The sequence below is a fragment of the Erythrobacter ani genome (assembly GCF_019204025.1).
In the GTDB taxonomy this organism is placed as follows: Bacteria; Pseudomonadota; Alphaproteobacteria; order Sphingomonadales; family Sphingomonadaceae; genus Erythrobacter; species Erythrobacter ani.
This window is the reverse complement of sequence record NZ_JAGSPB010000001.1, coordinates 1130873-1242446: the sequence shown is the minus strand read 5'-3', so window position 1 is coordinate 1242446 and position 111574 is coordinate 1130873. Positions and strand designations below refer to the sequence as shown.

At 61.1% G+C, this 111574-nt stretch carries 115 protein-coding genes and 1 tRNA gene (2 of these 116 cut by a window edge); 59 read left to right on the top strand and 57 right to left on the bottom strand.

Annotated features, from left to right (window positions below; all coding sequences use genetic code 11):
- Positions 1 to 822 carry the 5' portion of an acyl-CoA dehydrogenase family protein gene (locus tag KCG45_RS06010; protein ID WP_218316151.1) on the bottom strand. 348 nt of this gene lie to the left of the window's left edge, so the window shows 822 of its 1170 coding nt (coding positions 1-822); its start codon is at positions 820 to 822; its stop codon lies beyond the left edge, outside the window.
- A gap of 109 nt (positions 823 to 931) precedes the next feature.
- Here KCG45_RS06010 and KCG45_RS06005 point away from each other — a divergent pair, with 109 nt between their 5' ends.
- Entirely contained in the window at positions 932 to 1579 is a 648-nt protein-coding gene (locus KCG45_RS06005) for a glutathione S-transferase family protein (RefSeq protein ID WP_218316150.1), read from the top strand.
- Entirely contained in the window at positions 1579 to 2346 is a 768-nt protein-coding gene (locus tag KCG45_RS06000) for an SDR family NAD(P)-dependent oxidoreductase (RefSeq protein WP_218316149.1), read from the top strand. The genes KCG45_RS06005 and KCG45_RS06000 overlap by 1 nt, the downstream gene beginning before the upstream one ends.
- On the opposite strand, the gene KCG45_RS05995 is transcribed toward KCG45_RS06000, so the two are convergent.
- Both KCG45_RS05995 and KCG45_RS05990 read right to left on the bottom strand, forming a co-directional pair.
- Positions 2343 to 3659, bottom strand: a complete 1317-nt coding sequence (locus KCG45_RS05995) for a spinster family MFS transporter (protein WP_218316148.1) — start codon at positions 3657 to 3659, stop codon at positions 2343 to 2345. The genes KCG45_RS06000 and KCG45_RS05995 overlap by 4 nt on opposite strands.
- On the bottom strand, positions 3631 to 4422 hold the full coding sequence (locus KCG45_RS05990; RefSeq protein ID WP_218316147.1) for an SDR family oxidoreductase: 792 nt from the start codon (positions 4420 to 4422) through the stop codon (positions 3631 to 3633). The genes KCG45_RS05995 and KCG45_RS05990 overlap by 29 nt, the downstream gene beginning before the upstream one ends.
- Before the next feature lie 142 nt (positions 4423 to 4564).
- Between KCG45_RS05990 and KCG45_RS05985 the strand changes: the two genes are divergently transcribed.
- From KCG45_RS05985 to KCG45_RS05975, 3 genes are all read left to right on the top strand, one after another.
- Positions 4565 to 5890: an aromatic ring-hydroxylating oxygenase subunit alpha gene (locus KCG45_RS05985; protein ID WP_255547971.1), complete on the top strand. Its 1326-nt coding sequence runs from the start codon at positions 4565 to 4567 to the stop codon at positions 5888 to 5890.
- Between the two features lie 222 nt (positions 5891 to 6112).
- Positions 6113 to 8734 (top strand): TonB-dependent receptor, encoded by a 2622-nt coding sequence (locus KCG45_RS05980; RefSeq protein WP_218316146.1) that lies wholly within the window; start codon positions 6113 to 6115, stop codon positions 8732 to 8734.
- Between the two features lie 153 nt (positions 8735 to 8887).
- Positions 8888 to 10111, top strand: coding sequence for an aromatic ring-hydroxylating oxygenase subunit alpha (locus KCG45_RS05975; protein WP_218316145.1), 1224 nt, complete (start codon positions 8888 to 8890; stop codon positions 10109 to 10111).
- 105 nt (positions 10112 to 10216) lie between these two features.
- On the opposite strand, the gene KCG45_RS05970 is transcribed toward KCG45_RS05975, so the two are convergent.
- Complete coding sequence (locus tag KCG45_RS05970) at positions 10217 to 11044, bottom strand: class I SAM-dependent methyltransferase (protein ID WP_218316144.1); 828 nt, start codon at positions 11042 to 11044, stop codon at positions 10217 to 10219.
- 155 nt (positions 11045 to 11199) lie between these two features.
- Positions 11200 to 12147: an SDR family oxidoreductase gene (locus tag KCG45_RS05965; protein WP_218316143.1), complete on the bottom strand. Its 948-nt coding sequence runs from the start codon at positions 12145 to 12147 to the stop codon at positions 11200 to 11202.
- Positions 12148 to 12274: 127 nt separating this feature from the next.
- Here KCG45_RS05965 and KCG45_RS05960 point away from each other — a divergent pair, with 127 nt between their 5' ends.
- On the top strand, positions 12275 to 13276 hold the full coding sequence (locus KCG45_RS05960; protein ID WP_218316142.1) for an NADP-dependent oxidoreductase: 1002 nt from the start codon (positions 12275 to 12277) through the stop codon (positions 13274 to 13276).
- Entirely contained in the window at positions 13273 to 13824 is a 552-nt protein-coding gene (locus tag KCG45_RS05955; RefSeq protein ID WP_218316141.1) for a nuclear transport factor 2 family protein, read from the top strand. The genes KCG45_RS05960 and KCG45_RS05955 overlap by 4 nt, the downstream gene beginning before the upstream one ends.
- Here the strand turns inward: KCG45_RS05955 and KCG45_RS05950 are convergent.
- Positions 13821 to 14234 carry a PaaI family thioesterase gene (locus tag KCG45_RS05950; protein ID WP_218316140.1) on the bottom strand — a complete coding sequence of 138 codons (414 nt, stop codon included), beginning with the start codon at positions 14232 to 14234 and terminating at the stop codon, positions 13821 to 13823. The two genes, KCG45_RS05955 and KCG45_RS05950, sit on opposite strands and share 4 nt — an antisense overlap.
- Positions 14235 to 14338: 104 nt before the next feature.
- Here KCG45_RS05950 and KCG45_RS05945 point away from each other — a divergent pair, with 104 nt between their 5' ends.
- The gene (locus KCG45_RS05945) at positions 14339 to 15922 is read left to right on the top strand and encodes a fatty acid--CoA ligase (protein ID WP_255547970.1); all 1584 of its coding nucleotides are present in this window, start codon (positions 14339 to 14341) and stop codon (positions 15920 to 15922) included.
- Between the two features lie 3 nt (positions 15923 to 15925).
- On the opposite strand, the gene KCG45_RS05940 is transcribed toward KCG45_RS05945, so the two are convergent.
- Together KCG45_RS05940 and KCG45_RS05935 are read right to left on the bottom strand one after the other, a co-directional pair.
- The gene (locus KCG45_RS05940; RefSeq protein ID WP_218316138.1) at positions 15926 to 16432 is read right to left on the bottom strand and encodes a carboxymuconolactone decarboxylase family protein; all 507 of its coding nucleotides are present in this window, start codon (positions 16430 to 16432) and stop codon (positions 15926 to 15928) included.
- Positions 16429 to 16962: a carboxymuconolactone decarboxylase family protein gene (locus KCG45_RS05935; RefSeq protein ID WP_218316137.1), complete on the bottom strand. Its 534-nt coding sequence runs from the start codon at positions 16960 to 16962 to the stop codon at positions 16429 to 16431. Before KCG45_RS05935 ends, KCG45_RS05940 begins: the two co-directional genes overlap by 4 nt.
- 122 nt (positions 16963 to 17084) lie before the next feature.
- On the opposite strand from KCG45_RS05935, the gene KCG45_RS05930 reads away from it, so the two are divergent.
- Positions 17085 to 17438 carry a nuclear transport factor 2 family protein gene (locus KCG45_RS05930; protein WP_218316136.1) on the top strand — a complete coding sequence of 118 codons (354 nt, stop codon included), beginning with the start codon at positions 17085 to 17087 and terminating at the stop codon, positions 17436 to 17438.
- Between the two features lie 5 nt (positions 17439 to 17443).
- On the opposite strand, the gene KCG45_RS05925 is transcribed toward KCG45_RS05930, so the two are convergent.
- Positions 17444 to 17968: a nuclear transport factor 2 family protein gene (locus KCG45_RS05925; protein ID WP_218316135.1), complete on the bottom strand. Its 525-nt coding sequence runs from the start codon at positions 17966 to 17968 to the stop codon at positions 17444 to 17446.
- Between the two features lie 88 nt (positions 17969 to 18056).
- Here KCG45_RS05925 and KCG45_RS05920 point away from each other — a divergent pair, with 88 nt between their 5' ends.
- Positions 18057 to 19334: a cytochrome P450 gene (locus tag KCG45_RS05920; RefSeq protein ID WP_218316134.1), complete on the top strand. Its 1278-nt coding sequence runs from the start codon at positions 18057 to 18059 to the stop codon at positions 19332 to 19334.
- Position 19335: 1 nt separating this feature from the next.
- Here the strand turns inward: KCG45_RS05920 and KCG45_RS05915 are convergent, their stop codons facing one another.
- Positions 19336 to 20955, bottom strand: a complete 1620-nt coding sequence (locus tag KCG45_RS05915) for an FAD-dependent oxidoreductase (RefSeq protein ID WP_218316133.1) — start codon at positions 20953 to 20955, stop codon at positions 19336 to 19338.
- Between the two features lie 103 nt (positions 20956 to 21058).
- Between KCG45_RS05915 and KCG45_RS05910 the strand changes: the two genes are divergently transcribed.
- Positions 21059 to 21835: an SDR family NAD(P)-dependent oxidoreductase gene (locus tag KCG45_RS05910; RefSeq protein ID WP_218316132.1), complete on the top strand. Its 777-nt coding sequence runs from the start codon at positions 21059 to 21061 to the stop codon at positions 21833 to 21835.
- 6 nt (positions 21836 to 21841) lie between these two features.
- Here KCG45_RS05910 and KCG45_RS05905 read toward each other — a convergent pair whose 3' ends face one another.
- Positions 21842 to 22654 (bottom strand): SDR family NAD(P)-dependent oxidoreductase, encoded by an 813-nt coding sequence (locus KCG45_RS05905; RefSeq protein WP_218316131.1) that lies wholly within the window; start codon positions 22652 to 22654, stop codon positions 21842 to 21844.
- Between the two features lie 133 nt (positions 22655 to 22787).
- On the opposite strand from KCG45_RS05905, the gene KCG45_RS05900 reads away from it, so the two are divergent.
- The 3 genes from KCG45_RS05900 to mobA are packed head-to-tail and all read left to right on the top strand — an operon-like array spanning position 22788 to position 24069.
- Complete coding sequence (locus KCG45_RS05900; protein ID WP_218316130.1) at positions 22788 to 23207, top strand: nuclear transport factor 2 family protein; 420 nt, start codon at positions 22788 to 22790, stop codon at positions 23205 to 23207.
- The gene (locus KCG45_RS05895; RefSeq protein WP_218316129.1) at positions 23207 to 23548 is read left to right on the top strand and encodes a putative quinol monooxygenase; all 342 of its coding nucleotides are present in this window, start codon (positions 23207 to 23209) and stop codon (positions 23546 to 23548) included. Before KCG45_RS05900 ends, KCG45_RS05895 begins: the two co-directional genes overlap by 1 nt.
- A gap of 8 nt (positions 23549 to 23556) precedes the next feature.
- Positions 23557 to 24069, top strand: a complete 513-nt coding sequence (gene mobA / locus KCG45_RS05890; protein ID WP_218316128.1) for a molybdenum cofactor guanylyltransferase — start codon at positions 23557 to 23559, stop codon at positions 24067 to 24069.
- On the opposite strand, the gene KCG45_RS05885 is transcribed toward mobA, so the two are convergent.
- Positions 24066 to 25067 (bottom strand): NADP-dependent oxidoreductase, encoded by a 1002-nt coding sequence (locus KCG45_RS05885; RefSeq protein WP_218316127.1) that lies wholly within the window; start codon positions 25065 to 25067, stop codon positions 24066 to 24068. The genes mobA and KCG45_RS05885 overlap by 4 nt on opposite strands.
- A 119-nt stretch (positions 25068 to 25186) precedes the next feature.
- On the opposite strand from KCG45_RS05885, the gene KCG45_RS05880 reads away from it, so the two are divergent.
- From KCG45_RS05880 to KCG45_RS05825, 12 genes are all read left to right on the top strand, one after another.
- On the top strand, positions 25187 to 27325 hold the full coding sequence (locus KCG45_RS05880; protein WP_218316126.1) for a molybdopterin-containing oxidoreductase family protein: 2139 nt from the start codon (positions 25187 to 25189) through the stop codon (positions 27323 to 27325).
- A 30-nt stretch (positions 27326 to 27355) separates the two neighbouring features.
- Complete coding sequence (locus tag KCG45_RS05875) at positions 27356 to 28366, top strand: NADP-dependent oxidoreductase (protein WP_218316125.1); 1011 nt, start codon at positions 27356 to 27358, stop codon at positions 28364 to 28366.
- 4 nt (positions 28367 to 28370) lie between these two features.
- A complete protein-coding gene (locus KCG45_RS05870) occupies positions 28371 to 29144 on the top strand; it encodes a ThuA domain-containing protein (protein ID WP_218316124.1) in 774 nt (257 codons plus the stop codon).
- On the top strand, positions 29141 to 29518 hold the full coding sequence (locus KCG45_RS05865) for a nuclear transport factor 2 family protein (RefSeq protein WP_218316123.1): 378 nt from the start codon (positions 29141 to 29143) through the stop codon (positions 29516 to 29518). The genes KCG45_RS05870 and KCG45_RS05865 overlap by 4 nt, the downstream gene beginning before the upstream one ends.
- A 90-nt stretch (positions 29519 to 29608) precedes the next feature.
- Positions 29609 to 30850: a cytochrome P450 gene (locus KCG45_RS05860; protein ID WP_218316122.1), complete on the top strand. Its 1242-nt coding sequence runs from the start codon at positions 29609 to 29611 to the stop codon at positions 30848 to 30850.
- The gene (locus KCG45_RS05855; RefSeq protein ID WP_218316121.1) at positions 30847 to 31929 is read left to right on the top strand and encodes an acyl-CoA dehydrogenase family protein; all 1083 of its coding nucleotides are present in this window, start codon (positions 30847 to 30849) and stop codon (positions 31927 to 31929) included. The genes KCG45_RS05860 and KCG45_RS05855 overlap by 4 nt, the downstream gene beginning before the upstream one ends.
- An 11-nt stretch (positions 31930 to 31940) precedes the next feature.
- Complete coding sequence (locus tag KCG45_RS05850; protein ID WP_218316120.1) at positions 31941 to 32366, top strand: Zn-ribbon domain-containing OB-fold protein; 426 nt, start codon at positions 31941 to 31943, stop codon at positions 32364 to 32366.
- Complete coding sequence (locus KCG45_RS05845; RefSeq protein WP_218316119.1) at positions 32363 to 33535, top strand: thiolase family protein; 1173 nt, start codon at positions 32363 to 32365, stop codon at positions 33533 to 33535. The genes KCG45_RS05850 and KCG45_RS05845 overlap by 4 nt, the downstream gene beginning before the upstream one ends.
- Positions 33536 to 34309, top strand: coding sequence for an SDR family NAD(P)-dependent oxidoreductase (locus tag KCG45_RS05840; RefSeq protein WP_255547969.1), 774 nt, complete (start codon positions 33536 to 33538; stop codon positions 34307 to 34309).
- Positions 34310 to 34313: 4 nt separating this feature from the next.
- Positions 34314 to 35069 carry a ThuA domain-containing protein gene (locus tag KCG45_RS05835; protein ID WP_218316118.1) on the top strand — a complete coding sequence of 252 codons (756 nt, stop codon included), beginning with the start codon at positions 34314 to 34316 and terminating at the stop codon, positions 35067 to 35069.
- 13 nt (positions 35070 to 35082) lie between these two features.
- Positions 35083 to 36291, top strand: a complete 1209-nt coding sequence (locus KCG45_RS05830) for an acyl-CoA dehydrogenase family protein (protein WP_218316117.1) — start codon at positions 35083 to 35085, stop codon at positions 36289 to 36291.
- A gap of 24 nt (positions 36292 to 36315) precedes the next feature.
- Positions 36316 to 37218, top strand: a complete 903-nt coding sequence (locus KCG45_RS05825; RefSeq protein ID WP_218316116.1) for an SDR family oxidoreductase — start codon at positions 36316 to 36318, stop codon at positions 37216 to 37218.
- Between the two features lie 4 nt (positions 37219 to 37222).
- Here the strand turns inward: KCG45_RS05825 and KCG45_RS05820 are convergent, their stop codons facing one another.
- Positions 37223 to 38842, bottom strand: coding sequence for an AMP-binding protein (locus KCG45_RS05820; protein ID WP_218316115.1), 1620 nt, complete (start codon positions 38840 to 38842; stop codon positions 37223 to 37225).
- Positions 38843 to 38974: 132 nt separating this feature from the next.
- On the opposite strand from KCG45_RS05820, the gene KCG45_RS05815 reads away from it, so the two are divergent.
- On the top strand, positions 38975 to 39784 hold the full coding sequence (locus KCG45_RS05815; protein WP_218316114.1) for a helix-turn-helix transcriptional regulator: 810 nt from the start codon (positions 38975 to 38977) through the stop codon (positions 39782 to 39784).
- 40 nt (positions 39785 to 39824) lie between these two features.
- On the opposite strand, the gene KCG45_RS05810 is transcribed toward KCG45_RS05815, so the two are convergent.
- Entirely contained in the window at positions 39825 to 40361 is a 537-nt protein-coding gene (locus KCG45_RS05810) for a VOC family protein (RefSeq protein ID WP_218316113.1), read from the bottom strand.
- A gap of 105 nt (positions 40362 to 40466) precedes the next feature.
- On the opposite strand from KCG45_RS05810, the gene KCG45_RS05805 reads away from it, so the two are divergent.
- Positions 40467 to 41894, top strand: coding sequence for an aromatic ring-hydroxylating oxygenase subunit alpha (locus tag KCG45_RS05805; protein WP_218316112.1), 1428 nt, complete (start codon positions 40467 to 40469; stop codon positions 41892 to 41894).
- 9 nt (positions 41895 to 41903) lie between these two features.
- Positions 41904 to 42656 (top strand): SDR family NAD(P)-dependent oxidoreductase, encoded by a 753-nt coding sequence (locus tag KCG45_RS05800; protein ID WP_218316111.1) that lies wholly within the window; start codon positions 41904 to 41906, stop codon positions 42654 to 42656.
- Between the two features lie 182 nt (positions 42657 to 42838).
- Here the strand turns inward: KCG45_RS05800 and KCG45_RS05795 are convergent, their stop codons facing one another.
- From KCG45_RS05795 to KCG45_RS05770, 6 genes are read right to left on the bottom strand one after another with little or no spacing between them, the layout of a single operon-like run.
- Positions 42839 to 43768, bottom strand: coding sequence for an SDR family oxidoreductase (locus tag KCG45_RS05795; protein WP_218316110.1), 930 nt, complete (start codon positions 43766 to 43768; stop codon positions 42839 to 42841).
- Complete coding sequence (locus KCG45_RS05790) at positions 43768 to 44277, bottom strand: nuclear transport factor 2 family protein (protein ID WP_255547968.1); 510 nt, start codon at positions 44275 to 44277, stop codon at positions 43768 to 43770. The genes KCG45_RS05795 and KCG45_RS05790 overlap by 1 nt, the downstream gene beginning before the upstream one ends.
- Positions 44278 to 44281: 4 nt before the next feature.
- Complete coding sequence (locus KCG45_RS05785; protein ID WP_218316108.1) at positions 44282 to 44512, bottom strand: biotin/lipoyl-containing protein; 231 nt, start codon at positions 44510 to 44512, stop codon at positions 44282 to 44284.
- A gap of 18 nt (positions 44513 to 44530) precedes the next feature.
- Positions 44531 to 45517 carry an alpha-ketoacid dehydrogenase subunit beta gene (locus tag KCG45_RS05780; protein ID WP_218316107.1) on the bottom strand — a complete coding sequence of 329 codons (987 nt, stop codon included), beginning with the start codon at positions 45515 to 45517 and terminating at the stop codon, positions 44531 to 44533.
- A complete protein-coding gene (locus KCG45_RS05775) occupies positions 45517 to 46485 on the bottom strand; it encodes a thiamine pyrophosphate-dependent dehydrogenase E1 component subunit alpha (RefSeq protein ID WP_218316106.1) in 969 nt (322 codons plus the stop codon). Before KCG45_RS05775 ends, KCG45_RS05780 begins: the two co-directional genes overlap by 1 nt.
- A 47-nt stretch (positions 46486 to 46532) precedes the next feature.
- Entirely contained in the window at positions 46533 to 47297 is a 765-nt protein-coding gene (locus tag KCG45_RS05770) for an SDR family NAD(P)-dependent oxidoreductase (RefSeq protein WP_218316105.1), read from the bottom strand.
- Positions 47298 to 47478: 181 nt separating this feature from the next.
- Between KCG45_RS05770 and KCG45_RS05765 the strand changes: the two genes are divergently transcribed.
- Positions 47479 to 47904 carry an AtaL-like protein gene (locus KCG45_RS05765; protein ID WP_218316104.1) on the top strand — a complete coding sequence of 142 codons (426 nt, stop codon included), beginning with the start codon at positions 47479 to 47481 and terminating at the stop codon, positions 47902 to 47904.
- Positions 47905 to 47944: 40 nt separating this feature from the next.
- Here the strand turns inward: KCG45_RS05765 and KCG45_RS05760 are convergent.
- Positions 47945 to 48019: transfer RNA gene (locus tag KCG45_RS05760), tRNA-Thr, on the bottom strand.
- A 90-nt stretch (positions 48020 to 48109) separates the two neighbouring features.
- Here KCG45_RS05760 and KCG45_RS05755 point away from each other — a divergent pair.
- From KCG45_RS05755 to KCG45_RS05710, 10 genes are read left to right on the top strand one after another with little or no spacing between them, the layout of a single operon-like run.
- The gene (locus KCG45_RS05755) at positions 48110 to 48253 is read left to right on the top strand and encodes a hypothetical protein (protein ID WP_218316103.1); all 144 of its coding nucleotides are present in this window, start codon (positions 48110 to 48112) and stop codon (positions 48251 to 48253) included.
- Between the two features lie 59 nt (positions 48254 to 48312).
- Complete coding sequence (gene gpmA / locus KCG45_RS05750) at positions 48313 to 48999, top strand: 2,3-diphosphoglycerate-dependent phosphoglycerate mutase (RefSeq protein WP_218316102.1); 687 nt, start codon at positions 48313 to 48315, stop codon at positions 48997 to 48999.
- Positions 49000 to 49012: 13 nt separating this feature from the next.
- Entirely contained in the window at positions 49013 to 49507 is a 495-nt protein-coding gene (gene purE / locus KCG45_RS05745) for a 5-(carboxyamino)imidazole ribonucleotide mutase (RefSeq protein ID WP_255547967.1), read from the top strand.
- Positions 49507 to 50586, top strand: coding sequence for a 5-(carboxyamino)imidazole ribonucleotide synthase (locus KCG45_RS05740; RefSeq protein WP_218316101.1), 1080 nt, complete (start codon positions 49507 to 49509; stop codon positions 50584 to 50586). Before purE ends, KCG45_RS05740 begins: the two co-directional genes overlap by 1 nt.
- Positions 50583 to 51131 carry a dihydrofolate reductase gene (locus KCG45_RS05735; protein ID WP_218316100.1) on the top strand — a complete coding sequence of 183 codons (549 nt, stop codon included), beginning with the start codon at positions 50583 to 50585 and terminating at the stop codon, positions 51129 to 51131. Before KCG45_RS05740 ends, KCG45_RS05735 begins: the two co-directional genes overlap by 4 nt.
- A complete protein-coding gene (locus KCG45_RS05730; RefSeq protein WP_218316099.1) occupies positions 51131 to 52057 on the top strand; it encodes a bifunctional riboflavin kinase/FAD synthetase in 927 nt (308 codons plus the stop codon). Before KCG45_RS05735 ends, KCG45_RS05730 begins: the two co-directional genes overlap by 1 nt.
- Positions 52054 to 53133 carry a glycerophosphodiester phosphodiesterase family protein gene (locus KCG45_RS05725; protein ID WP_218316098.1) on the top strand — a complete coding sequence of 360 codons (1080 nt, stop codon included), beginning with the start codon at positions 52054 to 52056 and terminating at the stop codon, positions 53131 to 53133. Before KCG45_RS05730 ends, KCG45_RS05725 begins: the two co-directional genes overlap by 4 nt.
- A gap of 41 nt (positions 53134 to 53174) precedes the next feature.
- Positions 53175 to 56069, top strand: coding sequence for an isoleucine--tRNA ligase (ileS, locus tag KCG45_RS05720; RefSeq protein ID WP_218316097.1), 2895 nt, complete (start codon positions 53175 to 53177; stop codon positions 56067 to 56069).
- A complete protein-coding gene (gene lspA / locus KCG45_RS05715; protein WP_218316096.1) occupies positions 56062 to 56592 on the top strand; it encodes a signal peptidase II in 531 nt (176 codons plus the stop codon). The genes ileS and lspA overlap by 8 nt, the downstream gene beginning before the upstream one ends.
- A 2-nt stretch (positions 56593 to 56594) precedes the next feature.
- A complete protein-coding gene (locus KCG45_RS05710; RefSeq protein WP_218316095.1) occupies positions 56595 to 57020 on the top strand; it encodes a DUF3035 domain-containing protein in 426 nt (141 codons plus the stop codon).
- A gap of 67 nt (positions 57021 to 57087) precedes the next feature.
- On the opposite strand, the gene KCG45_RS05705 is transcribed toward KCG45_RS05710, so the two are convergent.
- The gene (locus tag KCG45_RS05705; RefSeq protein WP_218316094.1) at positions 57088 to 58389 is read right to left on the bottom strand and encodes a hemolysin family protein; all 1302 of its coding nucleotides are present in this window, start codon (positions 58387 to 58389) and stop codon (positions 57088 to 57090) included.
- Between the two features lie 171 nt (positions 58390 to 58560).
- Between KCG45_RS05705 and KCG45_RS05700 the strand changes: the two genes are divergently transcribed.
- Positions 58561 to 59259, top strand: coding sequence for a YiaD family glycine zipper/OmpA-like lipoprotein (locus KCG45_RS05700; protein WP_218316093.1), 699 nt, complete (start codon positions 58561 to 58563; stop codon positions 59257 to 59259).
- Between the two features lie 63 nt (positions 59260 to 59322).
- On the opposite strand, the gene KCG45_RS05695 is transcribed toward KCG45_RS05700, so the two are convergent.
- A complete protein-coding gene (locus KCG45_RS05695; protein ID WP_218316092.1) occupies positions 59323 to 60099 on the bottom strand; it encodes a 3'(2'),5'-bisphosphate nucleotidase CysQ in 777 nt (258 codons plus the stop codon).
- A 116-nt stretch (positions 60100 to 60215) separates the two neighbouring features.
- Between KCG45_RS05695 and sucC the strand changes: the two genes are divergently transcribed.
- Both sucC and KCG45_RS05685 read left to right on the top strand, forming a co-directional pair.
- A complete protein-coding gene (gene sucC / locus KCG45_RS05690; RefSeq protein ID WP_218316091.1) occupies positions 60216 to 61415 on the top strand; it encodes an ADP-forming succinate--CoA ligase subunit beta in 1200 nt (399 codons plus the stop codon).
- Between the two features lies 1 nt (position 61416).
- Positions 61417 to 61869 carry a GFA family protein gene (locus tag KCG45_RS05685; RefSeq protein WP_255547966.1) on the top strand — a complete coding sequence of 151 codons (453 nt, stop codon included), beginning with the start codon at positions 61417 to 61419 and terminating at the stop codon, positions 61867 to 61869.
- Here the strand turns inward: KCG45_RS05685 and KCG45_RS05680 are convergent, their stop codons facing one another.
- Complete coding sequence (locus tag KCG45_RS05680; RefSeq protein ID WP_218316089.1) at positions 61870 to 62415, bottom strand: DUF6265 family protein; 546 nt, start codon at positions 62413 to 62415, stop codon at positions 61870 to 61872.
- A 244-nt stretch (positions 62416 to 62659) separates the two neighbouring features.
- Here KCG45_RS05680 and KCG45_RS05675 point away from each other — a divergent pair, with 244 nt between their 5' ends.
- Both KCG45_RS05675 and KCG45_RS05670 read left to right on the top strand, forming a co-directional pair.
- Positions 62660 to 63406 carry an electron transfer flavoprotein subunit beta/FixA family protein gene (locus KCG45_RS05675; protein WP_218316088.1) on the top strand — a complete coding sequence of 249 codons (747 nt, stop codon included), beginning with the start codon at positions 62660 to 62662 and terminating at the stop codon, positions 63404 to 63406.
- A 34-nt stretch (positions 63407 to 63440) separates the two neighbouring features.
- Entirely contained in the window at positions 63441 to 64373 is a 933-nt protein-coding gene (locus KCG45_RS05670) for an electron transfer flavoprotein subunit alpha/FixB family protein (RefSeq protein ID WP_218316087.1), read from the top strand.
- 86 nt (positions 64374 to 64459) lie between these two features.
- Here KCG45_RS05670 and KCG45_RS05665 read toward each other — a convergent pair whose 3' ends face one another.
- From KCG45_RS05665 to KCG45_RS05630, 8 genes are all read right to left on the bottom strand, one after another.
- The gene (locus KCG45_RS05665) at positions 64460 to 65125 is read right to left on the bottom strand and encodes a sigma factor (RefSeq protein ID WP_218316086.1); all 666 of its coding nucleotides are present in this window, start codon (positions 65123 to 65125) and stop codon (positions 64460 to 64462) included.
- Between the two features lie 61 nt (positions 65126 to 65186).
- Positions 65187 to 65669 (bottom strand): flagellar biosynthesis repressor FlbT, encoded by a 483-nt coding sequence (locus KCG45_RS05660; protein ID WP_218316085.1) that lies wholly within the window; start codon positions 65667 to 65669, stop codon positions 65187 to 65189.
- A 46-nt stretch (positions 65670 to 65715) separates the two neighbouring features.
- A complete protein-coding gene (locus tag KCG45_RS05655; RefSeq protein ID WP_218316476.1) occupies positions 65716 to 66936 on the bottom strand; it encodes a DUF445 domain-containing protein in 1221 nt (406 codons plus the stop codon).
- Positions 66937 to 67065: 129 nt separating this feature from the next.
- Positions 67066 to 70584 (bottom strand): efflux RND transporter permease subunit, encoded by a 3519-nt coding sequence (locus KCG45_RS05650; protein WP_218316084.1) that lies wholly within the window; start codon positions 70582 to 70584, stop codon positions 67066 to 67068.
- A gap of 87 nt (positions 70585 to 70671) precedes the next feature.
- A complete protein-coding gene (locus tag KCG45_RS05645) occupies positions 70672 to 71862 on the bottom strand; it encodes an efflux RND transporter periplasmic adaptor subunit (RefSeq protein ID WP_218316083.1) in 1191 nt (396 codons plus the stop codon).
- 258 nt (positions 71863 to 72120) lie between these two features.
- Positions 72121 to 72387 carry a GlsB/YeaQ/YmgE family stress response membrane protein gene (locus KCG45_RS05640; protein ID WP_218316082.1) on the bottom strand — a complete coding sequence of 89 codons (267 nt, stop codon included), beginning with the start codon at positions 72385 to 72387 and terminating at the stop codon, positions 72121 to 72123.
- A 134-nt stretch (positions 72388 to 72521) separates the two neighbouring features.
- On the bottom strand, positions 72522 to 72821 hold the full coding sequence (sciP, locus tag KCG45_RS05635) for a CtrA inhibitor SciP (RefSeq protein WP_218316081.1): 300 nt from the start codon (positions 72819 to 72821) through the stop codon (positions 72522 to 72524).
- Positions 72818 to 73189 (bottom strand): hypothetical protein, encoded by a 372-nt coding sequence (locus tag KCG45_RS05630; RefSeq protein ID WP_218316080.1) that lies wholly within the window; start codon positions 73187 to 73189, stop codon positions 72818 to 72820. The genes sciP and KCG45_RS05630 overlap by 4 nt, the downstream gene beginning before the upstream one ends.
- Before the next feature lie 177 nt (positions 73190 to 73366).
- Here KCG45_RS05630 and mnmA point away from each other — a divergent pair, with 177 nt between their 5' ends.
- Entirely contained in the window at positions 73367 to 74551 is a 1185-nt protein-coding gene (mnmA, locus tag KCG45_RS05625) for a tRNA 2-thiouridine(34) synthase MnmA (RefSeq protein WP_218316079.1), read from the top strand.
- Between the two features lie 28 nt (positions 74552 to 74579).
- Here mnmA and KCG45_RS05620 read toward each other — a convergent pair whose 3' ends face one another.
- On the bottom strand, positions 74580 to 74921 hold the full coding sequence (locus tag KCG45_RS05620; protein ID WP_218316078.1) for a hypothetical protein: 342 nt from the start codon (positions 74919 to 74921) through the stop codon (positions 74580 to 74582).
- A 35-nt stretch (positions 74922 to 74956) separates the two neighbouring features.
- Here KCG45_RS05620 and KCG45_RS05615 point away from each other — a divergent pair, with 35 nt between their 5' ends.
- On the top strand, positions 74957 to 76093 hold the full coding sequence (locus KCG45_RS05615) for a serine hydrolase domain-containing protein (RefSeq protein ID WP_218316077.1): 1137 nt from the start codon (positions 74957 to 74959) through the stop codon (positions 76091 to 76093).
- A gap of 18 nt (positions 76094 to 76111) precedes the next feature.
- On the opposite strand, the gene KCG45_RS05610 is transcribed toward KCG45_RS05615, so the two are convergent.
- Both KCG45_RS05610 and pdxH read right to left on the bottom strand, forming a co-directional pair.
- A complete protein-coding gene (locus KCG45_RS05610; RefSeq protein WP_218316076.1) occupies positions 76112 to 76936 on the bottom strand; it encodes a PhzF family phenazine biosynthesis protein in 825 nt (274 codons plus the stop codon).
- 11 nt (positions 76937 to 76947) lie between these two features.
- Positions 76948 to 77601: a pyridoxamine 5'-phosphate oxidase gene (gene pdxH, locus KCG45_RS05605; RefSeq protein WP_218316075.1), complete on the bottom strand. Its 654-nt coding sequence runs from the start codon at positions 77599 to 77601 to the stop codon at positions 76948 to 76950.
- Positions 77602 to 77835: 234 nt separating this feature from the next.
- Between pdxH and KCG45_RS05600 the strand changes: the two genes are divergently transcribed.
- Genes KCG45_RS05600 through fabI form a run of 3 tightly spaced genes read left to right on the top strand, consistent with a single transcriptional unit; the run spans position 77836 to position 80722 of the window.
- Complete coding sequence (locus KCG45_RS05600; RefSeq protein WP_218316074.1) at positions 77836 to 78834, top strand: DnaJ C-terminal domain-containing protein; 999 nt, start codon at positions 77836 to 77838, stop codon at positions 78832 to 78834.
- An 8-nt stretch (positions 78835 to 78842) separates the two neighbouring features.
- The gene (locus KCG45_RS05595; protein ID WP_218316073.1) at positions 78843 to 79901 is read left to right on the top strand and encodes a YihY/virulence factor BrkB family protein; all 1059 of its coding nucleotides are present in this window, start codon (positions 78843 to 78845) and stop codon (positions 79899 to 79901) included.
- Entirely contained in the window at positions 79898 to 80722 is an 825-nt protein-coding gene (gene fabI / locus KCG45_RS05590) for an enoyl-ACP reductase FabI (RefSeq protein ID WP_218316072.1), read from the top strand. The genes KCG45_RS05595 and fabI overlap by 4 nt, the downstream gene beginning before the upstream one ends.
- A gap of 21 nt (positions 80723 to 80743) precedes the next feature.
- Here fabI and KCG45_RS05585 read toward each other — a convergent pair whose 3' ends face one another.
- A complete protein-coding gene (locus KCG45_RS05585; protein WP_218316071.1) occupies positions 80744 to 82054 on the bottom strand; it encodes a UDP-glucose dehydrogenase family protein in 1311 nt (436 codons plus the stop codon).
- Positions 82055 to 82258: 204 nt separating this feature from the next.
- Between KCG45_RS05585 and KCG45_RS05580 the strand changes: the two genes are divergently transcribed.
- Positions 82259 to 83272 (top strand): GDP-mannose 4,6-dehydratase, encoded by a 1014-nt coding sequence (locus KCG45_RS05580; protein WP_218316070.1) that lies wholly within the window; start codon positions 82259 to 82261, stop codon positions 83270 to 83272.
- 27 nt (positions 83273 to 83299) lie between these two features.
- Here KCG45_RS05580 and KCG45_RS05575 read toward each other — a convergent pair whose 3' ends face one another.
- The 9 genes from KCG45_RS05575 to KCG45_RS05535 all read right to left on the bottom strand — a co-directional run bounded on the left by KCG45_RS05575 (position 83300) and on the right by KCG45_RS05535 (position 90986).
- Positions 83300 to 83986: a hypothetical protein gene (locus KCG45_RS05575; protein WP_255547965.1), complete on the bottom strand. Its 687-nt coding sequence runs from the start codon at positions 83984 to 83986 to the stop codon at positions 83300 to 83302.
- A gap of 126 nt (positions 83987 to 84112) precedes the next feature.
- Positions 84113 to 84634, bottom strand: a complete 522-nt coding sequence (locus tag KCG45_RS05570; protein WP_218316069.1) for a demethoxyubiquinone hydroxylase family protein — start codon at positions 84632 to 84634, stop codon at positions 84113 to 84115.
- Complete coding sequence (locus KCG45_RS05565; RefSeq protein WP_218316068.1) at positions 84631 to 85101, bottom strand: disulfide bond formation protein B; 471 nt, start codon at positions 85099 to 85101, stop codon at positions 84631 to 84633. Before KCG45_RS05565 ends, KCG45_RS05570 begins: the two co-directional genes overlap by 4 nt.
- Before the next feature lie 19 nt (positions 85102 to 85120).
- Entirely contained in the window at positions 85121 to 86458 is a 1338-nt protein-coding gene (locus tag KCG45_RS05560) for a S41 family peptidase (RefSeq protein WP_218316067.1), read from the bottom strand.
- 160 nt (positions 86459 to 86618) lie between these two features.
- Positions 86619 to 87860: a murein hydrolase activator EnvC family protein gene (locus KCG45_RS05555; protein ID WP_369410738.1), complete on the bottom strand. Its 1242-nt coding sequence runs from the start codon at positions 87858 to 87860 to the stop codon at positions 86619 to 86621.
- A 4-nt stretch (positions 87861 to 87864) separates the two neighbouring features.
- Positions 87865 to 88287 (bottom strand): 23S rRNA (pseudouridine(1915)-N(3))-methyltransferase RlmH, encoded by a 423-nt coding sequence (locus KCG45_RS05550; protein ID WP_218316473.1) that lies wholly within the window; start codon positions 88285 to 88287, stop codon positions 87865 to 87867.
- A 232-nt stretch (positions 88288 to 88519) separates the two neighbouring features.
- Complete coding sequence (rsfS, locus tag KCG45_RS05545; RefSeq protein ID WP_255547964.1) at positions 88520 to 88882, bottom strand: ribosome silencing factor; 363 nt, start codon at positions 88880 to 88882, stop codon at positions 88520 to 88522.
- A 156-nt stretch (positions 88883 to 89038) separates the two neighbouring features.
- Positions 89039 to 89734, bottom strand: coding sequence for a nicotinate-nucleotide adenylyltransferase (locus KCG45_RS05540; protein ID WP_218316065.1), 696 nt, complete (start codon positions 89732 to 89734; stop codon positions 89039 to 89041).
- Positions 89709 to 90986 (bottom strand): glutamate-5-semialdehyde dehydrogenase, encoded by a 1278-nt coding sequence (locus KCG45_RS05535; protein ID WP_218316064.1) that lies wholly within the window; start codon positions 90984 to 90986, stop codon positions 89709 to 89711. The genes KCG45_RS05540 and KCG45_RS05535 overlap by 26 nt, the downstream gene beginning before the upstream one ends.
- A 373-nt stretch (positions 90987 to 91359) precedes the next feature.
- Between KCG45_RS05535 and KCG45_RS05530 the strand changes: the two genes are divergently transcribed.
- On the top strand, positions 91360 to 92469 hold the full coding sequence (locus KCG45_RS05530; protein WP_218316063.1) for a M23 family metallopeptidase: 1110 nt from the start codon (positions 91360 to 91362) through the stop codon (positions 92467 to 92469).
- A gap of 4 nt (positions 92470 to 92473) precedes the next feature.
- Positions 92474 to 92905: a bactofilin family protein gene (locus tag KCG45_RS05525; RefSeq protein WP_218316062.1), complete on the top strand. Its 432-nt coding sequence runs from the start codon at positions 92474 to 92476 to the stop codon at positions 92903 to 92905.
- Between the two features lie 84 nt (positions 92906 to 92989).
- Here KCG45_RS05525 and KCG45_RS05520 read toward each other — a convergent pair whose 3' ends face one another.
- From KCG45_RS05520 to KCG45_RS05495, 6 genes are all read right to left on the bottom strand, one after another.
- Complete coding sequence (locus KCG45_RS05520) at positions 92990 to 94666, bottom strand: long-chain-fatty-acid--CoA ligase (protein WP_439648907.1); 1677 nt, start codon at positions 94664 to 94666, stop codon at positions 92990 to 92992.
- Between the two features lie 119 nt (positions 94667 to 94785).
- The gene (locus KCG45_RS05515) at positions 94786 to 95631 is read right to left on the bottom strand and encodes a DUF1013 domain-containing protein (RefSeq protein ID WP_218316061.1); all 846 of its coding nucleotides are present in this window, start codon (positions 95629 to 95631) and stop codon (positions 94786 to 94788) included.
- 142 nt (positions 95632 to 95773) lie between these two features.
- The gene (locus tag KCG45_RS05510; protein WP_218316060.1) at positions 95774 to 96841 is read right to left on the bottom strand and encodes a glycosyltransferase family 4 protein; all 1068 of its coding nucleotides are present in this window, start codon (positions 96839 to 96841) and stop codon (positions 95774 to 95776) included.
- Positions 96841 to 97713, bottom strand: coding sequence for a UDP-2,3-diacylglucosamine diphosphatase (locus KCG45_RS05505; RefSeq protein WP_218316470.1), 873 nt, complete (start codon positions 97711 to 97713; stop codon positions 96841 to 96843). The genes KCG45_RS05510 and KCG45_RS05505 overlap by 1 nt, the downstream gene beginning before the upstream one ends.
- A 133-nt stretch (positions 97714 to 97846) precedes the next feature.
- Positions 97847 to 98464 (bottom strand): glutathione S-transferase family protein, encoded by a 618-nt coding sequence (locus KCG45_RS05500; RefSeq protein ID WP_218316059.1) that lies wholly within the window; start codon positions 98462 to 98464, stop codon positions 97847 to 97849.
- Positions 98457 to 99479 (bottom strand): NAD(P)H-quinone oxidoreductase, encoded by a 1023-nt coding sequence (locus KCG45_RS05495; protein WP_255547963.1) that lies wholly within the window; start codon positions 99477 to 99479, stop codon positions 98457 to 98459. Before KCG45_RS05495 ends, KCG45_RS05500 begins: the two co-directional genes overlap by 8 nt.
- Before the next feature lie 98 nt (positions 99480 to 99577).
- Here KCG45_RS05495 and KCG45_RS05490 point away from each other — a divergent pair, with 98 nt between their 5' ends.
- From KCG45_RS05490 to KCG45_RS05465, 6 genes are all read left to right on the top strand, one after another.
- Entirely contained in the window at positions 99578 to 99781 is a 204-nt protein-coding gene (locus KCG45_RS05490; RefSeq protein WP_218316468.1) for a DUF1192 domain-containing protein, read from the top strand.
- Between the two features lie 123 nt (positions 99782 to 99904).
- Entirely contained in the window at positions 99905 to 102313 is a 2409-nt protein-coding gene (clpA, locus tag KCG45_RS05485; RefSeq protein WP_218316058.1) for an ATP-dependent Clp protease ATP-binding subunit ClpA, read from the top strand.
- A gap of 71 nt (positions 102314 to 102384) precedes the next feature.
- Positions 102385 to 104487, top strand: a complete 2103-nt coding sequence (locus KCG45_RS05480; RefSeq protein WP_218316057.1) for an alpha/beta hydrolase family protein — start codon at positions 102385 to 102387, stop codon at positions 104485 to 104487.
- A 34-nt stretch (positions 104488 to 104521) separates the two neighbouring features.
- Positions 104522 to 105553 (top strand): ligase-associated DNA damage response exonuclease, encoded by a 1032-nt coding sequence (locus tag KCG45_RS05475; protein WP_218316056.1) that lies wholly within the window; start codon positions 104522 to 104524, stop codon positions 105551 to 105553.
- Entirely contained in the window at positions 105553 to 107163 is a 1611-nt protein-coding gene (locus KCG45_RS05470) for a cisplatin damage response ATP-dependent DNA ligase (RefSeq protein ID WP_218316055.1), read from the top strand. The genes KCG45_RS05475 and KCG45_RS05470 overlap by 1 nt, the downstream gene beginning before the upstream one ends.
- 90 nt (positions 107164 to 107253) lie before the next feature.
- Positions 107254 to 107766 carry a DUF1993 family protein gene (locus tag KCG45_RS05465; RefSeq protein ID WP_218316054.1) on the top strand — a complete coding sequence of 171 codons (513 nt, stop codon included), beginning with the start codon at positions 107254 to 107256 and terminating at the stop codon, positions 107764 to 107766.
- 33 nt (positions 107767 to 107799) lie between these two features.
- Here KCG45_RS05465 and KCG45_RS05460 read toward each other — a convergent pair whose 3' ends face one another.
- The 6 genes from KCG45_RS05460 to KCG45_RS05435 all read right to left on the bottom strand — a co-directional run.
- The gene (locus KCG45_RS05460) at positions 107800 to 108366 is read right to left on the bottom strand and encodes a gamma carbonic anhydrase family protein (protein WP_218316053.1); all 567 of its coding nucleotides are present in this window, start codon (positions 108364 to 108366) and stop codon (positions 107800 to 107802) included.
- Positions 108366 to 108920 (bottom strand): GNAT family N-acetyltransferase, encoded by a 555-nt coding sequence (locus KCG45_RS05455; RefSeq protein ID WP_218316052.1) that lies wholly within the window; start codon positions 108918 to 108920, stop codon positions 108366 to 108368. The genes KCG45_RS05460 and KCG45_RS05455 overlap by 1 nt, the downstream gene beginning before the upstream one ends.
- Positions 108913 to 109482: a GNAT family N-acetyltransferase gene (locus KCG45_RS05450; RefSeq protein WP_218316051.1), complete on the bottom strand. Its 570-nt coding sequence runs from the start codon at positions 109480 to 109482 to the stop codon at positions 108913 to 108915. Before KCG45_RS05450 ends, KCG45_RS05455 begins: the two co-directional genes overlap by 8 nt.
- A complete protein-coding gene (locus tag KCG45_RS05445) occupies positions 109475 to 110032 on the bottom strand; it encodes a GNAT family N-acetyltransferase (protein WP_218316050.1) in 558 nt (185 codons plus the stop codon). The genes KCG45_RS05450 and KCG45_RS05445 overlap by 8 nt, the downstream gene beginning before the upstream one ends.
- Positions 110025 to 111020: a porphobilinogen synthase gene (hemB, locus tag KCG45_RS05440; RefSeq protein ID WP_218316049.1), complete on the bottom strand. Its 996-nt coding sequence runs from the start codon at positions 111018 to 111020 to the stop codon at positions 110025 to 110027. The genes KCG45_RS05445 and hemB overlap by 8 nt, the downstream gene beginning before the upstream one ends.
- Positions 111021 to 111081: 61 nt before the next feature.
- Positions 111082 to 111574 carry the end of a M23 family metallopeptidase gene (locus KCG45_RS05435; RefSeq protein ID WP_255547962.1) on the bottom strand. The gene runs 1250 nt beyond the window's last position, so the window shows 493 of its 1743 coding nt (coding positions 1251-1743); the start codon falls outside the window, past its right edge; its stop codon occupies positions 111082 to 111084.

The following is a 111574-nucleotide window of genomic DNA, read 5'->3' as shown; positions in this document are numbered from 1 at the left end:
CGGCTTGCCGAACGCCTCACGCTCCTGAGTGTAGGCCAGCGCCTGTTCGAGCGCGGCAGCCGCCACGCCCAGGCTTTGCGTTGCATTGCCGCAGCGTTCGAGGCCGAAGGCGCTCATCAGCTTACCGAACCCGCCTGCGCCGATGATGACGTTCTCGCCCGGCACCTTCACATCCTCGATCGCAAAATCGGCCGTAGGGATGCCGCGAAAGCCCATCAGCTCTTCGCGTTTGCCGAATTGCATCCCGTCCATGTCCTTTTCCAACAGGATGGCGCCAATGCCTTTCGCGCTCGGTTCATCGCTGAATCGGCAATAGGTAACGTAATAATCGGAATGTCCGCCGCCGCTGGTCCAGCGTTTGTACCCGTTCACGACATATCCGTTTCCATTGGCCACGGCCTTGGTCTTCAGGTCGGTGAGAGCAGTTCCCGCATCGGGTTCGGACATCGAGACGGCGACGATTTTTTCGCCCCTGATCACTTCGGGAAGGATCTTCGCCTTCATCTCATCAGATCCGAAGCGCTCGATCGTGCGCACTGGTCCGGTCAGCGCCTCAAACACAGGGAATGCAACGGCATTAGAGACTTGCGCAAACTCTTCGAGCACCAAAAGAGCCTCGATATGGCCTAGACCAAGCCCGCCATATTCTTCGGGCAGATTGACGCCGAGAAACCCCATCTCGCCATAGGTGCGCAGCATGTCATGGGGGACGGCATAATCCAGTTCTTCCATATCGCGTGCCAGCGCTGGCAATTCGGTGCGCGCAAACTTGCGCGCTGTCTCGCGCAGCTCGCGCTGCTCATCGGTCAGGTTGAAATCCATGGCCCTGCTTAAGTCCTCTTCGATCGTCCGTGTCCCCTAGCGCATTTGTGAGGGCGACGCGCAAGCCCGCGCAGCTTAGGGTCGCGGGAAATTGATCAGGAGAGATACGATGACCAAGCTCCATTCCAGCCTCGGCCCCAACCCCCGGCTCGTCCGCATGTTCATGATCGAGAAGGGCTTGGAGGAAGGGAAGGATTTCGAACGGGTGCATTACGACATCATCACCGGGGAAAACCGCCAGGATGCCGATTACATGGCCAAGAACCCTCTCGGAACGATCCCGACGCTGGAGCTGGATGATGGAACGTGCCTCACCGAAAGCTGGCCGATCTGTGAATTCATCGAGGAACAGCATCCCTCGCCCAACCTGTTCGGGGAAACTCCGCGTGAGCGCGCCGAGGTCCGCAAATGGGCAAGGCTGTTCGATCAGGAGGTGGTCGTACCGATGACGATGGGTTTCCGAGCAACCGGCGGGAGGCCGATGTTCGAGCCCCGCATGTCGGTGGTGAGCCAGGAAGCCGGCGGTGAACTTTCCGCTATGTCGGATGAGAAATGGCGCTGGTTCGACACCGCGCTGGGCGATAGCAATCACTTCGCGCTTGGCCGGTTCACTTTCGCGGATCTGCTCGTATTCGCCTTTGCCAATTTCGGCTTCACGGTCGGCTGGAAACTGCCCGACGGCACGGATAATCTCGCCCGGTTCGTCGAAACGCACAATCAGCGCGACTGCGCAGGGGTGTGGAAGCAGGCTGAATAATGCCCGACCTGTCAAGCAAGACCGCGATCGTCACCGGCTGCGCAAGCGGCATCGGCGCGGCAACGCTGCGACGTTTGAAAGCGGACGGCGCAAAGATTCTAGGCACCGACATAAACGCGATCGAGGGTGCCAGACTTTGCGAAGAGGTGGGCGCTGAATTCGCCGAACAGGATGTCGCGGATACCGGCCTTTGGCCACAAATCACGGCGCTCGCCGTCGACAAATTCGGACGCCTCGATATCCTGGTGAACAATGCTGGCGCCGTGTCGCAGCATTCCATCGAGGATGTCACGGACGATGTATGGGCGCGCACATACGCGATCAATATCACCGGTACGATGGCGGGATGCCGCGCCGCTATCGCTGCGATGAAAGCCAATCCCGGCGGACCTGCAGGCGCGATCATCAATATTGCATCGACCTCGGCAATGGCCGCCTTGCCGAGCGATGTCGCCTATTGTTCGAGCAAGGGCGCGGTCCGGGTGTTGAGCAAGTCGGTGGCGATCCACTGCGCCAAGCAGGGCTATAACATTCGTTGCAACACCGTCATTCCCGGCGCGACCGAGACAGGCATACTCAATACTGCCGAACAGCACATGCCGGGTCTGAAAGCCGCGGTCGCGGCGACATCACCCCTCAACCGGCTCGGCGATCCAGCCGAAACTGCCGCGGCGATCGCGTTTCTGGCGAGTGACGAGTGCCCCTTCATGACCGGCGCGGAAATGTTGGTGGATGGCGGCGCGCTGTCGATCCATCCCGGATTCTAATCGGCTGCCATTCGCGCCAGATAGCCGCTCGATTTCATCTGGCCTGCCGTCCACGCGAACACGGCCATCGCCAGCAGACCCGATACGAGGCACACAGCGAACACCGCGATGGTAAGCGAGAACGATCCTTGCGTCGGGGCGAGCCAGTCGCTCACCCAACCGATCACCGCCAGTCCCAGTGCCTGCCCGACGAGATTGTTGAAGAACAGCGCGATGGCGACGGCAAATCCTCGCTGGCTCGGCTCGACTGCAGCCTGAATTCCGGACAGGATCGGCGCCTGGCTCGCCACATAGACGGCGTAGGCGAAGGAGAAATAGATCAGGAATGGCCAGAAACTGTCCGACGACAGGCTCAAGGCCAAAGGCAGTACGCAGCCGAGACTTACGATCCCCGGCAGCCAGGCGCGCCAGCGCTCGTCGCGGCGCGTAAGCCGGCCTGCGATGATGCCGCCGAGAATTGGTCCGGGGATACCACCGATCAGAAAGGCAAGACCGAGATAGATGCCGACATCGCCGCTCGAAATGTTGAAATTGCGCATCATCACGGCCGCCATCCAGAAGGCGAGCGCATATCCGATCATGATCTGAACGGCCCACCCCGCGGCAAGACCCATGAAGACACGGTTGCCCGTCAGCTCGCGCGCCGTTTCGATCAGCGGCTGCTGCTCCATACGCGCATTCTTCGGCGCGTATTGCCCGCGGCGCGGCTCGCGCATGGTGAAATAGACCACCGCCCCGATCGCGATGCCCGGCAGGCCCATCAGGATGAACGCCCAGCGCCAGCCGAACAACTCGTTGAGCTGACCGCCCACCAGCAGGCCACCAGCAGTGCCCATGGTCGCGCCCAGCGTCAGGATGCCCATCGCTTTCGCCAGTTCGTCGCGTCGAAAATAGTCCGCGACAAGGCTTTGCGACGCGGGGCCGGAACACCCTTCACCCACACCGACCCCGGTCCGCGCAAGGAACAGCGTCCAGAAGCCGGTCGCTAGACCGCAAAGGGCTGTCATACCGCTCCAGAAGGTGATCGCAGCGGACACGATGTTCTTTCGCACCGACCGGTCCGCCAGACGCGCTGCGGGAAAGCCTACGATCACGTATGTCGCGGCAAAAGCCAGCCCGCCCAGCAGCCCGATCTGGCCATCCGAAAATGAAAACTCCGCTTTGATGTCTTCGAGCAGGATCGAAAACACCAACCGATCGGCAATCGAAAACATGCTGACCAGCGTAAGCATCCCCAGCACGTACCAGCGGTAGGCGCCGTCACCCTTTGCTTTGGCGGGAGGATTAGTGGTGAGGTCGGGCGTCGAGGCCATTATCCACCGGCAAGGTCACCCCATTGATGAAGCGGGCCTCATCCGAAGCAAGGAACAGCACGCAATGGGCGATATCGCGCGGCGCACCAAGCGCGTCAGCTGCCAGCGGGCCGTCGGGAATGTCCATGAGCTCCTCGCCCCCGCGCCCCGAAATGTCGCGCACCATCGGCGTCTCGATGCCTCCGGGCGCAAGCGCGTTGCACCGGATCCCGTATCCCTCGTCCTGACAATGCATGGCGATGGAGCGAGTCATGGCACTGATCCCGCCTTTCGCGGCGGTGTATGCGGGGATCATCGGATATCCCATGAGCGCGGCGGTCGAGGCCATGTTGATGATAGAAGACCCATTGCCGCCGACCTTTTCGTGGCGGTTCTTCATCAGCGGCAAGGCATATTTGCAGCCAAGGAACGTCCCGACCACATGGATGTCGAGATGCAGCTTGAAGTGATCCAGCGGGCAGTCCTCGATATTCTCGAAGATCACGTTGCCCGCATTGTTGACGAGGATGTCGAGACCGCCATGGCGCTCCTCGACGGCGCGCATCACGTCCTTCCATTGCTGTTCGTTGGTCACGTCGAGCGCCATGGCATCGCCCCCGATGGTGTCAGCGACCTTGTGCGCCTGCTCGACCTCGCGATCGGTCACGATGACCTTCGCGCCTTCGCGCGCCAAGGTTTCGCAATCAGCTTTCCCCAAGCCCATAGCGCCGCCAGTCACCAGCGCGACCCGGCCTTTCACGCGCCCACTTTCTTGGCCGACCATTCCACTCTCCCCAGCAGCTTTTATGCCGATGAACGTATCCGCAGCGCTGGCGCGCACCACTGGCTAAACAAATGGGTTTTGCATCAAAGTGGGAGGTGCGCCGGTGGCTGCAGGGCGGCAACCTGCCCTACCGGAGAATGCCATGATGACCGAAGATGAGATTGATCGGCTTCGCGCGCTGATGGAATGGGAAGGCGAGCGCACGGCGCCGCCCGATGGCTTTCCCGAGCTACCGGACATGCCTGCGGCGCGGTATACCTCAGCAGAGTATTACGAGCTCGAGCAAAAACACATCTTTCGCAAGAGCTGGCTGTTTGCAGGGCACCTCGACGAGATCCCTGAGCGCGGCTGTTATATGCGCTGGAACAATGCGGGCGATCCGATTGTCATCGTGCACGGAATGGATGGAGAGGTTCGCGCGTTTTACAACACCTGTCGCCACAGGGGCGCGCCCGTGGTGACGGAGGATCGCGGCAAGGCGCCGCGCCTGATGTGCGGCTATCACAACTGGACCTATAAAACCGACGGCACGCTCGTCGGGGTTCCCGAACGGCAGGATTTCCCGCCCGATTTCGATATGTCATGCAGAAGCCTGATCCCCGTGCGCTGTGAGATGCTGGGCAATGTCATCTTCGTGAATTTCGATGATGGTGCGATGCCATTGACGCAATGGCTCGGCCCGCTGGTCGATGAATGGGAGGAATTCGCGTTCGATAAAGTGCGCCTCGCCGCGCGGTATTCCTTCGATCTCAATTGCAACTGGAAGGTCGCGATGGAGGCCAACATGGAAGTTTATCATGTTCCCTTTATCCATCCTGATACGGTCGCGCCGCTGGTCGATCCGAAGCGCAACCTCAACACCATGTATCCCAATGGCCACGCGCGAATGGTGGCTCCGCCGCCGCGCACGACCGACCGTGAGCATGTCCGCGCCGTCGACAGCCCGCCCGAATGGAAGCAGATAGAAACCGTCGGTGAGATCGGGCGGACCTGCACCCAGAGCTACACCCTGTTCCCCAACTGGGTTTCGCCGCTTTCGAACTATTTCGTGCCGCCGATCGTTTTCTGGCCCACCTCGCTCACCACGACCCGGATCGAATTGGTGACGATGGCGCTCGATTGGGGAAAGGAAAATTCCGGGACCCCCGCCCCCGATCTCTGGACTGTGCCGGATGAAAGCAGCTCTAATGGGCGGCAGATGAGCCCGATCATCCTAGAGGATACGCAGTTCGGCGAGGCCATTCAGCAATCAATGCAGAGCGACGCCTTTCGAAGTGTGCCGTTATCTTATCAGGAGGCGCGGATTTATTCCTTCCACCAGTCATGCGACCGGATGATCGGCATCGAAAACGTTCCGGAAGAATTGCGCGTGGCGCAAGTGATCGACGACTCCTGGATCTGGCCCAACGATCCGCGCGTCGAGCAGATGGAAACCGTCCGCAAAGTCACCCGCCAGGCGGCCGAATAAAGCTTTCCGCTGACGTAAACTGACGTTACGGCATCCTTATATTGTGTAGCATTGTTGCCAAATTAACGCACTTTGCGACACTTCCTAGCGCTTTTGCTAGATGAGCGCGGAAACCCTCCTCCATACAGTCACATGAATATCGGAAGGTGCGAAAAACGCATCTCTGAGTTGGGGATTTGAGAACGGGACCTGACCCGTGGCTCGAAAAAGGGAGAGAGCAACATGACCAGACTTCACACCCGCATTGCCTCCGGCAATGGCGCAACCGCACTTCGCCGCACATTGCTCGGCGGTGCAGCGATCGCGGCTTTCGCGGCGATGCCGCAGGCAGCATTTGCGCAGAGCGAAGAGGTCATCGAAGAAGAGCAGAATGACGGCGGGTTGACCGACACCAACAACGACACGGTCATCCTCGTTCAGGCGCGGCGACAGACAGAGACGCTGCAAGAGGTTCCTGTCACGGTTACCGTGATCGGCGGCGAAACATTGCAGAAATTCAACGTCGACAACATCGCCGACGTGACGAGCCGCGTTCCGACGCTGAACGTGCAGGTCGGCGGCTCGGGTTCGGGCGGTCAGTTGAGCTTGCGCGGGGTCGGGTCCTCAAACATCTCCTCCGCTTTCGATTCCGCAGTGGCGTTCGATTTTGATGGGGTTGTCGTCTCCAGTTCGCGCCTCGTGCAGGCAGGCTTCTTCGACACGGCGCAGATCGACGTTCTCAAGGGCCCGCAATCGCTGTTCTTCGGTAAATCCGCATCCGCAGGCGTGCTCTCGATCCGGTCGGCGAACCCGACGTCAACTTGGGAAGTCGGGGCGACGGCGAACTACGAGTTCGAAGAGGAAGGCTATCTCGTCAATGGCTACATCTCTGGCCCGATCACCGATACGCTGGGTATTCGCCTTGCCGCGCAATACAACGATGTCGACGAGTTCACCGTGCAGGCACCGGGCACGCCGGCAGCCAATCAGGAGCGTGGGCTGACCGATTTCATCGGGCGCGTCACACTCGACTGGCAGCCTCTCGACCGGTTCAGCGCCAATCTCAAACTGCAATATGTCCGCAATGAGAACGATGGCGCCCTCGGCACCGCACAGATCGGCTGCGGAGCGAATGGCCGTGCCGACGAGATTACAGTGCTGGGCGTGATCGCAATCCCTGCGGGGTATGATTGCAACAGCTTCGATGACCAGTTCTTTCAACCCGACGTAGCCCCGCCGCTCGCCCAGTCGGTTCCGGGGCCATCGGAAGCGGTCGGATTTGGCGGTGTGCCGTTCGGCCAGACCGATCTCTTCTTCGGGCGCCTGCGGTTCGACCTCGACCTGTCGGACACTCTGACGCTGACCAGCGTGTCCGGTTATGTCGATCTCGATGCGACGGACGTCGACAGCTATTCCTACGGCGGCATTGGCCCGGCCTTCACTTTCGGCATTCCGATCGACGCCGACAATCCAGGACTCGGTTTCCTTCCGCCCGGCGCCGTGCCGGTAGGCGCCATCGCACCGGCCCTAGGCGCGGTAAACGCAGCCGGAATCCCGCTAGGCGTTGGCTCAAGCGATCCGAACAACACGCTCGAACAATTCAGCCAGGAACTGCGTCTGGCAAGCGACTATGATGGGCCGTTCAACTTCATGATCGGTGCCTTCTACGAAAGCCGCGAATTCGGGTTCGACACGGCGGAGCAAGCGGTCAACATTTCGCTGATCGCACCTGATCCCGTGACCGGTTTCACTTTCGATTACGATCGCCAGCTTGAAACCAAGACCGAAGCGGCGTCCGTGTTCGGAAGCGTCAGTTTCGATCTGACCGATCAACTGCAATTGTCAGGCGGTCTGCGTTACACAGATGAAAGCAAGACGCAGACGATCTCGATCCCATACGTCCATTCGTTTCTGTCGGCAGGCGGCGCGTTCGTCGCTTCCGGTTTCTTCTCCGGTCCTATCGATTTCGACGACGACAATTTCTCGCCGGAAGTGACACTGCGGTATAAGGCGACCGAAGACATCAACCTGTTCGCGGCTTACAAAACCGGCTTCAAATCGGGCGGCATCGACAACTCGGCCCTGCCAAGTTTCGGCCTGCTCGGTTTTGCAAGCGACGATCCGGCAGTGCAGCAGGCAACGGCCGACTCGCTGATTTTCGAATCCGAAACGACCGAAGGCGGTGAAATCGGCGCGAAGATGCAGTTCGCAGATCGCACCATCACACTGAACACGACTGCGTATTACTATGTGTTCGACGACCTCCAGGTGCAGAATTTCAACGCTACGACCATCCAGTTTGTGACCAGCAATGCCGGTGAAGTGACCACGCAGGGTATCGATGTGGAATTCGGTTGGCGAACACCGATTGAAGGGCTCAACATCTCCGGTTCGCTGGCATGGCTCGATGCGGAATATACCGGCTCGTTCGTCCAGCCTGGTGCAGATGGAGTTGACGGGACTCCGGACGACATCGATTTGGAAGGACGCGCCGCAAGTCAGGCCCCGGATTTTGCGGGCAACGTCGCTTTCGACTGGTCCATCCCGGTCGGCAATACGTTCGAACTCAATCTCGCCGGTAACGCCGCGTATAACGATGGCTATTTCACCGATGAGCTGACGTTCGACGATTTCTTCCAGGACAGCTTCTGGACGCTGGATGCGAATATCGGCTTCGGCGATGCGGACGGCAAATGGCGACTCTCCCTGATCGGGGTCAACCTGACCGACGAGATCTTCGCGATCACAACCGGCGGACGACCGTTCCTGGCGCCTGCCGGGGTGAACATCCCGCAGGGCGATGATATCGTCATCACCCAGAACCGCGGCCGCCAAGTGTTTGTTCAGGCGCAGGTTCGCTTCTAGACCAACTGCCTGTTCGTCACGAAAGGCGGGCCACGGGCAACCGGGCCCGCCTTTTTCTTTCGCGTGCCGAAGCTCCCCACAAAAACGCGCATTGCATGTCGGTCCGGCCGCCGCGCATCATGCCATTCCATCAAGAGCCAAAGGAACCACCCCATGTCGCGCGAAGAATTGATCGCCATGACCCGCAGCCTGGTCGAACATGGCGCCGCCGATACGATGGAATACGCCGACGAGATCGTGCGCGTCCCTGCGGCATCATACACCGATCCTGATCTTTACGAGCGCGAGAAAAACCGCATCTTCCGCCGCCTTCCGCTGATGGTCGCCCCGTCATGCGAGCTGCCGGAACCGGGCGATTACAAGGCGATGGATATCTGCGGCGTGCCGCTGTTATTGACCCGCCAACGCGATGGAAGCGTCGGGGCTTTCCTCAACATGTGCACGCACCGAGGCAATCCGGTCGTCTCGGGCACCGGCAATGCCACCCGGTTCATGTGCGGCTATCACGGCTGGACCTTCAAGAATGACGGCGATCTTGTCGGCGTGGCCAGCCCGAAGGATTTCGGCGCGGTAGACAAGGCCGCCCTTTGCCTCAAACGGTTTCCATCGTTTGAAAGCGCGGGGCTGATCTGGGCGACGCTGGACCTCGAATCGAAGCTCCCCATCGCTGATTACCTGAGCGGCTACGATGCGCTGCTTGATGCTTTCGGGTTCAAAGACTGGACTTTGTTCAGCCAGCGCACGCTCGACGGGCCGAACTGGAAAACGGCCTATGATGGCTATCTCGATTTTTACCACTTGCCGGTGCTGCACAAGGACACGTTCGGCGCTGACTTTTTCAATCGCGCGAACTACTTCTTCTGGGGCCCGCACCAGCGGCTCTCCAGCCCCTCGAAATTCGTGCAGAAGACGGGCAGCGATGAGCAGCTCGATCTGACCGTGATGAGCGATGATGACCTGCCGCCCGATGCCTTGACCCAAGGGGTATGGACTATCTTCCCGCATATTTCGATCGCGAGCTTCTACGGCGGCGGACAGCGCGGCGCGATGATCAGCCAGCTGTTTCCAGGCGATAGCGTGGGCACCAGCACCACCACCCAGTATTACGTTATGGAAAACCAACCGGAGACCGAAGAGCAGGTCAAATCGGCGCATGAGCAGTTCGATTTCTTGGAAGTCGTGGTTCGCGATGAGGATTATGCGACCGGCAAGCGCCAGCACGAGGCGCTCCAATCGGTCATGATGAAAGAGGTTCTGTTCGGGAAGAACGAACGCGGGGGCCAGGTCTTTCACCAATGGGTCGACAAGCTCACCAATGCGAGCGACGAGGAGTTGCTCGAGATTTTTGTGGCGGAGCAGCGAGAGGCGGCGGAGTGACTAATATCTCAGTGGCCCGGACGACTTTTTCGGGTCGTGAGGGATAACGGCTAGCGGCGGCTATTGGGTGGGAAGAGGACCATCGAGCACTATCGCAAAAGGCTACTATCCCAGTCGGAGAATGAGTTCGGTGGGTGCAATCCGGCCAGTCGAAATATTGCTCACCATATTAGCGAACTTCGTTGTAAAATCTGACCCCATGAGGATGTGCAAACCGACTGCCGGTAAGCCATCGGTCCCACGGCGTCGCTTCTGCTCGGCAAAAAATTCGAGCGCTGCCGCCGTCTTATTGCGACTTGAAACTTCCACAAATCCCGCCTCATTTGCCGCCTCTCGATATGTCTGGAGGTCCGCGAGAAAGGAATTATTTGCGCTGCTTGCCCAGGGAACAGGAAACGAGATCGTCTCGGTCCCAACCTTCATGATGTCGTAAATTGCGAATAATCCATTAGGGCGCAGCACGCGCGCAGCCTCACCCAGAAGCGCGGACTTGTCGGGAATGTTCATGCCAACATGCAGCAACAAGGCAGCATCGAAACTGTCGTCCTCGAATGGGAGGTCGAGCGCGCTGGCAGTTCGAAAATCGGTCGCATCATTTAGGCCGACCAACTTGCTCAGAGCTATCGCCGTGGAGGTGTATTCTCGTGTCAGGTCCACGCCTGTGACGTGTGCTCCCGTTTCTGCCGCAATGAAACGAGCAGTACCACCAATGCCGGAACCAATATCAAGGACCTTCATCTCCGGCTTAAAATCAAGTTGATCAATCAATGCAGTCGTCGCCGAAATTCCACCCACGTGAAATTCGTCAACTGATTTCAAATCCCCCGGTGTCGCAGAAGCGGACGAAATCCCAACTGCAGTGAGCGCGTCAAGGATCTGCTTGAGCAACCCGCCGTTGGCATAATGTGCAGATACTTCAGCTTCGAGTGCCAATTGAATTACTCCAGGATCCGCACTTTGGTAACATACCCTTGGTAACGATCGGAAGGCCTCGTTCGTCGGACTTGTAGCAATGGCCGGATTTAAGGTCGCAAGCAGTCAGTCCGCTATAAGCGTCAATCTCGGACCGAGCGCCTACCTAACCACCCTCACCCAAACGCAGGCCGGAAGTTGCTCTCACCCCAATCTTGCCGCTTGGTCCATTCGCCGAGCGTTTCCAGATCGCCTTCGAGCTCGGGAAAGCGTTCGTAGACGTGGTCCATGTCGACTTCGAAGGGGCGTGTGGGCGCTTCGTTGTTGTACTCGTAAAACGCCTGAATGCCCTTGGCGAAATCCTCGCGCATCTCCGCGGGCATGGAATCGCCAGCCGCCTCGACGAGATAGCGCCCAAACTCTTCCGGCGTGCACGGATCGTAGGTGATATCTTTGTCGAGCGCTTGGGAGAGGTATTTCGTCACCTGCTTGCCCACAAGCCGCTCTGGGCCACCGATATTGAGCCATGCGCCTTCCATGTCGGGGCGATTGAGGCTGGCGAGCATGAACTTTGCAACATCGTCCAGGCTGATCCAGTTTGCCTCCAGCTGCGGGTTGTGCGGATACACGTACCGGCCTTCGTTGATGATGAAAGGCCGCGCCCAATTAGTCAGCAGATTGTCCATAAACAACACGCTGCCGAAGACCGTGCCGGGCGCACCGGACCGCCACAGCGCGTTGATGCCTTTCGTATTCTCGCCATAGGTGAACGGATCGCCGGGGCGATCGGGAATCCAGCTCGAAGTGTTCCACACGACGCGCTTCACATCGAGCTCCGCAGCAACCTTGCCCAGATCGCCGATAAGGACGGCTCTGTCAGCGCGCGCCTGAAGGGGGTGCGTGTAGAAGATGTAGTCCGACCCTTCGAGCGCGGATTTGAACGTCGCAGTGTCGTAAAGGTCCATTGGTCGCACTTCGACGCGCTCCACACCCTCGATTTTCGCCCCGCCGAACGGGTCTTCCTGACGCGAAATGGCGCGCACGTCGTACCCTGCCTTCAGTGCCTGCCTGACTTGGGCCATCCCCTGCCTGCCCGAGGCGCCGATCACCGTGATGAGTGCCATTGTCTCTCTCCTGATTGGTTGCCGGGATGCTATGTTCACGCGCGCGCTTTCGCACCGCGCCAAAGTGATAGCAGCCTAACAAAAGCGCAGCTTGCCGAGCAGCGAGTGGGTGCGGACAAGAGCCATCATGGAAAACCTGTTCTGGCGTATCGAGCGCCGCCCCGAAGGCACCGATTTCGCAAGCGCGCTGGCACTGGTGGATGCGCCGCTCAGCGATCTTGCCGATGGCGAAATCCGGATCCGGAACGCGATGCTTTCGATGGACGCGGGGACCCGTCTCTGGCTGACCGATCGCGAGGACGGATACCAGCCACCCCTGCCCGTCGGAGCGCCGATGACGGGCCTCGTCGTAGGCGAAGTCGTGGCGTCCCGCGCCGATGAGTTTGTCGAAGGAGATCTTGTGCGCGCATTCGGGGTGTGGGGCGCGATGAGCCAGATCGATGCGGTGATGAGCGGCGCGATCGTGCTCGATCCGTCGGTCGAGGACAGGCGCGCATGGTTCGGCCCGCTCGGCATGAATGGCTGGACTGCGCTGTGGGGTATTGAAGAAACGGGAGCAGCAAGAGAAGGTGAGCGGGTGCTGGTGTCTGCCGCAGCTGGATCGACCGGCATCCTCGCGGTGCAGATTGCCAAATTGCTCGGCTGCGAGGCATGGGGCATTGCTGGCGGCGCGGAAAAGTGCCGATATCTGACCCAGGAAATGGGCATTGCAGGCGCTGTCGATTACAAAGCTGATGACGTCGGCGCACAGCTTGATGCGGTGGGAGGGTTCGATGTCTATTTCGACAATGTCGGCGGCCCGCTCCTTGATGAAGTGCTCACCCGCATGAACCATTACGGGCGGGTCGCGGTATGCGGGCTGCTCTCCGACTATGGCTCCGGCAGGCGCACCGCGCCGCGTGAATTCGATCAGATCCTGATGCGCCGCCTGCGCATCGAGGGGTTTTTCTCTCCCGACTTCATGGATCAGGGCGAGCGGCTGACAGCTCGGCTCAGATCCTGGATGGATGAGGGGAAACTTCGCATGCCCTACGATGTCACGCGCGGCCTTGAAAACACGCTCTCAGCCTACGAAAAGCTGTTCACTGGCGGCAATATCGGCAAGGTCATCGTGGAGTTGGAAGGATGAGCATGAGACTGGAAGACCGTGCGGCCATCACCGACGTGATCGCGACCTATGCCCACGCGATCGACCGGCGGCGCTGGGACATGATGGCGCACCTTTTTCACGACGATGCGCAATTCCAGTTCGGCACGGTGCTGGGCGATTGGCGCGGCTTCGTCGAGCAGGCGCGCGCCATCATCGACCCGTGTCTCGTCACGCAGCACCAGCTCGGTCAAATACAGTTTGGATTCGAAGGCGATCATGTTTGCCATACCGAAACCTATATGACGGCGATGCACACCGTTCCTGCAGGCTACGCGATGGCCGACGTATTCCCGGACAAAGGGAGGACTTACTCGGCCGTGATCGCAGGCCGGTATGTCGACCGCTTCGAAAAGCGCATGGTCGCCGGAGCGCAGCAATGGCGTATTGCCAAGCGCACCGGCCTTTACGATTGGCGAGAGTTTCGGGAGGTCGAAGGCGTCGATCTTTCTGAAATGCCCGAGGGGTCTTGCGGTTATCACGACGCGCGCGATCCTTCGACGCCAGTGGTTGCGCGCTTTATTGGTTAGCGCTTGATTGCGAATACGCCGGTCATGGTCGCGATCGCTTCATCGCCGCGATGGATCTCCCCGGACGTGTAGGCTGTCCGCCCGCCCATCCGGTCGATTCGCACATACGCCTCGAGCCAGTCGCCCAGCTTAGCGCCTGCCAGGTAATTCACGTTCAGGGTGATGGTCGACGGCGCCAGACGCGGACGTTCTGCGTCATAGACCGCATGGCTGAGCGCGACATCGGCGAAGGTCGATATGACCCCGCCATGGGCCGCATCCTTGTAATTGATGTGGTGGGGCAAGATTCGCAGACCGATGATTCTTGGTCCGGCTTGCACCTCCTTCAGGAAATAGGGACCGCCGTGATCGAGGAAACCCGGCGTAAAGTCGGCGCGGGTGAAATCGGGAGGTGCGTTATCATCGCTCATCGCATGATCCTAGCGGAGCGATCCCTCGGCGCCGCTATGAATTATGCCAATGCCCCCGCAGACTGCGTGCGCCTACGTTCAGGTCAATGGGACAGGACCACGCGATGGAAGCAATCTTAGAGGCCGAATCCTTCTGTGACATTGTGCGCGAACACGCACGATTGCAGGGAGACAGCGCCGCTTTCACATATGGCGACGAAGTCATCAGCTTCGCCGAGCTGAACCAAGGCAGCAATCGTGTTGCCCATGCCTTGGAGGCGCTTGGCGTAAAGAAAGGCGAGCGCGTCTCGTTTCTCGGCAAAAACCATCCGCTCTATTTCGAAGCCTTGATCGGAGCGGCAAAGATCGGGGCGGTCATGACCCCCGTAAACTGGCGTCTTGCGGCCCCCGAAATCGCTTACATCCTCGCCGATTGCGCGGCGCGGGTCGTTTTCGTTGGCGAAGGGTTCGCCGACATTCTCGCCAAGGTTCGCGGCGAAACGCCAAAGGTCGATCAGGTCATCGGCATCGACGCACCGGATCATGCCGGGACTGATTACCGAACTTGGCGCGATGGATTTCCCGCCACACCTGTGACGACCGATGTCGGTCTCGATGACGATGCCCTGCAGCTATATACGTCTGGCACAACCGGCAGACCGAAAGGCGCGGTGATGACTCACCGTTCCATCCTCTCAAGCCGGAACGCCGCCGATCAGGACGAGATGCGCAAGTGGCAGGAACCTCATGAAGGCGATGTGACCTTGCTCGCCATGCCTTGCTTTCACATCAGCGGAACGGGCACCGGAATCGGCACCATGGTCGCCGGGACGAATTCGATCGTCCTGCCCGAATACGATCCGACCAAAGCGCTCGACCTGATCGCCAACTACAACATCTCCAAAATCTTTCTCGTGCCGGCGGCGATCCAGATCCTGCTCAATCACCCACGCGTCTCGGAAGTGGATTTCAGCCGCCTCAAATACATAACCTATGGCGCCTCGCCCATTCCGCTTGAACTGATGAAACAGGCCATGGAGGTGCTCGGCTGCGGCTTCGTGCAGATGTACGGCATGACCGAGACATCGGGCACGATCGTCGCGCTCGATCCGGAAGATCACGTTCCCGAAGGCTCTCCCAAAATGCGCAGCGTCGGTACGCCGATGCCTGGAGTCGAGCTGAAGATCATCGATGAGGCGGGAAACGAAGTCCCGGCCGGTACTGTGGGTGAAATCGCCACGCGATCTTCCAAGAACATGAGTCGCTACTGGAACAAGCCCGAAGCGACGGAAGAGACCATCGATGCGGATGGCTGGCTGCGCACCGGGGATGCAGGCTATCTCGACGAGGACGGATACCTCTACATACACGACCGGGTGAAAGACATGATCATATCCGGCGGGGAAAACATCTATCCGGCCGAAGTCGAAAATGCCCTGTACGCCCATCCCAAGGTCGCCGATGTTGCCGTCATCGGCATTCCGTCGGAAAAGTGGGGCGAAGAAGTGAAAGCCTGCATCGTGGTCAAGGAAGGGCAGAATCTCAGCGAGGCGGACGTTATCGCACACGCCCGTGAGCATATTGCGGGCTACAAATGCCCCAAATCGGTCGACTTCATCGAAGCTCTGCCGCGCAATCCCTCAGGCAAGATTCTCAGGAGAGAATTGCGCGCAGCCTATTGGGAAGGGAAAGACAGAGCGGTAAATTGAGGGTCAACGCAATACGCCCTTTGCCGAAGCCGGCGGATGCAGCGCATCGCCCTGCGCGGATTCGAAATCCATAACCATTCGCACCCGGCACATCGCGTCGAACAGGCTGGCCGCCACGGAGAACGCGACATAGCCGGGCTCGCCTAGCGCAGTTTTGACCGCATCGGCCTCGGCGTCGGTTATCGCCGTATGTTCGAACGGGATGCGCTCCGCATAGGCGAGGCAGGCACGCTCGCTCTGGGTGAAAAGATCGCTTGATCGCCAATCGCCGAGCGCGGCGCGTTTCTCGTCAGAAAGGCCACTTGCTTCGTGGCGGATAGCCAGTTCGGCCTCGCATTTGTGCACCTGAGCGATGATGAGGCGGATCATTTCGAGCAGAGCTGGATCGAGCAATCCCTCGTCCCACAGCGCTCCATAAAAGCTCTTGAATTCGCGCATAAGGTCGGGGCGGTGCCCGAAATATCCTTCGGCCGGCGAGCGCGCTCCAGGTGCCTGCTCCAGCCAGCTCATGACGGGGCTGCAGCTGGCGCTGGGGTAGGCAACTCGGTCCGCCCCATCTGCTCTGGCTCCAGCCCCATCGTGATGAGCGCCTTGGCCAGCGCCAGAAATAAAGTGATGCCTAGCCCGAGTTCTGCAATCTGCGCAGGCGAGAGATGCCGGGTGAGCGCAGCCCTTGCATCGCCGGTCAGAAGCTCTGGATCGTGGATCAGCGCGTCGGTGAACTTCAGAACTGCCTTTTCCGCATCGCTCAGTTTGTCCGATGTTTCGTAACCGTCGGTGATGTCGGCGACGATGGTTTCGTTCAAGCCCTGCCCCACGGCCTTGTCGAATCGGACATTGCGGCAGAACCCGCATTCGGTGACGCGCGCATTGCGCATCCGCGCGACCTCTTTGAGCCGCGCAGACAGCACATCGCTGTCCCAGAACTGTCCGTAAAGATGCATGAACCGCTCTGCGAGCACAGGATGATGTGCAAGCACCGATCCGAAATGCGCCGGCTCTCCGGCGATCGCGGAAGAAACTCGGGGTGTGGTCGACATGGTCGCGCCTCCTGTGCGCTGCACTATACACCCTTTCTCACTCGCCCTGGCCCTCGCCATTTTCGCAGGGGGTCCAATACTGCCTGCGTGGCATGATTGCATGAACGAACACGGAGAATACCATGGCAGGCGAAGCGCAGCGAGTGATCGAGCAATTCTGGAAAATCCAGGACGAAGGGGACTACACGAAACTGGCACCGCTTTTCGCCGAGGACGCCCTGCTCGAAGACCCGGTCTGGGGTCGATACGAAGGGCGCGGCGCTATTCTGGAATTCATGACCACGATGGTTAAGGAGGTGGGCGCCCGCCAGATTAACTTCACCGTCGATGAGATCTGCGGGGATAATCACGCCGTGTGGGCGCGCTGGACGATGCATTCACCCGAAGGATCGCGCGGCGGCGTCGGTATCTACAAAGTCGCGGACGGCCAGCTCACCTATTACCGCGATTACATGGACCCGCCCGCCGAGGAATAATCACGCTAGAGCGGGCGATAAAGCGGGTGGTCGCTCTTATCGATACGCGCCGTCGGCAGCGGGAACTCCGGATCGGGTTCGAACTCCGGCTGGTCCGTGAGGTCGCTCTGCCAGTCAAGCAGATATGTCCGCCCCGAAATGCGCCACTCCTCGCCATGGCCCTCGGTGCGCTTCTCCCATTCGTCGAGGTAACGACCTCCGAACAGTTTGCCTGCAAGCTTGCCATCGTCCTGTCGCTTGGCCCCGGCGAATATCCCGTAGCATTCGCTGCTCGCGCTTTTGGCCGAATGAAACCGGATCAGCGGCTGCGACAGCATGTGCCAGCGGCGATCCGACGCCCGTTCCACCTCCATGACTATCGGCAAGAACTGGTCCGCGCGGCCTTTGTAAAACCCGTAGTCGACCTCGGCGTCGGGCCAATAGCAACCCGCCTGCCCCTCATCGTCCAGCCAATCGAGCGTCCGCGCATAGCGCTGGATCACATCACCAATCGCCTGCCTGTCGATCAATTGCTGAAGCGCCGGTTCCATATTGCACCCTCTCCAATCCGCCAATTGTAAGCGCACACTATCGCGGCGACGATGCCGCAAATACCATAAGCAGTTTGGGGAGGAATGGATGGCCACCGCCGCCAATGATGATCTGAAAATCGATCTGTTCGATCCCGCGACGCAGCAATGCCCATACGATGCGTACAAGATGTTGCGCGACGACGCACCGGTCTATCATATTCCCGGCACCGATATGTATGTCGTCAGCCGGTACGAGCATGTCCGGGAGGTGCTGCTTGATCCCGAACGCTTTCCCAGCTCCGCAGCCGATAGCCAGTTTCGTGCCAGTGCCGGCGACATAGATCGTGCACATAAGGTGATGGCGCGCTTTTCGGAGAATGGCTGGCTGCCCGCGCCAACGCTGAATGGCCGCGATGATCCAAACCACAAGCAGATGCGCGCCATGTTCAACCAGGCGTTCAAACCGTCGAAGATCAAGGAGATCGACCATCAGGTCGAAGGGCTCGCATATGAACTGATCGATGGCTTTATCGATGGCGGGCATTGCGAATGGGTCAAGCAGTTCTGCGTGCCGCTTCCGCTGTTCATCATCGGCGAGCAGATGGGTGCGAAGCGCGAGGACATGTGGCGGATCAAGGGTTGGACCGATGCCTTCTTCCACCGCATCTCGCTCATGCTGCCCGAAGATCGCCACATGGAAATGGTCGACCGCGAGATCGAGGCGCAGCATTACTTCCAGCCGATCTTCGAGAAGCTGCGGGACAATCCCGACGGCAGCCTCATCAGCGTTCTGGTCAATACCGTGATCGACGAATGGGGGCGCCCTCTCAACGACAACGAACTGCACGCGGAAATGATGGCCGATACCTTTGTCGGTGGAAGCGAAACGACGACGAACGCCCTTGCAGGGGGAATGAAGCTGCTGATCGAGAACAAGGACGTCTGGCGGCAGCTCAAGTCCGATCCGGACAAATACATGAAGACCTTCGTTGAAGAGGTCGTTCGGCTAGAGAGCCCCGTGCAATCACTGATGCGGTTCGTGAACGAGGATACAGAGCTTGCGGGCGTGACCATACCGGCGGGAGCGATGATCAATATCCGCTTTGCCGCCGCGAACCGCGATGAGCGCGCATTCGAATGTCCCGAGGAACTCAATCTGGAGCGACCCAAGGCTGGCTCGCATATGGGTTTCGGCTCTGGGACGCACCACTGCCTTGGCGCACCTCTGGCCCGACGAGAACTGACTTGGGGGTTCACCGCGGTAGTCGACCGGTTCGAGGATATGTGGTTTGCAGAAGGAAAGAACGACTTCACCTACCACCCGCATTTCCTGCTGCGCTCGCTCAAGGAACTGCACATCGAATTCGAGCCCAAGAAGCCTTAGATTACGCGTTCGCCCGCGCCGCACTCCGCCCTGCGATATATCCGAACGTTAGCGCGGGGCCGAGGGTGCCGCCCGCGCCAGCATAAATGCCACCGGTCGGGCAGGCGATCGCATTGCCTGCCCCGTACAGGCCTGCGATGGGCTCGCCATCGTGTCCGAGGATACGCGCCTGCGCATCGGTGCGGGCGCCGCCATTCGTGCCGAGTAGACCCATGCGGATTTCAACAGCATAGAAGGGTGGGCGCTCCACTTTGCCGAGCGTCACTGCGGCCCCTTCCCGGCTGCGATCGCCGTAGAAGTGGTCATACGCGGACGTGCCGCGCGCGAAATCGGGATCGGTGCCGGCATCGGCATGCGTATTGAAACGAGTGACCGTGCTCTCGAGCGAGTCCGCCGAAATACCGAACGTCGCCGCCAGCTCCGACGGGGTGTCCGCGCGTGTCACCCAATCGGGCACCGGTTGTCCCGGCAGACGCGGGCCGATCGGGTAACGCTCGATATAGTTCTCATCGAAGATCAGCCACGCTGGGAGGTTCGGATAATCATAGGTCTGCGGATCGAATTGGTGAAACGCCCCGGCGAGCGCCGAGTAGTTCGCCGCCTCGTTACAGAAACGCATTCCGGCGCGGTTGACCATCAGCGAGTGCGGGACAGTCCGTTCGATGAGCACCGGAAGCGCGCGTTCCTCCCCGCCGGGCCACGGCGCGTCCGGCACGGTGAGGGTCGGTGCCCACCAGCCTTGCGTCATGTTTCCGAGCTTCGCGCCGCTTTCCATTGCCAGCGCCAACCCTTCCCCGCGCGCGGTCGGCGGGCTGGCGGGCGCATCCATCGGGCCACGCAGGAAAGTCTGCCGCTGGTCTTCATCCCATTCGAACCCGCCGGTCGTGATAATGACCGCGCTGCGCGCAACGAGGCTATAAGGTTCGCCGCCGCGCGCACCCTCGATCCCGGTCACTCTGCCCCCGTCTTTCACCAACCGGTGCGTTTCGACATTCAGGATCGGCTCGATCCCCCGATCAAGGCACGCCTTTAGCAGCCTGCCGATCATGGCCTGGCCGAAACCGCGCTCATTGTTCGCCATGCGTCGCTGCAATTCATCGGGCGGCACGACGCCCGTCCCGCCGCCAAGAGGCGTCTCGCGGAGCATCATCGGCTTGGGCTCTTCGATGGCGGTGATGCGCCCGGCCCATTCGCCCAGCTCGCCCAGCGCGAACAGATCGTGGTCGAGCGCCCGCCCGCCTTCGGGCTTTGCGCCGGGCCGGTCGAGATAATAATCAGGGTAGCCATCAAGCAGCGCGACCTTCAGCGCCCCCGCTTCTTCGAGGAAAGCAAGCGCCTCCGGACCGGAATCGACAAATGCCTCGAGCGTCTCATCGACGAGATCGCCGTGGTCCAGGCTGCGAAAATAGGCGAGCGCTTCCTCGCGGCTGTCCTCCATGCCCGCTGCACGCTGACGCGGATTGTCCGCCACCCAGATGACTCCGCCCGAAACCGCTCCGGTTCCCCCGACGCGGTCGAACCGCTCGATCAGCGCGACGCTCGCGCCCGCCTCATGTGCGGCCAGCGCCGCGGTCATACCCGCCGGGCCGCAGCCCAGGACGATCACATCTACATCGCTCATGACGCGTATAGAGGCGCGGCGGACTGCACCCGGCAATCCCTCATTTTGGCAAGGTGCGCGTTGCTCTTCGCCTCGCTAGGCAGGCTGCAAAGGGAGAAACGCAATGAAACTCGAAGGCAAAGTCGCAGCAATCACGGGCGGCACGGCGGGACTGGGACGCGGCATTGCGGAGGCGTTCCTTGCGGAAGGGGCCAAGGTGGCGCTCTTCGCACGTAATGCGGATAAAGGGGCGAAGGTTCTGGACGAACTTGGTGTGGGCGACCGCGCGATCTTCATCGCGGGCGATGTCATGAATCAGTCCGATGTCGAAGGCTTTATCGACCAGACCGCAGAGCATTTCGGCGCGCTGGACATCCTCGTCAACAATGCCGGCGGAGCGGGCGATTTGCAGCCGATGGTGCAGCTTTCGGACGAAGCATTCGATGAAGCAATGAAGTGGAACGTGTATTCGACGTTCTGGGCCACGCGCCGGGCGCTCAAGCCGATGCTCGAGAAGGGCGACGGGCGGATCATCAACATGTCGTCCATGGAAGGCAAGCATGGCAAGCCGGTCTTCACCGCCTACACCGCCGCCAAGCACGCGGTGAATGGCATGACCAAGTCTCTGGCACGCGAAGTCGGCGAGGCCGGTGTGACAGTCAACTCTATCTGCCCCGGTCTGGTCGTGACCGATATCATCAAGAACAACGGACCCGCCACGGCCAAGGCGATGGGCATGGAGTTCGACGAGATGATAACGATGTTCGCTCAGGAATCCGCGATCAAGCGGCCCAATACGGTCGAGGAAATCGCCGCGGTCGCGCTGCTCCTCGCGAGTAAGGAAGGCGCGGGGATAACCGGCGCGATGATAAGCGTCGATGGCGGAACCGCTCAGTTCTGAGCGGCGTCAGCCCTCGTTCTGTTCAGCCATCGCCGCGCCGACCGATGCCTCGATATCCTTTGCCTGAGGATTGCCGCGCAGGGTCAGGCCGCCATTGGGCTGGATATGCTGTCCGGTCAGGAAGGCTCTGTCGCTGCATAGCCACGCACATGCCTGCGCGACGTCGTCCGCAGTGTTGAGCCGCCCGAGCGGGTATTTCGGAAGAAATGCATCGACAAGCCCCGGTACGTGAAAGCTGTCTGCCGTCATGGGGCTTTCGGTGAACGCAGGCGACACCGTGTTCGCCTTGATACCGAGATGCCCGAAATCGTTGGCAACGCATTCAATCAGCGCCTCGGTTCCGCGCTTAGTGCCGATATAGGCAGCGTGATTGTTGATGAGAGCCTTGGTCGTGGCCGAGGACAGCGTGATGATCGAACCGCCAGTCGGGTCCTGTTCACTCATGACTTTCACGAAGGCCTGGAGGAAGTGGTGTGTGCCCTTGAAATGCAGGTCGGTGATCTTGTCGAGGTCTTCCTCCGTCGTCTCGAGCAAGTTGGCGAGCAGCGCCCAGCCGGTGCAGTTCACTGCGGCATCGACGCGTCCCATGTCGCTCACTGCTTTCTTTGCGAGGTCATGGACCTGACCGTTATCGGTGATGTCGCACAATCCGTAATGCCCGCCGATCTCCTCGGCGAGCTCGGCCAGCGGATCTTCGTGGCGTCCCGCGACCAGAACGGTGGCCCCTTCCGAGGCGAACAGCCGCGCGATGGTCTGCCCGATATTGTCCTTCGATGCTGCGCCCAGCACCACTGCCTTTTTGCCTTCAAGCTGGCCCATGTCCTGTCCTCTCGATGATTTCGTGCTGACACCTTACGCAAGGTCATGCACCTCCACCCTTCCCAAAAGTGTCCATTGTCGCGCGGGCGGTTGGACCGGCAAAGGAGCAGCGACGCACACAGGAGAAGCACGCATGTTTACAGGACCGATGGAAGATCGCCTTGCAATTCGCGAACTGCACGAGGTCTACGGCGACGGCGTGGTTCGCTTCGATGCCGAGACATGGGGATCGGTTTGGGCCGACGATGCGGACTGGGACTTCATGGGCATGAACCTCAAAGGCCGCGAGGCGATCGTCGAAATGTGGCTTGGTGCGATGAGCAATTTCGAGGCGGTCAGCTTCAGCTGCGTTCCGGCATCGATCGAAGTCGATGGCGACAAGGCCACCTCGCGGGTGCAGACACAGGAAGTGCTGAAAGGCAAAGACGGCTCCACCCGAATGATCGGAGGGCTCTATACCGACGAGCTTGAAAAGCGCGCCGGCCAGTGGGTCTACACAAAACGCGCGTTCGAAATCGTTGCCGAATACAACCCTGCAGAGGAGCCAGACTGATGGCCAAGATCGTAATTGCCGCCCAGATCGACCTCGACCCGGCGCAGCGTGCCGAGGCCCTAGCGAGCGCGAAACCGCATATCGACGCCGCGCTCGCGCAGGATGGCTGCATCGCCTACGACTGGAGCGCTGACGGCAGCAATCCGGCGCGGGTCAACGTGTTCGAAGAATGGGAAAGCGAAGAGGCGCTGGCTCATCACTTCGCCAACGATGCCTATGCCGGGATGCGCGATCACATCGGCACGTTCGGATTGACCGGCGCAGCGAGCAAGAAATACCGCGTCGATGCCGAAGGGCCGGTCTACAATGCCGAAGGCGAAGCGACCGAAGCGTTCGACTGACGCGCACAATGAAAATCCTCGGCGCAATCCTTGCCGGAGGCCAGGCCCGCCGGTTTGGAAGTGACAAGGCGCACGCGCTTTACGGAAGCACGCGCCTGATCGACCTCGTGGCGACAAAGCTGCGCGAACAATGCAGTGCGGTGGTGGTGTGCGGGCGCGAGGAGCCGGGTTTCGATTGTCTCCCCGACAGACCCGAAGCCAGCCTCGGTCCGCTAGGCGGCCTCAATGCCGCGCTGCACTATGCTCACGCCCATGGTTTCAGCCACGTTCTGAGCGCCGGGGTCGATGTGCCCAATCTGCCCGCCGATCTTGTGCAAACGCTTTCGGGCGGCGGCGCGGCAATCGTGCAGAGCCAGCCGGTCGTCGGGCTATGGCCGGCCTCGATCGCCGGTGAACTGGACATGTTCATCGCAGGCGGAGGCCGCGCGCTTTATGCCTTTGCCGGTCACATATCAGCGCGGAAAGTCGCGTTCGATCCGCCGCTGCTCAACGTGAATACGCCGGATGATCTACCCGATTAGAGTTTGAGCATCTGCTTGCCGCGGTTCTTCCCGGTGAAAAGCCTCTGCAGCGTCTCGGGCGCGTTTTCGAAGCCTTCCTGAATGTCTTCCTGATATTTCAGGCGCCCGTCACCGACAAACCCTTCGAGCCGTTTGCGGATCGCGGGGAATTCGGCCGCCCAATCGAGCACGATGAAACCCGCCATGCTCGCTCGGCGGAAGATGAGGTTGAAGTAATTGCCCGGTCCGGTCGGCAGCCCGCCGGACTCGTAGCGGCTGATCCCGCCGCAAATCACGACGCGCGCGCCGGTTGCGATATTGGCGAGCATATCGTCGAGGATTGTTCCGCCAACATTGTCGTAGATCACATCGACTCCGCGTGGGCAGTGCTCCTTGATCTGCCCTTTGACGTCGTCCGCCTTGTAATCGATTGCTGCGTCATAGCCTGCCTCCTTGACCAGCCATTCGCATTTTTCGGGGCCGCCCGCGATGCCGACCGCGCGGCATCCGGCAATTTTCGCGAGCTGACCGACAACGCTGCCGGTCGCGCCCGCAGCTCCTGAAACAAGCACCGTGTCGCCCGCAACCGGCTTGCCGATCTTGAACAGCCCGCAATATGCCGTGAGCCCCGTTGTGCCGAGCACAGACAGGACGGCGGTGGGAGAAAGACCGGTCTCGACCCTGGTCAGCCCCTCACCGTTATGGACGAGATGTTCGGTCCATCCGGTCGTCCCGAAGACAAGATCCCCAACAGCGAATTTGCCGCCATTGCTTTCAATCACCTCGCAGATCCCGCTGCCACGCATCACATCGCCGATATTCATTGGCGCCACGTAGTCGGCGATGTTTTCTATCCAGCCTTTCTGCGCAGGATCGAAGCCGAGATAATGGGTTTTGAGCAGCATCTCGCCTTCACCGGGCGAGGGAAGCTGTGTTTCGACCAGCTTGAAATCGCCATCCTCGATGCCCCTGCCTCGCGGGTGTCCGTTGAGAAGCCATTGGCGAGTGGTCGTGGTCATGGAAGCTCTCCTGATAATGCCCTGCCCTAATGCGGCCAGCGGCCCAAGCGCTCCACGGACAAAAGTGTCAGTCGCTGCGTCCTGCCCGTGTGGTAGTTTGCAGTTCAAGGAGACATGCAATGGGTGCCCAGACTCACAAGACGTTTTGCCGGTTCTGCCATGCGAATTGCGCGATGGAGGTCGATGTCGAGGACGGAAAGGTCTTGGCGGTGCGCGGCGATCCCGAAGACCCGGCCTATCACGGCTATACCTGTATGAAGGGACGCGAGCTGCCGGATTCGCATAATGCGGCACACCGGCTGCATCACAGTCTGGTGCGCGACGAAAACGGCGAGTTTGAGGAAACGCCGATGCCGCAGGCGCTGGAGCATGTCGCCAGCGAGCTGCGCCGGATCATCGACGAGCACGGCCCGCATTCCGTGGCTGTTTTCATGGGCTCCGGCGGGTTTCAAAACAGCGCGGCGATGGCGGCCTCGCTCAGCTTCGCGCAGGCAGTTGGCACGCGGAATTTCTACACGTCGGTAACGCTCGACCAGCCGGCGAAGGTGTTCACCACGATGCGTTACGGCAAATGGATGGGCGGGCCGAACACCTTTTCCGAAAGCGATGTGGCGATGTTCATCGGCAACAATCCGATCGTTTCGCATTACGCGCCCGTGGGCGGCGTGCCGCCGTTCAGCCCGTCGCGCCGAATCCGCGACCGTCAGGCCGAGGGGATGAAACTGATCGTTGCCGATCCGCGCGAAAGCGATGTCGCCCGGCTTGCAGATATCTACCTGCCGGTGAAGCCGGGTGAAGACCCCGCGCTGCTCGCAGGCATGCTCAACGTCATCATCGAGGAAGGTCTGTACGACCGCAATTTCGTTTCCGCCCATGTCGGTGGTTTCGATGACCTCGCCGCCGCCGTGAAACCTATGACCCCAGAAGTCGCGGCAGAGCGGGCCGGAGTGGAAAAGGACCAGTTGATCGCCGCAGCGCGCATGTTCGCTGGTGGATCGAAGGGCTGCGCAGTCACCGGGACCGGCCCGGAAATGGCAGGCAACGGGACGCTGACCGAATATCTGGTCGTTTGCCTCAACACGATCTGCGCCCGCTTCAAGCAGGAAGGCGAAAAAGCCGCGATACCGGGTGTATTCACAACACCCCAAGGCCCTCGCCGCGCGCAGGTTGCTCCGCCCGTCCCGATGTTCGGCGCGGAGGGGATGCCCAAATCGCGCTTTCGCGGGCTGGGTCATCTTGGCTGGGAAATGCCGTGCAATGTGCTTGCCGACGAGATCCTCACGCCGGGCGACGGACAGGTGCGTGCCTTCATTTCGGTCGGAGGCAATCCGGTCGTCGGCTTTCCCGACCAAGTGAAAATGGCCCGCGCGCTCGACGATCTGGAGCTGTTTGTGCAGATCGACCCGTGGATGAGTGCCAGCGCAAAACGCGCCGATGTCGTGCTCGCGCCATCGCAATGTCTCGAACGCGAGGACATCACCAACCTTTCCGAATGGTGGCACGAGACGCCCTATGCGCGTTACGTGGAAGCGGTCGCGACCCCGCCGGGCGACGTGATCGACGAATACGAAATGTTCTGGACGCTGGCCAAGCATCTCGGGATCACGATGCAACTGGCGGGCGGACCGCTGCCCATGGATCGCAAGCCGACCAAGGAGGAATTCCTCGACCTGATGGTCGCAGGATGCCTCGTCCCGCCGAGCCAGGTCCGAAAGGATGCGCAAGCCAATGGCGGAGCGGCCGTCATCTATTCCGACAAGCATCCGGACGTCGAACCGCTTGAGGAGGACGAATTTCACCGGTTCGACCTCGCCGTGGGTGACATGCCGCAGGAAATCCTGCGCTATGCCGATAACACCGCGCAGCGGGATGGGTTCGAATTCAAGCTCATCAGCCGCCGTTCGAAAACGCGGTTCAATTCAATTGGCCATCCGCTCAAGAAGTTGCGGGAAAAGACCACCACCAATCCCGCCTACATCCACCCGGACGACATCGCCGATCTGGGGCTGAAGGAAGGCGGGATCGTCGAAATCAGCAGTCCACACGCGACCATTCACGGTGTCGTCAAGGCGAGCGACAAGGTACGCCGGGGCCTCGTTTCGATGGCTCACGCTTACGGCGATGCCGATGCGTCGAAGGAAGATGTCCGCGAACGCGGCTCTTCGACCAATCGGCTGACCAGCGAGGTGGTCGATTACGATCCGATCACCGGGCAAAGCCTACAAAGTGCGATCCCGGTCAAGCTGGTCGCCGCCTGATTAACTCGACTCATAATCAAAGGAATCTCAATGCCCGATAACCGGCGCTTCCTCCTCCTGCGTCGCCCCGATGGCGAACCTGTCCGTGAAGACTTCGAACTGGTCACCGAGCCGACACCGGAGCTTGGCGAAGGCCAGTTCCTGATCCGCAATCACTATGCCTCGCTCGATCCGGCGATGCGAGGGTGGATGGATCCTGGCGGCAATTACATGCCCCCGATCCCGCTCGGCGATCCGGTCCGCGCAAGCACGATAGGCATGGTGGAGGAAAGCCGCGCCGAAGGGTTCGAAAAAGGCCAATGGGTCATGGGCCTGAACGCACTGGAGGATTATTCAATCGGTGTGGCAGGCGGGTTTACCCAGCCGATCGATCCCTCCGCTGTGCCGAGCGTGACCAATTATCTGTCGATCTTCGGCGCGGTCGGCATGACCGCCTATTTCGGCTTTCTGGAAGTGTGTGAGCCGAAGGAAGGCGAAACTGTGCTCGTGTCCGGCGCGGCAGGCGCGGTCGGCTCGCTGGTTGGCCAGCTTGCGAAGATCCACGGATGCCGGGCGGTTGGCATTGCAGGCGGCCCTGATAAATGCGCCAAGCTGACCGAGAAATACGGTTTCGATGCTGCGATCGATTACAAGGGCAAGGACGAGGCCGCCTTGACCAAGGCGATCGCTGAAGCCGCACCAGACGGCGTCGATGTGATCTTCGAAAATGTCGGCGGCGAAATCCTCGATGCCGGCCTGATGAACCTCAACCTCTATGCCCGTGTCGGGCTGTGCGGGCTCATCAGCGAATACAACAGCAAACCGCGCGGGGCTCGCAACCTTTGGCGCCTGATCGTCAACCGCGCGTCGATCCGCGGTCTGCTGGTTGCCGATTACGTCGAACGCTTTGGCGAAGGCGCGGCGAAGATGGGCGAATGGGCCGCCGCAGGAAGGTTGTATTCCGAAGAGCATATCGACGAGGGGCTGGAAAACGCTTTCGACAGCTTCATGCGACTTTTTGCAGGATCGAACCAGGGCAAGATGATCCTCAAGATCGCCTGAGACAATGCGCGACCTGCTCGTCCTGTCCGGCGGCCATGCCTATGAAAAGGGGCCGTTTGCGGCGCTGCTGGCGTCGCTAGGCGAATGGGACATCACCCATTTGATGCATCCGGAGGCGGAGGAAGCGGTTGCAGGCGGCCGCGCTCTCGATGCCGATGCACTGCTGTTCTACGATATGGGCGGATACACCTTTGCGAATGATTGGGTAACATCGCGCCCGCCGTCGGATGCGTATCGCCGCGCCGTGGTGGAGCGCTTTCAGGCGGGGCGGGGCGCCGTTGCCATGCATCACGCGCTCGCAGGATGGGCAGACTGGCCCGAATGGCACGAGATGCTGGGCGGGCGGTTTCTCTACACGCCGGGCGAGGTGCGCGGAAAACCTGCGCTCGATTCCGGGTATCGCCACGATGTCAGATATGTTGCCGAAGTGGTTGCCGACCACCCCGTCACCGCAGGTCTTCCCCCCGAATTCACGGTAACCGACGAACTCTACCTCGCCGAGATTTTCGAAGAGGATGTCAAACCGCTGATCCGATCCGATTACAGTTTCACACGGGACCATTTCTATTCCGCCGCGCTCGGCATTTCGGGGACGCTCTTTTCGAACGAGGGCTGGGATCATCCCCCCGGAAGCAACCTTGTCGCCTGGCACAAACGCGTTGAGAATGCGCCGCTCGTTTATCTGCAGTTCGGCGACGCCCCGCAAACATACGAGAACCCGCATGTTCGCAAGGCGATCGCCAATGCGCTCAATTTCATCGCTGGAGAAAACCCATGACCCCGATCGAAACAGTCACGGCCTTTATCGGTCATTGGAACAGCGGCGATTTCGAGGCCATGTATTCGCTGTGTTCGGACGATGTCGTCTGGCACAATATCCCAATGGACCCGATCGAGGGGAAAGCGGCGATGCGCGAAGCTGTCTCCGGCTTTATGAACGAGGTGACGGGCTGCGACTGGGAAACGCACAGCATTGCCGCGAACGGCAACATCGTCCTGACGGAGCGGACCGATGCTTTCGCGCTCAAGGACGGCCGTACAGCCGCAATCCGCGTAATGGGCACTTTCGAACTCAAGGGCGACGGGCTGATTGCCGCCTGGCGCGATTATTTCGACATGGCGGAATTTCAGCGCGAGTTTGCAGGCGGCTGAACCATCGGCCCTAACACATTCGCGCATCGCGTCACCGCGGCTCATGTGGCTAGGTTCTGCGGGTAATCCAGAGGTACCGGAGCCGCTATCATGAACAAGCCCGAGGGTAACGTTTTCGCCCCCGAAACGCTGGTCGATCCATTCGATTATTACCGCGCGATCCACGACGCCGGTATCGAAGTGGAACACGTGCCCGAAATGAACACTTTCGTCGTGTACAGCTACGACCTGTGTAACGAAGCCAACGCCAAACCTGAGGTGTTTTCCAACGACTTCACGGTGCTGATGGGCGCCGAAGACGAGGAAATTCAGGAGATCCTGAAAGATGGTTGGGCAAACCCGCCCACGCTTCTGACCGCGGACCACCCGGTCCACACGCGCAATCGCCAGCTGGTCAACCTCGCCTTTTCCGCGCCGCGCGTAAACGCCATCGAAGCGGGCATGCGTGCAAAGTCGATCGAGCTGATCGAAGCGATGGCTGAGGATGGCGAATGCGAATTCGTCGAGGCGTTTGCGATCCCGCTTCCGGTCGCGATGATCGCGCAGCAGATTGGCCTCGACAATGATCCGAAGCAGGTCAAATACTGGTCGGATGCCGCAGTCGACCGTTTCAGTCAGATGGTGGACCGCGAACGCCAGCTCGAATGCGCGCGGGCTTTTGTCGAGTACCAGAAATACATGAAGCCCAAGATCGATGACCGCCGGGTAAATGGCGGCGACGATCTGCTGACCGATCTCGTCGAAGCGCGCGTCGAGGGTGAAACGCCTCTGACCGACGAAGAGATCATGTCGATCATGCAGCAATTCATGGTTGCAGGGAACGAGACCACGACGTCCACGATCGCCGGTTGCCTGCTCGAACTGATCCGCAATCCCGAACAGATGGAGAAAGCAAAAGCCGCGGCCGGCGGGCGCAATCCCAAGCTGATCGGCAATATGGTCGAAGAGGCGCTGCGATACGAGACGCCGACTGCGGGCATGTGGCGGATCGTCAAGGAAGACACCGAACTCGGCGGCGTCGAAATGCCCAAAGGAAGCGTGGTCCAGCTGCGCTATGCAGCTGCGAACCGCGATCCGAAAAAGTTCGACGACCCCGACAAATTCGACATCGAGCGCAAGAACGCGCGTGCGCATCTCGCCTTTGGCAAGGGTCCGCATATGTGTGTCGGCAATATGCTCAGCCGCAAGGAAATGCTCGTGGCGTTTGACGAGCTGCTGGAGCGGCTCGACGATTTCGCCGTGGCCGATGAGGCAGGCGTAAAGATCCTGCCGAACATCCTGCTGCGCGGCGTGATCCGCCTGCCGATTACCTTTTCGAGGAAAGTTACGTGAATTTCGACCTGAGTGAAGAGCAGGAAATGTTCTGCTCCAGCGTCGAGCGCTTTGCCGCGCCGATCGATGTCGAGGCGCGCCGCAGGCTGCGCATGTCACCCGAAGGCTATGATCGCGCGCGCTGGAAAAACCTGGCGGATCTTGGCCTCATAGCGCTGTCGGTCAGCGAGCAAGCTGGCGGTATGGGCGGATCATCCGTCGATCTGGCGTTGGTGGCTGAAGCCATCGGGAAAGCGAACGCGCCGGACCCATGGCTGGAGCTTGGCGTGCTGCCTGCGCGGCTGCTGGAAAAAGGCGGGGCCCCTGAGCATCTCGAAGCGGTGGCGGCAGGAGAGCAAATAGCGACCCTCGCATGGGCCGAGCGGGCCCAGCGCTATAGCCTTCAGGCGGAAGGCGTGAAAGCAGAAGCAAGCGGAGACGGTTACCGGCTGAGCGGAGAGAAGACATTCGTGTTTGGCGGCGCGATCGCCGATCTGTTCATCGTCACAGCCGCTTTTGAAGGCGAAACGGCATGCTTTGTGATCAGCAAGGATGCCGATGGTCTGGAGGTGCGGCCCTATCGCCTCGCTGACGGAAGCATCGCAGGAGAAATTCGACTTACGCGTACCGAAGCCGCCGCCAGACTCGATCTCGGGAGTGAGGATATCTCCTCCATCGTCAGCGAAGTCCGCCTGTATGCTGCGGCAGAAATCGCCGGATTGGGACAGCGTCTGCTCGCCGATACGCTGGAGTACGTGAAAGAGCGCGAGCAGTTCGGCGTCGCCATAGGCTCCTTTCAGGCGCTCCAGCACAGACTGGTCGAGGCCTATGCGCGGATCGAGCAGTGTCGTTCGATGCTATACCGCGCCGCTCTTGCCGACCGCAGCGATGCGGGCGCGTGGGAGCGCGCAGCTGCGGGGGCGAAGGCTTTTATCGGAGATAACGTCGATGCGGTCGCGCGCGAGGCCGTGCAAATGCATGGCGGGATGGGCATCACGGACGAATTGGCAATCGGCCACGCGATGAAACGCGTGATGGTGCTCGCGCGCCTGTTCGGAGACACCGATACGGTGCTGTCCGAATATGCAATTGCGGCCTGAGGGGATGCAGCATGGGTAAGAAGATCGATCCACATCTCTGGAGTGATGACGCGGAACCGCACCTGATGGGCGGCAAACTGCCGTCGGGCGAGATCGTGTTCCCAATGCCGCAAGGCGATGCGGCCAAGGATGTCGAGCCTTACAAGCTTTCACGGCATGGCCGGTTGTGGTCTTGGACGTCTCAGGGGTTCCTGCCAAAAGAGCCTTACGAAGGGCCCGGCTCCGGACCTGGCGAGGGCCCGCCAGATTTTCAGCCATTCCTGCTCGGATATGTCGAACTTCCCGGCGAAGTCATCGTCGAAAGCCGGATTGTCGATGCCCGGCTCGAGGATCTTGAATTGAATATGCCGGTCGAGTTCTGCGTCGTTCCGTTCAACGCAACGCACGACACTTTCGCGTTCCGTCCCCTCAATCAAGCCCGAGAGAAAGCCGCATGAGCGAGAACGTCTATATCATCGGCGCGGGGATTCACCCCTTTGGCCGCACCGAAGAACGGTCGGGCCGCGAACAGGGCGTTTTCGCAGTCCGCGAAGCGATGAAGGATGCGGATCTCGAATGGACCGACATCGAATGCGCCTATGGCGGCTCGGCTGCGGCCGGCAGCGCCGACATCATGGTCAACGAGCTGGGCCTGACCTCCCTGCCTTTCACCAATGTCGCCAATGGCTGCGCGACCGGTGGCAGTGCGCTCGTTTCAGCACAGATGGCGATCGCGAGCGGGATGTACGACCTTGCTCTTGCAGTCGGTTTTGACAAGCATCCGCGCGGCGCCTTCAACGCGAAGCCCGCCGATTACGGCCTGCCCGAATGGTACGGTCAGACCGGCATGATGCTGACCACGCAGTTCTTCGCGCTCAAGATCCAGCGGTACATGCAGCTGTACGGGATCAGCCGCGAAACGCTCGGTCGGGTGGCCGCGAAAGCGTTCCGCAACGGCGCAGTGACACCGCATGCATGGCGGCGCAGCGAGATCGATCTCGAAACGATCATGAACGCGCCGATGATCAACGATCCGCTGACCAAATACATGTTCTGCGCCCCGGCCGAAGGGGGTGTTGCCCTGATCCTCGCCAGTGAGAAGAAGGCGAAGGAACTCGGCGCGCTTTCCAACAACGGTTCGGTCAAGATCGCGAAAGTCGCGGTAAAAACCCGTCCGCCCGACAGTTTTGAAGTGTTTCAGGCCGGCGTAAGCATCAAGGAAGGCGGCAAGCCCACGGTCCTCGCGTCCAAGGCAGCGTTCGAAGGGGCCGGGATCGGCCCGGAGGATATCGACGTGGCGCAGCTGCAGGATACCGAGTCCGGCGCCGAGATCATGCACATGGCCGAAAACGGTTTCTGCAAGGACGGCGAACAGGAAGAATGGCTCGCCAATGGCTGGTCCGAACGCGGGGGCAAGCTACCGATCAACACCGATGGCGGTTGCATCGCATGCGGCGAACCTGTCGGTGCTTCGGGACTCCGGCAAATCTATGAAAATGTCGAGCAATTGCGTGGGCGCGCGGGCGAACGACAGGTCGTCACGTCGGATGGCGACATACCGAAAACCGGATACAGCCATGTCTATGGCGCGCCGGGACTGTCAGCGGTAGCGATCCTGGAGCGATAGATGGGCGGAAGAATGCAAGGCAAGGTCGCTCTCGTCACGGGCGGAGCCGAAGGTATCGGAGCCACCGTCGGCCGCATGATCGTCGAAGAAGGCGGCAAGGTGCTGCTGTGCGACGTTCAGATCGAAAAGGCGCGGACGCTGGCGGACGAACTGGGCGACAATGCCGAGGCATTCGAACTGGATGTCCGCGACCTGGATCGCTGGCACCAAGCAGTGCGGACTGCAAAGGACCGTTTCGGCAAACTCAACATATTGTGTAATATCGCCGGTATTTCCGAACCCGGCAATGTTGTCGAAGGCCCGCTTGAAAGCTGGGAGCGCACTATCGACATCAATCTCAACGGCCCATATTTCGGGATGCGCGCGGCGTTGCCTGTAATGGAAGCGGCGGGAGAGCCGGGAGCGATCGTCAATATCGGTTCGATGATCGCAATGCGCGCAGCCGCTTTTGTCGCCGCTTACAGCGCGTCGAAAGCAGGTCTGCTCGGCCTCACCCGGTCCGTGGCCTTGGATTGCGCCGAGCGTGGTGTTCCCATTCGGGCCAATATGGTTCATCCCGGCGCGATCCGCACGCCGATGTATGACCGCTACAAATTCTCCGGCATCGACACTCCGGAAAACATAGAGACCAACTTTGCCGCAACTCATCCGATGAACCGCATTGGAGAGCCGGAAGAGGTCGCAAAGGCGGTCGTCTTCCTGGCGAGCGACGAGGCAAGCTTTACCACCGGCTGCGACTTCACGGTCGATGGCGGCGGAGCGATACGGAGTTAATCGAATGGGCGCACAACCAACTCAGCGGATCGACGCGCATTTTATCGCAGCGGGAAAATATCACGACATCGATTACCCGCGGCTCGAGCTGCTCAAGCTGCTCGCGGAGCATCCACATGTCCGCACGACGGTAGCCGCCGATTATTCGGGGCTGGAGCGGCTCGACAATTGCCGGTTCCTGATCACCTATACCTGCGACCTCATGCCGACCGAGGCGCAGGCGAAGCAATTGCGTGCCTGGCTCGAATCAGGCGGGAAATGGCTCGCGCTCCATGGCACCAACTCGATCCTCGTCTTCACCGAGGAGGGCCTCGTGGCCTGCCCCGAGGATCGACCCGAGATTTTCGACATGCTCGGCACACAGTTCAAGGCGCATCCGGTGATCGGCCCGTTCGAAGTCGAGGTGCTCGACAAGGATCACGAACTCACACGCGGGATCGAGGATTTCGAAGTGGTCGACGAACTCTACCTTTCAAAGACCACGGCTCCGATCGACACGCTGATGCAAACCACGTTCGAAGGGGAAGCCACCGGTTTCGTCGAGGGGAATTGGGAGAAAACGAGCGTGCCGATCCTGTACACCCGCGACATCGGCAAAGGGCGGGTCGTCTACAACACGCTCGGTCATTGCCGCGGACATTACGACCTGCCGGGAATGCAGGATTTCTATCCGCACAAAGAAATGTGCGCGTGGAATTACGATGTCTATTACGATCTGTTGCGACGCAGCATCGCCTGGGCGATGCGCGACGGCGAATGAAGGGACGCTCGCCATGGATATGAACTTTTCACCCGAAGACCTCGCCTTTCGCGAAGAAGTGCGCGGCTTCCTCAGCCAGAAACTGCCTGATCGCCTGCGCGATGGCGCACGGCGCACGCCGGGCGTTTTCGTGGAGCCCGATATCGGGATGGAATGGCACCGCATCCTGTACGAAAAAGGCTGGGTTGCCCCGCATTGGCCGAAAGAGGACGGCGGCACGGGCTGGACGCCAACGCAGAAGTTCATCTTCGAGAAGGAATGCGCACTTGCAGGAGCACCGGCGATCTCGATCCTCGGCCTGCGGCTTGTGGGTCCGGTCATTTGCGAGTTCGGGACGCCCGAGCAAAAGGCCAGGTTTCTGCCGCGCCTGCTTTCAGGCGAGGATTACTGGTGTCAGGGCTATTCCGAGCCGGGCAGCGGTTCCGACCTCGCTTCGCTCAAGACTGCGGCGCGACTCGATGGCGACGAATATGTCATCAACGGCTCGAAAATCTGGACCACTCATGCGCACCATGCGAACTGGATATTTGCGCTCGTTCGCACCGACACCGCAGTCAAGAAACAGGCCGGCATTACCTTCCTGCTGATTCCGATGGATCAGCCTGGCGTCGAGGTAACGCCGATCCATTCGATGTCGGGCGACCACGAGGTCAATCAGGTTTTCTTTTCCGATGCCCGCACATCGATAGACAACCGGATCGGAGAAGAAGGCGCAGGCTGGGCCATCGCCAAATTCCTGCTCGAAAACGAGCGCGGCGGTTCCTGCTATGCCCCGCGTTTGCTGAAATCGATCGACAAGCTGGAAGAGCTCGCCGAGACGCAGCCCTCCGGCGTGAATGGCGCGATCGCGCACGATCCGCGCTTCCGCGACAAGCTGGCCCGCGTCCGGCTCGACGCGGAAGCTCTCGAATTTACGGAACTTCGCATTTTGGCCGAGCTCGCGAAAGGGCGCAGGCCGGGCCCGCAGACATCGCTGGTCAAGCTGCTCGGTTCGAACATCGGTCAGGAAATCGACACGCTGCGACTGGAGCTGCTCGGCCCGGATGCGCTGCAATTGCCGCTCGAGCGGCCGCTATATGGCAATGAAGCGCCAGAGCCAGTCGGCAGCGAACTCGCGCAAACCGCGATGGGCAGATATCTCAACAACCGTGCGGCGACGATCTTTGGCGGGTCGGACGAAGTGCAAAAGAACATCATAGCCAAGACCGTTTTGGGTCTCTGACCTCTCTCAAGAAAGACAAATCTCATGGACGTATCGAAGCTGATGTTCCGCGAAGGCCTGATGAATGACGAGCGTATCCTCGTCACAGGCGGAGGCACCGGTCTGGGCCGGGAGATGGCCGAGGGGTTCCTGAAGCTGGGCGCGACTGTCTACATCTGCGGGAGGCGCCAGAACAAGCTGGATGAGACCGCGACGGAACTGATGGAGCAGCATGGCGGAAAGGTCGTGGCCCATGCCTGCGATATTCGCGATGCCGATGCGATCCACGAAATGGTCGACAAGATATGGGTCGATGGCGGCGCGCTGACCGGCGTCGTGAACAACGCCGCAGGCAACTTCATCAGCCGTACCGAAGACCTTTCCGTGAATGGGTTCAACGCAATCGCAGACATCGTCATGCGCGGGACTTTCTACGTGACGCTGGACGTCGGAAAACGCCTGATAGCTGAAGGAAAATCGGCGAGCTTCCTGTCGATACTCACCACATGGGTGTGGTCAGGCAGCGCGTTCGTCGTACCTTCTGCAATGTCGAAGACCGCGATCCATGCAATGACCCAAAGCCTGGCGACCGAATGGGGCCGTTACGGTCTGAGGTTCAACGCGATTGCGCCGGGCCTTTTTCCAACCAAGGGCATGAGCGCGCGCTTATCGCCCGGCGGACAGGGCGGCAATTCGAAGAACGACACGAACCCGATGGGCCGTGCCGGGGAAATGCACGAACTTGCAAATCTCGCGGTGTTCCTGATGGGCCAAGGCGCCGAATACGTGAATGGCCAGACCATCGCGATCGACGGCGCTGGTTATCAGGCCAATGGCGGCACATTCTATCCGGTGCTCCACGCTCTTGGCGATGCCGAGTGGGAGCAGATGCGCGCGATGATCAAAGGCACAAATGCGAAGGACAAGGCCGACCGCGCTACTGAGTAGCCGGTCAGCTTCCGCTCGCGTCTGCCAGCCGCTGCGCAGTCTTGTAATCGGGCTTCCCGTTGTTGAGCCTTAGCGAGTCGTTGGTGAACACATAGACCCGCGGTATCTTGTAAGCGGCCAGTTCGGCGCGGGCCCGCGTGTCCAATGCGTCTTCCAGTTTGTCATCGCTGCCGTCGGACTTCACTACCGCGACGACCTTGCGGCCGAAGCGCGGATCCGGAAGGCTCACAACGCGCACATCCTGCACGCCGGGATGGTCCTGCAAGACGGCCTCCACCTCTTCGGGAAAGACTTTCTCGCCTCCGGTATTGATGCACATGTTGTCGCGGCCGATGAAATCCATGCTGCCGTCCGCGGCCCAGCGGGCGCGGTCTCCCGTCACCAGCCAGCGCTTGCCATCGATAACCGGGAAGGTCCTGGCGCTCTTCTCCTCTTCGCCGAGATAGCCGAGCGGCAGCGGACCGGTGCGCGCGACGATCCCGATGTCGTCGCTGTCTTTGGCGATTTCGTTCAGATTTTCATCGAGCAATTTGGTTTCCCGGTCAGGCAGTGCTGCAAACTTTCCGCCTCCGCTCGATCCGGCTGCGGTCGTCATCACAACGGCGGTCCCGGAACTTTCCGAGGAGCCGAGCGCATCGATGATAACCAATGATTTGTGATGCGAAATCAGCCTCTGCTTGACCGCATTGGAAAGCACCGCGCCGGAACTGATGAGGGTACGCAGGCTCGCCAAGGTTTCCGCGCCATCGCCGCGTGCATCCAGCCGATCGGCCATAGGGAGAGCGAACGCGTCACCGACAATGAACAAGCCTTTCGCTCCGATGCGCTTCACCTCGTCGATTGCGGCGTCAGCATCGAAGGATTTGGCGGGCAGCAGCGCGAGCGTGCCGCCTTTGAGCAAGTGAATAACGCCGGTGAATTGGCCGGCGCCGTGCATCAGCGGGCTAAGGAGCAGCAGGGGCGATCCACTGGCCGGGTGATCCGGGCCGATAGAGGCTGCCTCCGCCGCATGCTCCGCCAGCGAACTCGAAAGGAATGGAGGCTCTCCCAGCCCGCGCTGAAATGTCGATACGTTGAACGCCTGCCAAGCATCGGCAAACGGCCACATTACCGCTTTGGGCATACCGGTCGTACCGCCGGTCGCCGTCAGGAACAGCGATCCCCTGTCGCGGTGCACCTGAAAATCTTCGGGGAGATCGAACGCGCACAGATCGATCCACTCCCTGCTCCCGGCGACAATGGTAATCGTGTTGTCCGGCATCGCCGAACGCGCGAGGTCGGCAAAATCTTCTTCGGTAAACAACGCCTTCACACCGAACCGCTCAAGGATATCGGTCAGCTCGCGCTCCTTGTAATGGTAATTAACGTTGATCGGCGAAACACCCGCCTTGATGCAGCCGAAATAGGCGAGAACGTAATCGGGCGTGTTACGCTGCATCTGTCCCGCGATGTCGCCCGGCTTCAGCCCGCTCGACTGCAATCCCGCCGCGATCCGATCGGTTAGTTCGTCCAGCTCAGCCCAGGTGACAACACGGTCGCCGTGGATCAAAGCCGGCCGCTCAGGCTCGACTGCGCTCGCCAGCGCCTTCAGCGCGAACCCGAAATTCTCACCCTGCCATGCCATGACGCGACTCTCCTGAAAGATGGAACGGGCTTAACCAGTGCCTACCCCCAATTCCCCTGCGTAAAGTATGAGGCGAATCGATCAAAGTGGGTTAGGGTGTCCCGGGATTTGAGTCGGGGAGAGGCTACGAACATGGCTAAAAACGTTGTAGAATTGCGCACGCCGCAAGGGCGCGAGCACCTGGATCAGTTGCTCGACCAGATCACGATCACCTGCTCGGAAGATATTCACGATGCTGCCGTGAACATGGCACGTATCGCGCAGGAGCGCGGCATGCAGGTCGCGATGTGCGACGATATCTCATCGAAAGAGCCGATGGTCGATGCCGAGGGGACGATCCTGAATGCGGACGTGTTCCGCTGGCTCGACGATGGATCTCGTTGGTGGGAGGATCACCGCCTTGCCCTGCACTCCCCGATCCCCCGCGCCTGCCGGTACGAGAGCGAACCCTTCTGGGCCAATCAGCACGGCTTCAACACCCGCTGGCGCAATTCCTACCTCGAAGAGATCGACCTCACCGACTTCGAAAAACGCTCTCTGTGCAAAGCCGCGATCGTGATCCCCGTGCACCTGCCGTTCGGTCAGATCTCCGCCAACAGTTTCATCAGCATGGACCGCGACAAGGAAGACCTATCCGAAGAGTTCGCGCTGTACGGATCGCTTTTCTCGCAGCTGACCCGCCGCTTCATCGCGGGGTATGTCCAGGCGCACCGGACAAAACGGCGTATTCCTTCGGATTGCGTTCTTTCAAAGCGCGAAGTCGAGTGCTTGCGCTGGGCCGCGATTGGCAAGACCGACAAGGAGATCAGCATGATCCTCGAACGGTCGCATGCTACCATTCGGTATCATATCCACCGCGCTGGAGAGAAACTCGACAGCGTCAATCGCGCGCAGACGATCTTCAAGGCAGGTCAGCTGGGATATCTCGGCGCCAGCAGCTAACGAACTTCGCTTTCAGGTGCGGTCCCCGGGGGCCGCGTGCTTAACCCAAGGTTCTAAGTGGCTCGCTGCCGTCCCAGTCCTTGCCTGCATCCTTGATCATTGCGAACAGTCCGGGCCCGCCTTCGCCTTGCTGCAGGATTTCGACCAGGCCGCCGGGTCCCGATCCGGGATCGACATAGATAACCTGGCTGTCGCCGAGCGATCCCTCGATCACGATCTTCGCGCCCTGTTCGCGGCAGACCGAATACGCCTCCTCGATATCGTCGACGAGGATGCAGACATGGTGCAGGCCTCCGCCGACGTCCGCGTACTCACCAGAATAGATCGATGGGTGGTTGTCCCGCGGACGGATCAGTTCGATCTGGATGTCGCCCCAATATGCCAGCGCAAGATCGAAGACCGCGTCCGTCGGCTCGCCCATGTATCGCATGTCTTCAAGGTGGATGCCTTCCATCAGGAAGAACGGGCCGACGCCCATGACCTCGGCCCAATGCTTCACCGCAGCATCGAAATCGAGCGGGACGAATGCAAGCTGCATCACCTCTCCCAATTCCGCGATCCCGTACTTGCGCCCCATGCATCCTCTCCAATCCGATAGTGTGACCGCCGGGGCAATCTGTGTGATATTCCAAAGCGCGAACACTGCACAAAGTGCGAGGAAAGGGCTCGAAAGAGGACTCCGATGAACGAGATCAAGAAAGTCAGCGCGGAAGATCGCTGCCCCGGCATGAGCTACACCGAAATGCTGGAGGGCGACACGCGCACCCCGCCCGACTATCTTTTCGAAGAAACCGTCCTGGAAATGCCGGACGATCCGCTTCCGGTCGAACCTTACATCAGCGAAGACTTCGCCAAGCTCGAGCGCGAGAAGCTGTGGCCCAATGTCTGGATGTTTGCCGCACGCGAAGACGAAATGCCCGATCCGGGCGATACAGTCGTTTACGAGATCGCGGGCAAGAGCTTCCTGTTGATTCGCCAGAAAGATGGCGGCGTAAAAGCATTCTACAACGCCTGCCTTCACCGCGGGCGCAAGCTGCGTACGGAGGGCGGCAATTCGATCCAGCTGCGCTGCCCATTCCACGGCTTCACCTGGCGCAATGATGGCACTCTGAAAGAGATCCCGTCCGAGTGGGACTTCAAGCATCTCAAGGACAAGAACATGTGCCTGCCAGAGGCGCGGGTCGAATTGTGGCAGGGCTTCGTCATAGTCACGGAGAACCACGACCTTCCCGATTTCAGGACGTGGCTCGGCCCGGCGGCATCGCACTATGAGCGTTACGATTTTGAGAACCGCTATACGGGCATGTGGGTGCAGAAACGCATCCCGGCCAACTGGAAAGCAACCGCCGAAGCATTCATGGAGGCCTGGCATTCGATTACCACGCATCCGCAACTGCTGCCGTTCCTCGGCGACGCAAACACGCGTTACGATCACATCGGCGACCATTTCAATCGTGCAATCACTCCCTCAGGAGTCCTCAGCCCCCATATGAAGGGCAAGGATTCGGATTATGTCCTCGAAAAGATGAACGAATTCTCAGGCGGAGCGGATGCGGACACCAATCGCCGCTTTGCCGCGAGCGACGAGCCTGTCGAAGGCTACGAGCCTGCCGATCCGCTTGGCGCGCGCAAGGTGCTGGCCGAGGCTGGCCGCCAAGGTTTCGCGGAACAGTATGGCTACGATTATTCGGATGCGTCGGACAGCGAGATCCTCGACAATTTCACCTATAACATCTTCCCGAATTTCGCACCGTGGATCGGATTCCTGCCGACGCTGGTCTATCGCTGGCTCCCCGGCGACACCCCCGATTGGTGCATCATGGAAATTCGCCTGCTGTTCCCCACCCCAAAAGGCGAAGAGCGGCCGCGCGCTGTCGAGATGACATACATTCCCGACGATGAGCCATTCTCCTGGGCCGCGGATATCATGGGGCCCCAGCTTGCCAATGTGTTCGATCAGGACATGTCGAACCTCCCGCATGTGCAGACGGGGATGAAGAGCATGAAGGAAGGTATGATGGAGCTCGGTCACTACCAGGACAGCCGGGTGCGCCATTTCCAGACCACGCTAAAGAAATATATCGACGGTGAGCTGCCGAAGACGGCATAGGCTCAAACCATGAGCATTGCAGTCGATCTATCAGGGCGCACCGCGCTCATCACCGGCGCGTCTTCGGGTCTTGGTTCACGTTTCGGGCGCCTCCTTGCCGCCAATGGAGCGAACGTTGCCCTGGGCGCACGGCGCAAGGACCGGCTCGAAGCACTCGCCTCCGAAATCGGTGCGAACGCCGCCGCGGTGGAGATGGATGTGGCGCGCGAGGCCGACATCATCGCTGGTTTCGATGCGGCCGAAGACGCGTTCGGAACGGTCGATACGGTCATTGCAAATGCCGGCGTGGATGGTGCCGGGATGATGAACGATATTGCCGAAGAAGAGATCGAACGCACGCTAGCGATCAATCTGAAGGGCGCGATACTCACAGCAAGAGAAGGCGCGCGGCGGATGATGGCGGCAGGCACTCCGAAAGGCAGGATCGTGATGATCGCCTCGATCACCGCATTCGAGCCCTCCCCCGGCCTTGTCGCTTACGCTGCGAGCAAGGCTGGCGTGGTGCAAGCCGCGCGCAGCATGGCCCGCGAATGGGCGCGCGCCGGAATTTGCGTCAATACCATCTCGCCCGGCTATATCCGCACCGCTATCAACGACGACTGGTTCGATACCGAGCCGGGCAAAAAGCAGATAGCCCGGTTCCCGAAACGGCGGCTGATGGGTGAAGAGGGGCTAGACGGGCCTCTGCTGTTCCTGTGTTCGGACGCCGCCGAGTTCGTGACTGGCAGCGATTTCGTGCTAGACGACGGACAGACGCTATAAGGAACGGGTGACAAATCTGGCCGGTTGTCACCCATGTCCAAATCGCCAAATTGCTGAATTTCCTCATGAACTTCACCATGCCTGTAGGTGACACTTGTCCAACACGATCGCGGTTTTCTGGTTTCAAAGAGCCTGGATCCATGCCACCCGGCGCCCTCTGTAGGAAAGCGCTTTTCAGCGCTTTACACCAGGCCCTCCAACCCGTCCCTCCAGTCCTTCGACTTCGCCCAGTCGAGGTGAGAGGTGTGCTCCATGCCAAGCAGATCGGTCGCACTCTGCGGATCGACCACAAGCGGCGATGTGGCCCGAGAATTATAGAAAGCGTAGAATTTCGCCATCCCGTCATAGATGCTGAGCGGCGCGACTTCGCGCGATCCGGTGACAAGCTCGCTCATGCGAGCCGCGAATTCTTCAGGCGCGAGGCTCTGGAAACGGACTGGCCTGCCTATCGCCTTTGACAGGTTTGCGGCGACCTCGTCACCGACCAGCGCCTGCGGCCCACCAAGCGGCACGTGCATCCCATCTGCGGCATCGGTCTGGAGCGCGCGGCGCATCGCCTGTGCAACGTCCTCCAGACAGACCCAATTGATCTTCAGATCGGGCTTCGCAGGATAGGCAAAGATCCCGTCGCGCATGATCAGCGGGCGGGTCCAGATCCGGTACTGGTTGTCCATGAACACGGTCGGCTCGATGAACACGCAAGGTATCCCGGTCTCTTCGAGCGCACGCTCGATATCGCGCCTGCCATCATGGGCCGAAAGGCCCAGATCATGGTCCGCGACATAGCAGGCAGTGTTGAACACGATCTTCTTAAGGCCCGCACGCCTCGCCCCTTCGGCAATCTGGCGACCGAAATGCGCCGCTTTCTCCCGGTCGAACTCGAACGGCAGGTGGAACGCGGCGGCGTCCTGTCCGGCGAAAGCCCGCGCCATCGCGTCCGCGTCGGTGATATCGGCGTGGACCGTCGGCAGGTCGGGCCACGGCGTGCCCGCCATCGCGTCCTCCCGCCGGACCCCGGCGGTGACTCCGAAGCCCGCGCCGAGCAGTTCGGCAACCAGCGGCTGCCCCTGATCGGCGGGCGCGCCAAGGAAGCAGACTTTCTCGATTGTCATTATTCGGCTGCCTTCCGTGCCACCTCTTCCGCATCGAAATAATGGATGCGCAGGCTCTTCATCAGCCCATCTTCGAATTCGCCCATTTCGCACACGGTCTGGCTGAAGGGCTCGCCCCCAAGGCCGTCAGCGCCCTTGGGTGTCATTGTCAGCGTGAGGACTGTCACTGCGTGCGTATCGCCGCCGGTGATGTCGTGAATGTCGACCTTGGCCTCGGCCCAGGTACCATACATCGCAGCCGCGCAGCGCTGCAGCGCGTCCTTGCCCCGCCATTCGCCTGCGAAGGGAAGGCAATCGGCCTCGTAGAGCACGAAATCGGCGTGAAGCAATGATTCCACCGTCTCCCAGTCGCGCGCACCCGCCGCGGCATAGATGGAAGATTGGATTTCGCGCGGGGTGCGTTCTTTTCGCCCTACCGCTTCGCTATTTGAGGGCGTGCTTTGTCGCCCTACCGCTTCGCTATTCGAGGGCGTGCTTTGTCGCCCTACCGTTTCGCTATTCGAGGGCATCAGACTACCCGATCGTGCCGATCACGTCGCCGACCTTGTACTTCGTGCCTTCCTCGCCCGTCGGATGGATCGTGCCGGAGGCCTGCGCCTCGATCTCGACCGTCGTCTTGTCGGTTTCCGCGGTGTAGATGATATCACCCTTGGACACCTGCTCGCCTTCGCCGAACATCCATTCCGACAGAGTGACTTCGGTCGCGCTCATGCCGAGTTTCGGGATGCGGATTTCGTCTGCCATCGGTTCCTGTTCCCCCTTTTAGGACTTGCCCACGCTCGCTTTGATCTGGCCGGCAATATCGCTTTTCTGCGGTATCCATGCCTGCTCCAGATGTGAGGCGAACGGCACGGCGGAAAATGTGCCGCCGATCCGGCGCACCGGGCCTTTGAGTTTGTCCCAGCATTTTTCCTGGATGTTCGCGGCGATTTCCGCGCCGACGCCGAAGGGCCGAACCGCTTCGTGCAGGGTCAGCGCGCGCCCGGTCTTGTTGACGCTGGCGAGTACCGTTTCCTCATCATAAGGCGCGATCGTGCGCAGATCGATCACCTCGACGCTGATACCCTCTTTTTCAAGCTCGCCTGCAACTTCGAGCGCATCGAGCACTGTCCGTCCATACGTGATGAGACTGAGATCGGTGCCTTCCCGCGCAACTGCCGCTTTGCCCAGCGGGACGCGGTATCCCTCGCCCGGGTCCTCGGATTCGAGCCCGTAGCAGAGGATGTTCTCGATGAAGATCACAGGATCGTTGGCATCGATGGCAGAGCGCATCAGTCCGCGCGCATCAGCGGCGTTGGACGGCGTAACCACATGCATCCCAGCGACATGGGCGAACCATGCCTCCAGCATGTCCGAATGCTGTCCGCCGAACCCGACACCCACGCCGGTCGTGGTTCGGATCACGATCGGGCACGGTGTCTGGCCGCCCGACATGAAGCGCAGTTTTGCCGCGTGATTGACGATCTGGTCCATGCAGACGCCGACGAAATTCATCAGCATGATTTCCGCAATCGGCCGCTGACCGGCCAGCGCCGCGCCCACCGCCGCGCCGATGATCGCCGTTTCGGAGATCGGCGTGGCGCGGATGCGGTGCTCGCCATATTTCTCGGTCAGGCCCGATGTGACCTTGAACACGCCGCCGCCCTGTTTGGCGGAAACATCTTCGCCGAGGCAGAAAACGCCGTCATCCTCGGCCATTGCCTCGTCGATGGCGAGGTTGAGCGCCTGCGTCATGGTTATCTTGCCCATCAGGCGGTCTCCTCAAGCACGTCTTTGTAAATTTCGTCGGTGTCCGGCAGCGGCGCGTCGAGCGCGTGCTGAACCGCCTCTTCGATTTCGGCGTCGATATCGGCCACGATCTTGTCGAGCTCTTCCTCGGTGAACTGGCGTTCCAGCATGACCTTGCGCAATTTCGGCAGCGGGTCTTCCGACTTCATTTCGGCGATGTGCTCTTCGGGCATGTAGGAGAAATCCGAACCGAAGAAGTGGCCCATCATGCGGTAGCACATGGCCTCGACCAGGACAGGACCCTTGCCGCTGCGGGCGTGATCGACCGCTTCCTGCATTGCGGGGTAGACCTGGTTGACGTCGTTCCCGTCGACCTTGATCCCCTTCATCCCATACCCTTCGGCGCGGCTGGAAATATCCGGGCTGTCGGTGTGGTCGGCATAGGCAGTGTGCTCACCGTAACGGTTGTTCTGGCACAGGAAGACGACCGGCAGCTTGTACAGCTGGGCCATGTTCATCGCTTCGTGAAATCCGCCGATATTGGCTGCGCCATCGCCAAAGCTCACCAGCGTCACGCGTCCGTCGCCATTGTTCTGGCTCGCCATGGCAAGGCCGTTGGCGATGGGGATGCCGCTGCCAACGACGCCCGTCGTGACCATGATGCCGGTGTCGGGGTCGGTGATATGCATCGTGCCGCCCTTGCCCTTGCACGTGCCGGTCGCCTTGCCGAGGCATTCGCCCCACCATTTCTTGATCGGGATGCCCTTGGCAGTCTGTTCACCCTGCCCGCGATAGGTGCACACGACGTAATCGTCGTCGTCGAGCGCAGCCATGGCGGCGGCGGAGACCAGCTCCTGCCCGCGCACGCAATAATACATGACGGCAACCTTGCCCTGCATCAGCAGCTCACGGAATTTCTCGTCCGTTCGGTTCACCTTCATGGTGCGGGTGTAGATATCGAGCAGCTTGTCGCGTTCTATTTCAGCCATTGGGTTTGGGCCTTCCTATTGGGGAATCGGTTGGAACAGCGATGCGGTCAGAATTGCACACGCTGCGTGAATCCGCCGTCGATCACGATATTCGACCCGGTCATGTAAGGGACCGCAGGGCTGGCCGTGAAGACGATGGCCTTCGCCACTTCCTCGTCATTGCCAAACCGGCCCATCGGCATTTTTGCGAGCGTCGCATCGTACAGTTCACGCATGCCGGCCTTGATCATTTCCCAGTTGCCGCCGGGATATTCGATCGCGCCGGGCGAGACGCAGTTTACGCGGATGCCCTGCGGCGCGAGCGCCTGCGACAGCTGCGATCCATAAGTGATCAGCGCGGCCTTCAACGCGTTGAAAGCCTGCGGGGCGATGAAGGTTTCGAGAGCGGCGGTGGAGGACATGAAAACGATCGATCCGCTGTCCGATTTTGCGAGGTGCGGAGTCAGCACCTCGACGCCGTTGACTGCGCCCATAATGTCCATGTCGAGCCCGTTCTGCCAATCGCCGGTGCCGCCCGTGCCCGAACTCGACGCAGTGTGGATGAAGATATCGCACCCGCCTAGCTCGCCCGCAGCTTTTTCCAGCCATGCTTTATAGGCATCGCCGCCATCGTTCATGTCGAACACCTCTGCGAACACCTTGCCGCCTCCGGCGGAGTCGATTTCTTTCTTGGCGGCTTCGATCTTGTCGTCCTTGCGGCTGAAAAAGGCGACGTCCGCGCCCTCCGCTGCAAAAAGCTTGAGCGATGCCAGGCCCAGTCCGTGCGCGCCGCCATTCATGATGACTTTCTTGCCTTTAAGTCCCAGATCCATCGCTACTTCTCCCAAAGAGTTGAATACCTGGACAGCGATAGCGGACAGCGGGCGCCGCGCGCACTCGTCAAAAGTGGGGGTATCGCCGCGCCGAGCGGTTCCATCTGTGCGAATTCGCCGTTGCCAACGCAGCTGCGGCAATTGCAGGAAGGGCAATCACGGCCCGTTCGAGGAGACAGAAATGCCCTTCACCAGTCACAAGACCGCGATCGATGCGAGCGCGGAGCGCGTGTGGGACCTGATGGTCGACAAAATCCGCAGTCCGGACAAATATGTGCCCGGCGTCGTGTCAGTCGAGATCGTGAAGGAATTCTCCGACCTCTCGATCGAGCGGCGAATGACGGTGCAGCAGGGCGACACCCAGAAGACGGTGCATGAAATCATCTGGGCCGATCCGAACACGATGGCCGTCATCTTCAAGCTGAAAGACGATCCCGATTACACCGGATACGTGCTCAACATGGTGTTCGAAGAGGACGGCAAGGTCGCGCTCGACATCACGATGCACTGGACGCAGAAGGACCCCGATGCGGTGGTCCAGGGACCGGATTGGGAGGCCGCCGTCCGCGGCGCTGTCCTGCATACGAAAGAGCTGGCCGAAGGATGACCGCCAGATCCGGCTGTCTTCAGGTCGGAATGTCGGGAAATGGTGCCACGAGAGAGAATTGAACTCTCGGCCTCGTCATTACCAATGACGCGCTCTACCACTGAGCTACCGCGGCCCTCTTTCGAGAGGCGCGCCTATCGTTGCGACGGAGCCTCTTGTCAAGCCATGCTTGAAGCCTAGCACAGTTACAGCCATGGCATTTCATATGAATGAAGACCAAAGCAAGAATCTATCACGCGAGGAACGGCTTGCGGCGAAACTTCGAGAGAACCTGCGGCGGCGCAAGGCGCAGGGACGCGCCATCAGCAGCGAATCGGACGAAAGCGGGGTTTCCAAGGGCGAGACCTAGGGCTAGTGCGTCTGCTTTGCAGGCAGCGATGCGCCGCCCCACGATAGCCCGGAGGAACAATGCCCAAGCTCATTCTCGTCCGCCACGGCCAAAGCCAGTGGAACCTTGAAAACCGCTTTACCGGTTGGTGGGACGTCGACCTGACCGAGAAAGGCGTTGCCGAGGCAAAGGCGGCGGGCGCGCTGATGAAGGAAAAGGGCGTATTCCCGACCGTTTGTTTCACATCGTACCAGACCCGCGCGATCAAGACGCTTAACCTCGCGCTTGAGGAAATGGACCGGCTGTGGCTGCCGGTCATCAAGGACTGGCGTCTGAACGAACGCCATTATGGCGGGCTGACCGGGCTCGACAAACAGGAAACGCGCGACAAGCACGGCGATGAACAGGTGCATATCTGGCGGCGCAGTTTCGACACCCCGCCTCCGCCGATGGAGCCGAGCAGCAAGTACGATCCGGGTGCCGATCCCCGCTATGAAGGGATCGCTGTTCCCAATACCGAAAGCCTGAAGCTGACGATCGAGCGGGTCCTGCCCTATTGGGAAAGCGACATCCTGCCGGTCCTGCGCAGCGGCGAAACAGTGATCATATCTGCACACGGCAATTCGCTGCGGGCGCTGGTCAAGCATCTTTCGAACATTTCCGATGAGGACATCACGGGGCTGGAGATTCCCACGGGCCAACCGATCGTCTACGACTTCGATCACGATATGGTGCCGGGGGAACGGTACTATTTGAAAGACAGCTGAGGACCTGACGAATATGGGGCCAGACGGCAAAGGACGGGTCGCGATCGTGATGGGCAGCCAATCGGACTGGCCAACGATGAAATGCGCGGCCGAAGTGCTAGAGGAGCTGGAAGTCGATCACGAAGCCAGGATCGTTTCCGCCCACCGCACACCCGACCGCATGAGCGCCTTTGCCAAAGGGGCCGAGGGTGAGGGATTCGATGTCATCATCGCGGGCGCAGGCGGGGCAGCGCACCTGCCTGGCATGATCGCGGCGATGACGCATCTACCCGTGCTCGGCGTGCCGGTTCAGTCGAAAGCCCTGTCGGGCTGGGACAGCCTGCTCTCGATTGCCCAGATGCCCGCAGGTGTGCCCGTCGGCACATTGGCCATCGGTGAGGCCGGGGCGAAGAATGCCGGCCTGATGGCCGCAGCGATCCTGGCGCTCGGCGATGAAGACCTGTCCGAGCGGCTGCAGGACTGGCGCGCATCGCGCACCGCCGATGTCGCCGAGACCCCGGTAGACTGATGGCCAGCGCACCTCTTCCTCCCGGATCGACGATCGGCATCCTTGGCGGCGGCCAGCTTGGCCGGATGATGGCGATGTCCGCCGCGCAGCTCGGGTACCGCGCCATCGGTTACGCTCCGCCCGGAGACAACGTAGCCAGTACGGCCTGCGCCGACTTCTTCGAGAATGGCTGGGGCGAAACCGAGGCCATCGCGGCCTTTGCATCGCAATGCGACATCGTGACCTGGGAATTCGAGAATGTCCCTCTCGGCGCCGTCGAAGCGATCCCCGAGAATATGCTCGCCCCGCATCCGGTGGCACTCGGCATCGCGCAGGACCGGTTGCAGGAAAAAGCCTTCGTCGAGCAGATCGGTGCGCAATGCGCGCCCTATCTGCGGGTCGAAAGCGATGAGGATTTCGCCACTGCGGTCGAGCGGATCGGGGCCCCCGGCATCCTGAAAACCGCGCGCGATGGCTATGATGGCAAAGGGCAATGGCGCATCGCCAACGCCCACGGCGCACAGGGCGTGCGCTTTCCGGGAAGGCCCTGCATTTATGAAGGCATGGTGCAATTCGAAACGGAGTTCTCGGTGATCCTCGTGCGCGGGAATGACGGGCAAATCCGGTTCTGGGATTCCTCGGCCAACACGCACGAAGGCGGGATGCTGGTCCATTCGGTTCTGCCCGCAGGCAGCCGCGTCGAAGCGCAGGTTGCAGAGGCACGGACCATTGCCGCCAAGACCGCGGAGGCGCTCAAATATGTCGGCGTGCTCACGCTTGAATTCTTCGCCACCGAAAGCGGGCCTGTGTTCAACGAAATGGCACCGCGCGTTCACAATTCCGGGCACTGGACAATCGAAGGCGCGGCGACGAGCCAGTTCGAAAACCATATCCGCGCGATTTGCGGTCTGCCGCTGGGCGAGACCGCAACGCGTTTTGCCAGCATCGACATGCGCAATATCGTCGGCAAGGATGCACTCACCGCGCATCAGATCCTTGCCGAAGAGGGCGAACCGCACCTGCATCTCTATGGCAAGCGCGAGGCGAAGGACGGACGCAAGATGGGTCACGTCACTCGAGTGAGCCATACCCTGCCGTGAGCCAGACCGCCGAACCGAAAATCATTCTGATCTATGCCCGCGCAGCCAACGGTGCGATCGGGTTTGAAGGGCGGCTTCCCTGGCACCTGCCCGCCGACCTGAAGCGGTTCAAGGCGCTGACAATGGGCGCCGATGGACTCGGCCGGCCGATGATCATGGGCCGCAAGACATTCGAGAGCCTGCCGGGTCTTCTGCCGGGTCGCCGCCACATTGTCCTGTCGCGCCGCGAAAACTGGGACAGCGACGGCGCGGAAATCGCCCATACGGTCGAGGAAGCGCTCGCGCTCGCGCGCCGGGACAATGAGGCTCGCGAAATCTGTGTCGTTGGCGGCTCAGCAATCTACGATGTATTCCGCCCGCTCGCGGAGCGGATCGAAGTGACCGAGATCGATTGCGACTATCCCGGCGACACGTTCATGAAGCCGCTCGGCCAAGAGTGGATGGTTACCGCGCGCAAGGAATTCGCCGCCGACGGAGACACGCCGGCCTACGCGTTCGTCACCTATAAACGCGCGCCCGATCACGAAGCGCGGGGCATTGCCTGATGCGCTGGCTCGATCACCGTGAACCCGTCACCGATGCGCTTCGCGGCGCGGTGATCGCGCTCGGCAATTTCGATGGCTTCCATTCCGGTCATCAGGCCGTCGCGGGCGAGGCGATCCGGTGGGCACATGACGAGGGACGCCCCTCGATCATCGCGACATTCGACCCTCATCCTGTGCGCTTTTTCAAACCCGACGTGCCGCCGTTTCGCCTGACCACGCTGGAACAGCGGCAGGAACTCTATCTCGCCGCCGGCGCAACCGCGATGCTGGTGTTCCATTTCGATGGGGAGCTTGCCGGGACGAGCGCGGAGGACTTCATCACGGAAATCCTGTGCGAGCGGTTTGGCGCGCATGGCGTCGTGACCGGCGGAGACTTCACGTTTGGCCAGGGCGCGAAAGGCGATGTCGATCTGCTGCGCGGGTTTGGGGGCGCGCACGGCCTGAAATCGCGCGTGGTCGAGCCGGTGGAAGGGCACGGCGATGTCGTGTCGTCCAGCCGTGTGCGCGCGGCGCTGCGTGAAGGCGATCCGCAGCTCGCCGCGCAGCTTCTCACCCGGCCATTTGCGATCCGAGGCATCGTCGAGCATGGCGACAAGAACGGGCGCAAACTCGGCTATCCCACCGCGAATGTGTCGGTCGAAAGCTACCTGCGCCCGAAATACGGTGTTTACGCGGTGACGGGGCGCATCCTCAGCACCGGCGAGGAATTGAAAGGTGCAGCCAACCTGGGCATTCGCCCGCAATTTGAACCGCCGAAGGAACTGCTGGAGCCGTACTTCTTCGATTTCTCGGGCGATCTTTACGGCCAGGAAATCGAAGTCGCCTTCCACCATTTCCTGCGCGGAGAGGCGAAATTCGACACGCTCGATGCGTTGACAGACCAGATGGAGCGTGACTGCGCCGAGGCCCGGCGGCTGCTTTCATGAAGAGATTTGCGTTGTGGGGCGGGATGGCCATCGCGGTCCTTATCCTGATCCTGTCGATCACGAATGCGAGCTGGCTCGCGCCCGATCCCAAGGGCGCGCCGAAGCAGATCGCGCATCGGGCCCTCGCGCCTGAACTGATCGGTACGACTGGCGACCGCAATGCCGAGTGCGCCTCGCCCATGGTGGCGCCTCCGGTCCACGATCACCTTCCCAACACCAAGGCCAGCATATTGCGCGCCGACAGGATGGGTGGGTGGCTGATCGAAGTGGACGCCATGGTCACCGCGGACGGGATCGCCGTCCTCCATTCCGAAAGCGACCTCTCCTGTCTGACCGACGGGAAAGGCGCCCTGAACGGCACCTCGCTGGAACAGTTGCAAACGCTCGATGCCGGATACGGCTATAGCGTCGCTGAGGTCGCCTCTGAGGCAGGGAAAACACCTTTCCGCGGGAAGGCGGCCGTCATCCCGACACTCGAAGAAATCCTCACCGCGATCCCACCTCGAGGACGGCTGATGGTCCATCTCGCCTCGGACGATCCTGCGCTGATCGATGCGGTGGCAGCGGCGTACCGGGCGGCGGGCCGCGATCCGGAAGAAAGAGGCGATGCATTTTACGGCGATGCCGCAGCAATCGGCCGCATCCGCGAAGTGTATGCGGGCATATGGGCTTTCAACCCCGACGCAGCGCGGCAGTGCACTGCCGACTACACGGTATCCGGCTGGACCGGAATGCTGCCTTCCAGTTGCCGCGGGCGCACCATGCTCATCTCCCTCGATGACCAGACGCTGCTTTGGGGATGGCCCAACCGGCTGATTGCCCGGATGGAGGCGTATGACGGGGAAATCCTGATCGAAGGGCCTGTCAGCAAAGCCTCCGGACCCGTTCACGGCATTACTCTGCCCGAACAGCTGACGGAAATCCCCAGCAGTTTCAACGGCTACGTATGGACCGACGACGCCTTCACCACCCTTCCCCCGCTCATCCCCCGCTTCGACAACCGAACTCAGGAAGAGATCGATGCGGCGCAGGCGGCTCTGGAAAGGCGCAGAAAGGACCAGAGGGTCGATCAATGAGGCTTTATTGCGGGCGCGTAATGCCCTAACGGCCCTCCCCTATGGCTGACTCCAAACGCGACTACAAAGACACGGTCTTCCTGCCGAAGACCGGTTTCCCGATGAAAGCCGGCCTTCCGCAGAAGGAGCCGGGCATCGAGGCGCGCTGGCGCGAGATTGGTCTGTACGAGAAACTGCGTGAAGCGAGGGCCGGGCGCGAGAAGTTCATCCTCCACGATGGCCCGCCCTACGCCAATGGCGACATGCATATCGGCCATGCGCTGAACCATATCCTCAAAGACATGGTCTGCCGCACGCAGAACCTGCTGGGCAAGGACGCGCCCTACGTTCCGGGCTGGGACTGCCACGGCCTTCCGATCGAATGGAAGGTCGAGGAGCAGTACCGCAAGAAAAAGAAGAACAAGGACGAGGTTCCGGCACGCGAATTCCGCGCCGAATGCCGCGCCTACGCACACAAATGGGTCGACACCCAGCGCGAACAGCTGAAGCGGCTCGGCATCATGGGCGATTGGGACAATCCCTACCTGACGATGGATTTTCAGGCGGAGGCAACGATTGTCGCCGAGCTTTGCAAGTTTGCCGAGGCGGGCAATCTCTATCGCGGGTCAAAGCCGGTCATGTGGTCGCCGGTTGAGAAGACCGCGCTGGCAGAGGCCGAGGTTGAGTACGAAGACCTGACGGACTCGCCGCAGATCGATGTGGCGTTCGAGGTTGCTGAAGCAGCAGCAGGCTCGGTCATTCAGAATTTGCTGGACGGCGGAGCCACAATTCACGCGGTTATCTGGACGACAACACCGTGGACGATACCGGTCAACCAGGCGATCGCTTACGGCGCTGACATAAGTTACCACGTGTTTGATGCACCGGATTGGACGCACGAGAACCCGCACTACTTCCTTGTTGCAGAGGAACTTATCCATCCATTTTTAGAACGGATCACTGGCGAGCGCGCGGTCGGCCACGTCAATCCGGACGGACTGCTGTTTAAGGCCTTGCAGTGCGCGCTAGATGAACCGTGGGTAATCAAAGGCTCCGACCTCGCCGGAACCAAGGTCCGCCACCCGATGCGCCATCTCGGCGGGTTTTACGCGACGCCGCGCCCGATGCTCGAAGGCGATTTCGTCACCACCGATAGCGGCACCGGCCTTGTCCATATGGCGCCCGACCACGGCGAGGACGATTTCGAGCTTTGCCGCGAGCACGGCATCGAACCACAATTCGCCGTCATGGACGATGGACGCTACCGGGACGATTGGCTGTGGCTCGGCGGAGCTGACGAACGCCGTCGCAGCGTCATCAACAAGCCTTTCAACGCGCCAGACGGACCGATCTGCAACGATCTGCGCGAAGCAGGCGCGCTGCTGAGCGCCTCTGCCGATTACGAACACTCCTACCCGCATTCATGGCGCTCCAAGGCCAAGGTCATCTATCGCTGCACCCCGCAATGGTTCGTCCCGATGGACAAGGACCTTCCCGAGGGCGGCACGCTGCGCTCCCGCGCCATGTCCGAGATCGAGCGGGTCGAATTCATCCCGGCGAAGGGCCAGAACCGTATCGGCTCCATGGTCGAAGGGCGGCCCGACTGGGTGCTTTCCCGTCAACGCGCGTGGGGCGTCCCCATCACGTTGTTTGTGAGAAAAGACGGCAGTTATTTGAAAGACGCAGCGGTCAATCACCGTATTGTCGAAGCCGTCCGCGCCGATGGAGTTGACGCCTGGGAAAAGGCACGAAAGGCCGAATTTCTCGGCGCGGACTACGATCCCGACGAATTCGAAATGGTGACCGACATCCTCGATGTCTGGTTCGATTCGGGCTGCACCCACGCCTTCGTGCTTGAAAGCGGGCGCTGGCCGGATCTGCAATGGCCCGCCAACCTCTATCTCGAAGGCTCCGACCAGCATCGCGGCTGGTTCCAGTCTTCGCTGCTGCAAAGCTGCGCGACGCGCGGTCGCGCGCCTTACGATCAGGTCCTGACCCACGGCTTCACCATGGATGCCAAGGGAAAGAAACAGTCAAAATCGCTCGGCAACACGACCGATCCGGTCAAGATGATGGAGCAGACCGGCGCCGACATCATCCGGCTATGGGCTCTCAGCGTGGATTTCACCGAAGACCACCGGATCGGCGACGAAATCATCAAGGGCGTCGGCGATCAATATCGCCGCCTGCGCAACACCTTTCGCTATCTCCTCGGCGCGCTCGACGGGTTCATTGGCGACATGTCGGACAGCGGCGAGATCCCCGAGCTCGAGCTGTACGTCCTGTCATTGCTGAGCGAGCTCGACGGGAAACTGCGCAACGCCGCAGAGGAATACGATTTCAACACCTACACCCGCCTGCTCGTCGATTTCTGCAACGAGGACCTCAGCGCGTTCTTCTTCGATATCCGCAAGGATACGCTCTATTGCGACGGGCCGGAGAGCACCGCGCGCAACGCCTATCGCACGGTGCTCGATCTGCTGTTCCACGCGCTCGTCCGCTATGCCGCGCCGGTGCTGGTCTTCACCGCAGAGGAAGTGTGGCAGACCCGCTATCCCGAAGACGGCGAGCAGGACGGCAGCGTCCACCTGCTCGAATGGCCATCGGTGCCCGCCGTGCCTTCCGACCGCGCCAAATGGGAAAAGCTGCGCAGCCTGCGTGAACGCGTGACCGAAGCCATCGAACCGCTGCGCCGTGACAAGGTGATCCGGTCCAGCAACGAAGCAATTGTCACCGTGCCCGCAGATGCCGTGCCCGAAGGCGTCAGCGACGCACTGCTCGCCGAATTGTTCATCACCGGGACAGTGACGCGCGGGCAAGCGGACGAAGTGAGGGTCTCGAAATCCACCGATTCCAAATGCGGGCGCTGCTGGCGCCTGCTGCCCGACGTGCCCGAAGACGGCGCGCTCTGCGGGCGCTGCGCATCGGTCGTCGGCGAGGAAACGGTCAGTGGCTAATCTTTTGACGCGCCACCGTGTGATCGGGCTGCTGCTCGCCGCAATCATCGCGATCGCCGATCAGGCGATCAAGGCGTATGTGGTCGGCCCGCTTGCCTTGCGCGAGGTGCGCAATATCGAGCTGCTGCCGTTCTTCGATCTCACCTATACCGAGAACCGGGGCATCTCGCTTGGCATGCTGCAGGCGACCAATATGGAGATGCGGTATCTGCTCGTGCTGATGACGGCAGCCATCGCGCTCATCGTGTTCGTGTGGATGCTGCGCGAGAAGAAGCTCGGCGACATCATCGGACTGGCTATGATTCTGGGCGGCGCGATCGGGAATATCCGCGACCGCTGGAACCTCGGCTATGTCATCGACTATGCCGACCTGCATATCGGGGATTTCCGCCCATTCCTTATTTTCAACGTCGCCGATGCGGCTATCACCATCGGCGTTGTCATTATCCTTGCCCGGAGCCTGTTCCTGCGCGAAAAGGATGAGGACGAACTGGATGCGAAAAGCATCCCATCGGAGAATTGAACATGTTTGCTTTCACTGGGCGCAATCTGAAAACCGCCATCCTCCTGACCGCAGGCAGCGCCATGCTGGCCGGGTGCGGTGGCAGCGGGATTTTCAATCGCGACCGTCCGGATGAATTCGCCGTGCAGCGCCAGGCACCGCTGGTGGTTCCGCCCGATTTCACGCTGAGCCCGCCCGCGCCCGGTGCGCCGCGCCCGGCCGAAGGTACCGCGCAGGAACAGGCACTCGAGGCCCTGTTCGGCGGCCCTGCACCGCGCAGCGAGATCGAAACGAGCGCGCTCGACCGTGCAGGCGCAGCCGCGCCCGGCATTCGCAGCCAGGTTGGCGATCCCGACACCAACACAGTGGCCAAGGGCCGCGTGACGCGCGACATCATTGCTGCACCAGAGGGTGACGGTCAGGCCGCGCAGGCAGTCATCCCGGGCTGATTGGGCTGAGCGTGCTGGTGAGGGCCTTGACCCTCGGCCCGCGCACCCGATTCGCATAGCGCCGAAGCTATTCCTCGGCTTCCCTGCGCACGAGCATCTGGTCGATCCGGCGGTTGTCCATATCGACCACCTCGAAAAGCCATCCCTGATCGCTGAAAGTCTCACCGGTCACTGGCAGGCGTTTGAGCACGGACAGCGCGTAACCGGCCGCCGTGCCGAACTCGCGGTCTTCACCGTAATCGAGGCGCAGCCGGTCGGCGAGCGCATCGGCCGACAGGGCACCTGACACCAGCAGCGATCCATCCTTGCGCTCGACGATCTGCGGCATGTCCCCCTGATCGAGGTCGCTTGCAAAGTTTCCGGCAATGGCGGTCAGAAGATCAACCGGGGTCACGATGCCTTCGAAATGCCCGTATTCGTCATGCACGACGGCCATGGCGATGTCGGAGGATTGCAGCACCCGGAGGCCATCCAGCGCGTCGAGCTGGTCGGGGACCACCTCCGCCTTGTGCATCATGTCCCGGATGACCACCGGTTCGCCCGCGATCAGCGCGCCCAGCACTTCGCGCACCTTGACGATGCCGAGGATCGCATCGGGTGCGCCTTCGGCAACCGGAAGCAGCGAATGCGGACTGTTCTCGATCGCTTGCCTGATCTGGTCGCCATCCGCATCGGCTTCGATCCAGTCGATCTCGGTCCTTGGCGTCATCAGCTCGCGCACTGGTCTTTCGGCGAGGCGGACCACTCCGGTCAGGATCTGACTTTGCTCCTCCTCGATCACGCCGGACCGCGTCGCTTCGGCAAAGATCATCTGCAGCTCTTCCGCCGTGACCGAATTCTGCCCCTTGGAGCGGATGCCGAACAGAGCGATGAGCGCGGCAGACGATTTGTCGAGCAGCCAGACGAGCGGAGCCGCGATCCGGGCCAGCCATGCCATCGGCCGCGCCATGACGAGCGCAATCGGTACGGCCGATTTCAGCGCCAACTGCTTGGGCACAAGCTCACCAACCACCAGCGTAAAATAGGTCGTGATTGCGATGGCTATGCCGAACCCGACATCTGTCGCAATGTCTGCAGGCACGCCCAGAAGCACCAGCCGCTCACCCAGCGGACCGCCCAGGCTTGCCCCCGAATACGCGCCCGCAATGATGCTGATCAAGGTGATGCCGATCTGGACGGTGCTGAGGAATTTGCCGGGTTCCTCCGCCAGGCGGATCGCGATCCGCGCGCTGACCGAGCCTTCTTCCCGGCGGGCCTTCAACCGCGACGTCTTGGCCGAAACGATCGCGAGTTCGGACATGGCGAAGACGCCATTGAGCACGATCAATCCCGCGATGATGAACAGGTCTGGCCAGGGAAATGGTGTCACCCGCGATTCGCTAGCACAAATGCCGCAGCTTGCCAGCCGGTGTTCGTGTCGCGACCTGTGGACCGATCGACCCCGTACGGCGCGCGGTCGGGCCCAATCTTTTCAGGAACGTGTTGCTTGTCCGGTAATTGATTGGTCACGAAGACCTTTATTTTCGTGGAGGAAATGACAATGAAAACAACACGTATACTGCTCTCGGGCACCGCTGCTCTCGCATTGTTGGGCACGAGCGCCTGTGTGACCGATCCGAACACCGGCGAACAGAAAGTCTCCCGCACTGCAATCGGCGCAGGCGTTGGCGGTACGCTCGGCTATCTGCTCGGCGGGGTCGTTGGCGGGAACACTGCACGGATCATCGGCGCAGGCATCGGCGGCAGCGCCGGCGCGGTCGTGGGCAAGCAGTTCGATGACCAGATCAAGGAACTCGATGAACAGACCGCAGGCAGCGGCGTCGACGTCGAAGAAGTGGGCGATCAGGATGCGATCCTCGTGCGCCTTCCCGATGGCGTAACCTTCGCAAGCGGATCGGCCGACATCAATCCCGGATTCTACGACACGCTCAACACGGTCGCCAACAGCCTGATCCAGTACCCCAACAGCCTGATCGACGTGTACGGCTTTACCGATACGACCGGCTCGGCCGCTCTCAACCAGCGTCTGTCCGAACAGCGCGCCGATGCGGTTGCAAGCTATCTTGCCAGCCGCGGTGTGTCGCGCGCCCGGATCGAGACGCGTGGTTTCGGTGAAGATTACGATTCGCTGCGGATCAAGACCGCGGATGGCGTAAACGAGCCGCTCAATCGCCGGGTCGAGATCAAGATCACGCCCGTGACGCAGGACGATGTGAACGCCGCGCGCTCTGGCAACTGATCGCTTTTGAGCCACGACAAGAGAAGGGCCGGTCCGCGAGGGCTGGCCCTTATTCGTTGGGCGCTATCGCAGCTCTGCCGCTCTCTGCGCCAGCCGTGCAACAGCGGCTTCGTGGATACCCGGCGAGCATACCAGCACCCCGAAATCGCGCGGATCATGCTTGTTATATGCGAGCGGCTTGCCGAATGCGTCCGACACCTCGGCCCCGGCCTCTCGCGCGATCAATGTCGCGGCGGCAACATCCCATTCGAAGCCCCATCGCAAGGTCGCGACCAAATCGGCGCGGTCATCCGCGACCATCGCGATGCGCAGGGCGATAGAGTTCGGTTTCTCGACGGCGACCAGGTCCGAATCGGCACTCGGCAATTGGTCAACCGGCACCCGTGCCCCTCTGAATTCGGTCCGCTTGCTGGCGACCAGCGTGGCGCCGTTGAGCGTAGCGCCCTGCCCTGCGACGGCGCACCATTCCTCACCGCGTGCTGGCGCAACCAGTATCCCGATCAGCGGCTTACCCGCGCTGACCAGTGCAACCGATATCGCCCATCCTGACCGCCCGCGGACGAAATCGCGCGTGCCGTCGATCGGATCGACCAGCCACAGAAGGTCGCTGCCCATCCGGGCCTTGTCGTCGATGCTTTCTTCCGAAAGCCATCCGGCAGAGGGAAGCAATGCGCCAAGCTCGCGCCGCAGAAAACGGTCCACTTCCAGATCGGATTCGCTGACCGGATCGCCGGGCGTCTTGTCCCAGCTTTGCAAGGCATGCCCATCGCCTGGCCAGCGCGAATGGGCAATTCTGCCCGCTTCACGGACGATTTCGAGAAGGTGATCCCTGTCAATCATGAGAGGCGCTGTCGTGAAGGCACTCTCACCACTTTTCAAGTCGTCCCAACCCCCTTAGGGCGTTCGTCAACACGAGTCTCTCTCCACAGCGATCAACACAAAGGGATCACGCTGCCATGAATGTCCATGAATACCAGGCCAAGGAACTGCTCAAGGAACACGGTATCGCTGTTCCCGATGGCCATGCCGCCCTCACGGTTGAAGAGGCGGTTGCCGCTGCGAAGAAACTGCCCGGCCCGCTCTATGTTGTGAAGGCTCAGATCCATGCAGGCGGACGCGGCAAGGGCAAGTTCAAGGAACTGCCAGAGGATGCCAAGGGCGGCGTGCGGCTCGCCAAATCGATCGAAGCCGTCGAAGCGGATGCGAAGGACATGCTCGGCAACACGCTGGTCACGATCCAGACCGGCGAAGAAGGCAAGCAGGTGAACCGCCTCTACGTCACCGACGGCGTCGATATCGAAAGCGAATACTACCTTGCCATGCTGGTCGACCGCGCCAGCGGCGAAGTCGCGATGGTCGCCTCGACCGAAGGCGGGATGGACATCGAAGACGTAGCGCACAACACGCCTGAAAAAATCACCACGATCACGATCGACCCGGCGCAGGGTTTCATGCCGCATCATGGCCGCTCGGTCGCTTTCGCGCTCGGTCTGTCGGGCGCGCTTAACAAGGCATGCCAGAAACTCGCAAAACAGCTCTACTCAGCCTTCACTTCGCTCGATTGCGAGATGCTGGAAATCAATCCGCTGGTCGAAACCAAGGATGAGCAGTTGCTCGTGCTCGACACCAAGATGAGCTTCGACGGCAACGCGCTTTATCGCCATCCTGCGATCGAAGAGATGCGCGACGAGACCGAGGAAGACCCGGCCGAAGTCGAGGCGAGCGAATACGACCTCGCCTACATCAAGCTGGACGGCAATATCGGTTGCATGGTCAACGGCGCGGGCCTTGCCATGGCGACGATGGACATCATCAAGCTGAATGGCGCATTCCCGGCGAACTTCCTCGACGTGGGCGGCGGCGCAACCAAGGAAAAGGTGACGGCCGCCTTCAAGATCATCCTGAAAGACCCGGCGGTCGAAGGCATTCTCGTCAATATCTTCGGCGGGATCATGAAGTGCGACATCATCGCCGATGGCATCGTCGCTGCAGCCAAGGAAGTGAACCTTTCCGTACCGCTGGTCGTCCGCCTGGAAGGTACCAATGTCGCGAAAGGCAAGGAAATCCTGAACAATTCCGGCCTTCCGATCGTCAGTGCAGACGACCTGGGCGACGCAGCGAAGAAAATCGTCGCCGAGGTGAAACAGGCGGCGTGATTTGACGATCCATCACGGGCATTGTCGATGCGGTGAGGCGCAGTTCGAGGTCGAAGGACCGCCGCTCCTCACCGCAGCATGCCACTGTGAAGGTTGTCAGCGAATGACCGGGAGCGCGTTTTCGCTAAGCGCGTTGTACAGCGAGGAGGGCTTTCGATCTCTCGCAGGTGAAACCGTGCTCGGCGGTTTGAAAGGGCCGACCCGGCATTATTTCTGCAAGTCCTGTCTAAGCTGGCTTTTCACAAGACCCGAAGGGCTGAATGCGATGGTCAACATCCGAACCCCCATGCTTGAGCGGCCCGAACACTTTCCGCCATTTGCAGAGTTCTATCTTGACCAGGGGATTCCCGGTGCCGCGACGGGTGCAACCCGCCGTTTCACCGACGCGCCCGATACCGACGCGTTCTTCGCTCTCACGAGAGAGTATGCAAGCTGGGGCGGCCGACCGGCCTGATCAATCCGGCCGCAGACGCCCGAATCGAAACACCAGTTCCTCGATCTCCGGCTCGCTCTTCATGCGCACCGCCGCGACGAGGCCCTCGCCCGGCATATCCGCATCGGCGCAGCGCAATGTCAGCGCGTGAAAATAGGCTGCGCAAGGCTCGATAGCGAGAAGTCGGAAAGTCAACATCCCGTCTTTCTCCTCCCAACCGGTGAGGTCCGCGTTGAAATGCTTGAGGCGGAGGACAAGTGTGTCATCTTCCTCCATCAGGTACAGATGCTCGGTGAACTGGATCGCCCCTTCAGCGGTTTCCTGTACGAAGGTGCCGACCATCGTCCCGCCGCTCGGCGGAAGCCAGCTTTCCATTGCAGGCGCGCCGCCGATGCCGGTTCCCGACCATTGCCCGATCAACCAATCGGTTTGCTCAAGCGTTGCAGCAGGCGATTCGAAACCCTCCTCGCCAAGCCGCGTCTCCGGCGATCCGCTTTGCGCTGCGGCAGATCCGGTCAGGGCGATTGCCGCCACATACGTCCCGATAGCCCGACGAATTGCAGACATTGCAAGCTCTCCCTTCATCTCCGTTTCGGATTACGCAATTCTAGCGCGAAACTGAACAAAATGCAGGCTTGACCTCGCCGCAGGCCAGCGCGAGACACGTAGCACAAGAACGCCGGTTCTCCGGCGCGAAATCGGCGCCCACCTTGATTGACGTTTACGTAAACGCAAGCTAGGGCGGCGGCACACGAATTTGCCATACAAGGCCGGGAAACGGCCAATGGGAAGGCCAAAGGAAGGAACAACCATGAAAATCCTCGTCCCCGTTAAACGGGTGATCGATTACAACGTGAAACCGCGCGTGAAAGCCGATGGCTCGGGCGTTGATCTTGCCAACGTCAAGATGAGCATGAATCCGTTCGATGAGATCGCGGTCGAAGAGGCGATCCGAATCAAGGAAGCGGGCAAGGCCGAAGAAATCGTGGCCGTTTCCATCGGCCCGGCAAAAGCGCAGGAAACACTGCGCACCGCACTGGCAATGGGCGCGGACCGCGCGATCCTCGTCGAAACCGACGAAGAGGTCGAACCGCTCGCTGTTGCGAAAATCCTCAAAGCGATTGCCGATGAAGAACAGCCGGGACTCGTCCTGCTGGGCAAGCAGTCGATCTCAGACGATAGCAACCAGACCGGCCAGATGCTGGCTGCGCTGATGGGCCGTCCACAGGGCACCTTCGCCAACACAATCGAAATCGACGGCGACAGCGTGTCCGTGAAGCGCGAGATCGATGGCGGTCTTGAAACGGTGAAGCTGACGATTCCTGCAATCGTCACGACCGACCTTCGCCTGAACGAGCCCCGCTACGCTTCGCTGCCGAACATCATGAAGGCGAAGAAGAAGCCGCTCGATACCAAGACACCGGGCGATTTCGGTGTCGATATCGCACCGCGTCTCACCACCACTCACGTCGCCGAACCGCCTGTCCGTCAGGCCGGCGAAAAAGTCGAAGACGTCGCCGCGCTGGTCGAGAAAATCAAGGCGCTCGGGATCGCCTGAGGCGCCCCCGCGAGCACGAAAGGAATAGACAGACATGAACACTCTGGTTCTGGTCGAACACGACAACAACAGCGTCAATGATGCTACCCTCGCGGTGGTTACCGCTGCCGGTCAGATCGGCGAAGTGACCGCTCTCGTCGCCGGAAACGATTGCGCTTCGGTTGCTGAAGAAGCCGGCAAGATCGCGGGCGTTTCCAAGGTGCTGAAGGCCGACGACGCGGCATACGGTGATTTTCTTGCAGAGAACGTCGCGCCGCTCGTCGCTGGCCTGATGGATGGCTACGACGCTTTCCTCGCTCCTGCCACGACATCCGGCAAGAACATCGCCCCGCGCGTTGCAGCCCACCTTGATGTGATGCAGATTTCGGACATTCTCTCGGTCGAAGGCGATAAGACCTTCACCCGCCCGATCTATGCCGGCAATGCGATCGCGACCGTGCAATCGAGCGATCCCAAGCTTGTCATCACCGTGCGCGGCACGGCGTTCGAAAAGGCCGCGACCGAAGGCGGTTCGGCTGCAATCGAAGATGCGAGTGGACCTGGTGATGCAGGCCTTTCCAGCTTCGTCAGCCGCGAAGTCGCCGATGGCGGCGACCGGCCCGAACTGGCCAGCGCCAACGTCATTGTGTCAGGTGGCCGCGCGCTGAAGGACAGCGAAACCTTCGAGCAGATCATCAACCCGCTCGCCGATAAACTCGGCGCAGCCATCGGCGCATCGCGCGCCGCTGTCGATGCGGGCTACGTCCCGAACGATTACCAGGTCGGCCAGACGGGCAAGATCGTCGCGCCGGAAGTCTACATCGCCATCGGCATTTCGGGCGCAATCCAGCACCTCGCCGGGATGAAGGATTCGAAAGTCATCATTGCGATCAACAAAGATGAAGATGCACCGATTTTCCAGGTCGCCGATATCGGCCTCGTGGCGGATCTCTACAATGCGGTCCCCGAGCTGACGAACGCGCTGTAAGATCGCGGGCCTTCGGTCCGGTTGTTGTTATGTAGAAACCTCCGCTGCGCGACGATGCGCGGCGGAGGTTTTTCTTTGGCGGCTTCTCATCGCTGCATGATCTTTGCGCAATTCCGGAACGTGCGCCGCACGATCTGGCGTCGTTGCTCGGAACTGCGATGGCCCGCCTCCGCCGGCTTGAGTTCGCGTTCAAAGAGATACTCGATAACGATGGCGCGTTCATGTTCGGGCGCGCTCAGGCGCTCCAGCAATTGATCCACCACAATGTGCGTCAGGCTATCGCTCGCTGCGCGCTCTGACCGTTCCAGCGCGCTTTCATCCACCACTTCGAAATCGCGCGCGGATACGCCAAGTGCGGAGCGCACCTGCAAGGCCTCTATCGACACGGTTCTGATACCAGTCCGGCGCGCGCCACGCCTCTGATCCAGACGCATGCGGTGGCGGAGGCCCTGAAGCTCACCGCGAATCTGCCACGTCGCGTGCGTGGAGAAGCTGGCCTTGGCCGGATCATAGGTCGCGAGAGCACGGTGCACACCGAGCGCTGCGACCTGCTCCGCATCATCCCGCATATCGGAAAGGCCGTAGCGCCGGATCATGCCCGCGATGCGCGGGGCGAGCAGAGCCAGAAGCTCCACGAATGCCTGGTCGCGCCCCGTGCTGCCGTAGGCGGTGCCTGACCCTGCCGAAAGCCGATGCGCAATCCGCTCGATCGCCCCGCCCGGTCCGCGCGGTACTGCATTCTCTCCGGCCATGAACTCATCCCTCCTATGAGGGCACGTATCGCAGGCCGCCTAGCGCGGTGTTCTCATCGCACTACGGTTGACCGCGTATCTCATGTGTAACGGGCCGGTCTCGCTTTCGCGGCGGGACCCCGGGAACGCTGGAAACCCTCGGCTGCATTTCGACATGTCTCGTCGCAAGCCGGGCAGCGCTCGCGACTGCGTCCTTCGTCTGTCCCGCGATGAGCGCCGAGGCGCAAAACGCGCATTCAAGCTGCGATGCGTGGGTCCGATCGAATGTCACGACCTGCGCGAGCAGAGTGAAAAGACTGTACTGGGCCGCCGCAAAACTCTCCGGATCGGCCGCAGCCTCCAGAACCGCGAAATAGAGTTCCTCATGGGGACTGCTCTCTGTGCCGTATTCGCGCCAGAGCGCTCGCCCGGCCAGCACGCACGCGCCTGATCCGATGTCCAGAATGCACGGCGAGCGTGCCGTCACCAGCGCACCATTCACCACCGCCTGGGCCCCGGCTTGGAGCTCAATCGTTTTCGGCTTGGGAAGTTCCGTTCGCGTCATGCATCATATTATAGGATGCAGATGCGCAAACCGGGCACTGGTCCGTTTAAAGGAAGCTCGTGATGAAGTGCAAAGTCATCCCGACCAGACCGCCGACGAGAGTTCCGTTGATCCGGATGAACTGCAGATCGCGTCCTACCGCGCTCTCGATCCGCCCCGTGATCGTGGTCGCGTCCCACCGCTTGACCGTTTCGGATACCAGCGTGACGATTTCCGTCCCATAGCGGGTGGCGATCCCTACCGCTGTCCGGCGCGCGAAGCGGTTGATCTGCAATTGCAGCCGCTCATCCTTGCTCAAGGCCGCACCGAGATCGGCGAGGCCTTTCCGCATTTCCTCTCCCAGCCCGCTGTCGGATTCGCGTGCGCGGCGAATCAAGGAGCGACGGATCCGTTCCCACACACCCATCCACCATTCGGCCACCGCCGGGTTCTCGATGAGATCGCGCTTCATTTCCTCGACGCGTTCACGGGTTACCGGATCGTGCTGGAGATCCTGGCTGAGTTTCTCGAGACCTTCCTCAATCTTGTAACGCAGAGGATGGTCTGGATCGACCAGCACTTCGGCAAGTAGTTTGTAGAGCCCATCCAGCACGCTTGAGGAAATGCGTTCGTCCAGACCGGTCCAACGCAGCACGGCATTGGCGCGTTTGTGGATGATCTCCTTGACCGTCTCCTCATTGTCTTCAAGCGTCAGGCCGGCCCAGCGAATGATACCGTCGATCAGCGGCAGGTGCCTCTGATCGGTCATCGCGCTTTCCAGCATGCGGCCCGCAAGCGGCGATATGTCCAGCTTCGCCAGCTGGCCTGCTAGGCCCGAGCGGACCTGATTACCGAGCCGGTCGGGATCAAGCGATTCGAGCACCTCGGCGAGCAGCTCTGCCGCGCCGCCGGTGATCCGCGAGCGTGTATCGGGGCCGGAACCCTCCGGACTGGCCATCAGGAAATCGCCGACTGCGCGGGCGACGTTCATCCCCGACATTCGCCGGGCGACGACTGCCGGCGTGAGGAAGTTTTCGCGCAGGAACTGCGCCATTGTGTCGGCGATCCGGTCCTTGTTCTGCGGGATGATCGCCGTGTGCGGGATCGGCAGGCCCAAAGGGTGCCGGAACAAGGCGGTGACGGCGAACCAGTCGGCCAGCCCGCCGACCATTGCAGCTTCCGCGAATGCATTGACGTAACCCCAGGCGGGATGATTGCCGAGCAGGCCGTGCGTTGTGAAGAACAGCACGGCCATCGCGACCAGCAATCCCGTCGCTGTCCAGCGCATCCGGCGGGCGCGGTCAGCAGACAGCGGTTCGCCGCCAAATATCAGAGGTACTGCGCGCGCATCATTCATCACCGCGCCCTCTGCCTGAAAACCTTGGCTAAAAACAGGGTCCGCGTAGACTTTACGGTATTACTCCGCCGGCTCGGCACCGGGTGGAATCTCGGCTGGCGGGGCCTGCGGCTTACCGGAATAGGGGCGATCGGCCACCGGTTCAGCGGCGCCGCGGGGTTTGGTGTCATCACCCGGCTTATATGTGAGCATCCGCTCGCGCAGCCATGGACCGACTCGCCGTTCGAACGAATCGGCAAGGCTAAAGCCCGCCGGCACGATAACCAGCGTCAGCATGGTCGAAAGTATCAGACCGCCAATCACCACGATGCCCATCGGCTGACGCCATGCACCATCCCCTGACAGCGAGATCGCCGTGGGGACCATGCCCGCCGTCATCGCCACGGTCGTCATCACGATCGGCTGCGCGCGCTTGTGCCCGGCCTCCATGATCGCCTCGATCTGATCGGTCCCGCGCGCCATCTCTTCGATCGCGAAGTCGATCAGCAGGATCGAGTTCTTGGAAACGATGCCCAAGAGGAGCAGAATGCCGATATAAACCGGCATCGATTGTGCCATGCCCAACAGCCAAACGAGCAGAATACCGCCCAGCGGGGCGAGCGCCAGCGAGGTCATATTGACCAGCGGGCTCATCAGGCGCTTGTAAAGCAGCACGAGGCACGCGAACACGAGCAGCACACCGGCGATGATCGCGATCACGAGGTTCTGCTGCAATTCCTGCTGCCACGCGTCTTCGCCCACCACGTCCCGGACGACGCCTGTCGGAAGGTTTGCGAGGATTGGAAGCTGATCGATCTGCTGCTGGGCTTCGCCTTTGAGAATCCCGGACGCCAGATCGGCCCCGACGAGTACGCGGCGACTTTGATTGTAGCGCTGGATCGTGGTCGGACCCGATCCGAAGGAAATATCGGCAACCCGGCTGAGCGGTACGGTGCCACCGCTCGCGGTTTGAACAGGCAGGTTCTCAATGGTCGTCAGGTCGCCGCGGGCGTCTTCGGACAGCTTGACGGTGATCGGAATCTGGCGGTCGGCGAGCGAGAAGCGTGCGGCGTTCTGCTCGATTTCACCCAGTGTCGCGATGCGTATCGTCTGGCTGAGTGCAACCGTGGTCACGCCCAGTTCGGCGGCGATTTCCTCGCGCGGCGTGATGAGGATTTCAGGGCGATTGAGGTCTGCACTGATCCGCGGCGCGACGAGCGAATCGAGACCCTTCATCTGCTCGACCAGGGTCGAGGCCGTCTCGTCCAGCAGCTCGGGATCGGACCCGGCGAGCAGGATCGTGATATCGCGGCCCGATCCGAACCCGCCGCTCTGCGAACGGAAGCGGACGCGGGCATCGGGTATCTGTGCCAGCTGCGGCGCGAGGTCGCGCTCGAATTCGATCGATGTACGCTCGCGATCATCGGCGAGTTTTATGAAGATTGTCGAATCGCCGATACGGATGCGTTGCAGCATGCGCTCGATCTCTGGCTGTTCTTCGAGCAGCGCGTAGACGCGGTCTGACACGACCTTGGTCCCGGCGAGCGTGGTGCCCGGCACCATCTCGATTTCGACGGCCGAATTTTCATCGTCGATGGTAGGCTGGAATTGCGCCGGGATCTGACCAAACAGAAGGATTGTAACGAGCAAAGAAAACCAGCCAACGCCGAGCATCCAGACGCGGTGGTCGTAGAAACGCGCCGCGAGATATGCACCGGTCTGACCAAAGCGCCCACCGGCTCTGGAGCTTAGTTCGAACAGCTTGAAAACCAGCCATCCTGCCGTGAAGGCCAGCGCCGAAACGAACAGCACCAGAACAATATCGAACAGCTTCGATACGAGGAAATACGGCCAGCCATTGGGGTCGCTCGATACCGCTGCAGCGGCGCGAGTCGGGATGTCCATTTCGGAAATCGCGCCGAAGCTCACGAACATGGTCACCGCAGTCGCCGCGAGGATCGCAAGCGTCACGAATAGAAGTGTGAGGGTATAGAGCAGCCGCGAGCGCGGTCCGGGAAGGCCCTGGCGCTTGGCGACCAGCTTGCCGCGATTGAGCGTCCAGCCGAGCACGCTCATATATCGGTCCATCAGCGGACCTTCGCCGTGGGCAGCATGCCCCTTGGACGCGAGGAAATACGCCGCCATGAGCGGTGTAATCATACGCGCAACGGCGAGCGACATCAGCACCGCGACAACGACGGTAAGGCCGAAATTCTGGAAGAACTGCCCGGAAATACCTGGCATCAGACCCACCGGCAGGAACACCGCAACGATACAGAAGCTTGTCGCGACAACCGGCAGCCCGATCTCGTCGGCAGCGTCAATGCTCGCCTGATAGGGCGTCTTGCCCATGCGCATGTGGCGCACGATGTTCTCGATTTCGACGATGGCATCATCGACCAGCACGCCAGCCACCAGCGCGAGTGCAAGGAGCGACAGGAAGTTCAGGTTGAACCCGAGCAGGTCCATGAAGAAGAAGGTTGGGATCGCGGAAAGCGGGATCGCAACCGCGCTGATGAAGGTGGCGCGCCAATCGCGCAGGAACAGCATCACGACGACGATGGCCAGCACGGCGCCTTCGATCAGAGCCTTGATCGAGCTCGTATACTGGCTTTCGGTGTAGGTCGTGCTCGTGAACATCCGGATGAAACGGATGCCTTCGGTCTCCGCTTCGATCTGATCCATTTCAGCAAGCGCGGCTTCATACACCGTGAGGTCCGAAGCGCCGCGCGCGCGGTTCATGAAGAAATTGACGACTTCGCGGTCTCCAACCTCGCTGATCGACGTGCGCTCGGCGAAGCCGTCGCGCACACGGGCGACATCGGCAAGACGGATCGTCCGCCCGCCACCAAGCTGAATCTGACGCTGCGAAAGCTCGAATGCGGTGTCGTCATTGCCAAGGACGCGGAGCGACTGGCGTGTGCCGCCGACTTCCGCAAGGCCGCCTGCGGCGTTGATGTTAGAGACACGAAGCACCGAATTGATTTGCGATGCCGTAACGCCGAGCGCCTGCATCTTCGCGGGATCGAGAATCACTTCGATTTCGCGGTTCACACCGCCGAAACGCGTGACTTCGGCCATGCCTTCGATTTTCAGCAGCCGCTTGGCCACGGTGTCATCGATAAACCAACTGAGCTGCTCGATTGTCATGTCGTCGGCTTCGACAGCGATATAACCGATCGCATCGCCGGCGACATTCACCTTCGATACGCGCGGTTCGAGGATCCCGTCCGGCAGGCTTCCGCGGACGGTGTCGATCGCGGTTTCGACTTCGTTCACAGCTTCGATTATCTCGGTGCCGATCTCGAATTCGACGAACGTTCGGGAATTGCCTTCGCTCGCGGTAGACTGGATCGAGTTGACGCCGTTGATTGAACGTAGCGCGCTTTCCACGCGCTGGGTGATCTGGTTTTCGATTTCGGTCGGCGCCGCACCGGGCTGCGAAATGCTGACGATGACGGCAGGAAAATCGACGTCGGGATTGTTGGTCACGTCCATCCGCAGGAAGCTGACGATCCCGGCGAACAGGAGCGCGGTAAACAGCACCAGCGGGATGACTGGATTGCGGATCGACCAGGCTGAGAGATTTCTGAAATTCATGTCTTTTCTATCAGTCTCTTTGTTTCGCCAGCCTCGAACTTATCCAGACCAGATACCTATGCCGCCGAAGCCCGGGGTTTGGCCTCGTCAGGCGGCTTCACGACGCGGTTTGATTGTTTCGCCCGGATTGAGGAACCCGCCGGCTCGCAGCACGACCAGCTCGTCGCCGGATAGACCTTCCATAATCGCGATGCCGTTGGCTGTGACCATGCCGGTCTTGACGTCGCGGCGCGTCGCGGTGTTGTCTTCGCCCACGACGTATACGAAACTGCCGTTCTCATCGGACAAGACCGCGCTTTCGGGCAGAACCGTGGCAGTCAGACTGCCGCTGTTGATCAGGGCCGTAGCAAATCCGCCAGGGCGCAGCTCCGGAGCATAGGACAACGCAATGCGCGCCGTTCCCTGCCGGCTCTGCGGGTTGATGACCGGCGACAATTGCCAGACCTGGCCTTCAAAAACCTTTTCGGTGCCGGTCGGAATCACGCTCGCAACAACACCTTGCGACAGGGTTGCGAGCTGAGTTTCACCCAATTGGGCGAGCATTTCCATTTCGCCGCCGCGCGCAATGCGGAACAAGGCCGCGCTGCCGCCGCCAACCGTCTGCCCCGGTTCGACATTGCGCTCAAGCACATAGCCCGATGCCGGCGCAACCACACTCAGACGCGCTGCTCGCGCGCGCAGTTCGGACAATTGCGCTTGGGCAACCTTTACCCGCGCTTCGGCAGAATCGCGTGTTGCCGTCAGCCGGTCGACATCCGCCTTCGACACGAATCCGCGTTCCACCAACTGTAATGCGCGGTCGAGATTGGCCTGCGCCAGGCTCGCATCGGCCTTGGCCACTTCGATTTGCGCTGCCTGCGCTGCGGCTTGCTGATTTTGAACGGAGCGGTCGATGATCGCAAGAACCTGCCCTTCGCGAACCCAGTCGCCAGCATCGACAGGGACAGACACAACGCGCCCGCCTTCTCCCACGATGCCCACCGGCAGTTCGCGGCGCGCGGCGATGGTTCCAGGCGCCTCGATGACACCGTCGATCGTCGTGGTACCGGGAGCGATAACGGTCACGACCGGGGCCTGATCGTTATCGTCGCCGACCGCGGCGGGCTCTCCGCCGGCAAGCGCGAAATACGCGGCGATTGCCAACAGGAGGCCGAAAATGATCGCGCCCACGATAAGCAGTTTCCGGCCCCTGCCGGATGTGCGCTCAGCATTGGCCTCCGCGATATCCGCAGGCACGCTATCAGCGACTTCAGACTTGATTGTTGTCTCGTAATTCATTGCCTGCGGCCTCAAACGGGCTGTGAAATGCCCACTCTTCGTCGTTTAGTGTGTTATCGGCATAAGTCACCGAGTGCAAGTGGCTCTTAGGCCACGCGCGCGTCTGCCGCAATCCAAGCTTCGACTGACGACTTTGAGCCTAGACGAAAGACAATACCCTCCGGTGCCCTGTTCGCAAAGCAAAAGGGCGGCGCAGCAATGTGCTGCACCGCCCCTTAATTCGGTCGGTCGCTGCAATCCGCGACCACTACGTCTGCGTCAGCGTACGCGGCCCCGCTGGATGAGGTTCACGATACCGAGCAGGACGACCGCACCGATGACGGCGACGATCAGTCCGATGATCGAGAATTCCTGCACGCTGCCGGAAATGCCCAGCAGCGGGCCTGCGATCATGTTGCCAATAACGGAACCGATGCAGCCGACGACGATGTTCCAGAAAATGCCCATGGAGGCATCCCGGTTCATCACCAGACTTGCCAGCCAACCGGCTACACCGCCCACAATCAATGCGATAATCCAACCCATAACCCATTCCTCCTGTATTTTTCAAAAGCTTGCGGCCACTCAACGTGGAGCGCGCAGGCCTGTTCCCATCATTGCAATGAGATGGAGGAGGTTTTTAGAGAATATGGGCCGAAAACGCCAAATATGGGCGCAAATCAATATTTCAGCTGGCGCTCGTAAAGGTCGCGGTAGTGCTGGATCCGCGTAACGCGAAGGCCCTGCATACCCGAACGGTCCACGGCGCGCTGCCAGGATGCAAATTCTTCCAGCGTCAGGCCGTACCGCTCCAGCACTTCGTCGATTGTGAGCAGGCCGCCATTCACCGCGGCCACCACTTCGGCCTTGCGGCGCACCACCCAGCGCTTCGTCTTGGGCGATGGCAGGTCGTCGATCGTCAGCGGCTCACCCAATGGGCCGATTACCTGTGCGGGGCGGATGTCTTGATTCTCAATCATCTAATGTCTCTTGCATCGCCTTCCTGCGCATATTCTTCGGAGCTACGGCCTATGGCTTGCGAAGATTTGCAGGGCTCTAAAGCATCATGGTTAACAGCACGTTCCCCCTGTTCGAGAGATCGAAAATAGGTTGCCGCGGCATCGCCGAAGCTCGCGCCGCCCCCGGCGATGTTCAACTTGGTATCGCGCCTTAGCACGCGCCGTAAATCGCGCGCCGCGCTGAGCTTTGCGGTCAGGTCGCTCCACTCGACTGCGCGCAGGGCGTCTCCGCCGCGCGAAACCGCAGCGTCGTGATTTCCGATCAGCATTTCGCCGCCGAAATCATCGCCTTTCAAATCAAGCCAGACAGGATCGGTCTTTTCGAACATTCCCGATCATATATTCCCGGAACGTCAAGATGTGGTAAAACCGTTGTTTACCGGACCTTAGGGAAAACGCGGCTCATCTCGTTTGCATAGTCGGTTCGTCGCGAATTTGCCTGAAAACGACCGGACTGGCGCAACGCCGCGCGCTTTCCTATATGCGCGCACAAGGACTCGCATCCCATGACAACCGCCGCTCCGCTCAAGGCCAGCCCGACATTCGGGCTCGATACCGCCTCGCTGTTCGATCTGCCCCGCCCGGCATCCGAATGCCGCATTGTGGTCGCGATGAGCGGAGGCGTGGATTCGTCGGTCGTGGCCGCGCTCGCCGCTGATACGGGTGCGGAAGTGATCGGGATCACACTGCAGCTTTACGATTACGGCGCGGCCACGGGTCGGAAGGGCGCGTGCTGCGCTGGTGATGATATCAGCGATGCCCGCGCGGTAGCCGACAGGCTCGGCATTGCGCATTACGTGTTCGACCACGAAAGCGCCTTTCGCGAGGATGTCGTCGAACAGTTTGCCGGTGAATATTTGGCGGGCCGAACCCCGGTGCCCTGCATCCGCTGTAATATGGGGCCCAAGTTTACCGACCTGTTTCGCATGGCGCGCGAGCTTGGTGCCGATTGCCTAGCTACCGGTCATTATGTTCGGCGCGTGGAAACGAGCACGGGGCCACATCTTTATCGCGCGCTCGATCCGGCGCGTGACCAGTCGTATTTTCTGTATGCGACCACGCAGGCGCAGCTCGACTATATCCGCTTCCCGCTCGGCGGCCTTCCCAAAGCGCAGGTGCGCCAGCTCGCCGAAGCCGCAGGTCTGCGCAACGCGGCCAAGCCGGACAGCCAGGACATCTGCTTCGTTCCCGACGGAAATTACGCGAAGATCGTGACGAAGCTGCGGCCCGAAGGCGGCGTTCCGGGCGATATCGTCCACGCCGAAACCGGCGCTTTGCTCGGTGAGCACAAGGGGATCGTGCACTTCACGGTTGGCCAGCGGAAGGGCCTCGATATCGGCGGCCAGCCCGAACCGCTCTATGTGATTGGCCTTGATGCCGATGCGCGCGAAGTGCGCGTGGGGCCAAAGCGGCTGCTCGGCGTCGAGAGCGCCGAAATCATCGAGACGAACCGAATCGGCGACCTGCCTGACGTGCCGCTCACGGCCAAGGTGCGAAGCCTCGCCAAACCGGTGCCTGTCGAGATCGAGGGGCCGATGGGCGACGGTGCGTCCATGCGGCTCAAGTTCGCGACTCCGGAATTCGGCGTGGCACCCGGTCAGGCCGCCGTCATCTACGCAGAAGAGCGCGTGGTCGGTGGCGGCTGGATCGATTCGACCCGCTCAGTCGCGCAAGATGAAGCTACCGCATAACTCGCAGTAACGCCGAGGGAAGCGGGCCTCACCCCTCCCACTTATCGAGCACGCAGCCATACCCTTCGCGGTATGTCGCCGTGTGGCTGGCAATAAGGGGGAAGCGAGCCGTTACGCTTTGCGCTTCCGCGTCGTCGGAAAGCGTGACGAGTTCCATCCCGCCCAGCTTGTCCTTCTCGCAATCCTCGAGGCTGCGGCCGGCGACGAACCGGCACGAGCACGCGACCCGCGCGGCATAGGACGAGCCGACTTCGGCGTATCCGCCAATGGGAGCGCGGAAAGAGTAGAGCGCAAAAGCGATGCCCGCCGCCGCCAGCAGCAACAACCACTTAAGCGCGCGGGATTTGATGGATGGTTTCGCATTTGCCATTGCGCTTCGATTATCCTTGGGGAATTGAGAGCGCAATGACTGATCGCGCCTCGATGCTTCGTTTTGCCTCCTCCGCAATGTTTGCCGCCTCGTTGGCGGGGTGCGGTTCGGCGCCGCCTGCTGCACCCCCTTCGCTGAGCGAGGAAGCCTTGCAGGCGGTCATGCCCGATGCCGGGGCGCCAAGAGACCAGCTCGCACGCGAGATCGATGAATTGTTCACGCAGGATGAACTCGGCGAAACCCGGGCGATCGTACTGATGTCGGATGGCGAACTGGCGGCCGAGCGATATTCCGAAGGGTATGACCAAGACACCCGGTTTGTCAGCTGGTCGATGGCGAAGACAGTCACCGCCGTTCTGGTCGGGATGCTGGTCGCTGATGGCAAGCTGACCGTGGGCGATCCTGCGCCGGTGCCGATGTGGCAGCGCCCTGGCGATCCGAGAGCGGAAATCACGCTTCGCCATCTGCTCCAGATGCGCAGTGGGCTGCGCCATACCGAAGCGGGCGATCCGCCTTACGATTCGTCAGAAGTGCGCATGCTGTTTCTCGACGGGCGCGACGACATGGCGCGCTGGGCAAAAGAGCAACCGCTGGAGGCGGAGCCTGGCGAGCAGTTTGAATATTCGTCCAACACCACCGTCATCCTCGCCGATATTGCCGCGCGCGCGCTCACGAACAGCAGCGATCCGGAAACGCGGCGGACCGTCGTCGACGAGTTTCTGAAAGAGCGGCTGTTCGAACCGCTCGGCATGGATAGCATGGTGCTGGAATACGACGCCTCCGGAACCCTGATCGGTGGCAGCCTGATGCACGCAACCGCGCGCGACTGGGCCAAGTTTGGCGAGTTCCTGCGGCGCAGCGGGCGTTCACCCGAGGGCGAACAATTGGTGCCCAGCCGTTGGATCGACGCGATGATCACGCCGAGCCCGGCGAGCGGGTTTTACGGCTACCAGACCTGGCTCAACCGGGAGAGCGGGATCGACCGCGACAAGGATGTGGCCGACCGGGGGCCGGAAACGATGTTCGCTGCGATCGGGCACATGGGCCAGTATGTCCTGATCAGCCCGGATCAGCGGATCACTCTCGTCAGGCTGGGTCATTCGAACCGGACCGAGCGGTTCAAGATGCTGGCCGAACTGTTTGATATCGCCGATCTGTATCCCATGCGCTGAAGCAGCGCGGGCACTTGGTCAGAGCAGGAAGGTCCCCTCCACCACCGTTACGCACGGCCCGCCAAGCCATGCGCGGTCGCCCCCCTCTCCCTTAGCGAGCCGCAGCGAGAGATCGCCGCCTCGCGCGCTCGCCTGATGCGCGCTGAGGTTGTTGCGGCCGAGCCGTTCGACCCAGAACGGGGTGAGCAGCGAGTGAGCGGAGCCTGTCACGCTGTCCTCGTCGACCCCGCCGCCGGGCACGAAGACGCGGCTCACGCAGTCGTAACCCGAGCCGGGGTCGCCCGCAGCGGTCGCGATAAACTGGTCGTTGCCGAGTTCGCCTAAGGCGCGGATTTGCGGGTCGAGCGCGCGCACCTGAGCCTCGGTTTCGTAGAGGAAGATGTGGTAGCGTATCTCCGCGCCGGTCGGACGGTAGATCGCGACTGGATTGCCACCCATCAGCGGTGCCGCTTGCTCGCTTTCGCCCGGTGCAGTCGCGGTCGCGGGCAATCCGACTTCGTATCCGTCGCCGTGCCGGCGCACTTCTAGGATGCCGGACTTGCGTGTTCGGAAGGTCACCGCATCGCCGCCATCGCGCTCCAGCAGGACATGCCCGCTTGCAAGCGTGGCATGGCCGCACAGCGCAATCTCGTAGGTCGGGGTGCACCAGCGCAGTTCCCAATCAGCCTCCCCGGTCGTGTCGCGAACGACGAAGGCCGTTTCGGCGAACAGGTTCTCCGCGCCGATCTTCACGAGCACGTCGTCGGGCAACCACTCGTCCAGCACCATGACAGCCGCCTGGTTGCCGCCGAAGGGGGTGCGTGAAAAGGCATCGACATGCCAGTAGGGAATCTGCTGCGTCATCGCGCTTTGCCTCATGGATAGAGGAGCGTGTCGGACCAGCCCACGGCATCGCCCGCACCCTCCAGCGTGAACAGGCGGCGATCATGCAGCCGGTTGTCCCGATCCATCCAGAATTCAATTCTTTCAGGCTTCAAAGTGAAACCTGTCCAATGCTCGGGGCGCGGCACCTCGCCCGCCTCTTCATGGCGGGCCCACATGTCCTTCACCCGGTCCAGATAGTCCTGCCGGTCTTCCAGCGGACGCGACTGATCGCTCGCCGCCGAGCCGACCTGGCTTTTGTAAGGACGCGAATGGAAGTACGCGTCGGCCCTTTCGCGCGAGACCTCGGCCAAGGCGCCTTCGATGCGAATCTGGCGGCGCTGGCTCTTCCAGTGGAACAGCAGGCTCGCGCGCATATTGGCGCGGATTTCCTCGCCCTTGCGGCTGTGCGCATTGGTGAAGAAGGTAAAGCCCCCTTCCTCCGCACCGTGCCCCTTAAGCAGAACCATCCGCACAGATGGCGCGCCGTCCGGGGTAGCGGTTGCCAGTGCCATCGCGTTCGGATCGTTGGGCTCGCTTTCCTTCGCGAGCGCGAACCATTCATCGAACAACGCGAAGGGATCGGCTCCCTCCGGGATCATGCTGCCAGCCAGCTGGGCCTGATCGAGGCTTTCAAGGTCGGTCATTGTGTCGTTCCATTCGCGCGGTATGGGGGAGACATGGACCGCATGTTACACGGTCCTGGTAAGGAAAGTCGCGCGCCCACGCACGGTTCCTGTTTCGAGGCATCCAAGGGTTGGCAATCGCGCGTCATCCGGGCGTCCTTAGGCGCGCTTCGCCGGGTAGGAAAGATGCACGGCTGACAGCGACTCCGAACGACAGCCTTGCGCCCGCGCGGTGCCTCACCTAGCTAACACGCCATGGGCGATCCTTATAAAACTCTGGGTGTTGCGCGCACGGCTTCCGAAAAGGAGATCAAGAGCGCGTACCGTAAGCTCGCGAAAGAGCTTCACCCCGACAAGAACAAGGACAATCCGAAAGCGGCCGATAGGTTTTCGGACGTGACCAAGGCGTACGATATCCTCGCCGACAAGGATAAGCGGGCCCAGTTCGATCGCGGCGAAATCGACGCTGAAGGAAATCCTCTCAATCCATTTGCCGGAATGGGCGGCGGATTCGGCCGCGGTGGATATGGCGGACGTCCCGGCGGACCACCTCCAGGCGGGTTCCGTGACGCCGAATTTGGCGGGATTAACCCGGACGAGATGGATTTGGGCGACCTGTTCGAAGGGCTGTTTGGCGGAGGTAGAGCACGCCCCGCCAGCGGCGCGGGCAGCACAAGGCGCGGTTTCGGTCAGCGCCCGCCTCCTCCGAAAAAGCGCGGAGCCGATATCCAGTACCGTCTTGCAGTCCCCTTCGTCGACGCAGCCGCCGGCCGCGATCAGCGCATCACCCTAGCGGACGGCAAAACGATCGACCTCAAATTGCCTGGCGGGGTCGAAGACGGCACGCAAATGCGGCTCAAGGGTAAAGGACATGCCGGACCCGGCGGGGACGGGGACGGGCTCGTCGTCGTTGAAGTTGGAGGCCATCCGTTCTTTCGCCGCGATGGCGATAATATCCGGATGGATTTGCCGATCACGCTCGACGAAGCGATCCACGGCGCAAAAGTCAAATGCCCCACCGTCGATGGCCCCGTGATGCTGACAATCAAGGCTGGAACCAATGGCGGCACCGTGATGCGCCTTGCCGGGAAAGGCTGGAGCAAGAAGGGAGCGAAGGGCAAAGACGGCAGGCCGGAACGCGGCGACCAGTTGGTCACCCTGGAAATTCAGCTGCCCAGCGATCTCTCCGAGCTGAAAGGCAAGCTGGGCGACTGGACGGATCCGGCGGAACCGCGCGACAAATTCGGACTGTAATGTTCTGAATGATCGCTCCCGCCGACCTTCCAACCCCAGCCGAACGCGAAGTCCGCTCGCTTTCACCGGAAGCGCGCCGGATGAAGCGGCGTCGGAGCTTGGCGCAGCCAGCACACCTCACTTCGGGCGCGTCGGTTGACAGGCAATTGCCGGACTGGCGCGCTGCGCTATCGGCTGCTGCCGGTCCGATGGGGCCGGGCACGCGGGCATTCGAAGTCGTCAAGCGCACGGCGCATGGCACATATAACGATGGCTTCATCCACGCAGGCAACCTCGCCTACCTGTCGATGCTGGCAATCTTCCCGTTCTTCATCATCAGCGGGGCCGTGTTCCAGCTGATCGGCGAGGTCGAAGAACGCCGCATGATGATCGACGCTGTGCTGCTTTCCATGCCGCCGACGGTGGCGCGCGTCATCGGGCCAGTTGCATCAGAGGTTGTGGATGCGCGTTCCGGCTGGTTGCTATGGCTGGGTGTCGCAGTGGCTTTGTGGACGGTGTCGAGCCTTATCGAGACCATCCGCGACATATTGCGGCGTGCTTACGGGACCAAGGCGAGCCACGCTTTCTGGAAGTATCGCCTGTTTTCCGCCGGTCTCATCCTCGGGGCGGTCATCCTGCTCATGGTGTCGCTATTCGCAACGGTCACCATCGGGGCCGCACAGCAGGTGATCGACGCCCGCTTTCCGCAACTCAACGAAGCGGTCACGACTCTGCGCGTCACCCGCATAGTGCCTGCTCTGGGTCTTGCAGGATCATTGTACCTGCTGTTCTACACCCTTACGCCAAGCGAATATCGTCCGCGCCGCTATCCAAAGTGGCCCGGCGCTTTGTTTACCGCAATCTGGTGGCTGAGCGTCACAACCGCGCTGCCCGCAGTGCTCGGACGATTCTTCACCTACGACCTGACCTATGGCAGTCTCGCCGGCATCATCATCGCGCTGCTGTTTTTCTGGCTCGTTGGGCTGGGACTGGTTATCGGTGCCGAATTGAACGCCGCACTCGCCGAACCGGACGATTGCCACGAGGCGTCCACGGAAGAAGGCTGTGAGCAGGAGGAAACGGCATGAGCGATCTGATGCAGGGCAAACGCGGGCTGATCATGGGCCTTGCGAACGACAAGTCGCTGGCCTGGGGAATTGCCAAGCAGCTGGCCGAGAATGGCGCTGAACTGGCGTTTTCCTACCAAGGAGACGCGCTGGCGAAGCGGGTGAAGCCGCTCGCCGAACAGCTCGGCAGCGATTTTACGTTCGAATGTGACGTCTCCGACATGGATTCGCTCGATGCGGCCTTCGCCACCCTGAAAGAGCGGTGGGACACGATCGACTTCGTGGTCCACGCCATCGGGTTTTCCGACAAGAACGAGCTGCGCGGCAAGTATGTCGATACCAGCCTCGACAATTTCCTGATGACGATGAACATCTCGGCCTATTCGCTGGTCGCCGTGACCAAGCGCGCGGCGGAAATGATGCCGCCCATCAATGAAGACGGCACCGGCGGCGGCAGCATCGTGACGCTGACCTATTATGGTTCGGAAAAAGTGATCCCCCACTACAACGTGATGGGCGTCGCGAAGGCCGCACTGGAGACGAGCGTCAAATACCTCGCCAACGATCTGGGTCCGCGCGGAATCCGGGTGAACGCCATCAGTGCGGGGCCTGTAAAAACGCTGGCGGCGAGCGGCATCGGCGACTTCCGCTACATCCTGAAATGGAACGAGCTGAACACGCCATTGCGCCGCAACATCACGATCGGCGATGTCGGCGGGGCGGGGCTTTATTTCTGCTCCGCCCTGTCATCGGGCGTCACTGGCGAAACCCATCACGTCGATGGCGGGTACCATATCGTCGGGATGAAACAGGAAGACGCGCCCGACATTGCGCTCGATTAAAGGCGCGGCAACGAGGCCACGCTAGCCTCGGCCGACGCTCGAATATTCGAAACCGGCAGCGCGAACATCCGCAGGGGTGTAGATGTTGCGCAGATCAACGAGGACAGGCGCTTTCGCGGTTTCCTTCATCTTGACCAGATCCAGCGCACGAAACGCATCCCATTCCGTCACAATGACTGTCGCATCGGCGTCCTTGATGGCTTCGTAAGGGTCGGCGCACATCGTCACTTCGGGCATCAGTGGCTTGGCGATTTCCATGCCTTCAGGATCATACGCGCTGACTTCCACGCCGGCATCGATCAGCGTCTGGGCCACAGCAATCGCCGGCGAATCGCGCATGTCGTCCGTATTTGGCTTGAACGTCAGACCGAGCAGCGCGGCTTTCTTGCCGCGTGCTTCCTCAAGCCCGCCCAGCGCGTCGAGGACCTTGCGGCCCATTGCGCGTTTGCGGCTGTCATTGACCTTCACGACGGCCTCGACGATCCGCGTTGGACTGTCGTAGTCCTCTGCGGTCTTGAGCAAAGCGAGCGTGTCCTTGGGAAAGCACGATCCGCCATAGCCGGGGCCGGCATGCAGGAATTTCGGCCCGATCCGGCCATCCATCCCGATCCCGCGGCTGACATCCTGAACATTCGCGCCGACTTTTTCGCAAAGATCAGCCATTTCGTTGATGAAGGTGATCTTCGTCGCCAGGAAAGCATTGGCGGCATATTTGATCAGCTCGCTGGTGCGCCGGTCGACGAAAAGGATCGGCGATTCGTTCAGGAATAGCGGGCGATAGACTTCGCGCATGACCTCACGGCCAAAATCATCCTCGGTGCCGATCACGATCCGGTCAGGGTGCTTGAAGTCGCCGATGGCTGCGCCTTCGCGAAGAAACTCAGGGTTGGAGACGACCGCGAATTTGTGGCTGGTCCCCGTGTCGGCGATAATCCGCTCGACCTCGTCGCCGGTGCCGACGGGCACGGTTGATTTCGTCACGATCACCGCATCATTCGACAGGTTTTCGCCAATCTCCTCGGCCACCTGATAGACGTAGGTGAGGTCGGCGTGACCATCCCCGCGGCGGCTCGGCGTGCCCACCGCGATGAAGATGGCGCTGGCCCCCTTGATCCCTTCGGAAAGCGACGTCGTGAAGCTGAGCCGTCCGCTGCGCATATTGCTCTCGACCAGCGAATCCAGACCGGGCTCGTAAATCGGCATAATGCCATCATGCAGGCGGTCGATCTTGCTTTGATCCTTGTCGATGCAGACGACGTCATGCCCGAAATCTGCAAAACACGCGCCCGAAACGAGGCCGACATAGCCCGAGCCAACCATGGCAATTTTCATCGCTTCTCATCCTCCGTCGGCGCGCAGAGCCGAGCCTTGATCCAAACCGGCCTAATTAGAGCCAGGCACCCGCTTGTCCACCCGTTTGGACCCGCGGCGCCGCAATAACGACAAGCGCACCTTGTGCCGTATTGACAGTCTGCGGCGCGGAGTGACAGTCGGACGCTTCAAGCAATCACATTCCTTTTCGGCTAGGGGCCAATTTTGCGCACTATTCTCATCACGGGATCGGCCGGATTTATCGGCTATCACTTGTCGCAGCTGCTCCTCGATGAGGGATTCAGGGTTGTCGGCTATGACGGAATGACCGATTACTACGATGTCCGCCTGAAAGAGCGGCGGCATCAGAACCTGATGCAGAACCAGCATTTCAGCGCGAATATCGGGATGCTCGAAGACTTCGAGGCGTTGCATGCTCTTGCCATGGCTGAAAAGCCCGATGCGATCGTCCATCTCGCCGGCCAGGCGGGTGTGCGGTACAGTCTCGAAAATCCGCGCGCCTACGTCCAATCCAACCTGGTCGGCACATTCAACGTGATGGAATGCGCGCGCGAGCTGCGCGTGGATCACCTGCTGATGGCGTCCACCAGCTCGGTCTACGGCGCGAACGAAGACATGCCGTTCAGCGAACAGGACAAATGCGATACGCCGCTGACGTTTTATGCGGCGACAAAGAAGGCGAACGAAGCGATGGGCCATTCCTACGCCCATTTGTGGAACCTGCCGATCACGATGTTCCGTTTCTTCACGGTCTATGGGCCGTGGGGGCGGCCCGACATGGCACCAATCAAGTTTGCCAAGGGTATTTTCGAGGGATCGCCGATCGATATCTACAACAACGGCGAGATGCATCGGGACTTCACCTATGTCACCGATCTCGTGCGAGGCATTCGGCTGTTGATCGACACACCGCCCGATCGACCGGAAAGCGCAGGTGATATCGCGGAGTGGGACAGCCTTTCGCCCGCGGCCCCGTACCGCATCGTCAATATCGGGAATAATGACAAGGTCCGCCTGATGGACTTCGTCACAGCGCTGGAGGAGCATTGCGGGCGCGAGGCGGTGAAAAACTTCGTGCCGATGCAGAAAGGCGATGTGCCCGCGACCTGGGCCGATGCGACCTTATTGCGCGAGCTGACCGGATACGCACCGAAAACCAGCGTTTACGACGGAGTCGGCAAATTCATCGCATGGTACCGCGACTATTACCGGGTTTAGAGTGGCGGCCTGAGCCGGGTAGCGGGCTTAGCTGCCAGGCAATTCAGCGGGCGGCGCTGCGTCGAGTGGGACCAGCTCTTCATCACCATCGTCGAATGGGCCGTCTTTCGACGGCTCAGCCGGGATTTGGCGCGCTTCCTCATCGATTGGAGGCGGGGTCAGCGTAGGATCGAATTCACCTGGAACCGGTCCCTGCCGCTCACGCTCGAGGCGCTCCAGATATTCACGCTCAATCTGCTCGACCCGGCTTTGTTCGGCAGCGGCATCCTGATCGATGGTCGAAAGACGTTCTTCACGCGCTTCGTTGATGAGGCGGCCAAAGCGGATGTTCTCGCCTTCTGCGCGGTCGCGGTAAGCGGCATCGATGAATTGCTGAGTGCAGCCCGTAAAGCCGCCTGCTCCAGCCGGATCGCACGACATTTCACCGAAATCGCCGAGATAGCGGATGCTTTCGACCCGTTTCGCCCAAGCGGTGTTTTCCGGTGAGCTGCTCTGACGCAGATTGCTCGGGATGCGGTAGCGGTCGGCCTCGACGAGGATCTCGCAAATGACGATTTCGCCTTCGCTGGCTTCGGGGCATTCGCTTTCGTCGTAGGCGATGACCATGTTGACCTTGTCACCAGGCTCGCTCTGCGCGGCGGCGGGTACTGCTGCCAGCATTGCAGCGCATGACACGCCTGTGGCCAAAAGGGTTGCGCTAAGCAGCTTGGTCATTGGTAGTCATCCTCTGTTGGAGCCCATGCTCACACTGTATTCTATCATTTCCGGCCAGATAGTTACACGCCCGTGAATTGATCGTGAATTGGGGCAGTTTCCGCCTTGGCCGGACACCGCGTTTCCTCAGACCCGCTCACTGACCTTGATCGCGATCTTGCAGCCCAGCCGGATCGCGCCCGACAGCAGTGGATAGGCCGGCGCTTTCTCGGCACCATTGGCAAGCGCGGCATCGCGATGCGCGCGCTCGTCTTCGCGAAACTCCGCGATCATCGCGGCAAGTTCGGGTTCGGTCCCGGTTTCGGCCAGCCGATCCAGCTGCTCGGAATAATGCTTGTCGATTTCCTCCTCGACTGCCGCGGTGCAGGCCATGGCTGCTTCCGGACCGAGCAAGGCCGTTCCCGCGCCCAGCGCGTATCCCGCTGCCGACCAGAACGGGTGCAGCGCGGTCGGGCGAACGCCGCGCTTGGCAAGCAATTCATCAAAGCGCGCGCGGTGGCCCTCTTCCTGTTCGGCCATGTGGCGGATTTCCGCAGAATGCGGGCCGCGATCGCCCATCACGGCGAGCTGACCTTCGTAAATGCGCGTCGCGCCGAATTCGCCGGCCTGGTCGACCCGGATCATCCGGTGGAGTTCACCGCGTTTCATAGTCGTTTCTCGCTTCCTGTACCCATAACGCTCAAGCCGAGCACAGCGATCCCGCCGAGGGTCGAAATAAGAAAATTCCACCCGGCCAGCGAAATCCCGAAAAGGCTCCACGGCGCGACATCGCAACGGATCAGCGGCGCTGCGGAAGGGTTCATCACATCGACCGGCCCGCTGAGAGTTGCGCAACTGGTGATACCTTCCCACCAGCCATATTCGACCCCGGCGTGAAAGCCACCGATCAGGCCCGATGTCAGGATCGCAAGACCTGCCAGTGCGATCCAGACACGCGGAGGTTTCAGGAAATAGGCGAAAAGCCCTGCGCCTAGGGCGGCGAAGTGGGGGTAACGCTGCCACCAGCACATCTCGCACGGGAACAGTCCGAACACATATTCGGAGACATATGCTCCGCCCAGCAATCCCGCAGGGATCGCCACGGCGAGCAGCCTTGCCTGCTTCACATCCATCATGCGCCGCTATCTAGGGCGGTTACTTGCGCAGCGCCACAGAACTCTTCGTCGTGCGGCGCAACGTTTCGAGCGCATAGTGTAGCTGGAAATCCTCGATCCCCTGCTCCTCGAGCTGTTCGGACGTCAGTTTGAAGCGCGGATCGTCGATCTCGTCGGATTCCAGCTCCTCATCCTTGATGCCGAGTTCGTTGATGAGGTGCCCGCGAAGGTCGCTTTCGCGCGTCTGATACTTCGCCCGCAGCGCAAGGTCAGGATCGGACAGCTGAGGCACCGTGATGTCAGGCTTGATACCGCCTTCCTGCACGGACGCGCCTTTCGGCGTATAATAGCGTGCAGTTGTCAGCTTGAGCGCAGCATCGCGGCCGAGCGGCAGCAGCGACTGGACGCTGCCCTTGCCAAAGCTGCGCTCACCCATGACCAGCGCGCGGCGGTGATCCTGCAGCGCGCCTGCGACGATCTCGGAAGCCGAGGCCGAGCCCGCATCGATCAACACGATCAGCGGCAGACCGTCGGCCATATCGCCGCGGAACACCGTCTCCGCATCGTAAAGCAGGGTTTCGCCGCGAGCACGGCCGCGCTGCGACACGATCCGGCCCTCGTCGAGGAACAGGTCGGACAGGGCCACCGCCTCATCGAGCGAACCGCCAGGATTGGAACGAAGATCGAGCACGAGGCCGCTCACACGTCCCGTCGCCTCTTCCTGGATTTTGGTCCACGCATTGAACACGTCCGCACCGACATCGGCGGAAAACTCATTGACTGTGATGACGCCCACATTCCCGGCGGCGAGCTCATGCGTTACCGGCTCGAGCTCGATTACGCCGCGGGTCACGTCGACTTCGAAGGGCTCATCGCGCCCGGGGCGGAAAATCGTCAGCTGGATCGACGTCCCGGCCTTGCCGCGCATCTGCGCAACCGCATCGTCGAGATCGCCGCCATAGATCAGCTTGCCATCGAGATGAGTGATGAAATCCCCCGCCTTGATACCCTGTTTGTCAGCCGGGCTGCCTTTGAACGGAGAGATCACCTTGACCGCGCCGTCTTCCATCAGAACGGACAGGCCGAGGCCCGAATAATTGCCGTCGATCATGGTTTCGAGACGTTGGAGATCGCTCCCGTCGAGATAGCCCGAATGCGGATCGAGCGCGCCCAGCATTCCGTCGATCATCCCGCGAATCAGCACCTCGTCCTCAACCGGTTCGACATAGCTCGCCTGGATACGCTGATAGACCGCGAATACTTTGGAGAATTCGGGTCCGGCGCGGCCATCGACCTGGGCCATCGTGGCGGTGGTGGCGGGGATGAGAGCGACCGCGGTGACGAGTGCGGCGCTGCGCAGGAATGCAGCAACTTTCATGGGCAATTCGGCTCCTTCAAGAACACATTTGTATATCAGCGCGCGGCTGAACGCCAGATAACAGTCTGCGAGCGCACAACCCGTCCCGACACGGGTCAATTCGGGTGCCGCACACCAATAGTTACGCGGCCATCGCAGCTCGAGACGCGCGGTGCGGGCGCTATCCGAGGAATTGCAGGGGATTGACCGGTTCGCCTTCCCGCCTGAGCTCGAGCGTGATCGAGGGATCCTGCCTGCTTGCGGAACCCAGCGGGCTGCCTCCGATCACGCTATCTCCGACCTCGACGGTCGTGCGCTCAAGCCCGGTAACGAGGCTTGTCCAGCCACCCGCATGTTCGATGATGACGATGCGCCCATATCCACGATACGGTCCGGCAAAGACGACGCGTCCGCTTGCCGGGGCGACAATCTGCGCGCCCGGAACCGGGCCGAGCGAAAGCCCGGTGCTGCGCAGGCCGCTTTCTCGCAGCGCGCCGAACCCGGCGAGTGTGCGGCCTTGCACAGGCAACTGAAAATCCTGCGGCGGAGCGGTGGCGGTCGTCGGCGATGCCGAGGGAGCGGGATCGGGGGTAGAGCTTGCGATCGCAGCGCGGCCGTTTCCCAGACTGGCAGGGCGCATCACCGGTCCGGGCAATGAAGCGAGTTCGGCGCGCAGGCTGGCGGCATCGTCGATCCGACTCATCAATCCATCGAGATCGCGCGCTTCCTCAGCCAGCGCCAACGCCCTTTCGGCTTGCCGTGAGGCGGTGCCGCGAGCCTGTCGCGAGGCGAGGCGTTGACGCGTTTCGAGCTCGGCCAGTTCTTCCCGGCGGGATTGCAGGGTCTGCTCGTTCTGGCCGAGTGCCTCCAGCGCATCGGCAGCAGATTGTTCGAGCCTTTTGACTTGGTCGAGGTCACCACGAAGCGCCGCAGTCCGAGCGCGGATCTGCGGCACTGCGCTATCGAGAACAGCGCGTACGTATACCAGCTCTTTCAACGAACCCGGTTGCAGCGCCGAGAGCGCGAGCGGGCGGCGCGCGGCGGTCTGCAAGGCGCCCGTCAGGCGCGCCAATGGCTGCTGCCTCTCGGCAAGCCTTGCAGCGATGGCCGCGCGGTCCGTCCGCGCAAGCGAAAACCGGGCGCGGGTCGCAGCGATCTCGGCCTCGGCGCGTTGTATCTGAGCGGCGATGGACGCAGCTTCGCGGGCTGTTTTCTCCGCGGCTTCGCTCGCGGCGTCAGCCTGCCGGGCCAGACGCGCGGAACGGGCCTGCGCGCGCTGGCTTTCGCGCGTCGCCCGCTCGAGCTGGGCCTGCGCTTCGCCAGGGTCCATGATGCCAACATCGCGCTGCGCCGCGCTCATTGGCACGACCGCGACAAGCAGTGCGCCCGTAAGCGCGCCAAGAATGAGGATGCGGTTCGTCACGGCATCACCCTGCCCGATGATAGGGATGTCCTGCAAGAATGCTTGTCGCGCGGTAGAGCTGTTCCATAAGCATGGCGCGGGCGAGCAGGTGCGGCCAGGTCGCGGGTCCGAAGGCGAGCAGCAGGTCAGCCTCGGCACGATCTGCGGCGGTATGGCCATCGGCAGCGCCGAGGACAAAGCGCGCCTCTCGCATCCCGTCATCGCGCCAGCGACCGAGAGCATTGGCGAATTTTTCCGATGAAAGCGCCTTTCCGCGCTCATCCAGCAGCACCGTCTTGAAAGGGGTTTGCGGATCGGGAGTGCGCCCGCCGGTTTCGGGAAGCTCGGTGAGTTTGACCGGCCAGGTCAGGCGCTTCTCATAGCGCGCGACCAGCTCTGCCTCCGGCGATCGGGCAATCTTTCCGCGAGCGATGATATGGAGGAGGATAGAGAGTGACCCCGGCTAATTCAGGTGAGACTGGCATCTGCGAGCTGTCTTTGCTCGTGCACGCCATTCAAGGCGCGAATTCCTCGCTCACGCGGCCTGAAGTCCGCATCGCTGCGGACGCCCGCGCGGGGCTTGCGACGCCTGCGACATTGAGCCATCCCAGAAATCAGGCTTGGTCGCAGAGCCGGCAGGCCCGAGGATCCCGCAGCCCGGATGGGCTGCGAAAAGAAGACTACGCCCTGCCCTGCTGCGCCACGCCGCCTTCGAACGACCACATGCGCTCGAGGTTGTAAAAGCTGCGCACTTCGGGGCGGAACAGGTGCACAACGACGTCGCCTGCGTCGATCAAGACCCAGTCAGCCTGCGGCAGACCTTCGACCCGAACCGGGCCATGGCCTGCATGCTTCACCTTCTCGGCGAGTTTCTGCGCCATCGCCGCGACCTGACGCGTGGAACGACCGCTCGCAATCACCATGTGATCGGCGATAGAGCTCTTGCCCTCGAGTGGGATCGAAACGATGTCCTGCGCCTGATCATCGTCAAGCTGGGTCATCACCAGATCGTGCAGTTCGTGTTCGCTCATGTCAGCAGCCATGGACTGTGCCGCCTGAACGGATTTTGAAGCGCCGGTTGCAGCCGCCGCTGTATGTGCCTGTGTCATAGGCCAGTATAAGTCTCCATATTGTTGAGCAAAAATGGGGATCGGCAGGCCGTTTGGCAAGAATATCGATGAAAGCGCTGTCAGCGCGCCTCATGAACCCTCGCTCGTGCGGATTGTCCGGAAAGTCAGCCGATCGCGAACCGGGACGTCTCGATATTCGGATGCCCAATCCGCATTGGCACGGCGAATGGCCGTGGCCGAACGTGGATCAGGATCGAAACGCAAAAACACCAGCGCCGGTGCGCTCCATTGCCCCTTTTCCCTGAAACTGGAGGCAGGCACCGTATAGCGCCTGAACCAGGCCATGGCGGGGCTCGCCAAGGCATCAGCATTATAGCCGGGCCTGGCGATGACCGCAATCGGCATTGTCCGCGCTATGTCGCGCCAGCGCCGCCACTTGTGGAATTCGGCAAGGTTATCGGACCCCATCAGCCACACGAATTCGCGCTTGGGATAGCGGTTCTGCAGCTTCCTCAGGGTATCCACAGTGTAGCGCGTGCCCAGCGACTGCTCGATTGCCGTGGGCACGATCGGAGCGCGCCGCGCCTGCGCCTGTGCCGATCTCAGCCGAGCAGCAAGAGGGGCCATGCCAGCCTTGGGCTTAAGCGGGTTGCCGGGCGAAACCAGCCACCACGCCTCATCCAGGCCGAGCGCGGCCATTGAAAAGCGCGTGATCCGCCTGTGACCGCCATGCGCGGGGTTGAAACTGCCGCCGAGAAGGCCGGTTCGGATCAGAGTGCTTCTCCGCGCAAGGCCGGTATCACGGCCGCGCCTGGCCGGTGCCACGCACCAGCCATTTATACGTGGTCAGCCCTTCAAGCGCGACGGGGCCGCGCGCATGGAGGCGTCCGGTCGCGATTCCTATTTCCGCGCCAAGGCCAAATTCCCCGCCATCGGCAAACTGCGAAGACGCATTGTGCATCACGATCGCGCTGTCGACGCGGGATAGGAAATGCTCCGCTGCCCCATCGTCCGACGTCACGATGGCATCGGTATGCGCTGAGGAATGGCGCGCGATATGAGCCATGGCGTCATCCAGCCCGCCGACCACAGCGACGGACAGAACGGCGTCGAGATATTCGGTGTCCCAATCGTTAGCGCTGGCGGGGATCACCCTGTCGTCGAGCGCCTGGATGCTCGCATCGCCGCGCAATTCGCAACCTTGGTCGAGCAATGCACCGACAAGTCCCTGCGCATCAGGAAAATTCGCGTCGATCAGCAGGGTCTCCATCGCTCCGCAAATGCCGGTGCGGCGCAATTTTGCGTTGAGAGCGAGCGCTTTCGCCATCCCCGGGTCGGCGGCAGAATGGATATAGGTGTGGCAGATGCCATCGAGGTGGGCGAGTACCGGCACGCGGGCATCGGCCTGCACCCGCTGTACCAGGCTTTTGCCGCCGCGCGGTACGATCATGTCGATCAGCCCGGAAGCGGTGAGCATCGCGCCCACTGCTGCGCGGTCCTGCGTCGGGACCAATTGCACCGCCGTTCCCGGCACGCCGCCTTCCTCCAATCCGGAGACGAAAGCGGACAGGATCGCACGGTTGGAATGCACGGCCTCGCTCCCGCCGCGCAAGAGCGCCGCATTGCCGGAGCGAACGCACAGCGCGGCCGCGTCGGCGGTGACATTGGGGCGGCTCTCATAGATTATGCCGATGGTGCCGATCGGCACGCGTATCCGAGATAACCGAAGCCCATTGGGCCGCAACGATTCGTCGATGATCTCGCCCACCGGGTCGGGCAGATCCGCGACAGCCGCAACACCGGCGGAAACCGCTTTGAGGCGTGCGTCATCGAGCATCAGCCGGTCGAGCATCGCCTTCGAAAGGCCGCGCTCCCGGCCCGCCGCGAGATCGCGTGAATTGGCCTCGAGGATGGCGTTGCGATTATCCAGAAGGTGCCTTGCCGCGAGCCGCAGCGCATTGGCGCGTGCAGCGCTCGGCATGGCCGCGAGGTCGCGCTGCGCCGCCTGCGCTGAAACCGCCATATCGGCGATCAGGTTCTCTGGCGTCAATGCTTCGGTTGCTGATTGTGCAGACATGACGTCATTACTGTGGAGGCTTGATCGGGAGGTCAATCGAAATTGCGTGCTTGCCGAGGCGATGGGCCAAGTTGGCTCCGTCGCGCTCGATTCGTTTCAGGCAGCGCACAAAAATTGCGCGCAAACGTCACCAGAGCGCTTTGGTTCCAGCCTCAAATCCAAGTATTTTCACCGATAAGCACGTTTCATCCCGATTTCGCATCGTTTCGCCGTTGGCGTTAACACTCTGATTCGACCCGGTCCAAATCGGTTGATAGCCACATCCTCGGATCGCAAATACGAAAAGAAATCCGGGGTCGAATTGTCAGATAAACAGTCCACACGGTCGTGGGGGGAACGCCTCCGTGAATGGTTTCCTGATCGAGAGTTCTTCATGCGCTCTCAGGGTCAGGTCCGCTTCATCAAGATATCGTCGCGAGTGCAGATGGCATCTGCTGGCGGTGTAGCCGCTTTTGCGCTGATCTGGGGCGCATCGATGAGCGTAATGGCCTTCAACCAGTACCGCGCCGAAGCCGACCTTGCCTCTTTCCAAGATGAAAAGGCGCGCGTTGCCACGGCGCAGGAACGGCTCGATGTCTATGGCAACGATCTGAACCGGGTGGTCGACGAGCTCACCATCAAGCAAAGTTTTCTCGAAGAAATGGCGCAAATGCTGCCGGATGACATTCGTGAAACCAACACCAATGTGACCGATTCGTCGGCAGAGACTGCCGAAACAGTCGAGAAAGTCGGCGCGATGATCCCGCAAGCTCTGGGCCTCGCGAAGATCGAAGCGCGCCAGATCGCGCTGGTCGAGCGCCTCACCCGCTTCGCCGATGCCCGCGCCAAGCGCGCCGAGGCCGCGATGCGCAAGCTTGATCTCGATCCTGCCGCGCTCGCTCGCAATGTCGAACGGCAGAGCGGCGTCGGTGGTCCGCTGGAAGTGCTCGCGACGTCGGCTGACGGTTCGGTCGATCCACGCTTCGAACGCCTCGGTCTCAGCCTTGCGCGGATGAACGCGCTGGAACGCGCGCTCGAGGGCATTCCTCAGGTCGTGCCGGCCAGCATTGAGAAAATAACGTCCAGTTTCGGTTTCCGCCGCGATCCCTTTACGCGCCGAGGAGCGATGCATCAGGGGATCGATTTCAAGGGCGCGCGCGGTTCGCCTATCTTTGCGGCTGCCAAAGGAACCGTCACTTTCGTCGGCCGGAAAGGCGGTTTCGGCAAAACCGTCGAGATTCGCCACGAAAATGGCATGATGACGCGTTATGCACACATGTCCCGCTTCGATGTGGAAGCCGGGCAGGAAGTGGATGCAGGCGAAACCATCGGCGGCCTGGGTAGCACCGGCCGATCGACCGGACCTCACCTGCATTTCGAAGTCCGCATCAACAACCGCGCGGTGAACCCGCGCCCATTCCTGGAGACCGCCCCCGATGTTCTCAAAGAAGTCCGCGGATCCGGTTCCGTCCGATCCACAGCCCCCTCAACGCCCAGCGAGTAAACCTATGGCTTCCGGTAACAATTCGACTTTTTCCGTAATCGGCTCCGACATCAAGATCGAAGGCAATATCAGCGCCTCTGCTGACCTGCATGTCGATGGATCGATCGAAGGCGACATCAAATGCACCTCGCTCGTCCAGGGGGAAAGCAGCGAAGTAAGCGGCGGGATCACTGCCGAATCCGCTCGTCTCGCAGGCCATGTCAGCGGGTCGATCACGGCCAAAGAGCTCGTGATCCTCAAAAGCGCCCGGATTGAAGGCGATGTGCACTACGATGCACTGACCATCGAGCAAGGCGCTCAGGTCGATGGACGCTTTGCTCCGAATGCACGCCGCAGCGCCGCAGGCACCGGTGGTTCGGCTCAGGCCCCGCGCCAAAGCGTCAAGCCTGCGAAAGAGGGCGACGCCGATCAGGCCCAGCTGAAAATCGCGACCTGATCCAGCCAATCTGGAAACAACCGAAAACGCCGCGGCCTCACAAGGGAACGCGGCGTTTTTGTTTGGCTCGTACCGTGCGCTGCCTCAGAGAACTTCGGCGCGAAGAGCCTTGCGATCGAGCTTGCCGATGATCGTCTTGGGAAGTTCATCGCGGATCACCACCTTGTCCACGCGCTCATGCTTGCCGACTTTGTCGTTGAGCCACCCCTTGAGCGCATCGGCGCCCATGTCGGTATCCGGCTCCAGCGTGATGTAAACGCGCGGAACTTCACCGAGATAATCGTCGGGCACGCCGATGACGAGCGCCTCCTTCACAGCTTCGTGCTCGAGGATCACGTCTTCCACGACGCTCGGGAAGACCTTGAAACCGCCGACCGAGATCATGTCCTTGATCCGGTCCACGATTTCCAGAAAGCCGTCCGGGTCAACCACCGCGACGTCGCCGGTGCGCAGATATTGCTTGTTGCCGCGCGTCACGAAAACCTCGGCCTGCGTTTCCGGGCGATTCCAGTAACCGCGCATCACCTGCGGGCCATGGATCGCGAGTTCGCCAGGTTCACCTTCGGGCGCGAGCTTGGTCGGATCTTCCTTGTCGAGCAGCACGATCTCCGTGCGCGCAACCAATTGGCCGATCGTCCCTTTCTTGCGGGTGCCTTCGTACGGATTGACCGAAACCACGCCTGAACTTTCGGTGAGGCCATATCCCTCGACCACGCGAACGCCGGTCACTTCTTCGAATTTGGCATGAACAGGCGCAGGCATGGGCGCGCCGCCCGAAATGCACACCTTCAGCGACGACATGTCTGTCCTGGCGAGGTCGGGATGATCGAGCAACGCCTGAAACATCGTGGGCACACCGGGAAAGCCGGTGGTCTTGTACTTCTGGATGGTCTTCAGCACCTGCTTCGCCTCAAACCGCGGGACCATCGCGATAGCGCCCCCGCTTGCGACGGCATGATTGAGCAAAGCGGTGTTGGCGAACACGTGGAAGAATGGCAGCGCGCCCATGAAGACTTCTTCGCGCGGATTGTCGGCCGGGTTGAGAGCCGCGACCTGCTGCGCGTTCATCACCAGCTGGCTATGGCCGAGCATCGCGCCCTTGGGCCGCCCGGTCGTGCCACCGGTATATTGCAGCAGGGCGAGGTCTTCCTCGGGATTGATTGCGGTAACGGGCGGTGTCTTGTCCGGCGCGCATTCCTTCCACGCGCGGATACGATCCGAATAGGCGACATTGGCGATCTGGCTGCGCTTCAGCAACTTGAGCGCCGTCCCCTTGATCCACGGCAGCATGTCGGAAAGTCGCCCGACGATCAGCGTTTCCAGCTCAGAGCTTTCGAGCACTTTCGATGCGGTGTCGTACAGCTCTGGCACGTCCAGCGTCACGAGCGCGCGGGTACCGCTGTCGCCGACTTGCCAGGCCAGTTCATCGATCGAATAGAGCGGCGAGAAATTGACGACGATCGCACCCGCCATCATCGCGCCGTAATAGGCAGAGGCGTAGATGGGAACATTGGGCAGGAACAGGCCGACCCGGTCGCCTTTACCGATCCCCATCTCGGCAAGACCCGCCGCAAACCGCTTCGCTTCGGCAAGCATTTCGCCATACGAATACGTGCGCCCGAGGAAGTGCAGAAACGGGGCTGACGGATCGTGAGCCGCCGTGCGTTCAAGCATTTGCGGCAAGCTCATCAGCTCGAATTCAGAATCCCACGGCCTTGGGTGATGGTACGAAGCATTATTGACATACATGTCAGCAGGCATGGCGGATCACGCTTTGCCGTACAAGCAAAACTGCGCGTCCCATCGCCAAATCGAAAGGGAAATCGCAAAGCCCGAGCGGATGACCAAAAACAGGTGCATCCGCAGGGGTGATATTGCGATTATTCCTTGTTTGCGTCGTCGTCCTCGGGGGCAGTCTCGGCCGCCGCGTCTTGCCCGGTGCCTGCGCCGTCATCGATCTCGCTGGGTGCAGGGGTCGACGCAGCAAACGCCTCATTCGGTTCGACAGCAACACCGTTTTCTTCAGCTTCGCGTTTCGCAGCGAGCCACGCTTCGGCCTCGGCTTCCTGTGCAGCCCGCGCAGCAGCCTTGACGTTTTCCTCGCGCTCGGCCTGCAATTCCTCGATCAGCTTATCCTTGTCAGAGCGCTGATCCGCACCTTCAACCGGCTCAGGCACCTCTTCAGTGATACCCGCGCGTTTCGCCGCCTTGGCGACGACCGCGTCGAGCTCACGCTGGGAGCAAAGCCCCAGGGTAACCGGATCTTTCGGCTGGATGTTCTGGATGTTCCAGTGCGTGCGTTCGCGAATGGCGCCGATCGTGTTGCGGGTCGTGCCGATCAGTTTCGATATCTGCGCGTCCGAAACCTCCGGGTGGTTACGCAGAACCCAGGCGATGCCGTCCGGCTTGTCCTGACGTTTGGAAACCGGCGTATAGCGCGGACCTTTGGTCCGGGTCACTTCAACCGGAGCCTTGTGCATCTTGAGCGTGTAGTTCTCGTCCGCCTGACCCTTCTCGATTTCCTCGAGCGTCAGTTCACCGGCGTGGACCGGATCGCGTCCGGTGTATTTGCTGCCCGCCAGATCGTCCGCCATCGCCTGCACTTCGAGCAGATGGAGTCCACAGAACTCCGCAATCTGTTCGAACGACAGGCCTGTATGGTCGACCAGCCAGGTGGCGGTCGCGTGCGGCATGAGCGGAGTGGGCTGGGTTTTGGCCTGAGCCATAGAAATCTCCGTAAAAAATAGAAGGGCCGCCCCTTTCGGAGCGGCCGTTGCACCATTGCAGATAGGCGAAAGGCTGCCTTACGGCAAGCCAATTGGCAGTATCCGCGCAATCAGCGGCCTGCGCGCAGCGATGATCTGACAATCACATCGCCGGTTCGGAGACCAGCAGGCGGCACTCTTCGTGGCGCAATGCGACCAGAGCGCTCAGGAATTGCCGGGTCGCCGCGTCCCATGTGAAGCCCGCGCCGAAAGCGGCGCAGGCAGCCCTGTCACGTGTCAGCGCTATCTCAATCGCACCGTTCAGATCCTCTGACATCGCCCCGACCGACCAGTCGAGGATATCTGCCGGCCCGGGCACTGGGAAAGCGGCAACTGGCGTCCCGCAAGCCAGAGCTTCTATCATGACGAGGCCGAAAGTATCGGTACGGCTCGGAAACACGAAGACATCCGCACCCGCGTAGCATCCGGCCAGGTCGGTGCCGGTGCGCTTGCCGAGAAAGACGGCGTCCTGAAATCTCGTTTCGAGATCGCGCCGGCAGGGGCCATCTCCAACGACAACCTTACTACCGGGATGACTGGAAGCCAAAAACGCCTCGATGTTCTTCTCGACGGCGACGCGTCCGGCATACAGCTGGATCGGCCTGTCAAGGCGGGCGTATTCAGGCGGCGGAGGCGCGCCGGGATAGAAACTCGCCAGATCGACCCCTCGTCCCCAATGGCTGAGATGGGTCAGGCCCTGCTGCCGCAATTGATCGCGGATGCTCTCGGTGGCGACCATGATGCGCTGGGCGGGGCGATGGAACCAACGGATATAGGGCCAGAAAGCCTTCGCCGGCAGCCCGATACGCCGCGCGAAGTATTCGGGGAATTGCGTGTGGTAGGCGGTGGTAAAAGGCACTCCGCGCGCCAGGCAATATCGGCGCGCAGCAAAACCTAGCGGGCCTTCGGTGGCGATGTGCACCGCATCGGGTGCGATCTTGCGCAATTGCCGACCGACAGCGCCCGGCCACGTGAGCGCCAACCGAATCTCGGGGTAAGTCGGCGCGGGAAAGGACCGGTATTGCTGCGGCGAGATCACGGTCACATCGTGACCCCATTGACGCAGCACTTCGCTTGTGACCGCGAGTGTGCGAACCACCCCGTTGACTTGCGGGTGCCAGGCGTCCGTGACGATCGCGACCGATTGCGGGGCCGGCGATGCGTGCCGCATCACGCAGCCTCCCGCGTAGTCTCGGGTGCGCCGGCGCGATCCAATTCTTCGCACCGTTCGCGCTCCCGTATCACGTCCGGCCAGTTCAGAATTTCCATGCGGCCATCGTTATGTTCGACCAGTGCGTTGCACCCCTCCACCCAGTCGCCGTCATTCCAGTATTCTACCGCTCGTCCCGCGTGGTCGAAGCTGCGCATTTCTGCGGTGTGGATGTGCCCGCAAACGACCCCGTCAACGCCGCGATCACCAGCGGCCTTCGCCACGATCTCCTCGTAGCGCGAGATAAAATTGGCGGCGTTCTTGACCTTGTGCTTGGCAGCCTTCGACAGCGACCAGTACGGTTTCCCGGCAAGCTTACGCGTGACATTCACGACGTAATTGAGCTTCATCACGGCATGATATGCCCAGTCCCCGACGAAAGCGAGCCAGCGGTGCGACAGCATGACGGCATCGAATTCATCGCCGTGCAGAACCATCAACCTACGGCCATCGGCTGTATCATGAAAAGCGGCGCGGCGAATTTCGACCCCGCCGAAATTGAGCCCGGTGAATTGCCGAAACATCTCGTCATGATTGCCGGGGATGTAGACGATCCGGGTGCCACGCTTCGCCCGTTTCATAATCCGCCAGACGATGTCGTTGTGGGAAGATGGCCAGTAGAACTTCTTTTTCAATCGCCAGCCATCGATGATGTCGCCGACGAGATACATCGTCTCGCTATCGGTGCGATCGAGAAAATCGATGAGCATCTCGGCATTGCAACCCTTGGTCCCCAGATGGACGTCGCTGATCCAGATCGTGCGGTAGCGCGCACGGATTTGATGTGACGGCTCAGGAACACTTGGTTCTGAAATCGGCAAGCTGGAAAGCATGAAGTCGGTCACGGGACGTCCCCTCTCGGCATCGCATCTGCCGATCCTTTCTGGCAGCCGAATGTGACACCCGATTCACAGGGCGGTGACGGTTTTGTGTAAATGCGAAAGACGTAAGACGGCCTGGGGCCGCTCAGGTCATCGGGGTGAACCCGTCCAGCGTCGGAACCCGGTCGATCCAGCGGCCGATCGCCGGGAAGCGCGACAGGTCGAACCCGCCCTCGTCGGCGACATGCGTGTAAGCGAACAGCGCCACATCGGCGAGTGACGCAGTGGACCCGGCCATCCAGTCGCGGTCTTTCAGGTGATCCTCCATCGCCGCGAGCGCGTCTTCGCCCGCGATCCGTTTCGTCATCATCTGCTCGCGCTGCTGGTCGGAGAGATTCTCGCTGCCGACGAACCTGCACCAGAATCGCAAAGTCGCGATGTTGGGTTCGTGGCTGTACTGTTCGAAAAACATCCACCGCAGCATCTGCGCGCGTTCGAACCGGTCTTCCGGGACGAGCCGCGTGCCTTCGGCAAGGTACCAGCAGGCCGCGTTGCTTTCCGGCAGGTAACGCGATCCGATCTGCAACACGGGGATGCGACCCTGCGCGTTGACATTGCTCTTGAACGCGTCAGTGCGCGTTTCTCCTTTGAGGATGTCGTATTGCCGCGTTTCCAGCGGGATCGAAAGCAGCGCGGCCGTCAGCTTGATCTTGTAGCAATTGCCGCTCCGGGGGTCTTCGTGAAGAGTCAGTGTTTCAGCCATGGTCCACCTCCAGTACGATCTTACCAATATGTTCGCCTGCTTCCATCCTGGCATGCGCTGCCGCTGCTTCGGCTAGCGGGAGGGTCTTATCCATCACCGGCGCGAGCTCGCCGCTTGTAAACAGCGGCCAGGCGTTTGCGGCGATCTCATCCGCCAGTGCCGCCTTGAACGCATCTGAGCGCGGGCGCAGGGTCGATCCGGTCAGTGTGAGGCGCCGCATCATCACCATCGGCATGAACAGCTCCGCCTTCGCCCCGCCAAGCACGGCGATCGTCACATGGCGACCATCTTCGGCAAGGCACTGCAGATTGCGCGGAACGTAATCGCCCGAGACCATATCGAGCACGACGTCCACGCCCTTACCCCCGGTATACTCTTTCACCGCCTCGACGAAATCGGCTTCCTTGTAGTTGATCGCAAGGTCCGCGCCCACTTGGCGCGCGGCTTCGCATTTCGCTTCGTCTCCGCAGGTAACGATCACCTCGATATCGAATGCCTTGGCGAGCATGATCGCCATCGTCCCGATGCCCGATGTCCCGCCATGCACCAGCAAGCGTTCGCCATCACGCGCCAATCCGCGCTCGAACACGTTGTGCCAGACGGTAAACAGCGTTTCGGGAAGCGCGGCTGCGGCTTTGAGATTCATGTCGGCGGGCACGGGCAGGCAATGCTGCCACGGCGCGGTGCAATATTGGGCGTATCCCCCGCCCGGCGTAAGCGCAGCGATCATCTGCCCGATCATTTCCGATGGAACTTCGCGGCCCACGGCGACGATCTCGCCAGCAACCTCCAGCCCAAGGATCTGCGACGCACCGGGCGGTGCCGGATAATGCCCGGCACGCTGGATACAATCGGGCCGGTTTACGCCCGCATAGGCAACCTTGATTAGCACATCGCCGGGCCCGATATCAGGCATGCTGGCCTGTTCCAGGCCGAGCACGTCCGGACCGCCCGGCGACGCGAACCCGATCGCGTCCATCCTTTCGGGAAGATCTGCCGCCCGTTTCAAAACCATCGATTTGCCCCGTTTACCCCAATTTCCAGCGATCTTGCGCCGCAATTACCTGCCTCGCGCATTGACAGCAAGCCGATTGGCTTGCGATGTTCGTGGCAATGGATGACGGAGACCTTCCGCGCCCGAAAGGCGACGCCGCTGGCAAGCTCAGCTCGGAAGACCTTGCGCCTTATTCGCAGGATGAACTGGATGAGCGGGTAACCTTGCTCGAAGCGGAAATTGTCCGGGTGAAAGCCCACCGCGACAAAGCCTCCGCCCACCGCGCCGCCGCAGACGCGCTGTTCAGCAGTAAATCCGAATGACGCGCGGCGGTGTAACTTCATCACGGATTCGCAATTTTCGCGGCCAAACCCATATTGTGATAAAATCGCTTTTTACCTTCTCGATTAGCAATCCCTCTTCCTTCCTCTGCTAGAGATTTCTTGATGCCCAGTTTTGCCCAAAACCTTGAACGCACCCTCCACAACGCGCTCGGCAATGCGTCCGAACGGCGTCACGAATATGCGACGCTCGAACATCTGCTGCTCGCCCTGATCGACGATGAGGACGCGGCGCAGGTGATGGCGGCATGCGGCGTGGACTTGGCGGAACTGGGCGAGGTCGTGAAGCAATATCTCGATCAGGAATACCAGTCGCTCAAGACGGAGGACGACGCCGATCCGCAGCCAACCGCCGGGTTCCAGCGGGTGATCCAGCGTGCGATCCTGCACGTCCAGTCATCGGGCAAGGACACGGTGACCGGCGCGAATGTCCTGGTCGCCCTGTTCTCCGAAAGGGACAGCTACGCCGTGTATTTCCTGCAACAGCAGGACATGAGCCGGCTGGATGCGGTGAGCTACATCAGCCACGGCATCGGCAAAGGCGGCCGTCAGATCGAATCCAAGCAACCGACCGGCAGTGAAGAAACGCCGGGTGATGCCGAAGAGACCAAGAAAGATGGCGGCTCCAAAAAGGAAACCGCACTCGACCAGTTTACCGTCAACCTCAACAAGAAAGCCGAGGACGGCAAGGTCGACCCGCTGATCGGTCGCGGTCCCGAAGTCGACAGGACAGTGCAGATCCTGTGCCGCCGCTCAAAGAACAACCCGCTTTATGTCGGCGACCCCGGGGTTGGTAAAACCGCCATTGCCGAAGGTCTTGCACGCAAGATCGTAGAGGGTGACGTTCCCGAAGTGCTGGAGCCTGCGGTCATTTATTCGCTCGACATGGGCGCGCTGCTGGCCGGCACGCGTTATCGCGGCGATTTCGAAGAACGGTTGAAGCAGGTGGTCTCGGAGCTTGAAGGGATGCCGGATGCGATCCTTTTCATCGACGAGATTCACACCGTTATCGGTGCGGGTGCGACCAGCGGCGGGGCGATGGACGCCTCGAACCTGCTGAAGCCCGCGCTGTCGGGCGGCACGATCCGCTGCATCGGTTCGACCACCTATAAGGAATTCCGCAACCACTTCGAAAAAGACCGCGCGCTGCTGCGCCGGTTCCAGAAGATCGACGTGAACGAGCCGACGATCGAGGACACGGTGAAGATCCTGAAAGGTCTGCGCAGCGCTTTCGAAGAACATCACAACGTCAAATACACGCCCGATGCGCTCAAAACCGCGGTCGAGCTGTCCGCGCGCTATATCAATGACCGCAAATTGCCGGACAAGGCGATCGACGTGATTGACGAGGTCGGTGCTATGCAGATGCTGGTACCGCCGAGCCGCCGCAAGAAGAAGATCACCGCAAGGGAAATCGAACAGGTCATCGCCACCATGGCGCGGATCCCGCCGAAATCGGTATCGAAAGACGACAAGAAAGCGCTCGAAAATCTCGGCCGCGATCTGAAACATGTCGTGTTCGGTCAGGACGAGGCGATCACGCGCCTTTCCACCGCCATGAAGCTCAGCCGCGCAGGTCTTCGCGATCCGGACAAGCCGATCGGCTCTTTCCTGTTCAGCGGCCCGACCGGTGTCGGTAAAACGGAAGTCGCGCGCCAACTCGCCTCGATCATGGGGATCGAGCTCAAGCGCTTCGACATGTCGGAATACATGGAACGCCACAGCGTCTCGCGCCTGATTGGTGCGCCTCCGGGCTATGTCGGTTACGATCAGGGCGGCCTGCTGACCGATGCAGTCGACCAGAATCCGCATTGCGTGCTGCTGCTCGACGAGATCGAGAAGGCGCACCCGGACCTGTTCAACATCCTGCTGCAGGTGATGGATAACGGCCGCCTGACCGACCACCACGGCAAGACGGTCGATTTCCGCAATGTCGTGCTGATCATGACGACCAATGCGGGCGCATCCGACATGGCGCGCAGCGGCATCGGCTTTGGCGACGTGTCCAAGGAGGACGCCGGGACCGAAGCGGTGAACAAGATGTTCACCCCCGAATTCCGCAACCGTCTCGATGCGATCGTGCCCTTCGCCTATCTCGGCAAGAGCACCGTCGCCCGCGTGGTCGACAAGTTCATCCTCGAGCTCGAACTCCAGCTCGCCGAACAGAACGTCCACATCCAGTTCGACAGCGACGCGCGTACGTGGCTGGCGGACAAGGGTTATGACAAGCTCTACGGCGCGCGCCCGATGGGCCGCTTGATCCAGGACAAGATCAAGCAGCCGCTGGCCGAGGAGCTGCTATTCGGAAAACTTGCCGATGGCGGGGAGGTGCATGTCACGGTGAAAGACGGCAAGCCCAGCTTCGAACTGGCGCCTGCTCCGCCCAAGGCGAAGCCCAAACGCAAGGCACCCGCAAAGAAGAAACCGGCGGCAAAGAAAGCCCCCCCGGCCAAGGATACGGGCGCCAATCCGGAAGCTTCGGACAGTTCCGGCGGCGGTGACAGCGAAAACTGATAGCGCGTCCTAACTGGATTTTTCCGCGCCAATGTGATTGATCGGCCCCCAAAGCAATTTGGGGGCCGATTATGTTTGCACGCACACTTCCCGTCCTTGCGGGGCCAGTCTTTGCAGGACCAGTCCTGGCCGGGGCGCTCGTCCTGTCCAGCCCGCTGGCCGCGGACGAGCGCGAGGGAGCGGACGAACACAGTTCCGCTCCGAGCCCTTACTTCACCGGCGCCGACCTGTTCGGACTATCGACCGCAACAGATCCGCAGATAAGTCCCGACGGATCGCAGGTCGCCTATGTCAGGCGCACCAACGACATAATGACCGATAGTGCCGTCAGCTCGATCTGGCTTGTGGATGTATCTAGCGGCGCGGAAACCCCGCTCGTAACCGGCGAAGGCGCGCATTTCAGCCCACGCTGGTCGCCAGATGGATCGCGCCTTGCCTATGTGTCGACCGAAAGCGGCGGCGGACCTGAGCTGCATGTTCGCTGGATGGACAGCGGGGCCAGCGCCAATATCACCGCCCTGCCAGAATCCCCCGGCGGCATCAGCTGGTCGCCCGACGGCTCGCGCATCGCCTACACTGCACGAGTGCCGGGAAAGCCGGTCAGCCTCGGCAGCGCGCCCGCCAAACCCGAAGGCGCGGAATGGAAAGCGCCGCCCTCCATCACCGATGCGGTGACATACCGTTTCGACGGCGCCGGATATCTGAAACCCGGTTTCACCCAGATATTCCTCGTATCCGCAACCGGCGGCGCGCCACGCCAACTGACCTTCGGTGACCGTGATCATTCGGGCACACTCGAATGGACGCCCGACGGAGAAACAATACTCATAAGCGGAAATCGCGACGAGAACTGGGAACTCGCCGGTCTCGATACGGAAATCTATGCAATCGACCTGGCGTCAGGCGACATCACCGAAATGACCACCCGCGAAGGTCCTGATTTCGCGCCGCAGGTCAGCCCCGATGGACGCCGGATCGCCTATCTCGGGTTCGATGACCGGGGCAAGGACGCCCATCAGGCCGAACTGTATCTGATGGACGCCGATGGTTCGAACAAGAGCCGCATTGCCGCCGGTTTCGACCGTTCGTTCGACAGCCTCGAATGGACCGAGGCCGGCTTGTTCGCAGGCTACGAGGATGAAGGCCTCTATCGCGTCGCGAAGATATCGGATGCGGGAAATGTCAGCCCGCTCGATGCGCGAATCGCCAGCCCCGGATACACCCGCCCCTATGTTGGCGGGCAATGGTCGGTTTCGGACCGCGGCACGCTCGCCTTTACTTCGGGCAGTCCGGTGCGGCCCACCGATATCTCGGTTCTAGGACGGGGCAACGCGCGCAAGCTTACCGCGCTCAACGACCTCAAGCTGTCGGGCAAACGGCTCGGCGAAACGCGCGAGATTTCGGTGACGATGCCCGATGGGACGGAGATTCCCAGCTGGATCGTCCTGCCGCCCGATTACGTCGAAGGGACGCGCGTTCCGATGGTGCTGGAAATCCACGGCGGCCCGCATGCCTCCTACGGTCCGCATTTCTCCAGCGATTATCAGCTGTACGCGAATGCCGGTTATGCCACGCTGTTCACCAACCCGACCGGTTCGACCGGATATGGGGCCGATTTCCTGAGCAGGATCGACGGCACCTATCCCGCTCCCAACGATGACGAATTGATGGCTGCGGTCGATGCTGCGGTCGCGCAAGGCTTTGCCGATCCGGATAATCTCTTCATCACCGGCGGCTCCGGCGGAGGTATCCTTACCGCGTGGATGGTGGGCAAGACCGACAGGTTCGCCGCAGCGGCATCGAACAAACCGGTGATCAACTGGACCACGATGGCGCTGATGGCCGATGCCTATCCGTTCTTCGCGCGGTACTGGATGAAATCGAACCCGTGGGAAAATCCGGAAGGATATTGGGCCCGCTCACCGTTGGCCGCTGCGGCCAATATCAAGACGCCCACCCTCGTGCTGGTCGCAGCCGAAGATTACCGGACGCCGCGCAGCGAGGCCGAACAATTGTACGGCGCGCTCAAGTTGCTGGGCGTAGACACCGCGCTGCTCGTGACGCCGGGTGGCAGCCACGGCGATACCACGATGTCCCCAAGCCAGCTGGCCGCGAAAACCGATGCGGTCATCAAATGGTTCGACAAATATCGGACCGACAAACAGGGCGAATAGCGGAACGGCCGCGCTCACAGGGTGTTAACCTCCTGTGAGCGCCCCGTTTTCCTGGATCCGTCCCGAACCTTGGGGCGTGCATATCGTGCCTGCCGATTGCTGGGTCGATCCCGGCAAGGCCGTGGACCGCGCGCTGGTCACCCACGGACATGCAGATCACGCACGCGGCGGGCACGGAGAGACATACGCCACGCCTGAAACGCTGGCGATCATGGCCTTGCGTTATCGGACGGGCTTGGCCGATGAAAGCGGTGAAATTCCGACCAAGGCGATCCCGGTCGAACATGGTGAGACGATCCGCCTGCCGGGCGATGTCGATGCGACCTACATCCCGGCGGGTCATGTGCTCGGCAGCGCACAAATCCTGCTGGAGCATGCGGGCGAGCGCGTGGTCATCACCGGTGATTACAAGCGGCGGCCCGACCCGACCTGCGCTCCGTTTCGGGTCACTCCCTGCGATATCTTCATCACCGAGGCGACGTTTGGCCTGCCGGTCTTCACCCATCCGCCGATCGAAGACGAGATCGCCAAGCTCACAAAGGCGCTGACCGACAATCCCGACAAAAGCGTGCTGGTGGGCGCTTATGCGCTGGGCAAGGCGCAGCGCGTAATCGCGGAACTCCGCGCGGCAGGGCATCACGATCCGATCTATCTGCACGGTGCGATGGAAAAGATGTGCCGCCTGTATGAAGAGCACGGAGTGCAGCTCGGCGAATTGCGGCTCGTATCCGATCATACCAAAGACGAGATGCGCGGAAGCATCATCGTCGCGCCGCCTTCTGCACTCAATGACAGGTGGTCACGCCGCCTGCCGGAACCAATTACCGCGATGGCGAGCGGGTGGATGCTGGTGCGCGGCCGCGCACGTCAGCGCGGGGTCGAATTGCCGCTGGTCATCTCGGACCATGCCGACTGGAACGAGCTTACCCGGACCATCGACGAGGTCGACCCGCAAGAGGTGTGGATCACCCACGGCCGCGAAGAGGCGCTGCTGCGCTGGTGCGAACTTGGCCAGCGAAAGGCGCGCGCGCTGGCGCTCGTCGGGCGCGAGGACGAGGACGACTGATGGAGGAGTTTGCCGCTCTTCTCGACACCCTGGTCTATACCACCAGCCGCAACCGCAAGCTGGCGCTGATCGCTGATTATCTGCGCGAGACCCCCGATCCCGATCGCGGCTGGGCACTGGCCGCGCTGACAGGCGAGCTCGATTTCCCAGCCGTCAAGAGCTCGACCATCCGCAATTTGATGAAAGATCGGGTCGATCCGGTGCTCTGGACGCTCAGCCGCGATTTCGTGGGAGACACGGCTGAGACCGCAAGCCTGCTTTGGCCGGAACCGGAAAGGCGCGAGGGGAACGTGCCGAGCGTTTCGCAAGTGGTGGAGATGCTCGGAGCGCTCAACCGCAACACCGCGCCAAAGGAACTGCCCGCACTGCTCGACCGTCTTGATGCCAATGGCCGGTTCGCGCTCATCAAGCTCGCGACGGGCGGCATGCGCATCGGCATTTCCGCGCGGCTGGCGAAGACGGCGTTCGCGCAGGCATTCGATGTATCGGTCGATGAGGTCGAGGAATATTGGCACGCCCTGCAAGCGCCCTACCCCGAACTGTTCGCATGGGGAGCTGACGGCGGCGATCCGCCCGACGTATCCAACCGGCCGCGGTTCCGCCCGTTCATGCTGGCCCACCCGCTCGAAGATACCGAGGTTGATGTCGCTGATTACGCCGCAGAATGGAAATGGGATGGCATTCGCATCCAGCTCGTTCGGGTGGGCGGCGAATCCCGGCTGTATTCACGCTCGGGCGACGACATTTCTGCGACGTTTCCCGAATTGCTCGATGTTCTGCCGATGGACGCGGTGGTGGATGGCGAACTGCTGGTTCGCGGTGCGCAACAGGGCGGCCCGGAAAACGAAAAGACCCAAGGTGGAGCGGCAAGTTTCAACGCTTTGCAGCAGCGCTTGGGTCGCAAAACAGTCAGCAAGAAAATGCTCGCCGAGGCTCCGGCTTTCGTGCGCCTCTATGATGTGTTGATCGTAGAGGGAGAGGATCTTCGGGAACAGGCATGGACCACGCGGCGGGCCGCGCTCGAAGCGTTGATGCCGCGCCTGCCGGATACCCATTTCGACCTGTCATCGCTCGTCGACGCCCGGGACTTCGAACATCTCGCCGAAATCCGCGAAGGCGCACGCGACGATGCAATCGAAGGCCTGATGCTAAAGCGCCGCGACAGTCCCTACATTGCCGGGCGCAAGGTCGGCCTGTGGTACAAGTGGAAGCGTGACCCTCTGCTGATCGATGCGGTGTTGATGTATGCACAGCGCGGCAGCGGCAAACGGTCCAGCTTCTATTCCGACTACACTTTCGGTTGCTGGGATGGCGACCCCGATACCGGCGCAGAGCTGCTTCCGGTGGGAAAGGCGTATTCGGGGTTCACCGATGCCGAACTGAAAAAGCTCGACCGGTTGGTGCGACAGACGACGCTTAACCGTTTCGGCCCGGTGCGTGAGGTCGAACGGACGCTGGTGTTCGAGGTCGCGTTCGACAGCGTCCACACGTCGAAGCGGCACAAATCGGGCCTCGCCATGCGCTTTCCCCGTATCCACCGCATCCGCTGGGACAAGCCGGTGCACGAGGCCGACCGGATCGAAAGTCTCAGGGCGCTGATCCGGGACTGACCTGCGAAAGCCCGTCGCACCTTTTCGCTTGATGGTTGCTTGCATCGTGATACGTTGCAATTCGAAACTAACCCAGCCGGAGAGGCCCACATGACGCTCCACGACCAATCGATTGCCGTTTACCGCTCCCGCATTGACACCATGATCGGCTTGCTGACCAAGGCTGAGGTGCATTCGAAGGGTGATGCCTTGCTGGAGGCGCGGTTGGCGGACGACATGCATCCGTTTGCCAATCAGGCGCGTTTCGTCGCCAATCTCCCCGGAGAGGCTCTGCCCCGGCTGACAAATCGCAGCTTCACGTCGCTCGACGAAAATGCCTCAACCCTGGCCGAAGCGAAAGACGCGCTGTCCAAAACCGCCGCCCTGCTCGACAGCGTCACTCCGGACGAGCTCGTCGCACCCGACGCAAAAATCGTGCTCGACCTGCCTAATGGAATGGAATTCACCATGGCGGCCGAGCAATATGTGCGCGACTGGTCATTGCCGAATTTCTATTTTCACTTGACCACCGCGTACGCGATCCTGCGCAGCGAGGGACTGGATATCGGGAAGATCGACTTCATGCCGCACATGATGCCCTATATGACGAAGGGCCCCAGCTAGGCGTTAGTCAGCGGCGACGGCGTTCTGCGACGGTCAGTCGAGACCGCATTCGAAAACGGCGATCGCGTGCGCTTTTGCATTCTCCGAATAATGCGCAACGCCCATTTTCATCCCGGCGATCGCCGCTTCGGTGAGTTCCCTCATCGGTTTGGCCGGGCGGCCTGCCCAGAGCGTGCGGTCTTCCATCACCTTGCCCTCGGTCAACATGGCGCCCGCTGCCAGCATCGCGTCATGGCCGATCACCGATTTGTTCATCGCAATCGCACCAAGGCCGACAAAGCCGCGATCCAGGATCGTGCAGCCATGCACCATCGCCATATGGCCGACCAGTACGTCATCGCCGATGATCAGCGGCGAGCCTTCTTCGTCGCCCGGTCGCGGCGGGTCGCAATGGAGGACGCTGCCGTCCTGGACATTGGTCCGTTCCCCGATCCGGATTTTGAAAACGTCGGCGCGAACGACGCAATTGTACCAGATCGAACTGCCGGCACCGATCTCGACATCGCCGATAATGGTCGATCCCGGCGCAACGAACGCGGTTTCGTGAATGCGCGGCGTCTTGCCATGGATCGGGATTATATTGACACCTGGGCGATACATTAGCGGTTCTCCCACTGCTCTTTGCGGAGCGAATACTGGATCGTCGGATTGTCCGCTTCGGGCATTCCGGGATCGATGAAGTCAAGCTCCTTGCGCCGTATCATACCGAGCTTTTCCATGAGCTTCCAACTGCCAGTGTTGCTCTCGCAAGTGAGCGCGACCACATGCGGCGCGCCGATCGGCCCGAACGCCCAGTCGATTACCGCGCGCATCGCTTCGTACGCGTAACCGCGCCGCCAGCGATCTTCACGGACGACCCAGCCGATTTCGTGGTCGCCCACATTCGGCGCGAGCGGATTTTCAACCCATTTGATCCCGCAATAGGCGACCATATCGCCGGTCGATTTCTCGTGAGCGAACAGGAAACTGAAGCCGTCTCTCGCAAACATCGCCATACCCTTGGCATGGCGCGCCTCGATCTCATGCCACTCCATCACCCCGCCAAGATGCGCCATGACCGCTGGAGTGTTGAGCACGGTGTCGTGTAACTCAATGTCGTTCTCGCCGATCTTGCGCAGCACCAGCCGCTCCGATTCAAGCACGAGATCAGTCATGACTGGCGGCCCATTCGTCCGAGGTGATCGAGTAGACGATGAGCTTGGGATCATCCACGTCCCAGCTGTAGTCGACGAAATCGAGATCTTCGCGGCGGCGCATTCCGAGCCGCTTCATCAGCCTCCAGCTCGGAGCGTTCCCATTTACGGTGATGGCTATTGCTTCGTCTGCGTCGAACCGCCCGAAAGCGAGATCGAGCGATGCGATGGCCGCCTCCTTTGCATAACCGTGTCCCCAGGCATCTTCGCGCAGACGCCATCCTGCTTCCATCATTCCGATCGGTCCGCCTTGCTGGTTGCAGCGCTTGAGGCCGCAAAAGCCGAGAATCGCGCCATCCGATTTGCGTTCAACCGCCCAGAATGTGTGTCCATGTTCCGCACGGTAGCTTTCGAGCCGGGCGCGCGCGTCGGCCATGCCCTTTTCGTCCAGCACCCCGCCCAGCCAGCGCATGACGGCGGGCGTGTTGGTCCCTTGCCAGAACTCCGCCCAATCCTCTTCGCACCAATCGCGCAGGATCAGCCGCTCCGTTTCGTGGCGAAACTGCGAGCTGGGATCAGACATCAGTTACCCCTTCGCGGGCCAAGGTGAAAACAAACTGATGGCATTGCGGATTGTCTCGGGCGATCGCCGGATGGTCGAAGTCCAGCTCGGGGCGATGTGTGAAGCCGAGCTTGCGCATCAGGTTCTGGCTTGGCGTGTTGTTGGCCGATGTGAAAGAGACCAACCGCTGGCGTTCGGTATTACGCCAGAACCATTCGACGCAAGCCTCGGCCGCTTCGTGTGCATAGCCTTTGCGCCACTCGTCACGCGCCAGACGCCAGCCGATCTCGACCTCCCCCTCAATCGGCAGGCCAGGGCCGCAGACCTGGAGGCCGGTAAAGCCAATGAATGCGCAATCAGCTTTCGTTTCGACCGCGAATAGACCGAAACCGTGCTTATCAAAATGCGCAATGATCCGGTCCGTCAGCGCATAGCTCTGCTCCCGAGTGAGCTCGGACGGGAAGAATTCCATGACTTGCGGGTCGGCGTTCATCGCCGTGAAGGGTGAGCGATCCTCTTCGCGCCATGTGCGAAGAATCAGGCGCTCGGTCTGGAGAAACTTCCTAACCATTGAGGATGCGCGCAGCGACGGGCGCGTGATAGGTCAGCACGCCCGAACAGCCCGCGCGCTTGAAGGCGGTGAGTTTTTCCATCAGCAGCGCGTCGCGGTCGCCTATTCCCGCCGCCTCGGCTGCCTCGATCATCGCGTATTCGCCGCTCACCTGATAGGCGAAGACAGGTATACCGAACGCTTTTTTCACGCGGTAGATGATGTCAAGATAGGCGAGGCCCGGCTTGACCATGACGCTGTCCGCACCCTCGGCAATGTCGAGCTCGACTTCGCGCAGAGCTTCGTCCGAATTGGCCGGGTCCATCTGATAGCTTTTCTTGTCGCCTTTCAGCAGGCCGCCCGATCCCACCGCATCGCGAAACGGTCCATAGAATGCGCTCGCATATTTGGCGGCATAGCTCATGATCTGGACGTTGGGGTGGTTGCCCATTTCGAGCGCCATGCGGATCGCATGGATGCGGCCATCCATCATGTCCGAAGGGGCGATGATGTCAGCGCCCGCCTCGGCCTGGTTGATCGCCTGGTCGACAAGCACCGCGACGGTATCGTCATTGGTGACATAGCCATGCTCGTCGAGCAGCCCGTCCTGGCCGTGGCTGGTGTACGGATCGAGCGCGACGTCCGTCAGCACTCCAACATCGTCGCCGCAGGCATCCTTGATAGCCTTGATCGCCCGGCACATCAGATTGTCGGGATTGTGTGCCTCCGCCCCGTCATCGTTGCGCTTTTCAGGCGGCGTATTAGGAAACAGAGCGACCACCGGAATGCCCAATTCGGCCGCTTCCTTCGCGCGCGCCGCAATCCCGTCCACCGACCAGCGCGAAACGCCGGGCAATGTGCCAATCGGCTCTTCCACACCGGAGCCTTCGGTCACGAACAGTGGCCAGATCAGATCAGTCGGTTGCAGCTGGCTTTCGCGGTGAAGCGCGCGGCTCCAGTTGCTGGCGCGCGTGCGGCGCATACGCGTGTTTGGATAATGTCCCGTCATGGGCGGCAGGTGTAGCCGCAATTACCGCAGCGCTGCAATCACAAGCATATCGCCACGATCTTCAGGGCCCGTTTGTGCCGCCGCCAATACGCCGTGCCATGTCGATCTTCTCGATTTCGCGTATGGGTTCTTCGGATTCAGTCTGGAGTTGTTCCAGGTCTTCGAGCGCCGCGCCGACATCGACTTCCTTCAGCTTGATCAGCTGGCGGCGAAAATCGATAAGCTCGGTGCCCGAAAGCTGCGCTCGGGTGACGAAATTCACGCTGGCCGGATTGATGTGCCGTCCGCCGCGGTACATTTCGTAATGGAGGTGCGGACCGGTCGAGAGGCCGGTCGAGCCGACATAGCCGATGATCTGGCCCCGGCGGACCTTCTGGCCCCGCTGCACGGCCATCCGGCTCATGTGGCAATAGCGCGTGGATAGCCCGCTGCCATGGTCGAGCCTTACCGCGATACCGCAGCCGCCCATCCGGCCGGCACCGCTCACGGTGCCATCGGTCACGGCGGCAATCGGCGTTCCGCGCCGGGCCCTGAAATCGAGCCCTGCATGCATT

Bases quoted from the DNA above. Each gene is read 5' to 3' on its own strand.
- KCG45_RS06005 (WP_218316150.1), top strand. From the start codon at position 932: ATGACCAAGCTCCATTCCAGCCTCGGCCCCAACCCCCGGCTCGTCCGC.
- KCG45_RS06000 (WP_218316149.1), top strand. From the start codon at position 1,579: ATGCCCGACCTGTCAAGCAAGACCGCGATCGTCACCGGCTGCGCAAGC.
- KCG45_RS05995 (WP_218316148.1), bottom strand. From the start codon at position 3,659: ATGGCCTCGACGCCCGACCTCACCACTAATCCTCCCGCCAAAGCAAAG.
- KCG45_RS05990 (WP_218316147.1), bottom strand. From the start codon at position 4,422: ATGGTCGGCCAAGAAAGTGGGCGCGTGAAAGGCCGGGTCGCGCTGGTG.
- KCG45_RS05985 (WP_255547971.1), top strand. From the start codon at position 4,565: ATGATGACCGAAGATGAGATTGATCGGCTTCGCGCGCTGATGGAATGG.
- KCG45_RS05980 (WP_218316146.1), top strand. From the start codon at position 6,113: ATGACCAGACTTCACACCCGCATTGCCTCCGGCAATGGCGCAACCGCA.
- KCG45_RS05975 (WP_218316145.1), top strand. From the start codon at position 8,888: ATGTCGCGCGAAGAATTGATCGCCATGACCCGCAGCCTGGTCGAACAT.
- KCG45_RS05965 (WP_218316143.1), bottom strand. From the start codon at position 12,147: ATGGCACTCATCACGGTGATCGGCGCCTCGGGCAGGCAGGGGATGGCC.
- KCG45_RS05960 (WP_218316142.1), top strand. From the start codon at position 12,275: ATGGAAAACCTGTTCTGGCGTATCGAGCGCCGCCCCGAAGGCACCGAT.
- KCG45_RS05955 (WP_218316141.1), top strand. From the start codon at position 13,273: ATGAGCATGAGACTGGAAGACCGTGCGGCCATCACCGACGTGATCGCG.
- KCG45_RS05950 (WP_218316140.1), bottom strand. From the start codon at position 14,234: ATGAGCGATGATAACGCACCTCCCGATTTCACCCGCGCCGACTTTACG.
- KCG45_RS05945 (WP_255547970.1), top strand. From the start codon at position 14,339: ATGGAAGCAATCTTAGAGGCCGAATCCTTCTGTGACATTGTGCGCGAA.
- KCG45_RS05940 (WP_218316138.1), bottom strand. From the start codon at position 16,432: ATGAGCTGGCTGGAGCAGGCACCTGGAGCGCGCTCGCCGGCCGAAGGA.
- KCG45_RS05935 (WP_218316137.1), bottom strand. From the start codon at position 16,962: ATGTCGACCACACCCCGAGTTTCTTCCGCGATCGCCGGAGAGCCGGCG.
- KCG45_RS05930 (WP_218316136.1), top strand. From the start codon at position 17,085: ATGGCAGGCGAAGCGCAGCGAGTGATCGAGCAATTCTGGAAAATCCAG.
- KCG45_RS05925 (WP_218316135.1), bottom strand. From the start codon at position 17,968: ATGGAACCGGCGCTTCAGCAATTGATCGACAGGCAGGCGATTGGTGAT.
- KCG45_RS05920 (WP_218316134.1), top strand. From the start codon at position 18,057: ATGGCCACCGCCGCCAATGATGATCTGAAAATCGATCTGTTCGATCCC.
- KCG45_RS05915 (WP_218316133.1), bottom strand. From the start codon at position 20,955: ATGAGCGATGTAGATGTGATCGTCCTGGGCTGCGGCCCGGCGGGTATG.
- KCG45_RS05910 (WP_218316132.1), top strand. From the start codon at position 21,059: ATGAAACTCGAAGGCAAAGTCGCAGCAATCACGGGCGGCACGGCGGGA.
- KCG45_RS05905 (WP_218316131.1), bottom strand. From the start codon at position 22,654: ATGGGCCAGCTTGAAGGCAAAAAGGCAGTGGTGCTGGGCGCAGCATCG.
- KCG45_RS05900 (WP_218316130.1), top strand. From the start codon at position 22,788: ATGTTTACAGGACCGATGGAAGATCGCCTTGCAATTCGCGAACTGCAC.
- KCG45_RS05895 (WP_218316129.1), top strand. From the start codon at position 23,207: ATGGCCAAGATCGTAATTGCCGCCCAGATCGACCTCGACCCGGCGCAG.
- mobA (WP_218316128.1), top strand. From the start codon at position 23,557: ATGAAAATCCTCGGCGCAATCCTTGCCGGAGGCCAGGCCCGCCGGTTT.
- KCG45_RS05885 (WP_218316127.1), bottom strand. From the start codon at position 25,067: ATGACCACGACCACTCGCCAATGGCTTCTCAACGGACACCCGCGAGGC.
- KCG45_RS05880 (WP_218316126.1), top strand. From the start codon at position 25,187: ATGGGTGCCCAGACTCACAAGACGTTTTGCCGGTTCTGCCATGCGAAT.
- KCG45_RS05875 (WP_218316125.1), top strand. From the start codon at position 27,356: ATGCCCGATAACCGGCGCTTCCTCCTCCTGCGTCGCCCCGATGGCGAA.
- KCG45_RS05870 (WP_218316124.1), top strand. From the start codon at position 28,371: ATGCGCGACCTGCTCGTCCTGTCCGGCGGCCATGCCTATGAAAAGGGG.
- KCG45_RS05865 (WP_218316123.1), top strand. From the start codon at position 29,141: ATGACCCCGATCGAAACAGTCACGGCCTTTATCGGTCATTGGAACAGC.
- KCG45_RS05860 (WP_218316122.1), top strand. From the start codon at position 29,609: ATGAACAAGCCCGAGGGTAACGTTTTCGCCCCCGAAACGCTGGTCGAT.
- KCG45_RS05850 (WP_218316120.1), top strand. From the start codon at position 31,941: ATGGGTAAGAAGATCGATCCACATCTCTGGAGTGATGACGCGGAACCG.
- KCG45_RS05845 (WP_218316119.1), top strand. From the start codon at position 32,363: ATGAGCGAGAACGTCTATATCATCGGCGCGGGGATTCACCCCTTTGGC.
- KCG45_RS05840 (WP_255547969.1), top strand. From the start codon at position 33,536: ATGGGCGGAAGAATGCAAGGCAAGGTCGCTCTCGTCACGGGCGGAGCC.
- KCG45_RS05835 (WP_218316118.1), top strand. From the start codon at position 34,314: ATGGGCGCACAACCAACTCAGCGGATCGACGCGCATTTTATCGCAGCG.
- KCG45_RS05830 (WP_218316117.1), top strand. From the start codon at position 35,083: ATGGATATGAACTTTTCACCCGAAGACCTCGCCTTTCGCGAAGAAGTG.
- KCG45_RS05825 (WP_218316116.1), top strand. From the start codon at position 36,316: ATGGACGTATCGAAGCTGATGTTCCGCGAAGGCCTGATGAATGACGAG.
- KCG45_RS05820 (WP_218316115.1), bottom strand. From the start codon at position 38,842: ATGGCATGGCAGGGTGAGAATTTCGGGTTCGCGCTGAAGGCGCTGGCG.
- KCG45_RS05815 (WP_218316114.1), top strand. From the start codon at position 38,975: ATGGCTAAAAACGTTGTAGAATTGCGCACGCCGCAAGGGCGCGAGCAC.
- KCG45_RS05810 (WP_218316113.1), bottom strand. From the start codon at position 40,361: ATGGGGCGCAAGTACGGGATCGCGGAATTGGGAGAGGTGATGCAGCTT.
- KCG45_RS05805 (WP_218316112.1), top strand. From the start codon at position 40,467: ATGAACGAGATCAAGAAAGTCAGCGCGGAAGATCGCTGCCCCGGCATG.
- KCG45_RS05800 (WP_218316111.1), top strand. From the start codon at position 41,904: ATGAGCATTGCAGTCGATCTATCAGGGCGCACCGCGCTCATCACCGGC.
- KCG45_RS05795 (WP_218316110.1), bottom strand. From the start codon at position 43,768: ATGACAATCGAGAAAGTCTGCTTCCTTGGCGCGCCCGCCGATCAGGGG.
- KCG45_RS05790 (WP_255547968.1), bottom strand. From the start codon at position 44,277: ATGCCCTCGAATAGCGAAACGGTAGGGCGACAAAGCACGCCCTCGAAT.
- KCG45_RS05785 (WP_218316108.1), bottom strand. From the start codon at position 44,512: ATGGCAGACGAAATCCGCATCCCGAAACTCGGCATGAGCGCGACCGAA.
- KCG45_RS05780 (WP_218316107.1), bottom strand. From the start codon at position 45,517: ATGGGCAAGATAACCATGACGCAGGCGCTCAACCTCGCCATCGACGAG.
- KCG45_RS05775 (WP_218316106.1), bottom strand. From the start codon at position 46,485: ATGGCTGAAATAGAACGCGACAAGCTGCTCGATATCTACACCCGCACC.
- KCG45_RS05770 (WP_218316105.1), bottom strand. From the start codon at position 47,297: ATGGATCTGGGACTTAAAGGCAAGAAAGTCATCATGAATGGCGGCGCG.
- KCG45_RS05765 (WP_218316104.1), top strand. From the start codon at position 47,479: ATGCCCTTCACCAGTCACAAGACCGCGATCGATGCGAGCGCGGAGCGC.
- KCG45_RS05755 (WP_218316103.1), top strand. From the start codon at position 48,110: ATGAATGAAGACCAAAGCAAGAATCTATCACGCGAGGAACGGCTTGCG.
- gpmA (WP_218316102.1), top strand. From the start codon at position 48,313: ATGCCCAAGCTCATTCTCGTCCGCCACGGCCAAAGCCAGTGGAACCTT.
- purE (WP_255547967.1), top strand. From the start codon at position 49,013: ATGGGGCCAGACGGCAAAGGACGGGTCGCGATCGTGATGGGCAGCCAA.
- KCG45_RS05740 (WP_218316101.1), top strand. From the start codon at position 49,507: ATGGCCAGCGCACCTCTTCCTCCCGGATCGACGATCGGCATCCTTGGC.
- KCG45_RS05730 (WP_218316099.1), top strand. From the start codon at position 51,131: ATGCGCTGGCTCGATCACCGTGAACCCGTCACCGATGCGCTTCGCGGC.
- KCG45_RS05725 (WP_218316098.1), top strand. From the start codon at position 52,054: ATGAAGAGATTTGCGTTGTGGGGCGGGATGGCCATCGCGGTCCTTATC.
- ileS (WP_218316097.1), top strand. From the start codon at position 53,175: ATGGCTGACTCCAAACGCGACTACAAAGACACGGTCTTCCTGCCGAAG.
- KCG45_RS05710 (WP_218316095.1), top strand. From the start codon at position 56,595: ATGTTTGCTTTCACTGGGCGCAATCTGAAAACCGCCATCCTCCTGACC.
- KCG45_RS05700 (WP_218316093.1), top strand. From the start codon at position 58,561: ATGAAAACAACACGTATACTGCTCTCGGGCACCGCTGCTCTCGCATTG.
- KCG45_RS05695 (WP_218316092.1), bottom strand. From the start codon at position 60,099: ATGATTGACAGGGATCACCTTCTCGAAATCGTCCGTGAAGCGGGCAGA.
- sucC (WP_218316091.1), top strand. From the start codon at position 60,216: ATGAATGTCCATGAATACCAGGCCAAGGAACTGCTCAAGGAACACGGT.
- KCG45_RS05680 (WP_218316089.1), bottom strand. From the start codon at position 62,415: ATGTCTGCAATTCGTCGGGCTATCGGGACGTATGTGGCGGCAATCGCC.
- KCG45_RS05675 (WP_218316088.1), top strand. From the start codon at position 62,660: ATGAAAATCCTCGTCCCCGTTAAACGGGTGATCGATTACAACGTGAAA.
- KCG45_RS05670 (WP_218316087.1), top strand. From the start codon at position 63,441: ATGAACACTCTGGTTCTGGTCGAACACGACAACAACAGCGTCAATGAT.
- KCG45_RS05665 (WP_218316086.1), bottom strand. From the start codon at position 65,125: ATGGCCGGAGAGAATGCAGTACCGCGCGGACCGGGCGGGGCGATCGAG.
- KCG45_RS05660 (WP_218316085.1), bottom strand. From the start codon at position 65,669: ATGACGCGAACGGAACTTCCCAAGCCGAAAACGATTGAGCTCCAAGCC.
- KCG45_RS05655 (WP_218316476.1), bottom strand. From the start codon at position 66,936: ATGCGCTGGACAGCGACGGGATTGCTGGTCGCGATGGCCGTGCTGTTC.
- KCG45_RS05650 (WP_218316084.1), bottom strand. From the start codon at position 70,584: ATGAATTTCAGAAATCTCTCAGCCTGGTCGATCCGCAATCCAGTCATC.
- KCG45_RS05645 (WP_218316083.1), bottom strand. From the start codon at position 71,862: ATGAATTACGAGACAACAATCAAGTCTGAAGTCGCTGATAGCGTGCCT.
- KCG45_RS05640 (WP_218316082.1), bottom strand. From the start codon at position 72,387: ATGGGTTGGATTATCGCATTGATTGTGGGCGGTGTAGCCGGTTGGCTG.
- sciP (WP_218316081.1), bottom strand. From the start codon at position 72,821: ATGATTGAGAATCAAGACATCCGCCCCGCACAGGTAATCGGCCCATTG.
- KCG45_RS05630 (WP_218316080.1), bottom strand. From the start codon at position 73,189: ATGTTCGAAAAGACCGATCCTGTCTGGCTTGATTTGAAAGGCGATGAT.
- mnmA (WP_218316079.1), top strand. From the start codon at position 73,367: ATGACAACCGCCGCTCCGCTCAAGGCCAGCCCGACATTCGGGCTCGAT.
- KCG45_RS05620 (WP_218316078.1), bottom strand. From the start codon at position 74,921: ATGGCAAATGCGAAACCATCCATCAAATCCCGCGCGCTTAAGTGGTTG.
- KCG45_RS05615 (WP_218316077.1), top strand. From the start codon at position 74,957: ATGACTGATCGCGCCTCGATGCTTCGTTTTGCCTCCTCCGCAATGTTT.
- KCG45_RS05610 (WP_218316076.1), bottom strand. From the start codon at position 76,936: ATGACGCAGCAGATTCCCTACTGGCATGTCGATGCCTTTTCACGCACC.
- pdxH (WP_218316075.1), bottom strand. From the start codon at position 77,601: ATGACCGACCTTGAAAGCCTCGATCAGGCCCAGCTGGCTGGCAGCATG.
- KCG45_RS05600 (WP_218316074.1), top strand. From the start codon at position 77,836: ATGGGCGATCCTTATAAAACTCTGGGTGTTGCGCGCACGGCTTCCGAA.
- KCG45_RS05595 (WP_218316073.1), top strand. From the start codon at position 78,843: ATGATCGCTCCCGCCGACCTTCCAACCCCAGCCGAACGCGAAGTCCGC.
- fabI (WP_218316072.1), top strand. From the start codon at position 79,898: ATGAGCGATCTGATGCAGGGCAAACGCGGGCTGATCATGGGCCTTGCG.
- KCG45_RS05585 (WP_218316071.1), bottom strand. From the start codon at position 82,054: ATGAAAATTGCCATGGTTGGCTCGGGCTATGTCGGCCTCGTTTCGGGC.
- KCG45_RS05575 (WP_255547965.1), bottom strand. From the start codon at position 83,986: ATGACCAAGCTGCTTAGCGCAACCCTTTTGGCCACAGGCGTGTCATGC.
- KCG45_RS05570 (WP_218316069.1), bottom strand. From the start codon at position 84,634: ATGAAACGCGGTGAACTCCACCGGATGATCCGGGTCGACCAGGCCGGC.
- KCG45_RS05565 (WP_218316068.1), bottom strand. From the start codon at position 85,101: ATGATGGATGTGAAGCAGGCAAGGCTGCTCGCCGTGGCGATCCCTGCG.
- KCG45_RS05560 (WP_218316067.1), bottom strand. From the start codon at position 86,458: ATGAAAGTTGCTGCATTCCTGCGCAGCGCCGCACTCGTCACCGCGGTC.
- rsfS (WP_255547964.1), bottom strand. From the start codon at position 88,882: ATGGCTGCTGACATGAGCGAACACGAACTGCACGATCTGGTGATGACC.
- KCG45_RS05535 (WP_218316064.1), bottom strand. From the start codon at position 90,986: ATGTCTGCACAATCAGCAACCGAAGCATTGACGCCAGAGAACCTGATC.
- KCG45_RS05530 (WP_218316063.1), top strand. From the start codon at position 91,360: ATGCGCTCTCAGGGTCAGGTCCGCTTCATCAAGATATCGTCGCGAGTG.
- KCG45_RS05525 (WP_218316062.1), top strand. From the start codon at position 92,474: ATGGCTTCCGGTAACAATTCGACTTTTTCCGTAATCGGCTCCGACATC.
- KCG45_RS05520 (WP_439648907.1), bottom strand. From the start codon at position 94,666: ATGCCTGCTGACATGTATGTCAATAATGCTTCGTACCATCACCCAAGG.
- KCG45_RS05515 (WP_218316061.1), bottom strand. From the start codon at position 95,631: ATGGCTCAGGCCAAAACCCAGCCCACTCCGCTCATGCCGCACGCGACC.
- KCG45_RS05510 (WP_218316060.1), bottom strand. From the start codon at position 96,841: ATGCGGCACGCATCGCCGGCCCCGCAATCGGTCGCGATCGTCACGGAC.
- KCG45_RS05505 (WP_218316470.1), bottom strand. From the start codon at position 97,713: ATGCTTTCCAGCTTGCCGATTTCAGAACCAAGTGTTCCTGAGCCGTCA.
- KCG45_RS05500 (WP_218316059.1), bottom strand. From the start codon at position 98,464: ATGGCTGAAACACTGACTCTTCACGAAGACCCCCGGAGCGGCAATTGC.
- KCG45_RS05495 (WP_255547963.1), bottom strand. From the start codon at position 99,479: ATGGTTTTGAAACGGGCGGCAGATCTTCCCGAAAGGATGGACGCGATC.
- KCG45_RS05490 (WP_218316468.1), top strand. From the start codon at position 99,578: ATGGATGACGGAGACCTTCCGCGCCCGAAAGGCGACGCCGCTGGCAAG.
- clpA (WP_218316058.1), top strand. From the start codon at position 99,905: ATGCCCAGTTTTGCCCAAAACCTTGAACGCACCCTCCACAACGCGCTC.
- KCG45_RS05480 (WP_218316057.1), top strand. From the start codon at position 102,385: ATGTTTGCACGCACACTTCCCGTCCTTGCGGGGCCAGTCTTTGCAGGA.
- KCG45_RS05470 (WP_218316055.1), top strand. From the start codon at position 105,553: ATGGAGGAGTTTGCCGCTCTTCTCGACACCCTGGTCTATACCACCAGC.
- KCG45_RS05465 (WP_218316054.1), top strand. From the start codon at position 107,254: ATGACGCTCCACGACCAATCGATTGCCGTTTACCGCTCCCGCATTGAC.
- KCG45_RS05460 (WP_218316053.1), bottom strand. From the start codon at position 108,366: ATGTATCGCCCAGGTGTCAATATAATCCCGATCCATGGCAAGACGCCG.
- KCG45_RS05455 (WP_218316052.1), bottom strand. From the start codon at position 108,920: ATGACTGATCTCGTGCTTGAATCGGAGCGGCTGGTGCTGCGCAAGATC.
- KCG45_RS05450 (WP_218316051.1), bottom strand. From the start codon at position 109,482: ATGTCTGATCCCAGCTCGCAGTTTCGCCACGAAACGGAGCGGCTGATC.
- KCG45_RS05445 (WP_218316050.1), bottom strand. From the start codon at position 110,032: ATGGTTAGGAAGTTTCTCCAGACCGAGCGCCTGATTCTTCGCACATGG.
- hemB (WP_218316049.1), bottom strand. From the start codon at position 111,020: ATGACGGGACATTATCCAAACACGCGTATGCGCCGCACGCGCGCCAGC.